The organism is Ralstonia pickettii, from assembly GCF_000607165.1.
Lineage (GTDB): Bacteria > Pseudomonadota > Gammaproteobacteria > Burkholderiales > Burkholderiaceae > Ralstonia > Ralstonia holmesii.
Genome location: NZ_JFZG01000024.1, coordinates 285591 through 400267, shown reverse-complemented (window position 1 = coordinate 400267; position 114677 = coordinate 285591). Strand labels below are relative to the sequence as shown.

Sequence of the window (114677 nt, the reverse complement as noted above, 5' to 3'; positions counted from 1 at the left end):
GCCTTCGGGCGCTGGTGCCGGCTCTCATGTTGGGTGCCGCCGGCTTGGCCGGTGCCGCTGAACTCTCTGCGGCAGACGCCGAACGCCATGCCCAGACAACCTACCGCGAATACTTTCAACTGCTCTCCCTGCCCAACGACGCCATCGCGCCGGAGGACGTCCGCAAGAATGCCGACTGGCTGGAGCAGGCGTTCCGCAAGCGTGGCTTCACGACCAAGCAATTGGCAAACAATGGCAAGCCAATGCTCTATGCCGAAATGCCGAACCCGGATGCTGCCCGGAAGACGGTGCTGTTCTACATGCACCTCGACGGCCAGCCCGTGATTCCCGCGCAGTGGGCGCAGAAAAGTCCGTGGACGCCCGTGCTCAAGCACAAGACCGCTCAGGGCAACTGGGAAGAGATCGACTCCGCGCAGTTGTTCAGCGGCCCGCTCGATCCGGAATGGCGTGTCTTCGGCCGATCGTCTGCCGACGACAAGGGCCCGATCATGATGATGCTGGCGGCCGTTGACGCACTGAAGGCCAGCGGCGCCCAGCCCGCCGTCAACATCAAGATCATTCTCGACAGCGAGGAAGAGAAAGGCTCGCCGTCAATCAGCAAGGTGATGCAGGCAAACCGCGAGCTGCTGCGCTGCGACGCCATCGTCATCCACGACGGCCCCATGCACGCGAGCAACCGACCGACCCTGGTCTTTGGCAACCGCGGCGCGGCCGAAGCCAGGCTCACCGTCTATGGCGGCAAGGTGCCGCTGCACAGCGGGCACTACGGCAACTACGCTCGCAACCCGGCCCAGCAGTTGGCCAACCTGCTGGCATCGATGAAGAACGACGAGGGTCGGGTGACGGTGCCGGGCTATTACGACCACGTGAAGATCAGCGACGCTGACCGCAAGATCATGGCGGCCGTGCCCGACGACCAGGTGGCGCTCAATAAGCGCCTGGGCATTGCGCATGCCGACAAGGTCGGCGCCAATTACCAGGAGGCGATGCAGTACCCGTCATTGAACGTGCGTGGCATGGCGTCTGCGGCCGTGGGCGACAAGGTGGCGAACATCGTGCCCGACAAGGCCGTCGCAGAGCTCGACCTGCGAACCACGCCAGACTCCAGCGCGGCCTACCTCGGCAAGCTGATCGAGCAGCACGTCGAGCGCCAGGGCTACCACCTCGTAAAAAATGCCCCGACCGATGAAGAGCGCAGCCGCTACGACAAACTGGCCACCTTCACGTATCAGAGCGAAGGTGCGGACGCTGCGGGCTCACCGATCGACTCGGCAGTGGGCACATGGGCCTACAAATCCCTGACCGACACGTTTGGTGCCAACCCAGCGCCGGTTCGCATCCGCATGATGGGTGGGACCGTGCCCACCGCAGAAATCGTCGGCGTGCTGCAGGTGCCGTTCACGATCATTCCCCTGGTCAATGCCGATAACAACCAGCACGCTGCCAATGAGAACCTCCGGATGGGCAACTACGTCAGCGGCGTGCGCACGATCTACGGCCTGCTGACGCACCCGCTCTGACGGGCCACTCTGCCTATGCCGGGCGAAACAGCCCATGCAGCCCGAGCGGCGCCACGCCGTTCAGGCTTGCCATGGCGACGGGCCCCGCAGAAACATTCTGTGCATCGAACGCCGTCAGTCTGGTGCAGCCGGCGTCCACATCGAATACCGTGCCGATCAGCCAGCCTTCGCCTTCACGGGCGCTGGCCGAGGCCGGCACGAACACGTGTTCCTCCACCAGCGTGCGGTGCCCAAAACGGTACTGTTGCACCCGCCCCGAATCCGTATCGACGCGCATGACGGTGTCGAAACCGTTCAGCGACTGGGGGCTGCCGCTGGACGAAGGCGCCGTGTGGGCCACCATGAACAACGCGTGATGACGCTGCGCGGTGCGGCGTGTGTCGATCTTGGGGAATTCGGCCACATGCTCGGTGCTGAACTGCTCGGCGCGGCCAGTGCGCAGGTTCAACTGCACTTGCGTAAGGCGAGCGCCGGGCGACGGACGAATCTGCCCGCGCATCAATTCACGCAGCGACGTGGTGACGACCGCGGCATCGTCCGAGCGGATGTAATCGAGATGAACCTCCAGCCCATCCGGCGACGACCATGCATTGCCGAGATGAAAGACGAAGCCCGCCGGCAACTGCAGCCAGCGCATGCGCGTGGCATCGTCCTTGTCGAGCACGAGCACACGCATGCCCAGCTCCGGCCGCCAGACATGGGAATCCAGAAACGACATGCCTGCTTGCGAGCGCTCCACGTCGTACACGAAGGGAGGCAGCAGAAACACCAGGTGGCGCTGCGTCACGGCAAAGTCGTGCACCATCGCCACGTCCGGAACCTTGACCGATTCCACGCGCTTGAGCGCCCCGTCCCCGCCCACGCAGTAGACGGTCAGCAGACCGGCCGCGCTGCTCACGCCAAAATTCCATAGCGTGCCGTCGGGTTCGACCTTGGGGTGGGCGGAAAACGGCATGCCCTTGTAGTCGTCGCGCCAGGTCTGCACGCCCAGCGTGCGCAGTGAATCCGGATCGACGCGCATGGCCGAGCCACCTTCCCACAGCGCAAGCATCTCGTCGCCATGCATCACCAGGCTGGTGTTGGCCACATTGATGCTGTCGGGCGAAGCAACCGGCTCCATGTCGGGGTTGGCGGTGCCGAACGTCGCGCGCAACGGCCGGCCGGCGGCGGTGTCGGCGACAAACTTGTCAGTGCGCACGAACACGCCGCGGTGCGTTACGCCCTGCTCGCTGATGTCGTAACGCTGGATCATGCCGTCGCCATCGAACAGATGGTGGTAACGCACACCACCTATTTCATGTCGCGCCGGGCCGTTTCGGTAGAACGCGCCGCGCAACGCGGGCGGGAACCTGCCTTCCACTTTCAGCGCGCGAGTCGGCATGTCGGCGCTGACGCCCTGATAACCCGCCAGCCACGGATACTGCGCGCGCGCCGCTGCAAACCCCGCAGCCCACGGGTCCGGGGTGGCGGCCATTACATCGGTCAGGGTCAAGCCAAACGGTGCGGCGCCCAAGGCCGCAATGAAGGATCGGCGTTGCATGACGGGGCCTCGCTCAACATCAATGCAAGTGAATCGTCACGCGCTGGTCGCCCTGCACGTCGATGGCAGCGTCGTCAAATGTGGGCGGGCCGAAGCGGCCGCGTGCATCGCGGCTAAAACCGTAAGGCTCGACGGGAATGCCGGCCGGGTTGGTGCCGAGCTTCGCGTCGTTGTTGGCGTCATGGAAGACCGACAACGCGTAGCGCCCCGCCGGCAACTCCGGATACACGAAGGTGACGCTTGCGCCGGACACGCTATCGAGCGCGGCGATGTCCGCCCGGATGGCCGAATCGGGCTTGAGCCAGCCCGCAGCGTCGCGGAACATCGCCGCACGCACCGCGCCTTGGCGCCCTTGTGCGCCTTCCACCACCACAGTCAGGGTGGCGGCGGATGCACTTGCGGCAAGTGCTGTCAGCGTCAGGGCCAGCGCAAGGCGCGGCAGAGAAAACATGGCAGTCATGAGCGTCTCCTGAGGGGCCGGCGATGCGTTGGCAGGCCGGCGATCAGGAGGCAATGTAGGCGCAGACTTCGTGGCAGTCAGCGCGGATGCGACGAAGTGCGAATACCGCGGCGCAAACGGGCGCTTGCGGGCGATGAGCGCATCACAGCAGCTTGGAGGAATCACGCCAGAGGTGCTGACCAAAACGCCCGCGGGGTCGGCGGGCGCTTTGTGGGTGGTGCTAATGCTGCAAGCTCGACAAGCGGTGCTCGGCAAGCAGCACACTCGCACTCAAGGCAAGCTGAGCGGAGATGAAGCCCTCCGGGATCTCAATGTCTTCCCAGTCACACACGATGTGGCCGGCGCGACAGACCTGGAAACGGGCCGTCCACCGATGATCGTCGCGTTGCAGCGGATCAACGACGATGACATGCGTTCCATGTGTCACTTCCTGAATCGCCATTGTGGTTCCCCCGTTCGTGATCGTTGGGAGACCACCTTAGCAAAGGCACGTGACACAAATCTGTCCGCCGCTCACCTACAAATGGGGGAGGGCGCACCTCAACCGACCAGCGGATCTGGCCGTGCAGACGAGCGCGTGCCAGGCAGCGGATGATTATCGGGGCCGTAGTACGTGAACACTGCCGAGAACTTGACGGCGCCTGTCTGGTTGGCGCGGGCCGCATGGAAGGTGTTGCAGTGGAAGAGCAGCACATCGCCGGGCAGCAGAGGCACGGGGCGCGCGGTGTCGATCAGCGCACGGTTTTCTGGCAGCTCCTGGCGCAGGAACAGCTTCGCGTCGAACCGGTCCGCAGGCAGCTCAAGCGTGTGGCTGCCGGGAATCACCCACAGGCAGCCGTTGTCGACCGTCTCTTCCACCAGGGCCAGCCACGACGACACCAGCTCGTTGCGAGCGAACGACCAGTAGCGGCTGTCGCGGTGCCAATGCGTAGCGGTGCCAAACGCGGGGTGCTTGGTCATCACGCAGTTGTGGTGCGCGAGAGAAAGATGCACGGGACTGCCAATCAGTTGCGCAATCGCGCCGGCCACGCGTGGGTCGCGCGCCCATTCCGTATAAGGTGTGCCGCGTGAATCGGCGTCGAGCAGGCGGCGCACGGTCTGGCCCCCCTCGGCGTCGCGCGAGAGCGGTGCCCCGGCATAGCCGACGTCGGTTTCCAGCTCCACCGGCGCTGCGGCGCGGGCCAGCCCGTCCTGCGCGGCCGCGAGCAACGCGGCGCTCACCTGCTGGCTCACGAAGCCGCGCAACACGACGTAGCCGTGCTCCTTGAAGAAGGCTTGCTGCTCGTCGGAAAGCGGGTGGGCGTGGGTAGCGGTGGGGGCAGACGCGGACATGGTGGAAAAAGCGCACGGAGACGGCGAAAGACAACGAGTGTAACGCGCCGCCGTATGCGTTGCAGACCCGCCCCACGACTGGCCTGCTCAGGATCAAACGCAATGCGCGTTGTCCTGGTCGGGCTTTACCAAAAGGCTTGTTGGCCCGACAGTCGGAAATATTTTGCGATCACCATCAAACCGAGCAAGCGCTCCTGATCGCGATTCATGAATTGCGCCACCCATCGATTGGCGTTGCGAACGATCGCCAGTGCATCGCCGGGGTGCTTCCGGTAATGCTCCATTTTTTCCTGAAGGTCAGAATAATCGTCCTTCAGCAAGACATAATGCACATCCGGAATCAGTCTCCCCTCCATGAACCACGTCTCATAACGAGGCCGCCTCATGAAGCAAAGCGAATTGGAGGACATGATCCATTTGAGATTCGTCGCAACATCGTTTCCCTCGACGCTCACAATGAACTTGTATTGCAATTGCTCGGCAATCGTCATGGGCGATTTGTAAGTCGCCTTCCCAAGTTCCGATTTTCGAGTGTCGCCGATGTCAACGTTTGCCAAGTCGTGACAGCGCTCGACAAACGCTTTGCGATGTTCCTGATGGCAAGGGCCACGAAAAACCGCCATGGGCTTCTTGTCGTGGAAATCGATCGTGTCGCGTGCCAGCGCAAAATGCCGGATGGCGTCCAACTTCAAGAGAACCCCGTTATGGGAGCTGCTCTTGATGGGACGGCTCTTCACAAACGCCGGGTGGTTCGGCTCGGCAGTGACGTCGCCGCAGTCGTAGTCAAAGCAATAGCCCGGACCAAAATAATCCATCAAGTCGACAAGATCATAAAAATAGGTGCTTCCTATTTCACAATCCTTGTCGACGATGGTGCTTGTTGAGGATTTCAACAAGAAGTTCGAATACTCCACGGCATTGCGGCTCGGGTCGAATGACTCCGAAATCGAGTTGTAATAACTCAATCGATCAATGACGTCCTGCTTGCCCCCGTGGCCACCTTTTCTTTTCAGAAGCGCCTCAGCTCTTCCATTTTTGGTAGCGCGGGCCAGGAAATGGCTTGAAGCATTCGAAAAGTAATACCAGAATTTTTTTGCAGAGACTCTGCTCAAGCGGTATTTGAGATGACGCATGAACCAAAAGATGCCGCGGAAATTAAACCCAGGGCGTCGCTTTTCGAGCGAAATGTTTCAGCCCCCAACACGCAGATTCAAGTGGCGCACGATCCACTTCCTGCTCGCCGCTGACGCACGGTACGGTCTATCGTGCATCTCCTATCAGGCAGCACATCGACTCAGCTTGCCACTCGCATCTGCAGCGGCCCTCACTTTACCGTAAGTATCTTTCAGCGCATTGTGTTTCTTGGCCCCGAGCCGCCCGCCCACGGCATCGATTGCGCGGGCAGACGGCAGTCCGCCCGCCTTCGTGTTACTGCGCGTCCAACGCCGTCACAGTCAATGCGCCGTTCACCTTCTCGGCGACAAAGCGCACTTTGCTGCCAACGTGCACTTTGGTAAGCGTGGCCGGGTCCTGCACTCGAAAGACCATCGTCATGGGTTCCATACCGAGGTTCTCAAGCGGGCCGTGCTTGATGGTCAGTTTGCCGGCGGCGGTGTCAATCTTCTTGATCTCGCCTTCTGACATTGGGGCGGCAGCGGTAGCCGCAGGGGCGGAAGGGGCATCTCCAGCCGCGTGAACAAACGGTGCACCGGCCAGCAGCGCGGTCAGCATCAGGGCATGACGAAACATAGTGGGCTCCTTGTCGAAAGACGTGGCTGGGGAGAGATCAGGATTTGTTGCCGCGCACCTGCACGGCGCCGCGCATGCCGGCTTCGAAATGTCCGGGCTGCAGACAGGCAAACTCAACGGAGCCGGTGCGCGTGAAGTGCCAGACGATCTCGCCGCGCTGGCCTGGGTCAACGGTGACGGCGTTGCCGTCGGCGTGCTCCATCTCGGGGTGCTTGCGCATCTGCTCGGCGTGGGCGACGAGGTCAGCCGGCGTGCCCAGCGTCATCTCGTGCCGCACCTGGCCGCTGTTGGCGACCTCGAAGCGGATTGTCTCGCCGCGCTGCACCGTGATCTGCGCGGGCGTGAAGCGCATGGTGTCGGTCATGTCGACGCGCACGGTGCGTGTGATATGGGCGGCGTCGCCGGGTTCACCGATGGCTGCGTCGCCATGGTCATGCCCGCCGGCGTGACTGCCGGATGCGTGAGCGATGGCGGCCGTCGACATCAGCACGGCCAGGAGGGTGGAGCGGATCAGATAGCGTTGCATGTAGGGGCTCGTATTGGATGTGGATTCCGGCATTGCTCAGTCGTCGATGCCACTGCCGGTGTATTCGTAGGCGACAGTGCCCTTGGGGTGCTTGTACCAACCGGGGTCTGCATAGCTGTTGCGCGGCAGATCGCGTCGCACCTTCATCACCGTGAACATGCCGCCCATTTCGATGGCGCCGAATGGGCCCTGCCCCGTCATCATCGGCAGCGTGTTGTCGGGCAGGGGCATCTCCATCTCGCCCATGTCGGCCATGCCGGCCTGGCCCATGCCCATGTAGTCGGGCACCAGCGCGTTCATCTTCTTGGCGAGATCCTTCTGCTGCACGCCGATCATGGTCGGCACGTTGTGCCCCATGGCGTTCATCGTGTGGTGCGACTTGTGGCAATGAAAAGCCCAATCGCCAGGGTTATCCGCGATGAACTCGATGGCACGCATCTGGCCCACAGCAATGTCCGTCGTCACCTCCGGCCAGCGCGCGCTGGGCTGGACCCAGCCGCCGTCGGTGCCGGCGACTTCGAAGGTGTGGCCATGCAGATGCATCGGGTGGTTCGTCATCGTGAGGTTGCCCATGCGGATGCGCACGCGATCGCCAAGGCGTACGGGCAACGGGTCGATGCCGGGGAAGACGCGGCTGTTCCACGTCCACATGTTGAAGTCGGTCATCTGGGCCACGCGGGGCGTGTATGAACCGGGGTCGATGTCGTACGCGGCGAGCAGGAAGACAAAGTCGCGGTCTACACGGTGCTGCGCCGGGTCTTTCGGATGCACGACGATAAAGCCCATCATGCCCATCGCCATCTGCACCATCTCGTCGGAATGCGGGTGGTACATGAAGGTGCCGGACTTCTTCATCTCGAACTCGTAGACGAAGGTCTTGCCGGGCGGGATGTGCGGCTGCGAGAGACCGCCCACACCGTCCATGCCGGCGGGCAGGATCATGCCGTGCCAGTGCACCGTGGTGTGCTCGGGCAGCTTGTTGGTGACGAAGATGCGCACGCGATCGCCTTCCACGCATTCGATCGTCGGGCCGGGGCTCTGGCCGTTGTAGCCCCACAGGTGGCCCGTCATGCCGGGCGCGAATTCGCGCTCGACCGGTTCGGCCACGAGGTGGAACTCCTTCCAGCCGCCGCGCATGCGCCACGGCAGCGTCCAGCCATTGAGCGTGACGACGGGGTTGTAGGGCCGGCCGTTTGGCGGCGCGAGCGGCGGCTGTGTGGCGGGCTTCGATTGCAGCGGTGCTTCAGGCAGCGAGGCCGCACCGGCGCGCGAGACCATCGCCGCGCCCAGCATGGCCGCGCCCGTGCCGCCGAGAAATTGACGTCGGGAAACCATGTTCAGTGTCCTTGAGGAGAGTTGGGCGCAGGGGCAGTCGCGTTTGCTTCGGCCGGCGGCAACTTGCCGCCCAGCGCCATCTGCAGATCGGTCTGCGCAATCCAGTAGCCGCGCAGCGCGTCGATATAGCCGTTGACGGCATTCACCTGCTCGCGCGCATCGGCCAACAGCTCGAACACGCTCACGAGCATGCCGTTGTAGCGCAGCAGCATCTCGTCGGAGATGGTCTTGCGCACGGGCACCACCTCGTCGCGGTAGTGGCGCGTGAGGTCATATGTCGTCTGATAGCGCACGTACGATTCGCGCACTTCGGAACGCGCACGCACCGCCGTGTCGGCAAGCTGATCGGCGGCCTGCATGTAGATCGACTGCGCACGCGCCACGCGGGCGCCGCCCCAGTCGAACAGCGGGATCTCGATGCCGATCTCGTAGCCCGTTTCGCGTGGCTCGTTCGATTTGCTGTTGCGCACGTAACCGAGGTCGAGCACGTTGATGAAGCGCGTTGCCTGTGTGAGCCCCAGCGACGACGCCAAGCCATCGACCTGCAACTTGCCCGCCTGGATGTCGAGCCGGTTGCGCAGCGCGTAGGCCTCGATCTGCTGCAGTTCGGGGCGATCCTTCGGCAGGTCGGGCAGCCGATCCGGCAACTGGAAGCCGGTATCTGCGCCCCACACCCCAAGCTGGCGAATCAACGCCTCGCGTTCGGCCTGCGCCTGCTGGCGCGTGCGCGCGAGGGTGGCAGTGGCTTCCGCATAGAAGGCCTGTTCGCGTGCCCGATCAAGCTTGCTGAAGTTGCCGGCCGAAGCCAGGCGCTTGGCGAACTCGGCACCGGCTTCGGCGGCTTGCTGAACCTGCTCGGCATAGCGCGCGGATTGCTCCGCCGCCACGGCATTGACGTATGCGCGGCGCGTATCGGCCGCCACCTGCAGCATCTGGTTGGCAACCAGCAGCTTGGTCTGCTCGAAGTAACGGCTTTCGATGCGCGTGGCCATCGGCAGCGTCAGCAGGTTCAGGAACGACAGCGAGAACGTGCGCTCGATCGACAGGTCATCACCGCTGCGTGTGCGCTTGAAGCTGAAACCGGGATTCGGCAGGCGGCTGGCCTGCACGAGCGCGGCTTCGGATAGACCCAGCTCCGCATACGAAGCCTGCAGGCCATGGTTGTTCAGCAGTGCGATCTGCACGGCGCTGTCCATCGTCAGCGGCTGGGCGAGCAGCTCGCGCGTGCGTTGCGCTGCGCTGTCGCGTGCTTCTGGTGAACGCTGCCACGTGGCGTCTTTGCCGAGCCTATCGCGCGCCACATCGGCAACGGTCTTGAACCCGCTGTCTTGCGTGATGGTGGCGCAGCCGCCCAGCAGCAGCGTGGCGGCCAGCGCGCACAGGGCGAGGCGGCGTGTGGATGGTTTGAGCACGGCGCCTCCTAGTGGTGGTGCATGCCGGGCATGGACCCGCCGGCAGGCTTGTTGGAGGTGGCGGCTGGTGCGCTCGCTGGCATGGCGTGCCCTGCGTGGCCGCCTTCCGCAGAAGCGTCTGACTTGGGGCTCACGGCAGCGTTGGTCTCGCGCCAGGGTGCGGGGCCGGTATCGCGATACGCGTGGTAGCTGTCGAATGTGCGCGGCGCGGCTACAACCGGCACAGCCGCGTCCGCATTCAGTGGATCAGCCGGAGGAGCTGCCGGCGCAGACGCCCCACCCTGCGCCAACACCCATGGCGGCGCCAGCGTCAGCGCCAGCAGTGCGGCGGCCAAGAACCATCGTGTGGAAAACATGAGAAACCTCGATCAAGCGTGATGCCGTACGGCCGCGTGTGGTGCACGGAGCCGCAAAACCAGAGGCCAGCCCGTTCTATGGACGGACTGGTGGCGTCAAACGCGAATCGAGGGTGGACGTTGCAGCGCTTCGGGAATGAAGCTGCGGAAGGAAACAGCAAGGCCACGCGGCGCAGCGGCCGGCAGCTTGATCGGCGGCACGCCAAGACTGGCGGCCAGAGGGACGACCGAACCGAGCGAACAGGCCGCGCAGATCGGGCATGTCTTGCAGTGCGACTGCGCCGGCGCTTTCGGCTCGCTGTCGGCAGCCATGGCGTCTTCGTGCTCATGGCAGACGTCAGACATGACGGCGCCGTCATCCGGCATTGCCATGGCAACCATCGCATCGTCCATTGCACCGCCGCGCGCCATCATGGCCGTCGCGGCAAAACCTTGCAGGGGCAGTGCCAGGACAACCAGCCAGAGCAGGAGGCGGGTCAGCAATCGGTGCATGGAAGACAGGACGGGCTGAAAATCGTTTGCCGCGGAAAACCGGTAGTGTAGCGCGATGCCATCAAATTTCGCGCAACGCAGCACAAGATGAGTCGAGCGCGGCACAATGACGGCCTGCTGCGTACCCATTTCTGCGCGCACTGCTTTCCCATCATTCCAGCATCAACGCCCCCATGAATACGCAATCCCACCAGCTCAGCATGACCGTGCTGATGACGCCCGACATGGCCAATTTTTCCGGCAACGTACACGGCGGCCACATCCTCAAGTTTCTCGATCAGGTTGCGTATGCGTGCGCGAGCCGCTACGCCGGCCGCTACGTCGTGACGCTGTCGGTGGACCAGGTGGTGTTTCGCCAGCCAATTCATGTGGGTGAACTGGTGACGTTCCTCGCGTCGGTCAACTACACCGGCCGCACGTCGATGGAAATCGGTATCAAGGTTGTGACGGAGAACATCCGCAACCAGGTCGTGCGCCATACCAACAGCTGCTACTTCACGATGGTGGCGGTGGATGACGAAGGCAAACCGGCCGACGTGCCGCCGCTGGCGCCCGCCAACACCGAAGAAAAGGAACGCTTCGAAGCCGCGCAGCAGCGCCGCACGCTGCGTCAGGAAATGGAAGCACGGCACAAGGCAATCAAGGCAACCTACAGCACGGCAGTTTCGAGCAACTGAGCTGCCTGCCTACGCAGTCAGCAAAGGACTGCGAACCGCGTGGTATCGCGATCGGGCATCGTTATCCACAGGCTTACCCACTGATTCTGTGGATAACGCGCGGCGCAGTGTTGCGCAAACGCGCCAGACCTCCACGCGACTCAGGGCAGAGGAAGTCCGTGCAGAAACGCCAGCACGGCGTCGTTGAACAACGCCGGCCGCTGCAACGGCGCGAAATGGCTCACGCCGGGCAGCAACACAAACTGCGCATCAGGAATGGTCCGCGCGAGATACTGCGCGTGCTCGGGCCGGATGAACTCGTCGTGTTCGCTCTGAGCGATGGTTACCGGCACACGGGTCCCCGCCAACGCTTCGGCTGTTGCATTCGGCTGCGTCTGCATCATTTCAGTGACGGCCGCGACAAATGCATCGAAGTCGCTAGGTGTGGATGAGAGCGCGGTGTAATCCTTTCGGTGGCGCGCAAAGCAGCGATCGATGACGGGCGTGGGCGAAAAGGGCGTGGTGCCGCTTGGGTCCATGTTGCAGCCGAAGAAGAACACGCCGGCGGCGCGTTCCGGCGTCTGCATGGCCAGGGTGAGCGCAACGCAAGCACCGTCGCTCCAGCCGATGAACGCCGCGCGGTCAATCTGCAGCGCATCCATGACGGCCCGCACGTCGGATGCCATGCGCGTGTAGGCGTAAGGCTGTGCGTCGCGTGTGCTGCGGCCGTGCCCACGGCTATCAATGACGATTGGGCGGTAGCCCCCCCTCATGAGTGCCGGAACCTGATACCCCCAATTGCCGCTATGGCCAAGCCCGCCATGCAGCAGGATCACAGGTGTGCCGGCGCCGAAGGTCGCATACCAGATGCGGGCACCGTCGTGCTCGACATGGCCTTGCTCAACGGCGGCCGGCAGCGGTCCAGCACCGTGGGCGGCAAAGCGCGTCAGATCGTCGTCGAAGGCATCCATGTCGATCAGGTATCAGCTGGCATAGCCCAGCCCCGACTACCGCGCCTCTTCGATCTGGATACCGAGTTCATTGAGCACCTCACGCGCCGAACGAAACGCCTCGACGGCCGCCGGCGCGCCGGCATAGATGGCGCTATGCAGCAGCACTTCGCGAATCTCCACCGCCGTTGCGCCGTTGTTGATCGCGCCGCGCACGTGGCCCTTCAGTTCAGTGCTGCGGCCGAGCGCGGCCAGCATCGCGCACGTGCACAGGCTGCGCGTCTTGAGGTCGATGCCGTCACGCTGCCACGTGCTGCCCCAGGCGTGCTCGTTGAGCCAATCCTGCAGCGGTGCCGAGAACGCATCCAATCCGCTCATCGCACGTTCAACAAATGCGTCGCCCATCACCTGCGCACGGCGTGCGCGGCCGGCCTGCTTGTCTTGTTCCGACACGATGCCCTCCTCCGTTTTGAAAAACCGGGTCGATCAGGCTGGCTTGACCATCAACATCATCAGCGCCGTACCCAGCAGCACAACGCAGAACGCCAGCCGCAAACGCCACGCTGAAAACCGATACGCCAGGGCCACACCCCACGACACGCTCACGACACCGCCGGCCGCCAGCGGAATGCCCGTACCCCAATCCACATGGCCTGCATGCGCGTACGTGGCAAGTGCGATCAGCGAGCCCGGCACCACCAGTGCGAGCGCCATGCCCTGGGCGCGTGTCTGCGGCATGCCGAAGAACGTCACCAGCGCCGGCACCACCACCAGCCCACCGCCCACCGTGAAGATGCCCGACATTGCGCCGCTGGCGATGCCCATCAATGGCAGCGCGGCGGCCGGCATGGCATGTGGGGCAGCGTGCGCGGCATTACCGGCATTCGGTTTCTCTTTGAGCTGCGAGGCAAAGTACACCGCCAGCACGATCAGGAACACAGCAAACGCCGTATGCAGCAGATGGGCGTCCAGCCCCGCCGCAAAGCGCGCAGCAACGTAGGTGGCCGCCATCGAGAACACGCAGATCAGCGCGACGGAGCGCAGATGCACCGGATGTCGCTGGTGATACCGCCAGAAGCCGATCAACACATTGGGCGCAATCATCACCAGCGCAGTGCCCTGTGCAAGGTGCTGGTCCAGCCCGTAGAGATAACCGAGCACAGGAATCGCGATGAGCCCCCCGCCAATGCCGAGCAAGCCGCCCGCTACGCCAAGCCCCATACCGAGCAGCAAATTGATCAGGCCCGTAAGAACCGCGTGAGACGTCATGCCGACAAGAAGAAGAAAGCAGAAAGAAACGCGGCGGCGCGCTGTATCTGCTACAGCGCGCCGCCGGAGATGAATGTGAAATTGTAGCGCTTGCCGCGCCGGGCAAGGTCTAGGCGAGATGCGCAGCGAAGCCGGATTTTTCGGGAGCGATCTCGGCCCGCAGCGTAAGCGCCGGGATCTCGTATTCACCGGCATTCTGCTGGCGGAAAGGGATCGGCGCGGCGGTGAACAAGGTGTCGAGTCGTTCGCCCAGCGCCTGGGTGGTCTGCGTAAAGCGTGCCTCGTCCATGCGGCCGGTGCGGTAGCTCACGAATGGCGGCACCACATCAAAACCGGGGTAGTACAGGATGCCGTGCTGGATCGGGAACAAGATGTCGTCGACCGGGCCGTTGATGCCGCGCGGGCTGTAGTGGGACTCCCAGCCGCCCGTGGTGACGATGAGCATGGCGCGTTTTCCGGCGAGCTTACCTTCGCCATAGCGGTCGCCCCAGTGGGTGTCGGAGTGCTCGCCAACGCCGTAGGCAAAGCCGTACGCATAGACGCGCTCGACCCATCCCTTGAGGATGGCCGGCATCGAAAACCACCACAACGGAAACTGCAGGATCACGGCGTCGGCCCATTGCAGTTTGGCTTGTTCGGCAGCAATGTCGTCGGCTTGCAGGCCGTTCTCGAACGCGTGCTTGGAATCGAGCGACGGGTGGAAATGCGGACCGATCGGCCCGACGGTGCTGTCGCTCGCATCGAGCGCGGCCTTCCATTGCATGGCGTACAAGTCCGATACCTGCACGGTGTGGCCGGCCGCTTCGAGGCGCTGGACGGCAAAGTCCTTGAGGGCGCCGTTGAGCGACTTGGGTTCGGGATGGGCGTAGACGATCAGGACATTCATGGTGGCAACTCCAAATAAGGAATAGCTCCAGAATGCGGTGCGCCCAGGTATATTGGAAATGAATTATCAATATTCCAGGCATAGCCATGAATAATCTCAGGCGGTTGGACCTGAACCTGCTGGTGACACTCGATGTGCTGCTGACCGAGCACAACGTCACGCGTGCAGCGGAGCGGCTGAACTTCTCGCAGCCTTCCGTGAGCGTGCATCTGGCCAAGTTGCGCGACATCTTTGGTGATCCGCTGCTACTGCCGGGCCCGCGCGGCATGCGCCCAACCGCGCGCGCTGACAGCTTGCGCGAACCGCTGCGGCTGGCGCTGGAAGCGCTGGAACAGGCCGTCGCGCCCGCCAGCCCGTTCGACCCGGCCCGAGCCACTAACACCTGGCGCGTGGCCGCCACGGATTACGGCGAATCCACGATCGCGCTGCCGGCGCTGAACACCCTGCGCACAAGCGCGCCGGGCACACGGCTCGCCATGCTGGAACTGGTGCCCACGCGTATCGAGAAGCAAGCCGAGCAAGGGGAGATCGATCTCGCGTTCCACACCACAGACGGCGCACCACCCGGCCTGCGCCGTCGTGCGCTATTCACTGAGCGCTATGTGCTGATCGGCCGCGCTGGACACCCGCGCCTGAAACGCAAGCCGACGCTGGCGCAGTTCTGCATGCTGGATCACGTGATCGTGTCGCCCGATGGCGGTGGCTTCTTCGGCGTGACAGACGAAGCCCTGAAGGCGGCCGGTGCCACCCGGCGCGTGGTGCTGTCGGTCCCGCACTTCCTTTTTGTGATGACCGCGGTCGCCAGCACTGACATGGTTGCCATGCTGCCCGAGCGGCTGGTGCGCGGGGCCAGTGCGCTACAGGTGGTTGAGCCGCCGGTGGACGTGCCCGGGTATGAGATGTCGATGCTGTGGCATGAGCGCATGCATCGAGACCCAGGGCACCAGTGGCTGCGAGACGTGATTGCGGGAGCGGTCTAGCCGGCCGCCCCCAACGCCATCATGGAAAAAACTACAGCCCGACCTTGGGTGCAGTGAAGATCAGACGCAGCCCGAGCGCGCCGATCGCCACGGCCGCCACGCGATCGACCCAGGTCTTGGCACGCAAGTACATCTCACGCGGCACTCGGCTCGAAAAACACAGCGCGACGATGGTGTACCACCCGAACTCGACCAGGAACACCAGCGGCGGCAGCACGAAGTAGCACCACACCGGCGGATGCTGCGGCAGCAGCGCAGCAAAGATACTGCCGTACCAGATGGCCGTCTTGGGATTGCTCATCTGCGTGGTGATGCCGGTCCAGAACGACTTGCGCGCGCTGCCGGCTTGCTGCGTCAGGCGATCGTCCATCACCATGGGCAGCTTGGCGCCGCGCCAGATCTTCCACGCCATGTAGGTCAGATACGCGCCGCCGGCAATCTTGAGGCCGATGTAGAGCCACTCCACGGCTTGCAGCAACGTATAAAGCCCCGCCAGCGCCAGGCCACCGAAGAACAGGGCGCCCGCGCCCATGCCAAGTGCAGTGGCCAGGCCGTCGCGGCGCGATAACCCGATGGCATTGCGCGCCACCAGAACAAAACTCGGCCCGGGAATCATGGCGCCCAGCAACAGCGCAACGAGAATGGCAAATACGGCGGCAGATGCAGTCATCGGGAGTCTCCTTTTGTGGGCGCAGACGTTCACAGATGCAGACCGCGATTCTGCCACGCCGACGGGGCCAGCGTCGGCCTGGGCGGCAAGGCAGCGGCGGCACCTCTGCCGCCACCCGCCCTGCCGCTACTTGCACTGCTGCTTGTTGATCGACACGTCATTCAAGTCGGCGGCGGTGTATAGCGCCGGCACGTTAGGGTCGCCGGCACCCGTCATTGCCGCGTTCAGGATCGCCAAGGCCTGGAGGTGGCCAGCCTCGCCGCTTGAAAAGCGCTGCTGCGCCGATTTCGATGCGCCGTACATGCCGTTGCACAGGAGCGCCTTGCGGAAGATTTCCAAAACCGCGATCCGTGCAGAGTACGTCTCGCGCCGTTCGGCCGCTGTGGCGGGCGCGTGGTTAATCTTGGCGTAATGATTGGCGCACTGCGTGCCGAGAATCGGGTACGCATCCTTGATGCCTTCGCATGTTGCGACGGTCGCGGGCGGCGCAGCCAACGCGGCCGTGGCCACCAGCGAGGCGATCAGGGACACCACCGCCAACAGCACGATACGGATGACAAGCACATTCGAGCGGATGTTCATTGCAGGTTCTCCTCAGTCAGATACGTGGACAAAAAACACAGCGGCAACCGGTAGCGCTGCGTGGACTGACGATACGGGCGGGCTCTGCGGCGGCGGAATGCACCAGAGGTTCTGGCGCAAGTCAGGGGAAACGCGGCATGGGAGGAATGGCGACCAGACGCCCGTGCTTCACTGACGTCGACGGTTGATTGCCATGGCAGCGCGCAACGTGGGGTCCCGACAACGCTTCATGCGGCGGCCGGCGCGTTTGCGCAATCTCCGTTTGCCGGCCTGGCGCGGCCCCGGTAGAGTCTTTCCCCAATGGGTTCACACCCAGAGGTCTGGGCAAAACCGGAGTGATCCGGCGACGCAAAGCTACAGGGACTTCTCTAGACGAAGTCAGCCAGTTGCCCGCCAACCCACAAAGGGGCGCGGGCCTGATGTCACACGCAACAAACTGCGTGGTCGGGGGCACATAATGAAAACGATACAAACGGGGGGGCGTTTGCCCGCATCCGCCACGGTGGCCGTGGCATCGCAACTGGGCAACGCGAAGCGCAGGTTCGCGCGCGCAGCATGTGCGGCGTTCGCGCTTGTGTCCGGCGCGCTGATGGGTGCACCGCATGCCAGCGCTGAAGGGCTGCTGGTGCCGTCCTACATCTATCCGTCGGGCACGGGAGCCACGCAGTGGAATGCGCTGGCCACGGCGGCAACGTCGGTACCGACGACGGTCATCCTCAACCCGAACAGCGGCCCGGGCACGACACAGGACGCCAACTACGTTGCCGCCGTCGCCAAAGTGCATGCCGCTGGCGGCAAGGTGATCGGATATGTGTCCAGTTCATACGCAAACCGATCGTTGTCGGCGGTGGTGCAAGACATCAACACCTACCAGGCGCTGTATCAGGTCGACGGCTTCTTCATCGACGAGATGACCGCCGACAGCACAACCGCACACATCCAGTTCTACCAATCGGTCTACAACTACATCAAGGGGCTGTCGCCCAACTACACGGTCACGGGCAACCCGGGCACCAATGTGCCGGAGATCTATGCCAGCCTGCCGGTGGCAGACCAGCTCGTCGTGTTTGAAGACAGCGCCAAGCACTACGCCAACTATGCGCCCCTGGCGTGGCAGGCCAGCTATCCGACCGCCCGGTTTGCGCACATCGTCTACGCTGCGTCGGCCACGCAAATGCAAACCTTCGTTCGCAACGCGTCGAGCAAGGGCGCTTCCACCGTGTTCATCACAAACAAGACGCTGCCAAATCCGTACGGCGCGCTGCCGACTTACTGGAGCCAGGAGGTGTCCGCCGTAGCGGTTGCCCCGTGACGGCGCTGGCATGACGCACTCCGCATGTGCGGGCTGATGCTCCGCACATGCTTTATATTCGGGCCACACTGCATCGACCCTTCGCCGCCCGCCGGCGTTGAGGCAACAACAAGGAGAACTCCGTGGCCCTCTCTTCCAACAAGCTGCCCCCCTGGACAATCGCTGCTCCGCTGCTGGCGTGGGTGGTCCTGGTTGGCGGCGCGTTCATGACGCCCCCCGGGTGGCTGATCGCGCTGATGGCGCTTGCGCTGGCCGGCGCCGTCTTTGCCGCCGTTCACCATGCCGAAGTCGTCGCGCACAAGGTGGGCGAGCCCTTCGGCACGCTCGTCCTGGCGATTGCCGTGACCGTGATCGAAGTCGCGCTGATCGTTTCGGTGATGCTCTCTTCCGGTCCGGAGAAAGCGGGATTGGCGCGCGACACCGTGTTTGCCGCGGTCATGCTCATTTGCAACGGAATCGTGGGCGCTTGCCTCTTCGTGGGCGGCCTGCGCCACCGCGAGCAAGCCTTCCAGGCGCCGGGCGCCACCGCCGCGCTGGCCGTGCTGGCTGCGCTGGTCACGCTGACCATGGTGCTACCCAACTACACGAGTTCCACGCCGGGGCCTGTCATGACCTCGTCGCAGCTGGGCTTTGCCGGGGTGACATCGCTGGTGCTGTACGGCTGCTTCGTCATCGTGCAGACCATCCGCCACCGCGACTACTTTCTCGTCGATAGCGCCAACGAAGACGTACACGCCCCGCCGCCGCCCACACGCGTGGCAGCGCTCAGCGGGGTCTTGCTGATGGTGTCGCTGGTGGCCGTCGTCGGTCTGGCCAAGGTGCTTTCGCCTTCTGTGGAAGCGGCCATCCTGAATGCCGGGGCGCCGCCCGCGACGGTCGGCATCGTCATCGCCGCGCTGGTGCTGTTGCCGGAATGCCTGGCCGCCCTGCGCGCCGCCAATGCAGACCGCATCCAGACCAGCCTGAACCTCGCGCTAGGCTCGGCGCTGGCGAGTATCGGCCTGACCATCCCGACGGTGGCGGCCGTGTTCATCTGGATCGGCCGCCCGCTCGAACTGGGTCTGGGCCCGAAGGAAATGGTCCTGCTGTTCCTGACGCTGATCGTGTCGTCGCTCACGCTCGGCAAGGGCCGCACGACCATCCTGCAAGGGGTCGTGCATCTGGCCATCTTTGCGTCGTATCTGTTTCTCTCGATCGTGCCCTGAGCACGCACGGTAGCGGGTCGAGGTTGGGGGGTGCCGCCGGGCGCCCTTTGTTTTTTGAGCGCCATGCCCGGCGTTATTGCACCGGCTCCATGCTCTGCAGCAACGTGGGAATCAGCTCCGACACCGTCGGGTGAATATGCATGGCGCGGCTGATGGTCGTGTAAGGCGCCTTGGCATACATCACGTCGAGGATCGAATGCACTGCCTCGTCGCCACCCACACCGAGGAGCGACGCACCCAGAATCTCGTGCGTCTGCGCATCGACCACCACGCGCATGAAGCCCTGGCTCTCACCCTTCTCCACCGCACGGCCGACGCGTGTCATGGGGCGGTTGCCCACCAGCAGCTTGCGACCCGATTGCTTCGCTTCCGAAAGCGACATGCCGACGCGCGCAAGCGGCGGGTCGATGTACATGGCGTAGCCCTGGATGCGGTCCGACACCTTGCGCGGGTCGCGGTCGAGCAGATTGGCGGCCACGATCTCGTAGTCGTTGTAAGCCGTGTGCGTGAACGCGCCGCGACCGTTGCAATCGCCCATGGCCCAGATGCCGGGTACGTTGGTGCGCAACTGCTCGTCCACGCGGATATTGCCGCGCTTGTCGATTTCCACGCCGGCCTTGTCGAGCCCAAGATCGTCGGTATTGGGCACGCGCCCGACCGCCATCAGCAGATGCGAGCCCGACACCTCGCGTGCGCCGCTGCTGCAGTCCAGGCCAACCACCACGTTGGCGCCGTCACGCCGCACGCTCAGGCAATCGGCGTTGACCTGCACGTCGATGCCCTCGGCTTCAAGAATTTCGCGCACCGCCTGCGATACGTCTTCGTCTTCGCGGGCAATCAGGCGCGGCCCGTTCTCGACAATCGTCACGCGCGCACCGAAGCGGCGAAACATCTGGCCGAACTCCAGCCCGACGTAACTTCCCCCAATCACGACGAGGTGCTCGGGCAGAAAATCCACGTCCATCATGGTGGAGTTGGTGAGAAACGGCACCTGATCGAGCCCCGGCATCGGCGGCACCAACGCCCGGCCGCCCACGTTGATGAAGATGTGTTCGGCTTCTAGCAGTGCGTCGCCAACGCGCACGGTGCGCGCGCTCTCGAAGCGGGCGTGGCCCTGAAAAACGGTGCCGTGCTCCAGGCCGCGCACCCATTGTTCGACGCCATGGCTGGAGTGGCCGGAAATTTCATCCTTGCGAGCCTTGACGCGCTGCATGTCGACGGTGACGCCGCCGTTGATCACCACGCCGTATTCAGCCGCACGCTGCGCCATGCGCGCCGCATAGGCGCTGGCCACCATCGCTTTCGTGGGAATACAGCCGGTGTTGACACACGTGCCGCCAAAGCGGCCGCGCTCGATGATGGCCACCTTCATGCCCGCGCCGGACAAGCGCGCCGCCAGCGGCGGGCCGGCCTGTCCGGTGCCGATGATGATGGCGTCGAAGCGTTGCGTCATGGCGCTCTCCTTCGTGTGCGGGCCAATCGCGGCCGTCTCGGTATGGTAGGCGGCGCACGTGGCAACGGCGAGTCGCGGCGACAGGTTTTACCGACGCAGCGGGCGACGCACGCGGACAGCGCCGTCGCGGGAAGGAAAGCAAGAAAGCGGCCGTGGCGCTCAGTGGCGAGCGCAACGGCGCATCAGATCAATGGTGGTGATGGTGTTTGCCGTGGCGACGGTAGCCGCGGCCGCGGTCGTCGCGGTCGGAATACGAATTGCGCTGTACGTTGCCGCCGAGTGCCGCACCGGCGCCGCCACCCAGGCCCGCGCCAACGATGCCGCCCGTACGGCCGCCCATGGCATTGCCCGCAGCCGCACCCACGCCGCCGCCCAGCGCACCGCCCACGATGGCGCCCTTGCGCTCCCGGCCGTTGGCCGTCAATGCGCCGCCGGCGCCGCCGCCAACAGCACCGCCGATGACCGAGCCAGTCTGCCCGCCCAGCGCGCCGCCCACGGCCGCCCCGCCTGCGCCACCCAGCGCGCCGCCCAGCGCATTGCGCAAGTCATCCGCCGCAGCGGGCAAAGCCGTCAGGCCGGCGAGTGTTGCCACAATCAGGGCAGGTGCAATTTTCTTCAACATGGTGTTCTCCTATGCGCAAATGCAGGATGCAGCACTCAAACCAGCACTGAGAGGCCGGTCCGGGCTTGATGAGTTCGGGGCGAAGAATACAAGTCACGCAACAGGGCGGGTTAAACACATTCGTCAATCTCGTAACAGAATGTTGCCAATCCGAGCCCGCCCCTAAGCCATTAATAAGACAGACAGAACAGGAGAACCCATGCCCAGCTACATCGCCTTCCTGCGCGCCGTGAACGTGGGCGGCACCGGAAAACTGCCCATGGCCGAACTGCGCGCGATATGTGAATCGATCGGCCTGAGCGGCGTACGCACCTACATTGCGAGCGGCAACGTGGTCTTTCAGAGCCGGCTGGCGGAAGCGACCGTCAAGGCGAAGCTGGAACGCTGCCTGGAGGATTACGCCGGCAAACCCGTGGGCGTGCTCGTGCGCACGGGCGCGGAATTGGCGGCGGTGCTGGAAAACAATCCCTTCAAGATCGCCGCGCCCAACCGGACGGTCGCCATCTTTCTGGATACGCCGCCGCCGGCCGATGCATTGGCCGCCGCCACCGGCTGCCGGACGGAAGAGATGGCCCTGGGCACGCGCGAAATCTACGTGCACTACGGCGACGGCATGGCCGATTCCAAACTGAAGATCCCCGCCGCCAAGACGGGGACGGCCCGCAACATGAACACCATCGCCACACTGGTCGACTGGGCAGCCGACTAGCGCCGGTCATTGCGCTGCTGATTTGCGCTTGGTCATGTGGTGCAAGTACGCCAGCAGATCGTTGAGTTGCGCATCGGACAGCGTTTTCTCGTCGATGGCCGACATGCGGGCGTTGGGCCACCAGCGCAGCGATTGCGGATCGCGGATCAGGTGGCGCAGCTTCTCGTCGCCCAGGTATTCCACCGGGCTGTACGGCACGTTCAGGTCGGGGCCAAGGTTGGCATCGCCGGCGCGGTTGAGCGTGTGGCACGAAAAGCAGACGCGCTGGAACGTGGCGAAACCGCGCATGACAGGGCCATCTGCGGGCAACCCCGCCGCGGGGCGGATGGCCGCAAAGCGCTCGCCGGGCAGCGCGGCAATGTCGATGCGCACGATGCTGTAAGTCCACAGGCTTTCATTCACCACCGATGCCTTGGCCGGCGGCGCCGTCCAGATCAGGCGGAACGGGCCGATGTCTTGGCCCTTGAGCGTCGGCCACGGCGAGGCCGGGTCTTCCACGGCCAGCCACGCGCGCGGGCCGTCGACGCGGTCGCCCAGCAGCAGGCGCATCGGCAAGTGTGATACGTAGCCGTCGCTGGCGGCGGTGGTGGCGCTGGCATCCGGGCTGACAGTCTGCCCACGGAACAGCTCCGTCACCGGGATCGCCTTGAAGGTCAGGCGGCGCTTCAGGTTCTGGTCTTCCACCGTCACGCTGGTGAGGTGCGGATCGTGCAGCAATGCATCGCGCGACAACGTGCGGTGCTGCGTGCCGATGTTGACAGTCAGCGTCGTGCCGTCAGCGGCGGTGTCAGCCGCATGGGCGACGCTGCCGAACGCTACGCATGCGCAGAGCGCCCATGCGGCCGTCGTTGCAAGCCAGTTCTTCATGAGGTCTCCTGTGGGCAAATTGGGCCATTTCGTTGCGACGAGAGTGTAGGCAAGCGCACGAGGTTTGGCACGGTTTTCGTTATCGATACCGCTGTGCTTCCACGCGCTGCCTGACAGTCTGCAGCGCGGCATCGAGCCGGTCGAGCGCGACGGAGCCCAAGGCCAGCCGCAGCGCGTGCGGCACCTGCTTCGACGTCGCAAACGGCTCCGCGGTCGACACGGAGATGCCATCTTCCTGCAGCGCCACGGCCACGCGGTCGGCGCAGACCTCGGGCGGCAGCGCCAGCCAGACAAAGTACGACGCAGGATGCGTGACCAGCGTCAGGCCAGCCAGCGCCTTGCGGGCAATCGTCTGGCGCCCGTCGGCGAGAAAGAAGCCTACGTGGAAAACGCCCTGCGCAACCTGCGGCCTCACCTGCCTGGCTGATCGCGGGTGCGTTGGCCAGCCGATAGACTGGACGGCCCCTTCACGCATCGCAGACACACGATCAGGAGTCACTTCTTGAACACGCTGACGACACTGAAGACGCTGGCCCTTCCCGTTGCCGTTGCGCTGCTGGCACACAGCACCGGGGCGTTCGCAGCCGAAAGCCTGGCCAATGGCGTCAAGCGCCGCGCACCGCAGGGCATTTCCACCAAGCTCTATGCCTGCGTCGACAAGGCGCCGGACAATCCGGACGCAATCGGCGCATGTCTCTCCGCAGAAAAGACCGCGCAGGACGAGCGCCTGAACCGCGCGTACCAAACGCTCTCGAGCAAATTGAACGGCAAGGCGAAAGACGCCCTGGCGAGTTCCGAGCAGGCGTGGCAGGATTTTCACACCAGAACGGCCGCCCTTGAGACCGCCATCTACGGCAAGGACAAGCTCGACGATCTGCAGCGCCTGGAGAACGAAGTCTTCCGCCTGAGCGAACGCGCCAACGCACTCGACAAGTATCTGGCCGCGAAGGGGCAATAGCCGCTCAGGCCCCGGCGGTCATCGACAGCCAGTTGCGCAGGATGGCCACGCTGTAGCGTGAATCCACCTGTGCGATGAACTGCGCGAAGTCCACGCTGGCCGCGTCATCCGCGCGGTCGGAAATCGTGCGGATGGCAGCAAATGGCACGCCCCATTCGTGGCACACCTGCGCCACGGCGGCGCCCTCCATCTCCACGGCCAGGGCGTCCGGCAATGCCGTACGCAACACGGCGCTCTCGGCCGAGGTGCAGACAAAGCGGTCCCCGCTGACGATGAGCCCACGATGCACCTGCGGCGCCGCAATTCCGAAGGCCCGCATGACATCTGGACCCAGCAGCGCGTGCGGGTCGGCCAGCACAGCGCCGGCGCTTTCCAGCAGCCCGCCGGCGAGCGACACGTCGGCAGGAAAACGCGCCATGCCGGTCAACGGAATCTCCCAGCGCGGAAACAGCGGCGAGGCATCGACATCGTGCTGCAGCAATTCTTCCGACACCACGACGTCGCCCACGGCCACGCCCGGTGCCAATGCGCCGGCCACGCCAGCAAACACCACGGCGCGTACGTTGAACTGCGTGATCAGCACTGCGGTGGTGGACGCCGCTGCCACCTTGCCGACGCGCGACAGCACCACAACGACCGCGTGGCCGTCCAACTCGCCCGTCCAGAAATCGCGGCTGCCGATGTGGATGCACTGCGCGTCGGACAGCCACGTCAGCAGTTCGTTGATCTCTTCATGCAGGGCAGCAACGATGCCAATCGGGCCACGGGCGTTGGGCTGGGAAGACGGAGTGTTCATGCAGGATGCGGCGCCGGCTTGAGGCGTGGATACGTCGAAAGACGCCATTGTCGCCGCAATCCGGCGCGCGCCGGCGCCGTGGCTCAGAGGCGCTGCGCCGCCCGTTGCACGGCGTCGTGGCGATCCGCACGCAAACGATCGAGCCGCGACGTCACCGCTTCGAGAATCTCCGGTTCTGCGCGCTCGGGGCGGCCGCAATCGAACGGCGGCGCGGGAGCGTATTCGATACCGAGCTGCACGGCCTGCGCGTGTTCGACACCAGCAATGTCCGCCATGACCGTCAGCGCCATGTCGATGCCGGCCGTCACGCCACCGCCGGTGATGAGGTTGCCGTCACGCACCACGCGGGCTTCGTCCACCGTGGCGCCAAACGCCGACAGCAGGTTGCGCCACGCCCAGTGGCAGCCCGCGCGCTTGCCCCGCAGCAACCCTGCCGCGCCCAACACCAGAGAGCCAGTGCAGACTGAAGTGACATAGCGCGCGCCATCGGCCAGGCGCCGGACTTCGCGCACAAACTCGGCGTCTTCCATGGCTTCGATCACGCCAAAACCGCCGGGCACGCAGATGAGATCGGCATGCGGAATATCCACCAGCCGCTGCACGTTCGAGATGGTGAGGCCACCGTCGGCGTGAATCTCTCCGCCGGCCGCCGAGGCGACCACGCATTGCGCGCCGGGCAACCGCCAGAACACTTCGTGCGGGCCGGTGAAATCAAGCTGGGTGACACGGTTGTACAGCGCAAAGACAACGATGAACGGGGAAGTCGTCATGGTTCAGCTCTCCTGAGAGTGATGCGGTGGTGGGTTGACGCTTCACAGAATCGCGCTCTATCGTGTTGGCAGCAATGACCAGTCTCCCACTTTTTCTGCCATGGCCCATCGCATCGCTGTGCTCATCTTTCCGGATTTCCAACTGCTCGACGCTGCCGGGCCGGTGGCGGCATTTGAAGTGGCCAGCCGATATCGGGACGATCACTACGCGCTGCGCATGATTGCCGCCCAGGCCGGCCTCGTCCGCAGTTCTTCCGGTGTGCGCTGGGATGCCGACGCCCTGCCGCCGGCCAGCCAGGTCGACACGCTGCTCATTGCCGGCGGCGACGGCGTGGACGCCGCCATGGCCGATGCGCGCACGCGCCGCTTTGTACAGCGCTGCGCAGCGCGCGGCGCACGCGTGGCCAGCGTGTGTTCGGGCAGCCTGCTGCTGGCCGCCACGGGCTTGTTGAACGGCCGGCGCGCCACCACCCACTGGAGCCGCACCGAGCAGTTCGCGCGCACGTTCACGCAAGTGCAGCTCGAACCCGACCACATTTACGTAAACGACGGCCCGATCTGGACGAGCGCCGGCATCAGCGCCGGCATCGACTTGGCGCTTGCCCTCATCGCCGAAGACCTGGGCGAGCGCCTGGCACGCGCGGTGGCACGGCAGCTTGTCGTGTACTACCGGCGGCCCGGAGGTCAGTCGCAGTTTTCAGCGCTGAATGAGATGGATTCGGCACGCGGTCGCTTCAAACCGCTGCTGGATCATGTGCGCCGCAACCTGAGTGCACCGCATCGCGTAGGCGATCTGGCCGAGCACGCCTGCATGAGCCCGCGCCATTTCGCACGCGCGTTTCAAGTCGAAACGGGTCTCACTCCGGCAAAGGCCGTGGAAAAACTGCGCGTGGAGGCAGCCCGCGCCGCACTGGAAAGCGGTGCGGTTTCCATGCAGCGCGTTGCTACCGAGTGCGGTTTTGGCGATACCGAACGCATGCGGCGCAGTTTTCAGCGCCTGTTGGGCGTGCCGCCATCTTCCCTGCGCGACCGGTAACACCATTTAACCCGCGTCGCTCCGCCATTCGCCCGTCTTGGGCCCGAACTTTGCGTCCGCACCCCGACGCCGCCCGACACCAACAAGAGGGGGCCGAAACAAGGAACGTAAGGAACCAAGGAGGAGACGCGTATGGACACTCGGGAAATGCTGGCCATCGTGGGAGTTACGCTGGCCGTGATTACAGCCTATTCGCTTGCCCGCGATCTGACGGACGAGCCGCTGGGCCTGCTAGCGCCGCAAAGTGGCCTTGTGCACGTGCAAGCGCAGGTGAATGCGCCGCATCAGTGACGCGCAGGGCGCGCAAACGCCACCGCACCGCCCTGACCGAATGGCCGCCGCGCCTAGTGGAAGACATCGCCCGCGCGGCTCGCAACAATGACCATCCGCATTGGCATCTCTGGGTGGCGCCATGAAGGGTGGCGCGGCGTGTTCGATCCGGAAGATCTGGCACAGCGCCGCGAGCTGGAATATGCATCGCGCCGGTTCGACACCATCGAGATCAACGGGTCGCACTACTCGCCGCAATCGATCACGAGCCGGCAGGCCTGGCATGACACCGCGCCCGACGGCTTCGTTTTTGCGGTCAAAGGACCGCGTTACCTGACTCACATGCTGCGCTTTCGTGACGAGACGGCGGTGCCGGCGCTGGCCAACTTCTTCGCTTCCGGGGTGCTGGCGCTGCGGCCCGTGCCTGAGCGCTACCGCGTTCAGCCCGCTTTCGCCCGCTGGCGCTTCGTCTCCTTGACGGCCGTCGGGTGGACGACCGCCGTATCCTCCGGAGCCAGCGCTCGCCCATCCTGCGCGCGGAGTTCAAGTCGCGGCACCGGCTTACCCGTTGCCTTCTCAACCAGCACAACGTGCGCCTCATCGGGCCCAAAGCAGAACGCTTCGCCCCATTGCCGCAGCGCCACCAGCAGCGGAAACAGCGCACGCCCTTTCTCGGTCAGCACGTAGTCCTGATACGCACTGCCGTCAGCCGCCGGCACCGTTTCGAGAATGTCGTGCGCCACAAGGTTGCGCAGCCGCACCGCCAGGATGTTCTTTGACAGCCCGAGACTGCGCTGAAACTCTCCAAAGCGGCGCAGGCCGTCAAACGCATCGCGAACAATCAGCAACGACCACCAGTCGCCAATGGCGTCCAGCGGCCTGGCAACGCCGCAAAGAGAATCCGCGTGGCTCGTACGTTTGACCATCTTTATCGCGCATACCGTGCGCCCTCACATTCAATGTGGTTGCAATATAAAACCGACTCGGTTATCCCGCAACGGGCGCATTGCGCAACAACTTACATGAGGACGAGGCAACGCATGTGCCAACTGCTACCCCCAGCGTTTCCAGCCCTTATTCGCGTGGTGCTGACAGGGCGGCCTGACCGAGCCTGACTTCCGCCACCAGCCCACCACCCTCGCGGTTGCGCAACGTAAGCCCGCCGCCTGCGGCCACTGCCAACTGCTGGGCAATCGCCAGGCCCAGCCCCGTGCCGCCCGTCTCTCGGCTGCGCGAATTCTCCAGCCGCACAAACGGCTGCAGCACGGCATCGAGCTTGTCTTCGGGAATACCGGGCCCGCGGTCGCGCACTTCGATCACCACGGCTTCGCCGTCGCGGCGCACATCGACTTCCGCCGCGCCGCCAAACTTGATGGCGTTGTCGGCGAGGTTGGTCAGCACTCGGCGCAGCGCGTGGGGGCGCGTGACGATGGCGCCGGCGGCGTGCTGCTCCAGCGTGACGGGCTTCCCGGTGTCCTGGTAGTCGTACACCAGGCTTTCGACAAACGACCCGACGTCGATGCGCGAAGGCTTTTCACCATCACCATGCGCACTGCGCGCATAGGCCAGGCCCTCCCGCACGAGCGTTTCAATCTCGGCCAGATCGCTCAACAGCTTGCGCTTCTCTTCAGAGTCTTCCGCAATTTCTGCGCGCAGCTTCATGCGCGTGATGGGCGTCTGCAGGTCGTGCGAAATGGCGGACAGAATCTGCACGCGCTCTTCAACAAAGCGGGCAATGCGCTGGCGCATGGCGTTGAAGGCGTGTGCGGCGCGCGCCAGTTCGGTCGGGCCGGTCTCGTCCAGCGGCGGCGTCTGCGCATTGGGGTTGAGCGCATCGGCAGCGTCGGCCAATGCCACCAGCGGGCGGATCGACAATCGCACCGCAAACCAGCAGCACACGATCAGCAACAGCAATTGCACCACCAGCACATACGGCAGCCACTGCGCGATGGGCGTCATGCGCGGGTGCACGTCAATGGTGAGCGTGCTGCCGTCGCTTAGCGTGAGGTGCGCCTGCAGTTGCTTGTCGTCGCCCGGTATCGACTCCACTGTCACGGGAAAACGGCCGCCGCTGGCCTCGCTGATGCGCGCGGCGATGTCCTTGCCGCGCTGCGTCATCTCGGGCCCGCCCGGCGAACCTGGGCCGAGGATGTACTGATAGTTGCCGCGGTTCAGGCGCGCCAACCACTGCGGGCGCTCGTCCGCAGGCAGGCGGTCAAGGATGGCGATGGCCGTGGACACATCCGTCTCGAGCGTACCCAGCATGACCTCCCGCGCGCTCATGTAGCGCTCGGAAAACAGTACGGCAAACGACAGCGCATACGCCACCACCAGCCCCGCCAGCAGGATCACGAACAGGCGTGAGCCCAGCGTGCGCGGCCATGCCCAGGCACGTGCGCTCGTTGCTGTGTTCATTGGCGCGCCTCCTTGATCTCCACCGGCTTGGCAAAGACATAGCCCTCGCTGCGCACGGTCTTGATGTACGCCGGATCGCGCGCATCGTCATTCAGGCGCTGGCGCAGGCGGCTGACCAGCAGGTCAACGGATCGCTCGAACATCTCAGCCTCGCGGCCCTGCGTGAGGTTGAGCAGTTGATCGCGGTTGAAGACGCGCATCGGGTGGTCGACAAACACGCGCAGCAGGCGGTATTCCGCACCGCTCAGGGCGACGATGGTGCCCTCGGCATCGATCAGGTGGCGCGCGGTGGTATCGAGGTGCCAATCGCCAAAGGCCAGCATCTGCCCCGCTTCGGAAATCTGCAGGTTGGGTGGCAGCATGCGCGTGCGGCGCAGCACGGCCTTGATGCGGGCCAGCAGCTCGCGTGCAGCAAACGGCTTGGCCACGTAATCGTCAGCGCCCATTTCCAGGCCGATGATGCGGTCGGTCTCGTCGTCGCGCGCGGTGAGCATCAGCACGGGCGTGGCCTTGTGCTTGCCAGCGCGCAGCTCGCGACACAGCACAAGGCCGTCGTCGCCGGGCAGCATCAGGTCGAGCACGATCAGGTCGACGGTGTTGGCCTCCAGAAACGCACGCATGTGGCGCCCATCGGGCGAGGCAGTCACACGCAGCCCGTTCTTGGTGAGATAGGTCGAAACGAGTTCGCGGATCTCGCGGTCATCATCGACGATCAGGATGTGGTCGACGTGGGCGTCCATGGGGGTGACCTCGGCACGATGGAAGGTGGAAGGAAGGCGCTATTTTGCGCCTCTCGGTGTGACGCAGCGGGCCCGTGTTGTATCGGAATGCATCTGGCGGACGCGTTTGTACAGTCCGATACAAAGTCGCCCCTGCGGTGATACAAGCCAGCTACGCGCGCGGCGTCTGATGGAGGCAATCCCGATCCCTTGCGGAGGAATGTCGATCATGAGCCTGCTGATACTCGCCTACCTGGGCGGTGCGCTGACCATCCTGAGTCCGTGCATCCTGCCCGTCCTGCCGTTTGTGTTGAGCCGCACCGGCCAGCCCTTTGTGCGCGGCAAGCTGCCAATGCTCGCCGGCATGGCGTTCACCTTTGCCGGCTTTGCCACGCTGCTTTCAGCCGGCGGTGCGTGGGCAGTGCGCGCCAACGAGGTCGGCCGGTTTGCGGCGCTTGCGCTGCTGGCGGTGTTCGGGCTGTCGCTGCTGTGGCCCAGGCTGGCCGATCTGATGGCACGGCCCGCCGTGGCGCTGGGCAACCGGCTGGCCGGGCAAGCGGCGACGGGCGGCACATCGGCCGAGCCTTCGGTAGCGGGCTCGCTGCTGCTGGGCGTGGCCACGGGGATGCTGTGGGCGCCCTGCGCCGGGCCGATCCTCGGCTTGGTGCTGACCGGCGTGGCGCTCAAAGGGGCGAGCGTGTCCGGCGCGTTGGCCCTGGCGGCCTACGCCGCGGGCGCGGCCACATCGCTGGCGGCAGCGCTGGGGCTGGGCGGGCGTGTATTTGCCGCCATGAAGCGCTCCATGGGCCTGGGCGAATGGGCGCGTCGCATCATGGGCGCAAGCGTGCTGGGCGGCGTAGCACTCATCGGGCTGGGGGCAGATACCGGTCTGCTAGCGCGCCTATCTTCCGGCAGCACCACGCAGCTTGAACAGGCGCTGGTGAACGGGCTGGGCGGGCTGGGCGGCCTAGGCGTACGCCGCCCTGCGCCACAGGCGAGCCTGAACGTGGTGTCCGAAGTCAACGCTGCACCTGTGGCCCTGCCCAGCGGCTTGCCCGTGGAGGGCCGCGTGGCGTCGTTCGACGGCGCGGTGCAGTGGCTCAATTCCGCACCGCTCACAGGCGACCAACTGCGCGGCAAGGTCACGCTCGTCTATTTCTGGACGTACTCGTGCATCAACTGCATCCGCACGCTGCCTTACCTGCGCGCGTGGGCCGACAAGTACAAGGACCAGGGCCTGACCGTGGTGGGCGTACACACGCCGGAATTCGCCTTCGAAAAGTCACCCGAGAACGTCGCCCGCGCCGTCAGCGGCTTCCGCGTCAACTTTCCGGTGGCCATCGACAGTAACTACCGCATCTGGAACGCCTTCCACAACAGCTACTGGCCGGCCGCGTACTTTGTCGATGCCCAGGGCAACATCCGGCACCACCAGTTTGGCGAGGGCGATTACGCCGCCTCTGAACGCGTCATCCAGGCTCTGCTGGCCGAGGCCGGCAACAAGCAGGTGGCAGGCGGCGTGGTCGCGCCCGATGGCCCCGGGGCGCAGGCTGCACCAGACCTGGACAACGTCCGCTCGCCGGAAACGTACGTCGGTTATGCCCAAGCCGCACGCTTTGCATCGCCGGGCGGTGTGCAGATCGGCACGTCGCACGCATACAGCGTCGGCAAGCTCGGCCTGAACGATTGGGGCCTGTCTGGCCAATGGACGATCGATGCCGAGCAAGCCACGCTCGACCGCGCCGACGGCAGCATCGTCTACCGATTCCACGCGCGTGATCTGCACCTCGTGCTCGGGCCGGCTGCCGACGGCCGCGCCGTGCGCTTCACCGTCAGGATCGACGGCAAGGCCCCCGGCGACAGCCACGGCGCCGATACCGATGCCCACGGCAATGGCGCCATCACCCAAACGCGCCTCTACCAGCTCGTCCGCCAGGCCGGCACGGTGGGCGAGCACACGTTCGAGATCCGCTTTCTTGATGCGGGGGCACATGCCTACGCCTTCACCTTCGGTTGATGCCGCCGCCAACGCCGCTATGCGCGCGGCGTTTTTGTACGCGTTTGTATCCAGCCGCGACAGCGATACACGCCCAGACAGAAAGGCCCTTCCGCGCTACTTCGGGGATACGTCAGCCCTCTTTAATACGTCTCGTGGCTCCGGCAACAAGCCAACAACGCAAATCCAACCTCCAGTCTTTCCCCTTCATCAAAAGGAGATCACCATGACCCGCATCGAAAACGTTCTGTACACCGCCAAGGTCAACGTCACCGGCGGCCGCGATGGCCAGGCCCACAGCGACGACGACCGCCTGAGCCTGAAGCTGTCGCCCCCGGGCAGCAGCGGCCGCGGCACGAACCCCGAGCAACTGTTTGCCGCGGGCTGGTCGGCCTGCTTTATCGGCGCAATGGGCCGCGCGGCCAGCCAGATGAAGATCAAGCTGCCGGCCGACCTGTCGCTGAACACCGAAGTCGACCTGGGCACTACCGACGATGCGTTCTTCCTGCAAGCACGCCTGAACGTGAGCCTGCCCGGCCTGGACCGCGAAGTGGCGCAGGCCGTGGTGGAAGCGGCTCACCAGATCTGCCCGTATTCGAAGGCTACGCGCGGCAATATCCACGTCGAGCTGAACCTGGTCTGACGCTTCGCATGGCCCGCCGCCAGCGGCTGGCGGGCCCTCACCAGCAATCTTTCAGGGAACCCACATCATGCGCACGACCCTCCGCGCCGCCCTTGCGGCACTCACCATCGGCGCCGTCTACTTTGTCGGGACTGGCGCGCCCGCCTTCAGCCAGACCGCCGCGACCGGCGCGGCGGCACCCGAATTCACCGGCATCAATCAGTGGCTGAATTCGCAGCCGCTGTCGATGAAGGACCTGCGCGGCAAGGTCGTGCTGGTGGATTTCTGGACGTACTCGTGCATCAACTGCCTCAACACGCTGCCGCACGTGAAGCAGTGGTACGACAAATACAAGGATCAAGGCCTGGTCGTGGTGGGCGTGCACACGCCGGAATACGCGTTCGAAAAATCGACCGCCAACGTGCAGGAAGCGCTCAAGCGCCTGGACGTGCGCTACCCGGTCGCGCAGGACAACAGCTATGCAACGTGGTCGGCCTTCCACAACCAGTTCTGGCCGGCGCTGTACCTGATCGATACCGATGGGCGCATCGTCTATCAGCACTTTGGCGAAGGCCGCTACGCCGAGACGGAAGCCGCCATCCAGAAGCTGCTGGCAGACCGCAAGCCGCAGAAGCCTGCGTGATGAGGCTGCGGGAGAAGTCCCGCCCCGACGGCGCTTAAGAACGCCAGCGGGCGGGGCGTTTTTCCAGGAAGGCGTCGATGCCCTCGCCCGCGTCTTCTTCCATCATGTTGCGTGCCATGACATCGCCTGCGTAAGCATAGGCATCGGCAAGCGGCATCTGCCGTTGCCGATAGAACATCGCCTTGCCGTAACGGATGGCGACGGGGCTCTTCGAGACGATGTCCGCCACCTTGCGAGCGACCACATCATCCAGCTCGGCAGCCGGCACGGCCTCGTTGATGAGGCCCCAGTCAGCGGCCGTAGCCGCATCGATAAAGCGGCCCGTCACCAGCATGTCGAACGCGCGCTTCGCAAGCACGTTGCGCGACAGCGCCACCGCAGGCGTCGAACAGAACAGGCCGACGTTGATGCCTGACACTGCAAACCGCGCCGCATCCGAGGCGATGGCGAGGTCACAACTGCCGACCAACTGGCAACCCGCAGCGGTTGCCACGCCATGCACGCGTGCGATGACCGGCACCGGCAGCGCCTGAATCGCCTGCATCACCACACTGCATCGCGCAAACAGCGCCTGGTAATACGCAAGCTCGGGCGTGCCGCGCATTTCACGCAGGTCGTGTCCGGCGCAGAAGGCCTTGCCCTCGGCGCCGAGCACCACGCAGCGCACCGCCGCATCTCGCGCAATGTCGTCCAACGCGCGCTGCAGCGCATCAAGCATGGCTTCTGATAACGCGTTGAACTGCAGGGGCCGATTCAGCCGCAGGGTGACAACGCCGTCGCGGTCATCGCGCAGGACGGGTGCCTCGGTGGCGGTGTTGGTGGTGGGGTGAGGTTGCATGCGCACTCCTTTGCAGGCTGGTGCCCTGGGGTGGGCACCAGTCTATCTCTGCTGGATGCGTGCCGCACTCAGGCGTAGCCAGTAGCTGCCGGCTGGCTGTCGGCCACCACCCCGGGCCGGCGCGCCAGACCTGAAAGGCCTACCCCTTCGCCGCTTTGACATTGGGCAGGCTGCTGACTATCACGCGTCTATAAGACGTCAGCCGTCGGCACCCCGCAAAAATGCGCCGGACTCACCATCGCGGGCCGCCGCCTGGCAGCACAATCGCATCGCAGTCGCACAGCAAGTCACACCACAAGCAAACGCGTGACACAGTCACCGCAAGGGGGCCAACGTGATGTCGGAAACGCTGGACATGCAGCGAGGCTTGTTGCTGAGCCTCTCTCCAGGACGCCGGACGTACTGGATGGCGCAAGCGGTGGCTTTGCTCTCGCTCGTGGTACTGGTGTCGGCCGTGCCGTTCGCCAAGGTGCAGTTGGCGCAACTTCCGTCGTTCGTGCCGATTTACGAGTCGGCCCTCATCCTCAATGACTTGATTACCGCGGCGCTGCTCTTCGGGCAGTTCGCGATCACGCGGTCGCGCGCGATGCTGGCGCTCGCCAGCGGCTACCTGTTCACGGCGGCCACGGCGGTGGGGCACTTGCTATCGTTTCCGGGGCTGTTCGCATCACGCGGCCTGTTGGGCGCCGGGCCGCAGAGCACTGCCTGGATCTACATGTTCTGGCACGCGGGCTTTCCGCTGTTTGTCATCGCTTACGCCGTGCTCAAGGGGCGGGAAGAGCGCGAGCCCGGCCGCTTCCCAATCCACACGCTGACGCGACAAACGGCGCTGGGCACCGTGGCGGCCGTGCTGGGCGCAGCGGCCACGTGCGTGGCGCTGGCCACCGCCGGCGAACATCTGCTGCCCGCCATCATGGCGGCCAACCGCTACACGCCCGTGATGGGGATCGTGGCGGGCGGCACATGGTGTTTTTGCGTGGTCGCGCTGGTCGTGCTCTGGCGCAGCCGCCCACACCTGACGCTCGACATCTGGCTGATGGTGGTGCTGTGCGTGTGGATCTGCGATGTCGCGCTCAGCGCCGTATTCAACGGCGGGCGATATGACCTCGGCTTCTATGCCGGCCGCGTGTTCGGGTTGTTGGGGGCGAGCCTTGTGCTGCTGCTGTTGCTGATCGAGAACACGGTGCTGCATTCCCGGTTGGCAGCGGCGCGGGCGGAACTCAGACGGCTGGCGGCGAGCAATGTTGGAGATCGGAAGGGCTGACGCGGTGATGCGGTGACGCGGTGACGCCGCGCTACACCCGCCGCACTTGGGTGGCCCGGCCCGGCATCGACATCGCCGCCACCCCCACCACCACGCACGCCAGCCCGATCCACGCCGAAGACGGCAACGATTCCCCCAGAAACACCACGCCGATCGCCACGCCAATCGGCACACGCAAATAGGCCTGCGCGGTGGTACCGATCGCCCCCAGCGTCTGGATGAGCCGGAAGTAGATGGTAAAGGCCAGCGCCGTGGAGAACGCCGCCAGCGCCACCAACGCCGTCAACGAACGCACGGAAGGCTGAAGCGTCCAAGGGTGATCAACAAGCAGGCTCGCCGGCGTGAGCACCAACGCCCCCACCAGCAATGAGCCGGTAGCCGGCGCCGCAGGATGCAGCCCCTTGAAAGACCTGCCGTAGATCGCCGCACCTGCATAGCAGGCCGTGGCCGCCACGATAGCCAGTTGCGGAACAAGCTGCCCGCCCAGCCCATCGAGCGCGCTCGGGCCAATCACCAGGCACGTGCCGACAAACCCGGCAATCACGCCGATCAGCTTGCGCAACGACACCGGCTCGTGCCGCGTGATGAACGCCGTCGCCACAAACACCATCACGGGCGACGTCGAATTCAGGATGGTCGCCAGACTTGCCCCAACCGAGCACTCGGCCCACGCGATGAGCGTGAAGGGCACAACGCTGTTGAGCAGCGCCTGCACGCCGAAGCGCATCCAGACTCGCCGGTCGCGCGGCATGCGGACGTTGCGACTGCGCATCCACACCAACAGCAGCGTCGCTGCGATCAACGTTCTGGCGGCAATGAAAGTGAGCGGCGGAATGGTCTCCACGCCTATCCGGATGAAGGTGTACGACGCGCCCCACAGGGTCGACAGCGTGAGGAGCAGGGCCAGATCGGTAGCGTGGCCGGATGGGGGCGTGTCGGTGTGCGGCACGGAGTGCCCTCCTGTTTGGCGGCTGCAGCCGCAATTTCGTACCGGAGGATCGTAGCGGGGATGGGCTTTGGTCGTGCGGGAAACGGTTTGGTGTGGAGCGAAGTGTGGGTGGGAATGCGACGGAGCGCGTGGACAGCGCAGTGACACTTCAGTCCTACTTCATCCGCCGCTCCGCATACCCCCTAACCACCCCGCGCAACACCCCCACCATGTACTCCCGGTGCTTCTCCTCCTGCGCAGGATTGCTCCAATGCGGCACCGGATACCGCTCGCCCTGCAAGGTCACGCCCTGTGCATCCGCCACCCGCTGCCGCCATTCCTGCAGCACCTGATCGAGCTGTGCATCGTCGTTCTGATACCAGGCCTGTGCCACGCGATCGCCCAGCACGCGTTGCCGCAGGCGGTCGCGCTGTTCGCGCCAGATGGCGATGCGATCGATATCGACGGTGGCGGCCTGTATGTTGCCGTTCAGGTGCTGGGCAGCCAGCAGCTCGTCATGCGCCTGCATGTATGCCTGATACCGCTCGGCCAGTTGTAGGGCTTCCGCAAGCGCGGTGGGCGGGAGTTTGCTTTTGAGATAGACCGCCAACTGTTCAGCGCGGTCACCGTCAGGCTTGAGCAGGAAGATGTTGAACACGTTGAGCAACGCGGTATCCACAACCAGCGTTTGCTGCTCTGAGATGGCAAGCGCAGGAGCGATGCCCACGCGGGACGATGTTGTGCTCGGCGCGTTTGCGGGCTGGGCGGATAAGACAGCGGCGCTTGATGTGTGCGACTCAGCGGCAGCGGCGTTTTCCGATTCAGGCAGCGGCGTCGAGAACACGCCAATCGACAAGCCGATGACGGCCGCAAAGGCCGCAGCAGCGCACAGATACAGGCCTTGCCCGTCGCGCAGGGTTTCAGTTCGGATTCGCATTAACGGTGCCCGCGCCATGCAGGGCCGTGCGGCGCCGCTGCATGGCGAGGTACGTGCAGCCGATCAGAACGAACAGCTCGGCACGCTGCCCGACATCGTGAAGCTCGACGTGGTCACGCCGGTGCCCGACGGCACATCATTGGACTTGTAGAGGCCGACATTGGCGTACTGGTCACCGCTTTGCGCCGTGGCATCCAGGCTGACGTTGGCCAGGTACGCATTGACCGGGAAGCTCGCGTTGCGGCCGTCGATCTTCGTGTATGCGCCCGACACCGATTGCGTGGAATACGCACCGTTGACGACGATGTTCGACAGCGACGGGCTGCCACCCGTGGTGCACGCGTTGTAATTGGTGTCCATCACGATCAGGTGCTTCACGCCGGTCATGCAGGTATTGACGTAGCTCACCTGCTTGACGGTGAGCGAGCATGGGCCCGTCTTGACGTTGATACCGTTGTTGTTGGTGGACTGCGTGCCGCTCAGGTCATTCCCGTACACGTAGTTGTTCGTGAACAGGATGTTCGACACGGTGTTCTTGTCGATGCTGCCCACGGACAGACCATGCGTGCCGTGCAGCCGCGTGTTCGACACCGTCACGTTGGAGATGTCGCCCGAGTTGGTCTTGACGGCAATGCCGTCGTCGCCGGCCTCGATATCGGATTGCGTGACGGTGGCGTTGGTCAGGCTGTCGATGTCGATGCCGTCTGCGTTCTTGCGCGTGGCCGGCGTGCGGATGGACACACCCCAGGCGGTAAAGCCGTTGCCGCCTTCCACATACAGGTTCGGGTGCGCGGCCTGCGCCAGCGTGACGTTGTAGACGATGAAGTTGCTGATGTTGCTTGCCTGCACCAGGCGCGGCGTGCCGGAGATGATGTCGCCACGGCCATCCACCGTGCCCGGGCCCATGAGCGATGCATTGGTGCCCGTGAACGACAGCAGGTTGGCGTTACCGCTGTAGCTGTCGTTGCCGAACAGCGTCACACCAGAATTGATGACCAGCCCTGCCCCGCTAATGGACAGGCTGCCCGTGTAGAACGCGTCATTCGAGCCCGATGCGGCCAGCACCACGCTCTTGCCGGTGCCCTTGCAGTCGGTCAGAGCCTGCTGAATGACGCTGGTGTCGTCCGACGAAGACGACGGCGGCGACGCGCGCTGCGAGCTTGAATACCGCGCATTGATCGTCTTGCAGACGCCCGGATACGCCGGCTGCGTGACGGTGCGGCTATCGCCCGTGGCCAATGTCTGCGCCCCCGCGGAGCCAGCGGCCAGCAAGGATGCGGTCAGGATCAACCCGACCTTGGTTTGCATGTTCATCGATGTCTCACTCCTGTCTTGGTGTTCGGCACCGCAACGGCAGCGTGTCGGTGCCACCTGGGCAGACCGCACCCTCGGCTCAAGATATATCAGAGCAAACAAATTGGTATATCAGTGAGGAAAGTTGAGAATTCAGTCGAGGGGCCATCCGATCTGCGTTTCGCCGCCGAAGATGTGTCCGCAATTACGAATGCACAAAGCCGTATCGCCAGGCTGGAGGGTGACGCGGCGGCGGCGGTTACCTAAGATGCCGCCCTCTCGGCAGGTCGCTACAAGTGGTCATGCCGGGCCCGACGCTCATGCGCACCACCGCGTGCATGAACGTCAACCCCCGACCGCCACTCAGTGCAATCCACTCCCGATGTCGAAGATCAGCAGCGCGAACGGTATCCCGCCACGGCATGACAGCCCGCCTGGCGGGCGGCTTGCAGGGCTGCCGGCGCGCGCTGCACCGTCACCCGACTGCGCACCCAGGGTGCCCGGTCCGGGTCTGGCGCAACTGCCTAAATCCACCGCTGCACGTCAGCCCGCCGCGCCAACCCGGGTCAAAGCCTTGCGGACGCTGGAAACGCGGCAGCGCCTGCACCGCTTGCGCAAAGAACTCAGCAAGATTGACCCTCCACCGGCCTGTGCCGAAGACGCCCATGCCGACATCCTCGCGGCCATGGCGCGCGCCGGCTTGAGCGGCTGGGCGTTACCGGCACTGTCCGACCCCGCCAATGCACGCCATGCAGATGGGTCGGTAGTGGTGTCGCTGGTGTCTCACGCCATCGTCTTCAATGCGGGGGGCGCGTTCCGCATCTTCGATCTGCTGCCCCCGGGCAGCGTGTACTTTGAGTTGGCCGGGCACAACGGCGCTGCGTTTGTGCTGCCGTGCGGCTGCGCCCTCGTCGCGGCCCGTTAGCGCACGACACCACCGTCCGCAGCCCGCGCATCCGGTATCTCAAAAATTCTCGCCTCAGGGTTATCCGCCATTTCGGCCGGCGCTCACCTTTTCGACACTCCTGCCACACCACCAATAAAACAAGGGGCGGAGACAGGTATGGACCGGAGGCAATTCGTACGGAGTTCGATAGCACTGGGCGGCGCAATGATGCTGTCGCCCATGGCACGCGCGGCGGAAGCCGGCGTGTTTGCAGACAAGATCGTCTTTGGGCAGACGGTCGGGTTCGACAGCGTGTGGGGCGGGCTGTACAAGAACTACACCAATGGCCTGCTGGCCGGCTTCGAGCAAGTCAACGCCCAGGGCGGCGTGGCCGGGCGCAAGTTGGTCGTCAAGCGGCTGGAAGACAACTACCTGCCAGAGAAGGCCGTGGCCAACGTTAAGACGCTCATGCAGGAAGGCGTGTTCGGGCTGGTGTGCATGGGCGGCACCGGCAACACCATCGCCGCATTGCCGCTGCTGGAGCAATACCGCCTGCCGATGGTGGGCGCCATGACCGGCGCTACCGCCGCGCGCAAAGCCAGCGCACCGCTGTTCCATACGCGCGCCAGCTACGCCGACGAAGTCACGAAGATGGTGCAGCACGCCACCACCATCGGGCTCAAGCGCGTGGCCGTGGTCTACCAGGACAACCCATTCGGTTCCGGCAATGCCGACGCCGCCAAGGCTGCGGCCAGCAAGTTCGGCGCACAGATCGTCGCGCTCATCCCGCACAACGCCAAAGGCGACGACATCGACATGGTGGTCGACAAGATTGCCGCCGCCAACCCGCAGACCACGCTGCTGTTTACGTCGCCCACCTCCGTGGCCGACATGCTGATGCGCTACCAGGCCAAGCACGGCCCCGTGCCGTTGCCGCAGCCGTGGATCCTGTCCGTTACCACGCCCAAGACCGTGTTCGAGAAAGCCGGCACGCTGGCCCATGGCGTGGCTGTCACGCAGGTCATGCCCGGCCCCAACGTGCGGACCCAGCCGCTGGTGCGCGCGTTTCGCGAGGCCAATGACAAGTTTGGCGACCACAGCAACCAGACCTACGAAGCGGTGGAAGGTTTTCTCACCGCCCGCGTCATCGTGGAGGGCCTGCGGGCCTGCGGCAGCAACCCCACGCGCGACGCGTTCATCCAGGCGCTCGAAGGCTTCGGCACGCGCGACTTCGGCGGCGTGCGCGTCCATTACGACCGCAACAATCACGCCGGGCTCGACTACGTCGACGTCACCATGATCGGCAGCAACGGCCACCTGGTCGGCTGAGCCATGCGCGGCTTGTAAGCTCAACGGCTTGACGCCCGCCCGCCGCCGGAGACGTTCAATCCGGCGGCGGGCACGTCGTTTTGGGTGACGGGCGTTGTAGGCCGATCGCCTCCCTCGGAAGAGTTACTCCCACACCGCCACCAACGCGCGCTAAAGAACCCGCGCGCCACCGCCGTTACCTGACAGTGGAGACAATCTCGGCAGGCCAGCGCGCAGCGGGATTGATATATCAGAACGAATACAACACAAGAGGAAGTGCCCCCATGCCATGGTTCGCCAGTCTCAAATTGGGTCACAAGCTCATGGGCTTGTTGCTGCTCTGCGCAGCCACCACGGTGGTTGTTGGGGTGGTCGGTACCGTCAAGGTGCGCGAGCTCGCCACCATGCAGACGACGATGTATGAGAGCGAAGTCGTGCCCATCCGGCAGATTGGCACCGCCGCGTGGCAAGCGGCTGCGCACTATCGGCGGCTGTACGACTACGTTGTGAAGACAGACCCGAAGGGCCGCGAAGACACGCTGGCCTTCAACAAGGGTGGCGAGGCCGCCATCATCGCCGCGTTCGACTATGAACGTGCGCACCCGTTTGACGATCGGCAAAGGCAATTGCTGGCGGATTTTGATGCCACCTGGCCGGTCTATCTTGCTTCCGTGCAGAAGGTGGAAACCCTGGCGCGCCAAGGCGACCAGCCCGCTGCGCTTGCCGAGATGCAAGCCAACACGGATGGCTTACACGTGAAGATCCGCAAGATCCTGATCGAATTCTCCAACCTGCGCGATGCCTCGGCCAAAACACGTGCCGAAGCGGGCGTCGCACTCGTTGCCGGGGTCACGCGCTGGATTGTGGGTTGCGCGGCGGTGGGCGTGGGTATCGCGCTTGCGCTGGGCCTGGCCGTTGCCCGATCGATCGTGCGGCAGATCGGGGGCGAGCCCGCGCAGGTTGCGCGCGTCGTTGTGCAAATTGCCGGTGGCGACCTGCAAACACGTGTCGATACGCGCGCCGCCGACCGGCAGAGCATCCTGCATGCGGTCGTGCAAATGCAGGGCAGCCTTGCAGCGGTGGTCGGGTCAATTCGCACGAGCACGGAATCGGTGTCTGTGGCATCGCGCGAGATTGCCAGCGGCAACGTGGATCTGTCCTCGCGCACGGAGCAGCAGGCTGCCTCGCTTGAGGAAACCGCCTCGAGCATGACGCAGTTGACGCAAACCGTGAAGCAGAACGCAGACAACGCGCGCCAGGCCAATACACTCGCCGCACTCGCCACGGAAAAAGCAGACGCCGGCAACGACGCCATGCAAGGCATGGTCAGCACCATCGAAAAAATCAGCGGCAGCTCGACCAAGATCTCGGAGATCACCGGCGTGATCGAGGGTATCGCGTTCCAGACCAACATCCTCGCGCTCAATGCCGCGGTGGAGGCCGCGCGTGCCGGCGAGCAAGGCCGCGGCTTTGCCGTGGTGGCTAGCGAGGTGCGCAGCCTTGCGCAGCGCTCTGCGTCCGCCGCCAAGGAGATCAAGACATTGATCGGAGCATCCGTGTCGATGATTCAGGACGGCGCAACGCAAGCCTTGGCCGTCGGCTCCACCATCGGGCAGGTGAAAGACGCGATCAAACGCGTGTCCGACATCGTGGGCGAGATCACCGCCGCGTCGGACGAGCAGACGCGCGGCATTGAGCAAGTCCACACCGCGATTCATCAGATGGACGAGGTGACGCAGCAGAACGCCGCGCTGGTGGAAGAAGCTGCTGCGGCTGCGCAATCGCTGGAGGAACAGGCGGGCAAGCTCAAAGACGTCGTGTCGGTGTTCAAGCTGGTGGGGGCAGGCTGATAAAGTCACCTCCTCTTACTTGAAGCTCACCGATACAACGCGATGACGGTATCCCTAAGCCTGGACCCGCAGTTCTTCAACCTGCTGGCCGATAGCCACCAGCGGCTCGTTGGCACGCCGCTGATCGACAACGGTATCGCGCCCGCCGATGCGGCCCGGTGGCTGTATGAAGACGCGCCCTTCTGCGTGCTGGCGCACAACACCGACGCCGACCCGCACTTCATCTATGCGAACAGGGCCGCGCAGCGCTGCTTTGAATACGATTGGAATGGCATCACGGCGTTACGGTCGCGTTTTTCGGCAGAGCAACCGAACCGGGAGGAACGTGCGCAATTGCTTGAGTCGGTACGCACGCGCGGATTCGCCACCGGCTATCGGGGCGTACGCATCTCGCGCTCCGAAAGGCGGTTCTGGATTGAGGGCGGCACCGTGTGGAATCTGATCGACAGCGATGGCGTGTACCACGGGCAAGCCGCGACCTTCCACCACTGGCATGACGTGTGATTTGCGGGGCTGGAGCGCGGTCCGGGCTCGACGTTTTAGGCCTCGGAACCTCGCGCTTGGTATTCCAGGCCCGGCGTAAAATCCGTTCGCCAAGGAACCCGCCACGACCATGCTCGCTCGCACCATCGCAACGCTTTGCGCCATCGCGCCTCTCGCTGGGTGCGTCAGCTATCAAGACCCGCGCACGCCCGAACAGCAGAAGCTCGCGCTGCAGCGGGCCGCCAATGAACTGGCCGGCAGCTACACCATCACAGATAGCCGCAACGACGATGGCCGCCGCTATACGCAAGCCATCGTCAGCAAGCAAGACGGCTCATACCAACTCAGCCTGCAGTTGGTAGGCCCGGCCACCGGCGCAATAACGCTGGCCGGGTCCGACTGCCGCGGGTGGTATGTCGAGAACCAACGCTACACCGCCATGCAGTGCGATGCGTTGACGGGCGAGGTCAACTTCTTCTCTCTGGTGCGGCAGGCCAACCCAGACCCGGTGAACTCCGGCACCATGCCACCGTCGTTCACGACGATGGTGGTTCCGCAAGGCAGCTATCTCTTCGACATTGCTGACCGCAGCGGGCGGCATCACTATTACGTGTTGACGAAAACACCACTGCAGCAGATGCCCGAAACGCCCGGCGCAATGCGGCGATGGCCGGCACCGCGCTCGACGCAATAGACTCCACCGGCTGGTTCCGTCATATCGGCGGCTTAGCATTTACAACACAACAACGTACGTTCAGAAGGGGTAGGAGTTGTCGAAAAAGATCATCTCGCTGGTCTTGGCCTGCGCTTGCAGCATGAGCCAAGCGGCCTTCGGACAAATCTCAATGGAAGCGCCCCTGACAGACGCGCCGCAAAGCGAAGCGCTCCAGACGGAAGTCCTGCAAGCGGGCACACCTCAAGCGGAAGCGCCCATGCCGGAAGCCCCGCAAGCGGAAGCGCCTGCCCCGGAGCCCGCCCCAAGAGCGGAGCCCCTCGTCAAGGTCGAACAAAGCTATTGGGAAGCCGAAGGCCTGAGCGCGCGGATGCGCAAGGCGCGTGCGATCACGTTGTATTTGATGGACCCCGCCGTGGCATCGCTCAAGGCGGTGGACGAAGCGCAACTGAAAGACGCAGGCTGCGAATACAGCACCGAAGACGCCGCGCTCATCGCCAACTTTGCGGATTCCATCGAGCGCACCAGCGTGCGCAGCAACTCGTTCGTGCTGCAGTTCGAGCCTCGTGAGGCCATCTACATGGCGCTTGGCGGCGGCAGCGAGATGAAGCTGCTGTTTGAGAAGCCCTACCCGAATCAATCTGAGGTGCTGGGGCAGATCAATGGTCAACCGGTCACGGTCAGCAAGAGCCTGGTGGAAGGCCTGTACCGATGGGCCGCGAAGGTTGATCGCGTCCGTCGTTGCGAAAACTTCGTTGGCAAGTACAGGTAAGCCCGCGCGCCCCCGCCTTCAAAGCGCGCGTGCCAACGGCTGCAGGTTGGCATCCAGCACAAACTGCTGACACACGCTCGGCGCCAGCGGGCGGCTGAAGAAGTACCCCTGAAAACGGTCGCACCCCAGGGCCGACAGGCGCTTGAGCTGCTGTTCAGTCTCCACACCTTCGACCACCGTCGACAGGTTCAGCGTCCGGCTCAGGCTCGCGATGCTGCGCACGATGTGTTCGTTGATGCTGCCCGCGCTCACATCTGCCAGAGAGCGGTCGATCTTCACGGTGTCCAGCGGCAGCTCGCGCAAGTAGTGCAGCGACGTATGGCCCATCCCGAAATCATCGAGCGCGACTTTCACGCCGGCCTCACGCAGCCGCTTCAGGTTGCCGATGGCGTTGATGTCCGGCAGCAGCATCGTGGTTTCGGTGATCTCCAGTTCGAGCTGCGTTGGTGACAACCCTTCGCGGTGCAGGATGTCGATCACGTTTCGGTGGAACGCATAGTCCAGCAACTGCCGTGGCGACAGATTGACAGCGACCACGAAATCGTCCGGCAAGACATCGCGCCACGCAGCGCGCTGCTGACACGCCAGCGACAGGATGCGCAGGCCCAACTGGTCGATCTGGTCAATGTCATCGGCCAGCGCCACGACAATCGGCGGCGCCACGCGCCCCAGCACCGGGTGCTGCCAGCGCAGCAACGCCTCGGCGCCAAACACGCGCCCGGTTGCGCAATCCACTTGCGGCTGAAACTCCAGGAAGATCTGGCCTTCTTTCTTGATGGCGCCTTCCAGGTCGCTGGCCAGCGCCACCGCCATGCGGCCCTCGTCGCCGGGCAGGTCCAGACACCGCCGGCCCTTCAGGCTCACCTCGGGCGACTCGGCAATCTGCAGCAGAGACGCCAGTACGTCCTGACTGCGCCGTGCGGACAAGACATCCGCCATGCGCACAAACGGAAGGTAGATTGCCGCCCCCACCACCAGGCCAATGAGCTGCACCACCGCGCCTGATACCGAGCCGGTGGCCGCGTAGCCGCTGAACAGCGCCGGCGTGGTCCACGCCACGCTGTAGCCGGTCTTGGGCATCAAGTCAGCAACGGTGGCCGCATAGGCGATCAGAATCTGCACCAGCGGTGTGAGCAGGAACGGAATCGCATAGACGGGGTTCAGCACCAGCGGCAGCCCGAACAGCAATGGCTCATTCACGTTGAACAGCGCCGGCAACATGACGACGAGCGCCATCTTGCGCCCACGCAGCGTGCGCCTGGACATGAGCAGCGCCAGGATCAGGCTGAGCGTGCCGCCCGAGCCGCCCATGCGCGCGAACACCGCGAAGAAGTGGTACGTAAAGATGAACTGCGGCTGGCCACCGCTGGCAACCGCCGCCGCATTGGCCTGCGTGGCGGGCTCCAGTATGTGTTGGTGAATGGCATACAGCGCGTTCGGCCCATGAATGCCGAACAGCCAGAGCACCTGCGCCGCGGTTTCGTAGCCCAGACCAAACAGCAGGCTGTTGGAGACCTCCGAATACGGCGCCTCCAGCCGCGTGCCAAATGCCGCCATGAGCTGCGGCCAACCCGCCCAGGCCATGGCGACCTTGAGCACCGCAAACGTAAGAATCGTCAGCATGCCGGCCGGCATGACCGACAGCACATCGCCCACCAGAAGATCGTTGCTCAGGTGGTGAGACGGAATGCGCAAACGGCGGATGCCGCACAGCTTCAGAAACAGGCTGCCGCCCAGCGACGCAACCAGCAAGGCGCCAAACAGCCCGCGCCCCAGCGAAAGCGATGCCATCAAAGATGCATCCGCATCCGACGCAATGAGCGTGAAGAAGCACGACACCACCACAACGGCCGCCACGGTCGGGTTGACCACGCGATGCCCGGCGCGCTGGTTGTACAGCTTCGCCAGCACTTCGGCAAACCCAAAGAGCGCGACCAGCGCGCCGATGCCGATCGTTCCGGCCAACACACTGTCGCAAAAGACATCCAGCCGCGTGCCAAAGGCATTCAGCAGCGCGTGGCGCATGCCGGCGGTGGGCGGGTTGCGCAAGAGCAGCGCCAGCGCGCCCACCATGATGAGCGGCAAAGAGAGCGCCAGCCCGCGCCGAACGGCAATGAAATACGGCCCGCGGTCGATGCGCTCGGCAGCGCTCAGCAACCTCAGCCAGGGCGATAGCGTCTGCGTCGTCATAAGACTGGATCTTGTTCGAGGTGGATCGGCAACATCCCGGGTAGCCCGGAGCGCTGCCTATCGGGCTATGCATCGTAATCGACACAATTTCGCGTGCTCTGAAGCGCCGCCCTTTACGCAATACGCAAAAAAGCTCACCCGCCCATGGCAAGCTTTGTGCAATACCTAGGGGAAACCCGAAGTCTTGACGCGCCACTTGCACCCGGCGCGCACCACAACAAGGCGTCGGCACCAACGTGGCGCCCATCCTGGGGCCGTCGCGCCCTAGAATCTGCAACGATCTTGCTTATGTCGATTTCCATTCGTGCGCCCCGCACCGTGAAACTACCTGCCCCCCTCCTTTCCCTGCTCCGCCTCGTGCGCGACCCGCATCGGCGCTATCAGCACGCGCGGTACATCCATGCCACGCGCGTCGGCTTGGGCGTGCTGCTGTCGATTGCCGTCACGTCGGGCTTCGGTTGGCCGCATGGCGAGTGGGCCACCATCTCGCTGCTGATCGTCATTGCCGGCCTGCAGCACCACGGCAACATCCGCAAACGCGCGGCCGAGCGCGCCTGGGGCACCCTGATCGGCGCGGTGGCAGGCCTGTTGATCATCGTTCAGCAGACGTGGCTTGGGCACCTGCCGCTCACCTACGCGCTCACGGCCATCGCGTGCGGCATCTGCGCGTATCACGCGATTGGCAAGGGCGGCTATATCGCGCTGCTGGCGGCCATCACACTGGTCATCGTGGTGGGGCATGGCGACAACAATCTGCTCGACGGCGCCTGGCGCACGCTCAACGTGCTGGTGGGGATTGCGATAGCGCTGCTGTTCTCGTTTGCGCTGCCGCTGTATGCCACGTACTCGTGGCGCTACCGGCTGGCCGATGCGCTGCGGGAATGCGCCCGGGCATATGCCGGCCTCGGCCGCGCCGGTGAAGCCCCCGGCGAGCGCAGCAAGCACCTCGGCAAGCTCAATACGCTGCTGGTGCAGTTGCGCTCGCTCATGCCGTCCGTGTCCAAAGAGATTGACGTGCCCGTGGAGCGGCTGGAGAACATCCAGCGCAGCCTGCGCATCTGCATCAGCACGCTGGAACTGCTCAATGCAACGCACGGGGCATTGGGCGCACCGAGTGCTGGCGCCCTGCCCGGCATGGGCGCCCGGCGCATCCGTGACACGCTGATCGGCATGTCGCGGGCATTGCGGTTCGGCACGGTGGCGCGCCTGGCACGACCGCGCGCGGCTGACCCCGCCGAGGCGAGCCCCACGGCCAGTTCGCCAACGGTGGAAAGCGCGCTTGCAGAGGGCTTTGCCAACGAGATCGAGAACCTCCGTCGGCAATTGCTGGCGATTGCACCGCAGTGGAATATTGGGTGAAGCGAGGGACGCTGCATCTGGTGAGGGCCGCGGCGCACGCATTGCTCAATAATTCTCACCAGCACTGCTGGTGTGAGGTCACGTGGGTAGACTGGCGCGTAGCCATGGTTCACGAGCCTTCGTGAAAAGATGGTCGGGAGCCCCGGGATTGACCACCTCGGGGCTTTTTTTCGCCGGTGCGGAGCACCTTTCCATCGACCGGCCCTTCGGAGCAAGCGTCATGCGTTCGGGCGGGGGCACCCGGCGCTGCTGCGAATCCTTATGCTGAAGCGGTAGCGACATTGCGTACGTCGCCTGTCACGCTTCTTACGGCGTGATCGAGCCCACAACGCCACAGCCAGCCCGCATGAAGGTCAATCACACCAGCGCTTCCCACAGTGCAGCAGTGCCAACCAGCAGCGCCCCCAGCACCTCTGGTGCACCCGCTATCGGCGCACTGGATCGTCGGCGTAGAGCGCCTGCCGATGCCCCCGATATGCCGCCGCCTCGCAGGCAACGGCTGAATACGGCAACCGCTTCTGGAAAGCCGGAATTCCGCCGCGTTCAACTCGCCAGCGTTGCGGCACCTGCCCGCAATCATGCGGGCGCTTCGGCTGCCACCGAGCCCCACGAGCCCCTGCTGGACAATCGTCCGACATTGGAAAGAATGGGCATCGAGCACCCGTTGTTGGGGCACTCGTGGTACGGCGATCCTCCGGACAAAGCCCGTACCGCCGGCAAGCAGCCGGTCGTCCACGAGCGCGGCACGGGCCAGACAAGCCAGACTGCCAGCGGCCCCCAACTGACGCCGTCTCAAGAGGCCGCCATTGAGCATGCCCGGTCGCAGGTGCGCAGTACCCTGCAAGGGCCACTGACCAAGCTGCAGCAGGCGCTGGACAGAAATCTCGATTTGGAGATCGTCAAGTTCCCGATCAAGAAGGTGGACTGGGCGCTTGCGCCGCTGCTGATAGCGGCGGAAAACGCGCGCAATCCGGGGCTGAACCTCGTTGCCCTGCACATGGACACGGCAGAAGCCGGGTTCGATGACGACGAAGACGATCTGCCACCCCTGGTGAATTCACACAACTTCGGGGCCTTTATCGAGTCAGCGCCACCCGGGCGATACAGGGCCATCGTCAATGACGGCCCGCACACCAGAGCGGCCGATATCCGAAAAGACGCGCAAGGAACGACCGTGATCGTGGTCGACCCCTTACGCAAGGAAGAAGACGAAGCCGAGTACGATCAGTACGCAGACAACGTCAGCAGTGAAGCGGGTGAGCACGCCAAGTGTGCGTTCATCCCAGTGGACTTGCAGAAGTCTGCCTTTGGCTGCCGGATCTTCTCGATGTCGCTGGCCTTGAAAATGCACGCGCGCGAAGGCGACTTTTCGGCGTTGCATGATGCGTTGCGATCCGGGACAGACCCGACGCCGTTGGTGTCACGCGCAAAGACAACAGAAGAACTGGGTGCGTTGCTTGTGTTGGACGGGGCACCGCTGATCGACGCCAGGATGATGAAGCACAGCCATGCCGGCAGTTCGGTCAAACGCTACGTTGCAAGTCATCCGGATCAGTCGATGACACCCGTCAACAAGCGCAACGAGACCCTGCAGAGCAGAACGAGCCGGCATCTTACGGAACGCGAGGTTCTGGCACGCGTAGACCCCAACGCAACCATGCCGGTCGCTCCGACGAAAACAGCACGATTGAGTACTTCGATCGAGCACAAGCGTATTTCGATGATCGGCCGTGCGATCGCCTATCTGGATGGAGCACCACCACAAGCCGTGGCAAATATGGCGCATCTCGTGTCGCGCGCCAGCCGGGAACTGGCGAAGCAATAGGGCCGGCCGGAGAAGGCTTTCTCAGCCCCGGTTATGCCTTCGACGCCATCGACTTGCTGAAGTAACGGGCACAGCCGAAGGCCATCAAGACCCCGCGACGAGCGGGCCGGCATGCATGCATGCGTCAGGCTGCCAGCTTCACGTTCGGGGCGAGGCTCTGCGGCTGCTCGCCTGCCGGCTGGACGGTCAACTGATAGCCGCGCGAGTAGACCGTCTTGAGTTCAACGCCGGTCGCTGGGCCGAAGCCCAGCTTCTTGCGCAGCTTGTAGATGTGCTGTTCGATCGAGCGCTCTGCAACGCTGGCTTCTGTACCCCATACCGCAGAGGCGATCTGCTGGCGCGACAGAAACGCCCCAGACGAAGAGAACAACAGCCAAGCCGTAGCGAATTCGCGAGCGGTCAGACGAATCGGTTCGTCGTGCAATGTCACCGTGCGGGTCAGCCGACATAGACGGTAGGGCCCGGCCACCACCTGCGTATCGAGGGCGACCTGCGTCGACTTGCCGGCCCCGCGCAGGATGCGCCGAACGCGCGCACACAACTCCTCGGCGGTGAAGTGGCCGGAAATGATGTCGTCGATGCCGGCATCGAAAACGCCAAGCATCTCGTGGCGGCCGGCAAAGTCGCCAAACACCAACGTTGGCCGGCACATATTGGCGTTGGCGTTGCGCTCGCGCCCAGCAAGCAACAGTCGGGCGGCCGTGCTGAACTGCTGCGCATCAATCATCAGCAACGCGAAGGCCTCGGTGTGCCCGGTGCGCATCAGCGCCAATGCGTCGTCGAATCGCACGCACGTCACGCCCTGCGCTGACAGGCAAGCCGCTACATAAGCAAAGCTCGCTGGGTTGGTGGTGAGTACGGCAAATTTCATGGCAAAGCACCCCGACGGCGCGGGGTCGATCAACACGTCTACCCCGCTTGTTATGTTTCGCAACAGCATAGCGTTCACAGTGTGTTCATCCATCGCTATGACTAGCGATGCGGCGACCGGGGGGCGACCGACCGCGCACAATCAGCGGCGGCACAGGTGACGCGGTCCGCAGGTAATGCGGTCGACACCACGCAGGGTCGGCCCGTGACATCGTTCAGGATGCGAAATCCGTGATCACCGTCACGCCGGTGCCTTCAAACCGGTTCATGTTCGTCAATGCCTCGATCGAGGCGCTGAGGCTGATTTCCCTGCGGACCATTCGCCCAGGCTGCAGCTTGCCCGTGCGGATCATGTCGAGCATGGGGCCATAGCGATGGGCCTGCATGCCATGGCTGCCCAGAATCTCCAACTCATGCGCAATCACCTTGCTCATGGGGACTGCGGGTGTCGTGTGATCACCCAGCATCAGGCCGACCTGCACATGCTTGCCGCGCCGGCGCAAATTGCTGATGGAGTTGAAGCATGTGGTCGGATGGCCCAGCGCATCGAGCGAAACATGCGCGCCCCCTTGCGTGATGGCCTTCACCGCCTCAACCACATCTGACTCACGCGATGCGTTGACCGTGGCGACGGCCCCCAACGCACGCGCCAGCTCCAGCGCGCTGTCTGAAATGTCGATGGCCACGACATTCGCGCCGATGGCGTTGGCAATCATGATGGCCGACAGGCCCACGCCGCCGCATCCATGCACCGCAACCCATTGGCCGGCAGTGGTCTTGCCCTGGTCGACAACGGCACGAAACGCCGTCACGAAGCGGCAACCGAGGCTCGCCGCCGTGGTGAAGTCCAGGTCATCGGGCAAGCGCACGAGGTTCAGGTCGGCATAGCCAATGCCGACGTATTCAGCAAACGAGCCCCAGTGCGTAAAGCCAGGCTGGAACTGTTGTTCGCACACCTGTTGGTGCCCCGCGTGGCATTCGGGGCAGTGACCACAGCCGGCCACGAACGGCACCGTCACCCGGTCACCCACCCTCCAGCGCGTCACATCCGCACCGACCGCCGAAACAACGCCGGCCAGCTCGTGACCGGGCACGTGGGGAAGCTCGATGTCCGCGTCGTGGCCCATCCAACCGTGCCAGTCGCTGCGGCACACGCCGCTGGCCATCACCTGCACGACCACGCCATCCGTTGCCGGAGTCGGGTCGGGAACGTTCATGTGCTTCGGCACGGCGCCGAAGGCTTCGTAGACTATGGCTTTCATGATTTCAACGCAGAGCGGATGAGCGTTGCAATATAAGCCGCAGTCGCCGAAAGTATCTTTCTATTTTCAGGGCGTTTCTGGAGTCTTTCGAAGCGCTCTTTCTGATTCCGACACGCCGTGGAAAGGAGATTTCATGGAAGCACTGGACACCATCGATCTGGGCCTTTTGGATCAACTCCAGCAGGACGGACGCGTCTCCAATGCCAAGCTGGCGGAGCGCTTTTCCTTGAGTGAAGCGTCATGTTGGCGGCGGCTCAAGCGCCTGGATGATGCCGGCCTCATCGAGGGCTATCACGCGGCGCTCGACCGGCGCAAGCTCGGGCTCGGCGTGATGGTCTACGTGCAGATCATGTGCACCCAACACACCGAGGAGGTCACGGCGGAGTTCGAACGGCTCATCCTGGCAAGCCCCAACATCCTGGCCTGCGACAACACAACGGGCGAAGCCGACTACCTGCTCCAGGTGGTCGCCAACGATCTGGACGACTACAGCCGCTTCGTGGAAAAGGTCTTGAGAAAGCTGCCCGGTGTGTTTGGCATACGCTCGAATATTTCGCTTCGTCAGGTGAAGTCGACCAAGCGGTTGCCGATTGTTTGAGGCGGGCCAGCCCTGCACCTAACGCTGGGGCACAGCATCAGCTAGCCGGTCTTGGGCGATGGCTTGCCCATGAGCCGGCGCAACGTCACCAGATCAACGTCTTTTCAGAACAAGCGATTTGAGGATGTTTGAAATTCGCGCAACGTAACCGTTGCCGGCGCGGCACAGATGGCCACGCGCGCGTGCATTACTTCAGCGATCCGCCAGCTTCAAGCGCGGCAAGGCCGATCGCACTGCGTGAGTCCACACCAATCTTTTTCATGATGTGCCCCACGTGGGTGCGCACCGTCCAGTAGCTCATGTTCAGGGCTAGGGCGATCTGCTTGTCTGACATGCCCTTGAGCATGAGGTGGCAGACCTCGCCTTCGCGCACGGTCACGCCAAACTGCTGCTGGAACCAGGCCGATGACCCCACGCCCCGTGCGACGAGGTGAATCCGGCAACCGAGCCCAGGGCCATCGTGGGCAGCCAGTCGCTCCACGCAAAAGCCGAAGCCTTTCCACTGCCCGTGGCGTGATCCGTTGGCCGCCTCTGTCAATTGCTGATAGAGCGCGTCACGCTCTTCCATGCAAAGCCCAATCATGATGGCGCGCGCCTTTGCGTTGGGCAGAGGCGGTGACTTGCCGTCCAGCATGAATGTCGGCACATGCGCACCGGCATCAGCGGCAGCGCCGACTTCCCCCACTTCCTGGATGACGCGAAGCTGATGCGCATTCAGCAGATGCGGCTTCAAGAGGCTGAGCAGCAATGTCTCTCGATCACCGAAACGCTTGTTTGGATCGCTGGTGCTGAACCGATAGTCCAGCAGCATCCCGTTGGCATCTGGCAGGCGCAGGCTGATGCCCGGATACGCCTTGTGCCGACAGAGAAAATCTGTGAAGTACTCAGACTTGCCCCATTCAGAGCGGCAGATCTTCCGCTCGATCACGACAGGTTCAAAGCTGCCCGTCAGGCACTGCGCAATCGAGTCGACCCCATGGAAGTACTGCTGATACTCACCGCGCATGGCCTGGTCTCGGCCCCACAGCGCGCTTGGCCGTGTCTGATGCCTACCGTCGTGCCCCCACTGGATATGCGCCGCAAGATCGAAATGCAGGAGTGACCCCAGCTTCTCGGCCACTTCCGGACGGTCGAGAACGCTGCTGCTCGATGCCTCATGCAAATGCCCGGTGATATCGAGCAGTGCGCGCAGTTCAGCTGTGGAGAGGTCCATCGATCGCTTGGGCGGCTCGCCACTGGTGTTGAGTCTGAACATTCATCGTGGGGCTCCAGGCGCGCCAATCAATACAAATACAAACAGGTATATCGGCACAACGGCCCAGCCCTATAGCTGGTGCACTTGAGATTGGCCCAATCGCGTAACGCACGTGCACCGCACTGACCATCGCTATCCATAGCGATGGTTGCAGGCCGCCCGATTTTGCGATAGTGCGCCTGACGAAGGCTGGCTGCCGCGGCTGCGAGCCGTCATCACCGGCAACTGCCTGCCTTCAGTCAGGTTGCACCGTGCTTTTCAAAGAGGAACCCGCATGCCAGCGCGAACACCACCGTCGACCAGTCCGCCAGACATATGCAGTCCTGGCCTTCCATCGACCGCCATGGTTGCGCGCTGGGATGCTGCTGCCACATCGCTGGCCGTCATCTTTCTGGACACATCGCTGCTCAACGATTCCACCTGGCTGCCTTCACAGCCCACGCTGCAGCCGATGGCGCTGGAAGACGTGCAGCAGATGCTGAGCGGCGCATTGAAATCGCTTGAGCCGGCCAGCGGCATGGAGCCCAGTCCATCGCCCGCCACGCCGGAGCCCAAGCCCCTCACCCCGCGCCAGTGCGACATTCTTAAAGAGGTGGCCTGCGGCCGGTCGAACTCCGAGATTGCAGAACGCCTGCATATCAGCGTCGAGACGGTCAAAACACACATGCGCCAACTGCTCGTGCGAATGGGTGCACGCAACCGCACGGAGCTGGCCACGATCTACCAACGCACGCGCTAAGGCGCGCCAAGCGCCACCTGTATGGCGCGACGTTTCGCGTGCGATGCGTTTTGATGTGGAGCACAGCGCGGCCGCTGACGCTTAGTCCGGCCTGCTGGCAGGGTCATCACATGGCCGATTGCCGCATGTGACTCCATTGGGCGCTGCCCGAGCACCCAACGCGCGCCGATTCAACCAACACTGCCTGCACTGCGAGTGCACGCACCATGCGCGCACCCTTCAGGCTGTGACGGGTTGTCCGGCAACCTTGCGATGTAGCGCTACATCAGCGCGCCAGCGTCGCAACCTCCGCAGCACTCAATGCACCCGCCTGAACGCGGAAGCCCTGAATACGCCCGTTGAACGATGGATGCGCCCAATTGCGGCCCAGGAAGGTGACCTGATCGCCCACCTGGCGCGGCGACAGCAGCATGTCGTCGTTCTTCCCCACCTCCGTGCCGTCAACGTAGAGGCGGCAGGTGTTGCCCTGCAGCGTGACCGCCACATGGACCCAGCGGCGAATCGGCATGGCCCACGGCGCTTCTACAACCTGCGCATCATTGAACGTTGCGCCAAAGATCATGAAACGCAGCACGCCTGAGCCGGACTGCGGCGCGATGGCCATGGCGGCATTCGCGTCCTGCCCTGCGAAGAACATGCAGCTATCCCAGTGCAGCCCATTCGCGTAGGCCCAGAAAGACAGGCTGAAGTCGTCGAGGTCTGCAAACAGCCCCGAGGGCAACTGCAGGCCTGCCTTCTGGCCGTCGAATGCGATGGCCTTGTCGTTGACGCGCCCGTCGCCCCAGGTTGCGCCGTCCAGCAGCGTGCCCTGCACCAAGGCCGTGGTGCCGGCGGCGGTCAGCACCGCGCCAACTGTGCCGGTGCCGTTCGGGTCGTTCAGCGGCAATGACAGGCGCGTCTCTCCCGGCACCGCAATGCGTGCCACGTTCGAGCCCGTGTTCGGGGCACCGTTGCCCTGGGCGCTGATCTGATAGAACCAGATGCCGTTGGGCGGGGTATCGCTGTAGGTGAGCAGCTCGCTGGCCGAGACTGTGCCCAGCAGGCTGAAGGGGCCGTTGGCCTGGCTGGCGCGCTTGACCGCATACGAGGTGGCGCCGACGCTGCCCCACCAAGACAGCACGACACGGTTGCCGCGCAAATGGGCCGTGAGCCCAGACGGCGGCTTCATCGGCCCGGCATAGGGCGAGAGACGCTGCGTGAGCGTGGGGTACATCACGTCGTCGCTGCTGCCGCCGTAGTTCGGCTCGCACCACGTCACCATGCGCGCGACGTTGGGCGCCGCCAGCCCCATACGATTGACGTAGTGGTTGTAGATGGGCTCCCACGCGTTGCGGCGGTGCTGGAACGACTGGTTCACCTCCGTCCACGGTGCCGGGTGCGGGGCCGTGGGGTTCTGCTCGCGTGCATAGGGCATCGCGTAGGGCTTGCCGTTCTCGTCCAGCAGGTTCGATCGCGCCACATACTCGGCCGCCGAGAGGAAGCGGTTGTTATAGAGCCCGTAGAGATCGTCGCCCTGGTTCCAGGCCATCTCCATCAAGTCCCCACCCAGCGACATGCCCAGCGTGGAGTGGCCCTGGTCGCGGCCGCTTTCTTCCCACTGCCCGAAATGGCCGGGGTGCATGTAGTACACGCCGTGCACGATGGAGCCGTTGCCGAAATTGCGCAGCTTGCCGCGGTTGTTGCCCGCGTAGCAGTCGTAGGCCAGGCGGTACAGATCCGGCTGGTCGCAGAACACGCCGATGGCCATGGCGCCTGCCATCGAGGCCATGTCCCAGTTGGCATGCGAGCCGATACGCCCGTCGCTGAGGAAGTTCGAACAGATGGGCGCGAAGACGTTGAGCAGCATGTCCTGAAAGCGCTTCAGGCTTGCGGGTGCCCAGCCGGGGTACGTGCGCAGGACTTCGCCAATCTGCGCCAACTGGTGGCCTTGTATGCCGGCCAGAATGATGAAGGTGTGGTCGTCATGGGCAGTCGAGCCCGGCGGCACCGTTCCGATCACCTTCAAGGTGTTCGCCCAAGCGTCCAGGAACTCCACTGCCTTGTCGGCATAGCGGTTGTCTTGCGGGTCAGACAACTTCCAGTGCAGTACCAGAGACCACGCGCGCCAGATGTCGACGTACAGGTTGTTCTTGCTGCCATCGGCCCGGTAGACGGCGGGCAGCGGGAAGGGCTTGGTGTTGAGGGTGCCGAAGCGATCGACGCCAAGCGTGTTCCACCAGTTCGTCCACGGCTGGTCACCAGCCTTGATATGCGCGCGGATGCGGGTGAAGGCGTCTTCAGTCACCAGCAGGGCCGGGTGGCGGAAGACGCCACTCTCATAAGCCGACGCAGCCGTGGCGGGTGCTGGTTTGGCAGGGGCGGTCGGAGCCGCGCCGCCCGTCTTCTCTTGCGGCTGGCCTAGCCCCGCAGCGGAGGCGTCTTCGACACCGCCGCCGCACCCCGGCAAAAACGGCAACAGGGGGAACAGCCCCAGACCCAATGACAGCGCTCGACGCACAGGATTAGGCACCGCGTTGAGGCTCACGCGCTCCACGGACTTTTTCATCATGTATTAACCCGACCATCTTTTTTTAATGGCGCAACCGTAGGTCAGCGTGCGAAGGCGCGTCAACGCAAATGCCCAAACGGTGAGAATTGTTGAGTGTTCGGGTGTTCGGGCGTGCGGTCGGTCGAACTCCGAGATTGCGGAACGGCTGCACATCAGCGTGGAAACCGTTAAAAGCCACATGCGCCAACTGCTCGTGCGCATGGGAGCGCGAAACCGCACTGATTTGGCGACGATTTATCAACGCAGTCGGTAGGGGTGGTGTTTAGAACTCGCTTGGCCGCACTGAGCACAGCCACAGACGCCTCGCTCCACCGAGCGCGTCTTCCCTCTTAATCCCTATCAGCTTGCCGGATTGCGTGCCATGACGACCCACGCGGCGCCGTTGATCATCACCGACCGCTCGCCGGGAAGGCTCGCAAAGGCGGCACGAACTGCGGCCGAGGCGCGGGCGCGAATGTCGTCGGGCTGATCAGCGAGCACCCGCGACAGCGGGCCGACTTCGAGTGTCATCTTCACTGCGTCGTCGATCGCGGCGTCCCGCGTTTCGCCCTCGCCGAATGGGACGGCCGCGTCGAAGGGCGAGATAGCGATATTGCTGAAGCCGGCCGCCGTCAGGATGCGTGCCACGCGTTCCCTGTCACCGAATGAAAACGGGCCGGGCGCTTCGGGATTGGGCAGCGCGCTCGGCGGGAGGATGCCCTTGAGCGCGCCCACTGGCAGGCGCATCCAATCGTTCTCGGCCGCACCGCGCCAGCAAACGAAGGCGACTCGGCTGCCCGGCCGGAGGGCGCGTCGCATATGCGCGAACGCCGCTGTCGGATCGTCGAAGAACATCACCCCGAAACGCGAGAACAGGATGTCGAACGCGCTTTCGGGCAGCGCTGCGCTACTGGCGTCGGCCACCTGAAACAGCGCCGGCGAATCCTTTGGCGCAAGAGCGCGCGCTCGGTCGATCAGCGGTTCGGATATGTCCACGCCCAGCACTTGGCCCTCCGCGCCGACGCGGGCTGCCAGAGCTAGAGTCGACGCGCCCGCGCCGCAGCCGATGTCCAGCACGCGCTCGCCCGCTGCGGGCGCGGCGGCTTCTATCGCGGCCTGGCCGAACACCGCTACCAGAGCGTCCAGCCGCGCCTGGTTGGCGACCCAGCGCTCACCGCTTTGACCATTCCAGTCTCCGACCTGATCCGCGCTTTGCTTTGCCATGTCATCTCCTTGACTTGACGATCCGCCTTTCACCGCGCCGATCTACGCCAACCTTTTCGAAGGCGACGCCGCAACGGGAGAGGGGAATCTGTGCACTCAAACAACCATCGACTGCTGGGCGAAGATGCCCGCCATCGCGCCCTGCGAGGATGCCTGGGTGACCGATGGCAAGAAGGGCGTGGCGAGGTCGCCGGCGGCGTAGATGCCGGGCATGCTGGTTTGGCGTCGGTCGTCGACGTTGAGGACCACGCCGGTGGGCGTATCGAGCGTGGCGAGGCCCAGTGATTCATGCAGGCTTGCGGACGGCTTGTTGCGCGGATTGGCGAACAGGATGTCGACCGCGACATTGCGGCCGGTATCGAGATTGACGGTGGTGATACGGCCCTTCTCGTGCGCGATCTCGACGATCCGGCCATCGACGAGAGGGATGTTGCGGCGCGCCAGATCGGCCTGAATATCGGGCGCAATGTCCCGACCATCGGCGAAGACAGTCAACTTGTCAGTCCAATCGCGGAACAGCTTGGCAGACTGGTACGACTGCGGGCTGGACCAGACGAGGCCCCAATGCTGGCCGGCGACTTCAAAGCCGTCGCAATACGGGCACGGCACGATGGACGTGCCCCAGCTTTCGGCAAAGCCCGGCACATCAGGCATCTGGTCGGCGACGCCATAGCTCAGGATCACGCGGCGCGCCCTCAGGATTTCGTGATCGTCAGTGACGACGCAGAAATCATCGATTGCGCCAGACACGCTCTCGGCCCGGGCGTTGACGAGGCTGACCGTTGGATAGCGCGCAAGCTGCTGCCGCGCCTCGGCCAGGATGTCCAGCGGTGGCTTGTGATCGTGGCCGAGCAGGCCATGCGAGTGGCCTGCAAAGCGGTTGCGTGGCCGGGCCGTATCGAGAACGGTGACCTTGCGGCGGGCACGGCCAAGCTGCAGGGCGGCGGCGAGGCCGGCAAAGCTGCCGCCGATGATGATGACGTCATTCATGGTGATGGGCTCCGTGTTGTGGATGAGGGGGTGGGCCGGGGAAACCTGATCTGCACAACCGGTTGAAACCTGCCCTTGGCTTGCACATTACGATACTGAGTGGTATCGTATTAACCAATTTCAATACTGTCAAGTACCGTAATTGTCGTGAGCGAAAACAACCAAAGCCGGCGAGGCCGGCCCGCCAACGAAGCGCTTCGCCAAACGATCGTCGACGCCGCCTGCGAACTCTTTGTGGAATTGGGTTTTCAAGCGACGACGATGGACAAGGTTGCCCAGCGGGCGAAGATATCCAAGCTGAGCATCTATCGGCACTTCGAGAACAAGGAGGCGCTGTTCAGCGCAGCCATGGTGGCCCGCTGCGATCAATTTGCACCGCAGGCCCTTTCTGAAGGCGTTGACGGTTCGGCCGAAGATCAGCTCATGGCGGTGGGATCATCCCTGCTGCGCACGCTGTTGAGCCCGGACGTCCGCAGTGTCGAAGCCATGGTCCTGGCCGACAAGACGAATCAAAAGTCGTTAAGCAAGCTTCATTACGAAGCCGGGCCGGCCCATGTCGTCGCCCACATTGAGGCCGTATTGCGTCAGCTGCACGCGAAAGGGATGCTCAACGTGCCCGATACGCACCTGTCCGCCCGCTTGTTTGCCGCACTTTTCAAAGGGTCGGATCTCTTGCTGATCGCACGCTTTGATGAGGCGAGAGCGGAAGACGACAACGAAATCGAATCCTATTGCCGGTCGGCCGTCGCCATGTTCATGGCCGCGCACGGTGGCATCTAAAGGAGCGCTTTCACGGCCGATGAAGAACACGGAAATTCTGACAGGCCCTTAGAGCCTGGCGTTCGACTCTCCGAGGCCAACGTTCCATCCTCCAAGGTTGGCGTTTCACCCTCCGAGACTGACATTCCACCCTCCGAGGCTGGCGTTTCACCCTCCGAGGCTGGCGTTTCACCCTCCGACACTGACGTTTCACCCTCTAAGGCTGACATTCCACCCTCCGAGGCTGGCGTTTCACCCTCTGAGAGCGACGTTCCACCCTCTGAGACTGGCGTTTCACCCTCTGAGACTGGCGTTTCACCCTCTGAGACTGGCGTTTCACCCTCCGAGACTGACATTCCACCCTCCGACACTGACGTTCCACCCTCCGAGGCTGGCGCTCCACCCTCTAAGAGCGACGTTCCACCCTCTGAGGCTGGCGCCCGGTTCTCAAAGCTCCGACTAATTGGACCTCGGACATTGGCGCTTCGCCCTCTGGGGCTGGCAGTCGACAGTTTTAGCTCGGCAGTCGACCCTCTGACCTCGGCACGCGAGTGTTTCAGCTCGAAAATTTGAATGTCTGCGAGCGGCGCGTGGGTGTTGGCGCTCGGCGTTTGGGCCTCAGACCGTGGCGGTCGGGCCTTTGTGTGTCGTGCTCAGCCAGTTGGGCTCGGCACGTAGAGGGCTGGGCGTTGTGCCCTGGCCTGGCGCCCCCGCCCGTCGCGGGTTCGCTTTTACTGCTGTTTTTTTATTTCTGCTTGTTCGCACGTGCCAGCACGTGCAGGACTTCCCACCGGTACAAGTCCACTGTCACACCATCCAGCGAGGTCAGCATGAAGGCACCAATCGCATCGAGAAACCCGGCCTGGTATTCAAGAGCCTTGTCCTTGACGCGAATCTGATACTCCAAGCGCAACGTCTGGGGGTTGAACTGCCGCTGCACCTTCATGTTCATCTGCGTGCGCCGCAGATAATCCCGCGCGCTCAGCGCGCCTTGCGAGTACAGGATTTCGTCTTCAAGGCTCATTGGGCACCCCCTGACGGAGGACGCTGCACGATGCCGGGAAGGTGACAGATTGCGGGGCGACGCCCGCGTGGGATGGGTACAGCTTGGGTCGGTTGATCCATTGTCTTGCCTCTGGTTGAGTGAGGAGCCACCCACCTGGGAGGGTGGGCGGGCACACGACAAGGTCTGCAATACCGACGTTACTGTCATGACGGCAGGGCCGAAGCCCTCCCTGTCGGGCCCGCCCGAAGGGCGAACGACGACAGCGGTAGAAACTTGAGTTTCTTCCGGACAGGAACGGTCGAGATTGCAGTCTCGGCTGCGGTTGTTGCCGCAGCGGGGGGAGTTTAGCGGGTGGCATTGCCATTAGGCAAGCAAAGCCCAAAAGCCGCCGCGCACGCTCATCGTAAAGAGAGGAGCGATCTATTCAATTAACTCAACACTCGCATATACGGATCACATTAGAATTCCTATTTTCGAGACGCCAAGATATCTTTCAACAAATCAACAATCTTGTCCGGACTCGTTTTCTCAAGAACTCGCTCAATCGCATCATTTATTGGGGTGACAGGTTCTCTCTGCATAAGAACTCGGACGGGATCTGCTCCAAAATTTCTAATAGCAGATTCGCGTAGCAATTTCACCATCTCCGGATCGTCCGCCATTTCATTACGATAGCCAACGAAAGCATGCGCAGCTGCCTCCTTGAATCCGTAGTCCTCCGCTAAGCGCAGACAATGCCCGTACTGCCTTGCTGAAAACCAAGTCAACCAGATAACTGGCGCTGCGGCAAAGAACCGCAAGAAAAATGCAACTGCGCCACCAGCTGTCACACGGAATTCACCAGTCGGCCCTACGAGAGTAGCCGACCAATTAGGAACAACATTTAATCCAAACCAAATCAATAAGCCGATACCAGAAATAAAGGCCACAGCCCAAGCCCCTTGAGCAAATGTTTGCCAAACTCTTCTACTTCTAAAGGAGGCAGCGAGGGCGACCTTACTTGCTCCTTCCAGAGTTCCCTCAACGATTTCACGATATCTATCAAATTCCGAGAACAGTTCTCTCTGCCGCTCCTCTGCATCATTTAGGTTGTTTACGTAGTCCTCAACTCTCTTCGCCTCCATTTCGGCTGTCGATGCCGTGGTCAGCAAGTTGGTGGCTGTAGCGGCAACGGTCCTCTCATTAGAGACGACGCTCTCTCGCAAGATTTCTATTTCCGATTTTGTTTTCTCAGCAAAAACAACGTTCTCTTTTATCGCTTCAGCGCCTTTACGCGCATTTTGTGCAGCTAGCTCCACCCCCTCCGATTTAGCCGCCAGATCTTTTAGATTATTTTCATTAACAACCCCATCCTCAACAGGTAACAGCCAGTAAAGAATTGCCTTCAGATTCCAAAGGTAAGACAGTAACTGCGATGTAGTTTGATTTAACCAAGTCGACCCATTTGCGACCGCCGTATTCATATGTCCGACAATCTGGTTCACCCCGGACTGTAAGCCAGCCCAGTGAACCGAAAGCATCGCTGGATCAGGTGGTCTCTTCTCTAACAGCTTCAACCCATCTCTAATAGAATGAAACCATTTAGTGAACGAATCCAAATCAACCGGAAGAGAAGCCCCCTGGACCGGGGAGGGAATTGTCGCGGAGAGCTTTTCCCATTGATCAACTGCCACACCCATTGAATTGGCAAGCTCGGATATATTAGACATAATCACCCTTCTTCATTTCTACCGTCCACCAGAATCGATCCCGAGCAAGCCATCAAAGCTCTGCGTAGATAGTCATCATGCGGCTATCCCCTCGCTCGTATCCATAGCATGGACTTAAAAAGACTTCCCCAGTCACTTTCAGATCATGAATGCTGGATAGCAGACATAAATCCCATTCGTGTCCCGGCTTTATATGCAACCCTTTTATCTGGTAGCAACTCAATACTGGCCGCCCAGCTCTTGAGAGCCCAACGGTATGAGGCTCGACAACTCGAAATAGACCGTTATAACTAAAAGATAAAATTTTTCGACTTCTTATCGCCTCAATGATTACTTGCAACATACCGGCCCCCAAAAAATAATTAGACTCCCATTCTCGCTACGCCTTTGAGTCTGAATCGCCACTCTACGGATCACAAGCCGTAGGAATCAGCAAGCCCGTCCGATCTGTAGCCGATACCAACACTTCGGGAAATTCGAGCACCCCCAAAACGCCCCACTCTTCCCATTCCGCGCCACAAGCTTCACCCCACAAGCCGGGCACGAAGGCGTGCGGTAATCCCCCTCAAACACGTTCGCCAGCAGCGCGGCCTGTTTGTCTTCGGCTAGCGCGCGAATGCGCTCAAGCACCGCCGGGCCGTCCAATAGCTGGATACCGGCAAGCTCTGAAAACTCCTGCACCGGGTTGCCGACATAACCCGACAAAGACCAAAACACGCCCCGCTTGACCTTGTGCGCCAGCATGGAGCCGCCCAGCGCCCGCACCTGCTCCACCTTCACGGGCTTGGACCACGCCTTGCACTGGACCACCGCCGCGGGCGCGTCTTGGCCGGCCTTGTACAGCGTGGCGTCAATGCCGCCGTCTGCGCCGTGCGGCACCGTCTTCACCGCAAACCCCATCTGTTCGTAGTACTGCACGCACAGCAGCTCAAACCGCTTCCACTCAAGCAACTGGATGGCCTCCAGCGTCCAGCGCTGGGGCGTGGCGGGTTCTGCCGGTGTGGGGGCTTGCGGGGGCGTGGAGGTGTTGCGTGCGGGGTTGGGCGTATTGCTGCCCGCGGCGTTGCGGGCGGGCTGGGGCGGTGCCTTCGGCGGGCGGGTGCGCCCAGTCGGTTCAGTGCGCGGGGGGCCGAGCCGGGCATCGGCCTGCTGGCTGCGCTCCCGCAGGTACGACAGCACGGCAAAGAAGGCGAGCAGCAGCGCGGGCATCCAGGCCAGCCCGCGCGCCAGCATTCCGAGGCCGCTCAAGATGGGGTTGGCCGCAAACGCGGCTGGGAGGATGTTGTGAAAAATCAGGTAGCTGGCTGCCGAGCCAATCGCCAGCATCCACCACGGCAGCGCCAACAGCAGGTCGCTGGTGGATGCTTGTTTTCTCCTCCGCCCCATTTACCGCCCCCGGCCTAATGCTTTTAGATATTTAGGACTAGGCGCTTTCTCCGATAATCCGATTCAAATCAGGGCGCCGGTTTTTAATTGGGAAACAGCATAGGCGATGCATCGGGATTGCGCTGCCCCCGTTGGTGGGGTTTTTGGAGGTTTTTTTGGGTGGCGGTTGATAAAGATCGAAAGTGGGGGGCTGATTTATGTTTGGCGAAAGTCTGAATTAAGGATTGGGAATATCTGGGGTGCGGTGGCGGGCGCGCGGCGCTGCGTGGCTGCGGGTACCGGTCCTTTTTGCACTTACTCACGAAAAGACTCTCCGGTACGATTCGGCACCTATTTCCCATATCGTCATGGCTCTCCCGCTCCATGAGAATCGCCGCCCTCTCCGATATTCACGGCAATCTGGCCGCGCTAGACGCAGTGCTGGAAGACATTCAGGCCCAGGGCGTCGATCTGATCGTGAACCTGGGCGATATTGCGTCTGGCCCGCTGCAACCGCGCGAAACGGTTGACCGGTTGATGGCACTGAACCTGCCGACCATTCGCGGCAATCATGAAAGGCAGGTGCTTGCGGGCGACCCGTCACGCATGGGTGCGTCGGATCAGTATGCGTTTGAGCAGTTGCGGCCGGATCAGCTCGCGTGGTTTGCCAGCCTGCCCGTGCTTCGGTACATCGAAGACGATGTGCTGCTCGTCCACGGGTCTGCAAAGCACGACCAGACCTATTTTCTGGAATCGCTTTCTGAGAAAGGATGCCGCGCGGCCACGCACGATGAAGTGCTCTCCCGTGCCGAAGATGCCGACGCGAAGCTCGTGCTGTGCGGCCACACCCATATGCCACGCGCGATGAAGCTGGTGGACGGCCGCTTTATCGTCAACCCGGGCAGCGTCGGCCTGCAGGCTTACAGCGATGCCTATCCATTCGCCCACACGATTGAAACCGGCAGCCCGCATGCGCGCTATGCCATCGTCACTGAACAGGCAGGTGAATGGAGTGCGGAGTTCCGTGCGGTTGAATACGCGTGGGATGATGCAGCGGCAATTGCGGAGCAGCGCGGCAGGCCAGATTGGGCAGTTGCGTTGCGCACTGGCAGGGCAAAAGACTAAAGAAACTCGATATGCGCCTCTACCAAAAACTCCTACTCGTATTCAGTGCTCTCGCCCTGCTTGCTGGCTGCAACCAGCAAACCATGCTCGAAAAGTTCGCCCCAAAAGAGGAATCCGCCATCGCTCAGCGCGCGCTTTCTGAGCTGATCGCCAAAGACTTCGGCTCGCTCGATAGTCAACTCGATCCCAGCCTTCAAACGCCAGACACGCGAGACACACTAGAAAAGATGGCCAATGCGTTTCCATCGGCCCAGCCCAAGAGCATCAGCCTCGTGGGCACACAGACCAACATGCGCAACGGCGTCACGACCTACAACCTGACCTACGAATACGAGTACCCCAACGCGTGGGTGCTCACGAACGTCATGCTGCAAAGGAAGGATGCGCAGCTCCGGATTATCGGCATGCATGCCTATCCCGAAAAGCAGTCACTGCGTGAGACCAATGCCTTCAAGTTTGCAGGTAAGGGGTTCCTGCACTATTTCGTGCTCGGGCTGGTGATTGGCATCGCGTTGTTCCAGCTCTACGTACTGGTGCTCTGCTTCCGCACACCGATTGCCAAGCGTAAGTGGCTTTGGCTGCTGTTCGTTGCGCTCGGCATTACGAGGTTCTTCTTCAACTGGACGACCGGCGACCTCAGCTTCCAACTCTTTAACCTCGCCATCCCAGGCGTCGGCGCCTTTGCGGCTGGTCCGTATGCGCCGCTGATCTTGACCTTCAGCATTCCGGTTGGGGCGATTGTGTTCTTGCTGCGGCGGCGGGCGTTGGTTGCAGCGGGCCATGCGAGTTCAACAGATGGCGATCAAACGCCGGTCGCTCCCTCTGCGCAATAGCTGGGAACCGCCAACTGGATCAGCTTTTCCTTCATCGAAATCTTCACGTCGTATGAGACGTACGCAGCGCCGTACGAGAAATACGAGAAGAAAAGAACCTCTACAGGACGCTGTATTCTCCAGCACCAGTTGTGGCTCTCTACGACACTGCCGCTATTCAATTCACGCACTCACCGAATGTTCAAACACACCGTCGCCGGAATTTTTGCTCTGAGCTGTTATCTGCCCTGCGTCGCAGCCCCTTCTACAGGATGGGCGCCGGTACCTGTCAAACCCAGTCTCGAGTACCTCATAGACTCCGTGCACCGGATCGGGACGCACGTTTATCTCATGCATAGAGGGACATCCGCCTTGGTCCAAGGCGCGATGAAATATCAGACTCCAATCGAGTTCGACTGCGACGGCCACGCTCTCCGTTTTGCATGGACGGACGGAACGCTGGATGGCAAGCCCCTTCCTCGGGCGTATGGGATACCCGGTCGTGCATCCGGCCGCTACACCGCTACAGGGTTCGTGCCGACGCAAAACATGCCTGGTGCAGAATCCATATTGAACTGGGCGTGCCAACTGCCCGTTAAACCAGAACGCTTGGTGAACCTTCGTCGCGTAGACAAAGGGACGCTGATTCAAATGGACGCCAGCAGCTTCTCTAAGACGGGCACCACGGCATCGTTCTGGACAAGGTACGACTATCCAAAGATCACCTTTGACCCACCGTACAACGCTCCATACGATTCGAAGCGTGAATTTGTTCGGGTGAATTGCGCCGCAAAAACGTATGGCATCACAGTTGGCTACGACTTCACTCCAGAAGGAGCCATCACTGACGGAATCGTCGAGCAGAGCGACCTGGCAACACCTTTCGACTCCACTGATGACTACGCCATTGCCATCAGCGAGGTGGCATGCGGCAAACCGATCGATCAGGCCACCTACGCGGGGATCGGTGGAGAAACGCTCCGTATGAAGGCGCCCCTACAGCGGGATCTTGATATGGGCGATGTCACGACTCCGCCCGCCGTCCTAGCGACAGCGGAGAAGCTGGCGTCGGTTATGCCTAAGCCGCAAACTGTGTCGCTTGCAAGAATCACTGTTGCGGCCAAGCGCAACGGACAACCTCAGGAGAGCAGCGTCTATGAGGTTGAACCAAAGAAAGACGGCACAACACGAGTACGCGAGATCTACAGCTCAGATTTCACCGTCGATCGGGAAATGATGGGTATCGTTCAGCTGAAGTCAAAAATGCGCTCCGCTTTCGCAAACAGCCGAGATGTCACCGTCACAGAGTCGCTGGAAGTGGATGCGCCGAAATGGGCTCCGGGGGCGCGGCTGTCATACCACGCAGACATGCGCACAATCCCCACTCAGGAAATTCCGAGCCGGGTCGGGCACCGTTGCACAATCGGCCAACCCATTGAGGCAAGCCGAATCCACTCGGCATTCAGTGGGCGGGCATGGCCAATGGATTGTCTGAACGACAAAGGCGATCGGAACGTCGACTACTACATCGAAGAGCTTCGCTATCTCGTTGCCATTCACGCCGAATCCAAGGACTACGGCACGTGGGATTACACCGTCAGCGACGTGTCAATACAACGCTAGCCAGCAAGACCGCCGCCGACTGTCACTGCACCGGAACCGGGAGGGGTTGTTCCCACGCCCGTCCCGGTGCCTTGGCCAGTTTGCAACAGCGAATGACCGAGCACATGGCTGGGGTGTGTCCCGTCACCCGACAAACTTATAATGTCGCCCGGCCACCCGCCTACGCCGCCACCGCCCGCCGCGCACAAAACTTGCGCCGCACACGCAGTGGTGCCGCCGCCGCACCATCACCCGGCCGAGCCCTTTTGCCCAACGCCATGCCCTACCGCTTCCGTCCGTTGTCCGTTTTGTGCGCTGCTGCCAGCATCGCCGCCGCTCTGGCCGCGTGCAGCTCTGCGCCCACGCCGCTCTATCAGCAGGAGCAGTTTGATGCGGCGGCAAGCCCCTATGCGCGCACCTTCCACGCCAAGTCTGACGCGACGTGCGAGGCGGCACGCCGGGCGCTGCTGAGCCAGGGGTATGTGTCGAGCTCACCGCGCCCCGACACGATCGACGGCAGCAAGAACTTCCAGCCGAGCAACGATTCGCACGTGGTGATCTCGTTCCACGTGGTGTGTGCAGAGGCCAATACCGAGGGCACGTCGAGCACGGCCTATGTGAACGCGGTGCAAGACCGCTACACGCTCAAGAAGACGAGCACGTCGGCAAGCGTGGGCTTGAGCATCCTGGGCTCGGTGTCGCTGCCCATCGGCTCGGGTGACGACTCGATGGTGAAGGTGGCAAGCGAGACGATTCCAGCCGGGGTGTTCTACGAGCGCTACTTCAACCTGGTCGACCACTTCCTGAAGATCGACCCCGCCCGCCATGACCGCAAGATCGCCAAGGCGGCGGAGAAGGAACACGTGGCCCCGCTGCCCGAGCCCGCTCCCACGCCGCAGGGCGAGCCGATGAAGATGACCACGCCGGTGGTGCCCACGCCGGCCGCGCCGCCTGTGCCGGTGGCGGCGCCGGCTTCGGCTCCGGCTGCTGCGCCCGCTTCCGCGCCTGCAGCGGCGCCTGTGGTTGCGCCGGCTTCGAAGGCGCCGGCTGAAGCTGCACCGGCATCGGCCCCTGCAGCCACGACGCCGGCGCCGACGCCGAACACCGCGCCCGCGTCTGAACCGGCTGGTTCGACAACGGGCGGCGCGAGCTGAGCGCGATGCACGCGTCAATTGCCGCTACATAAAAAGAAAGCCGCCTTTGAGGCGGCTTTCTTTTTTGGGGCGCTGTATTAGAGCGCTTCTGGCTTCTGCGGGCTTTCTGGATCGGCACTCACGTCCACCGGCTCAGGCGCTCGTGCCTTGGCCTCGCGGGGGGTCACCTTGCCTTCACGTTCTGCGGCAAGCGCGTCCATTCCCTCTTTCAGTTCAGCAAACGGGTTTCGTTTCATGGCTACGAACTATACGTTTATTGCGTAGGGTTCCAGTTCGAGATCAAGGTGATCGCAAAGCTGCCCGAGCCGGCATGACGCATGCGTCAAACCTACGAGAAACAGTACCCGCCTCTGCCGTAGGAATGTGCGAGAGTGCAAGCCACGGCAACGGCATCCACGTCACATGACGGGCACGCGCACTCTGTGGAATGCCTCGACCGCACATGCCGATGCCCGCTCTTCAGGAGACACGCATGGTCAGCAAGAACACGATCTGTTTGTGGTACGACCGCGACGCGCTGGATGCGGCCAACTTCTACGCCAAGACCTTCCCAGACAGCAAAGTCACCGCTGTGCACCGCGCGCCCGGCAACTACCCCGCCGGCCAGGAAGGCGATGTGCTGACGGTGGAGTTCACCGTGGCGGGCATTCCGTGCCTGGGGCTGAACGGCGGCCCGCACGTCAAGCACAGCGATGCGTTCTCGTTCCAGATTGCGACAGACGACCAGGCCGAAACCGATCGGCTGTGGAACGCCATCGTCAGCAACGGTGGGCAGGAAAGCGCGTGCGGTTGGTGCAAAGACAAGTGGGGGCTGTCGTGGCAGATCACGCCGCGCGCGCTCACTGCGGCATTTACCGACCCTGACCGCGCAGCGGCCAAGCGCGCCTTCGACGCGATGATGACGATGGGCAAGATCGACATTGCCAAGATCGAGGCGGCGCGGCGCGGTTGAGCCTAGCTGGCCAGTGAGGGGATCGGCGCGCCGGTCAGCGTGCCGATGCAAAGCCAGTGCGTTTATGCCGTTAGACGAGCGCGCTCACTGCGCGACTGGGCGCGGCACCGACGCACGAAACCGATGCGCAAGCGTGTGATAGAACGACGGCGTGAGCGCCTTGGATACCTGGCTGGACAACAACGCCACGGCCATGAGCGGCAAGACCATCTCGTGGCCGTCGATCATCTCCATCACGATCACAAACGATGTGATGGGCGACTGCGTGACCGCCGCCAGATAGCCGACCATGCAGAGCGCGGCAAGGCTGGGCAGCGGTATCGCCGATGTCACCAGCGACATGACGTTGCCCAGCCCCGCGCCAATTGCCAGCGACGGCGCAAAAATGCCACCCGGAATGCCCGACAAGTACGACGCGATCAGCGCGCAGAACTTGAGCACCGCATAGAACGGCGAGAGGGCCTGATGGGTTTCCAGCAGGCCCCGCGCTTCTGCGTAACCGCTGCCGAACGTGGTGCCGCCTGACACCAAGCCAATCAGTGCGATGGCGATACCGCACATGAAGGCAAACCACACCGGCTGCCCTTGTTTGATGTCAACCAGCCGCGCGGGCATCCAGCGGGGTATGTTGAGCAGCAGCCAGCAGAACGCACCGCCTGCCACGCCCGAGATGGCGCTCGCGGCAATCACCACAGGCACCAGCGCCAGATGAAACTGCCCAATGGCCTGGATGCGCCCGAAGTACAGGTAATTGCCTTGCAGGCCCAGGGCGACCACGCCGGAAAAAATGATGGCGGTGATGAGCGTGCCGCTGTTGCGGGCCACGAAACTGCGCGTCAGTTCTTCAATGGCAAACACGACGCCCGCCAGCGGCGTGTTGAACGCAGCCGCAAGCCCGGCCGCTGCGCCCGCCAGGGCGAGTTGCCGGTCGATGTGCTTGCTGCTTCGACGATAGCCCCGCCGCATGGCGTACATGAGCGATGCCCCGATCTGCACCGTGGGCCCCTCGCGGCCAATCGTAAAGCCACAGAGGATGCCCAGGAACGAGACCACGATCTTGCCGAACATGATGCGCAGGGAGAGCAGCGCACTGGATAGCCGCCCGTCCTCCAGCGTCGCAATCACCTGCGGAATGCCACTGCCCTCGGCACCTCGAAAGAACTGGCGTGTCAGCCAGATGGCCAGTGCCGCACCAACCGGTGTAATGACGATCGGCAGCCAGAACGCGTGCGACACCATGCCTCGAAAAAGCTCGAAGCCTAAATCGATGAGCTTGGCGTAGGCGACGGATACCAGACCCACGAGAACGGCACCGAGCCAGAAGATGCCGTAGTTTGCCCAGAGTCTCCTGGCCCGACGCACTGATTGATCTGCGATGTGGAGAGGAGAAAACATGGGGCTGGGGTGTCGGGTCCGGGAAGCGGAGATTATAGGACCCGACGTGAGTTGGCCTCTTTGTGCGGCTTCGTCTTGCGGCCTCATCTTGCGACCGTGATCGCACGCGGCAGGCGGCGATGCCGCGTGATAGAGTCGTCCGCCATCGCCTCCCGGTTCGTGTAGCCCTATGTCGACATTCGCGCTTGTTCCCGAGCAAACGGCGTTGTTGGTCATGCACTATCAGACCGACATCATGGCGTTGTTTCCGGCCGTCGCCCCCACGCTGCTCTCCAACACCCGCAAGCTGTGCGACGCCGCGCGAGCCAAGGGCGTCAGCGTCTATTTCGCGAAGTTCCACTTCAGCCCCGGCTATCCGGAAGTCAGCCCGTTGAACAAGAACGGACAAGGCGTCAAGAAACTGGGGCTGTTCGTTGAAGACCGCATCTCGCCGGAACTCGGCCGGCAGCCTGATGAGTCGATCGTCATCGCGCACCGCGCCAGCGTGTTCTACGGCACCGATCTGCAGGTGCGGTTATCCGCCAAGGGCATTGATACCTTGATCATGGTGGGCGTTGCGTCGACGGGCGTGATGCTGTCGTCCATTGCCCACGCGAGCGATGCGGACTACCGCCTGTTCACCGTGAAGGACTGCTGCTACGACCCGGACCCGATCGTGCACGACCATCTTTTTGCGACGGCGTTTGAATCGCGCACGACGGTGCTGTCGCTGGCAGATGCGTTGTCGCTGCTGGAGTAATCACAGCAGGGGCTCGGCGTGCCTCAGGCGCTGACCACCTTGTTCTTGCCGGCGCGCTTGGCCTGATACATGCCGCGGTCGGCGCGATGGATGGCCGCCATGGGCGGTTCGTCCTTGCCGACTTCCGCCACGCCGGCAGAGAAGGTGATGAACAGCCGCGTGTCGCCCGCCGCAAAGAAGCGCTGTGTGAGCGCCCGCTGCAGGCGGACGATGGTCTGCACGCCCTCCTCCAACGGCGTGTCCGGCATCAGGATCACGAATTCCTCGCCGCCAAAGCGGGCGAGCGTGTCTTGCGGGCGCATCGATTCGCGGGCCACCTGGGCCAGGTGCGACAGCGCATCGTCGCCAAAGCCGTGGCCGTGCGTGTCGTTGATCGACTTGAAGTCGTCGATGTCCAGAAACGCAATGGAGAGCGTGGTGTTCTGGCGCGCGGCCCGGGCAACCTCGCGCTCCAGCGCCTCTTCCAGACCCTTGCGATTGAGCGCACCGGTCAGCAGGTCGTGGCGGGCTGAAGCCGATGCCATGTCGAGTGCCTTGCGCAGTTGCGCCACTTCGGCAGCAGCCTCTTCGGCTTTGACCTTCATCGCCGACAGCACGTCGCGATTGCGGGCCGACTCCACCGACATCCAGCGGGTGGCCGACAGCGCGTCCTGAATGGCCGGCGCGATCTCTGCGATGCTGTTGGCCGATTCGATCTTCTTGGCGCAGGCTTCCATCTGGCGGTGATGCTCGCCCGAGGTTTCGGCGGCAACGGACAGGCGCTCCATGAAGGCAGCCAGCAGCCGCTTCATCTCTTCCTGGGCTTCAATCGACTTCGACTTCAGCGAACTTTGCTTCTGGATCACCTCCATGAGGCGACGCCGCAGGTCATCCAGCCGGCGCAGGCTCACGGGGGCCTCGCTGGCTTTCATCAGGGCTTCGATCTGGCCGCGCAGCCAGTGGTCGTCCAATGACAGCTCGCCGATGTTCTCGAACACCAGTTGCAGCAGGCCCAGCAGCGCCCGGCGAATCTCGCCCTGGTCTTCGGCCGCGAGCGACAGCCTGTGGTTGAACGTCGAGAGCTTGGTGTTCAGGTTGGCAAGGCTTTCGAATTCGGAGCGGCAGGCCCGGATCAGCGCCCACGCGGCGGGGCCGATGCTGGCATCGTCTTCACCGAGCACCGGAAGGCAGCATTCCACCGTGCGCGCGAGTTGTTCGCACAACTCCCGTACCAGTGCCATCCGATCGGCGTCCTGGGCGTCTCCGTTTGCGTTTGGCTTGCTGCCGGCGATTTCGTAATAAATCGAGGCAAAGTTGTCTGGCGTGGGCGCCAACCTGCGTGAGGCCAGCAGCTTGAGGGCGTGCCGGGCGGTCTCCGAGGGATTGTTTTCTGTCATTCCGAACTACAGGTTGGCAAGCAGGATTGGAGCGCGATTCTCCACGGTTCCGGCCCGACCGAAAAGCCGTCCAAAGGGTTGTGTGGGCTTTGCGCTGCACGGCTAAGGCTCGCCAAATTGGGTGTCGCGGCAAGCATCTACGCGAAGAGCGTGACCCCAATTGGCAGGATCGCCGCGCATGGCGTTTCGCCGAGCGGGCGTGCGCCGCCAGCAATGACGCGCTGCACCGGGCGCCGATTATCCAAGCGTCTGGATATACCTCAGGAATGAAGGGGATTCGCCTCGCGCTCCGTAGAACCGGATGACACCCGACACGTCGCCGTACTGCTGCACCAGGCCTTCTGCAGCAGCACGGACGCGTCGAACCTCGGACACCTTCTTCAGGAAACACTCGACCAGGGTCGGGTCGAAATACCCGCCGCTCTGCTCGGCCAGCACATCCAGCGCGTGGGCTTCGGCCATCCCCTGGCGGTAGACGCGCGGCTCCAGCATGGCGTCAAAGGCATCAGCAATGGCGACGATGCGCGCAGCAAGCGGGACATCTTCCCCCGCCAGGCCACCGGGATAGCCGCTGCCGTCAAAATGCTCGTGATGATGGCGGGCAACGCTCGCTGCCAATTGCAGGATCGGATCGGGCGTTCCGGCAAGCAGGTCGGCACCGATGTCCGAGTGCCGTTGCATGACCTCTTGCTCCACGTCGGTCAGGGAGGCGGGCTTGAGCAGGACGTCATCCGGAATGCCCAGCTTGCCGATGTCGTGCACGGGCGCCACAAGATAGATGCGTCTTTGCTCGGCGTCGTCCAGCTCCAAAACGTTTGCCAGGTACGCCGCAACAGCGGCCGTCCGGACAAGATGGCCCAGAGCCGACGGATAGCGCGACCCGCCAGCAAGCGTCAGGCTGGCGAGGATGATGTGGGGGCGGCTTTGCTGTGCCATGGTGTTGACCTTCTTGGTAGCGCGCCTGCCAGCACGCAGGGAGGCTCGATGGAGGATTGCACGATAGTCAGCGCGCCAGTCGACCGCAACCACCTACGCGGGTCATTTTTGATCTACCCCGCCTGCAACCGCCGCCACAACGTCGTCTTGCTGATGCCCAATGCCGCACATACGGCGTCGCGATCGCCGTCGTGGGCTGCCAGTGCTGCGCGTATCTCTTCGGCTTCCACTCCACGGCTGCGCTCGCGCAGCGTCAATACCGCCGCTTTGCCGGGCGTGGCGCGGGCAAACACTTCCGGTGCAATCAGCCGCAGCACATCTTGCGTGACGGCGCTGGCGTCTTCGGTGTAAGCCAGCTCCACGGCAATCCGTTCGACCACGCTCTGCAATTCGCGCACGTTGCCGGCCCAGGCGTAGCGCCGCAGCGGCTCGGCAACGCCGGCCAGCACGCGGGCAGCCTCCTCGGTATCGGCAATGCGCAGCAGCAGGCGCGGTTCGCGGCGCGCGGCTTGCACGAGCAGTTCAGCGGCCAGGGGCATCACGTCGTCGGGCCGTTCGCGCAGCGGGGGCAGCGCAATGCTGAGGATGTTGAGTCGGTAGTAAAGGTCCGCGCGGAAGGTGCCGGCTTCCACCGCGTCCGTCAGCGCGCGGTGCGTGGCGGCCATCACGCGGATATCGACGCGCGTGGGCTCGGTGGAGCCCAGCCGCACCACCTCGCGCTCCTGCAGCACGCGCAGCAGGCGGCTTTGCAGCGGCAGCGGCATCTCGCCGATTTCATCAAGAAACAGCGTGCCGCGGTGCGCGGCTTCAATCAGCCCGGTCTTGCCGCCCTTGCGTGCGCCAGTGAAAGCGCCCTCTTCGTAGCCGAACAGCTCGCTCTCCAGCAGCGCCTCGGGAAATGCGCCGCAGTTGATGGCGACAAATGGAAAATCGCGCCGCGCGCTGAGCTGATGCATGCCCTGCGCGACCATCTCCTTGCCCGTGCCGGATTCGCCCAGCACGAGCACGGTGGCATCGGATTTGGCATAGCGACGCACCAGCGTGCGCACGCGCTCCATCGGCAGCGATTCGCCCACCAGGTCTTCGAGCCGGTAGCGCGCGCTGAACTGCTGCGGGCGCTGGCGTGAGCGCAGCGTGCGGTCCAGCCGCTCCACCGCGCGGGATTCCTGGAAGGTGAAGACCGTGCCTTCTGTCGCGCCGGCGCCGGTGCTCGTCAGCGGGCCACGGTGGATGACGTAGTTCACGCCCCGCACGGTGCCCAGCGTGTCGCCGTCGGCATCGGGCAGCAAGCCCAGCAGGCTGGGCGCGATGCTGAGCAGCGGTTGCCCGATTGCCTGTTTTGCCTCGATGCCCAGTGCAGTGGCCAGCCGCTGGTTGATGGCCTCCACGCGGCCCTGCGCATCCAGCGCGACCACACCGTCACGCAGATGCTGCAGCAGGTTGTCCAGCCGCTGGCGGCGCAGCGTTTCGCGGCGCGTGGCCTGTACGACTTCCAGCGCGGTATCGAATGCCGCACGCACGGAGTCACGCGAATACAGGAACACGGCATTCATGCCCGCCTGCGTTGCCAGATCCGTCACCAAACCGGGGCCGACCACCACGCCCACGCCACGGTCGCGCAGGTCCAGTACGCAGCTCTCCGCGCCCTGGCGCGAGGTGTACGAGGCAAACACCACATCCATGCCATAGGCGGCGACAAAGCGGCGCACCTCTTCGGGCGTGTCGCCGTGGGTGACGAGCGCCACCGATTCCGCATCACGCCGGGCGCGGGCCAGCGCGTGCATCACGTCAAAACCCGTCGGGTTGATGACGACCACGGGCAGCGACAGACGCGGCTTCAGATACGCGCCGTTGGACCCGCCCGCCACCACCACGTCGGGCCGCTCTGTGCCGGCGGCCTCGATCTCGCGCACGATGTCTTCAAAGCCGCGCGTGATGACGCGCAGCTCGGCGCGGTCGTTGTACTCGGCGGCAATGTCGAGAAAGAGATCGCTCAGGCGGCTGATACCGCAGGCCCAGATGCGGGGGCGGTCGGTCAGCTCGGGTGCAGTGGGGCTCATGGTGCGGTGCGGCCAGAAAAAACAGCGGTCTCGACATTATGCGCCGAGCGTTTCCACATTGAAATTGAAAATTTCATTTCTGAAATAATGTGCGCGCGAGCGGTAAAGTCACATCCATACAAATCAAGGGGTTACGTCGGCTCGCACAGGTGGCCCGCTTCCTGCTCTTTTATGCCGTTCTTTCTGGAGCCTTCATGAGCACAACCCAACGACACCCGACCAGCGCCGGCGCCAAATTCCGTGCCGCCGTGGCTGAATCCCAACCGCTGCAAGTGGTGGGCGCCATCACCGCCTACGCTGCCAAGATGGCCGAGCAGACCGGCTTCAAGGCCGTGTACCTGTCGGGCGGCGGCGTGGCTGCCAACTCGCTGGGCATTCCGGATCTGGGCATCAGCACGATGGAAGACGTGCTAATCGACGCGCGCCGCATTACCGATGCCGTGCAGATTCCGTTGATGGTCGACATCGACACGGGCTGGGGCGGCGCCTTCAACATTGCGCGCACCATTCGCTCGTTCATCAAGGCCGGTGTGGCCGCTGTGCACCTGGAAGACCAGGTTGGCCAGAAGCGCTGCGGCCATCGCCCGGGCAAAGAAGTCGTTTCCATCGACGAGATGGTCGACCGCGTGAAGGCCGCCGTGGATGCCCGCACCGATGACGATTTCGTCATCATGGCCCGCACCGATGCGGCCGCCTCCGAAGGCATCGACGCAGCCATCGAGCGCGCTGTTGCCTACGTGGAAGCGGGCGCCGACATGATCTTTCCTGAGGCGATGAAGACGCTGGACGACTACCGCCGCTTCAAGGCCGCCGTGAAGGTGCCCATCCTGGCCAACCTGACCGAGTTCGGCAGTACACCGCTCTTTACCACCGACGAACTGCGCAGCGCCAACGTGGATATCGCGCTGTACTGCTGCGGCGCCTATCGTGCGATGAACGCTGCGGCGCTCAACTTCTATCAAACCGTGATGCGTGACGGCACCCAGAAGGCGGCCGTGGAAACCATGCAATCGCGCGCCGATCTGTATCAATATCTGGGCTACCACGCGTACGAAGACAAGCTCGACACGCTGTTTGCCGCACAGAAATAACGCCTACGAATTCAACGCATCCAAGGAGACCACACCATGAGCGAAGCCGATAACAGCACGCCGAACGCCGGCGCTTTCAAGCCGAAGAAGTCCGTGGCCCTGTCGGGCATCACCGCCGGCAACACCGCGCTGTGTACCGTTGGCCGCACTGGCAATGACCTGCACTACCGCGGCTACGACATCCTCGACCTGGCCGGCGCGTGCGAGTTTGAAGAAGTCGCCCACCTGCTGGTGCACGGCAAGCTGCCCAACAAGGCTGAGCTGGCTGCCTACAAGACCAAGCTGAAGGCGCTGCGCGGCCTGCCCGCCAACGTGAAGGCTGCTCTGGAATGGGTGCCCGCTTCTGCCCACCCGATGGACGTGATGCGCACGGGTGTGTCGGTGCTGGGCACCGTGCTCCCAGAGAAGGACGACCACGCCACCCCCGGCGCGCGCGACATCGCCGACCGCCTGATGGCATCGCTCGGCTCGATGCTGCTGTACTGGTACCACTACAGCCACAACGGCAAGCGCATCGAGGTCGAAACGGATGACGACTCCATCGGCGGCCACTTCCTGCACCTGCTGCACGGCGTGGAGCCGCCGAAGTCGTGGGTCGACGCCATGCACGTCTCGCTCAACCTGTATGCCGAGCACGAGTTCAACGCATCGACGTTCACCGGCCGCGTGATTGCCGGCACGGGCTCGGACATCTACTCGGCCATCACCGGAGCGATTGGCGCATTGCGCGGCCCGAAGCACGGCGGCGCCAATGAAGTCGCTTTCGAGATCCAGAAGCGCTACGACACCCCGGACGAGGCCGAAGCCGACATCCGCCGCCGCGTGGAAGCCAAGGAAGTCGTGATCGGCTTCGGCCACCCGGTGTACACCGTGTCCGACCCGCGCAACAAGGTCATCAAGGAAGTGGCGCGCAAGCTGTCGAAGGAAGCCAGCAACACCAAGATGTTCGACATTGCCGAGCGCCTGGAAACCGTGATGTGGGACATCAAGAAGATGTTCCCGAACCTGGACTGGTTCAGCGCCGTGTCGTACCACATGATGGGCGTGCCGACCGCGATGTTCACCCCGCTGTTCGTGATCGCGCGGACGTCCGGCTGGGCCGCGCACATCATCGAGCAGCGCATCGACAACAAGATCATCCGCCCGAGCGCCAACTACACCGGCCCCGACGACCTGAAGTTCGTACCGATCGGCAAGCGCCCGTAAGAAGTAGGAAAACAAAAAGAAGGAACGTCACCCCAAGCCCACAGACGGTTTGGACGTTGACGTTCCGGCCCTAGATGGCGCCTTGAATTTTTGTTGCAGAGAGGAAAAAGGAAGGGGAACTGTCTGAGCGAAGCGAGTTTTCCCCTTCCCCTCTCTGCGACATAAATTCAAGGAGTCTTTCGCCATCTCGGGCGCGCCTTTCTTTTGCTTACTTTTCTTTGGCAAGACAAAGAAAAGTGAGTCAGCCCCGGCAGGGGATGAAACAAGGGATGGACCCACACCATGAATACAGAACACCGAAAGCCTCTTCCCGGCACGTCACTCGACTACTTCGACGCGAGAGAAGCCGTCGAAGCCATCCAAGCCGGCGCCTACGACAAGCTCCCGTACACCTCCCGAGTCCTCGCCGAGAACCTGGTCCGCCGCTGCGACCCAGCCACCCTCACCGATTCGCTCAAGCAACTGATCGAGCGTAAGCGCGATCTGGATTTCCCCTGGTTCCCGGCGCGCGTGGTGTGCCACGACATCCTGGGCCAAACCGCGCTGGTGGATCTGGCCGGCCTGCGCGACGCGATTGCCGACCAGGGCGGCGACCCCGCCAAGGTCAACCCGGTGGTGCCGGTGCAGTTGATCGTCGACCACTCGCTGGCGGTGGAATGCGGCGGCTTCGACCCCGACGCCTTCGCCAAGAACCGCGCCATTGAAGACCGCCGCAACGAAGACCGCTTCCACTTCATCGACTGGACGAAGCTTGCGTTCAAGAACGTCGACGTGATCCCAGCGGGCAACGGCATCATGCACCAGATCAATCTGGAGAAGATGTCGCCCGTCATCCAGGCGCACGACGGCGTGGCCTACCCCGACACCTGCGTCGGCACCGACAGCCACACGCCGCACGTGGACGCGCTGGGCGTGATCGCCGTCGGCGTGGGCGGCCTGGAAGCCGAGAATGTGATGCTCGGGCGTGCCTCGTGGATGCGCCTGCCGGACATCGTTGGCGTGGAGCTGACGGGCCAGCGCCAGCCCGGTATCACCGCCACCGACATCGTGCTGGCGTTGACCGAATTCCTGCGCAAGCAGAAGGTGGTGGGCGCATACCTCGAGTTCTACGGCGAAGGCGCATCCAAGCTGACGCTGGGCGACCGCGCCACCATTTCGAACATGGCCCCCGAGTACGGCGCCACCGCCGCCATGTTCTCGATCGACGACAACACGCTCGACTACCTGCGCCTGACCGGCCGCACCGACGAGCAGGTCAAGCTGGTCGAGACGTATGCCAAGACGGCCGGCCTGTGGTCCGACACGCTCAAGCATGCGGAATACGAACGCGTGCTGCGCTTTGACCTGTCGAGCGTGGTGCGCAACATGGCCGGCCCGTCCAACCCGCACGCACGCGTGGCAACGACCGACCTGGCCGCCAAGGGCATCGCCGGCAAGTGGGAAGAAACGCCGGGCCAGATGCCGGATGGCGCCGTCATCATCGCGGCCATCACGAGCTGCACCAACACCAGCAACCCGCGCAACGTGATTGCCGCGGCGCTGCTGGCGCGCAATGCCAACCGCCTGGGCCTGACCCGCAAGCCGTGGGTGAAGAGCTCGCTGGCGCCGGGCTCCAAGGCCGTTGAGCTGTATCTGGAAGAAGCCGGCCTGAAGCACGAACTCGAAAAGCTCGGCTTCGGCATCGTCGCGTTTGCGTGCACCACGTGCAACGGCATGAGCGGCGCACTGGACCCGAAGATCCAGCAAGAGATCATCGACCGCGACCTGTACGCCACGGCCGTGCTGTCGGGCAACCGCAACTTCGACGGCCGCATCCATCCGTATGCCAAGCAGGCGTTCCTCGCATCCCCGCCGCTGGTGGTGGCCTATGCGATTGCCGGCACGGTGCGCTTCGATATCGAGCGCGACAGCTTCGGCACCGATGCCAACGGCAAGCCGATCCTGCTCAAAGACCTGTGGCCGACCGACGAAGAGATCGACGCCATCGTGCGTGCATCGGTCAAGCCGGAGCAGTTCCGCAAGGTGTACATCCCGATGTTCGAGCAGCGCAGCGAGTCCGTTGCCAACGTGAGCCCGCTGTACGCGTGGCGCCCGCAGAGCACGTATATTCGCCGCCCGCCGTACTGGGAAGGCGCGCTGGCTGGCGAGCGCACGCTCAAGGGCCTGCGCCCGCTGGCCGTGCTGGGCGACAACATCACGACCGATCACCTCTCGCCGTCCAACGCCATCCTGGCGAGCAGCGCCGCTGGTGAATACCTGGCCAAGATGGGCCTGCCGGAAGAGGACTTCAACTCGTACGCCACGCACCGCGGCGATCACCTGACCGCGCAACGCGCGACGTTTGCCAACCCCACGCTCATCAACGAGATGGCCGTGGTCGATGGCACCGTGAAGAAGGGATCGCTCACGCGCATCGAGCCCGAGGGCAAGGTCACGCGCATGTGGGAAGCCATCGAGACCTACATGGAGCGCAAGCAGCCGCTGATCGTGATTGCCGGCGCCGACTACGGCCAGGGCAGCTCGCGCGACTGGGCGGCCAAGGGCGTGCGCCTGGCCGGCGTGGAAGTCATCGTGGCCGAAGGCTTCGAGCGCATCCACCGCACGAACCTGATCGGCATGGGCGTGCTGCCGCTGGAGTTCAAGCCGGGCACCACGCGCCTCACGCTGGGCATTGACGGCACCGAATCCTTTGACGTGGTCGGCGAACGCAAGCCGCGCGCAGACCTGACGCTCGTCATCCACCGCAAGAACGGCGAACGCGTGGAAGTGCCCGTTACGTGCCGCCTGGACAGCGATGAAGAAGTCTCGATTTACGAAGCCGGCGGCGTGCTGCAGCGCTTTGCGCAGGACTTCCTGGAATCGAACAAGGAGGCGGCATGACGCATCCGGCTCAGATCAAAATCCCCGCCACCTACATCCGTGGCGGCACCAGCAAGGGCGTGTTTTTCCGTCTGCAAGACCTGCCCGAGGCCGCGCAGCAACCCGGCGCCGCGCGTGACGCCTTGCTGATGCGCGTGATCGGCAGCCCCGACCCGTACGGCAAGCAGATCGACGGCATGGGCGGCGCCACATCGAGCACCAGCAAGACGGTGATTCTCAGCAAAAGCACGCGCCCGGACCACGACGTGGATTACCTGTTCGGCCAGGTCTCCATCGACAAGCCGTTTGTGGATTGGTCGGGCAACTGCGGCAACCTCTCCGCAGCAGTCGGGCCCTTCGCCATCAGCAACGGGTTGGTCGATGCGAGCCGTGTGCCGCAGAACGGCACCGCCATCGTGCGCATCTGGCAGGCCAACATCGGCAAGACCATCATTGCGCATGTGCCCATCACCAACGGCGCGGTGCAGGAGACGGGCGACTTTGAACTCGACGGCGTGACGTTTCCGGCGGCCGAAGTGCAGCTCGAATTCCTCGACCCGGCGGCGGAAGAAGATGGCGACGGCGGCGGCGCGATGTTCCCCACCGGCAACCTCGTCGACGACCTGGACGTGCCCGGCGTGGGCACGCTCAAGGCGACGATGATCAACGCGGGCATCCCGACGATCTTCATCAACGCAGAGGCCATCGGCTACACCGGCACCGAGCTGCAGGACGCCATCAACGGCGATGCGAAGGCGCTGGCAATGTTCGAGACCATTCGCGCGCATGGCGCGGTGCGCATGGGCCTGATCAAGAGCATCGACGAAGCTGCCACGCGGCAACACACGCCCAAGGTGGCGTTCGTTGCGCCGCCAAAAGACTACGTGGCGTCGAGCGGCAAGAAAGTCGGCGCGGGCGATGTCGATCTGCTCGTGCGCGCGCTGTCGATGGGCAAGCTGCACCACGCGATGATGGGCACGGCGGCAGTGGCCATTGGCACGGCGGCGGCAATTCCGGGCACGCTCGTCAACCTCGCGGCTGGCGGCGGAGAACGTGGCGCGGTGCCTAATGCCGTGCGATTTGGGCATCCGTCGGGCACGCTGCGTGTGGGCGCGGAGGCCAAGCTGGTGGACGGCGAATGGGCCGTCACCAAGGCCATCATGAGCCGCAGCGCACGTGTGCTGATGGAAGGCTGGGTGCGCGTGCCAGGCGCTTGAGCCAGAGGGAGTAGGAAAGAAAAAGCCGTTCAACATCTTGCAGAACGGCTTGGAGAATGGGCCAGCCTTGCTGGCCCATTTGCATTGCAGGAAGGCAGTCAGTGCATCAGTGCGTCAGGGCGCCGCCTATGGTGGTAAGTGCGCCGCCCACCGTGCCTGTCACCGGTGCCAGCGGCGTGGTGGCGCCCGTGGACGTGACGGAGGTGCCCACACTGGTGACCAGCGAGCCGATCGGCGCCGTGCCGCCAGCGGTCGGCGTACCGCCCAACGCGCCGGTCACCGCACCCAGCGGGCTGCTGCCTCCTCCTACGCCGCCCAAGGCATTCGTGATCGGCGCCAACGGGCTACCCGATGCACTACCGCCAGACAGCGGGCCGCCCAGTGCTGCCACCGTGTTGCCCGTGGCCGTGACCACGCCGCCCAGGCCCGAGACGCCCGGGGCATTCGTGGCGGTCAGCGACGTACCGACGTTGGCCACACCATCGCCCACCGTCTCCAACAGGTTCTTGGCAGGCGCGCCCAGGCCGGTGCTGTTGCCCAGCGTCTGCGTGGCAGTGGTGACTTGCGAAGTCAGCGGCACCACAGCGGAACTGACCTGCTGCGTGACCTGCTCCACCGGCCCCGTCGACAAGGCCGTGCCAAGCGTGCCGCCCGCGCCCGCCACTGCCTGCCCAACCTGCGAAACCGCGCCACCCACCGGTGACGTGACCGGCGACAGCGGCTGCAACGGCCCGGTGCCGAGACTGCTCACGAGGCCACCCGTTGCATCGACGGTGTTCCCGACCTGCGTCACCACGTTGCCGGTGCTCGACACCGTGGTGCCGACCGGGTTCGAGCTGGTGCCGATGCTACCCAGGCCCGATTGCACGCCCGTGCCGAGCGCCGACACCGTATTGCCCACGTTGTCGACCACGTTGCCCAGCGCCGACGCACCCGGCAGATTGCTGCCGCCCACCGTCGACCCCAGGCTGCTGATAGCGTCCCCCGTGGCCGTCACCACCCCGCCGCTTTTGTAGGCGATGTCGCCGGTGGGCGTGGTGGACGCAGTCGTTGTCGTGCCCCCCGAGCCGTTGGAACCGGAGCCGCCGCCGTTGCTGGCAGAGCTGCCATCGCTGCCGGTGGTACCGCTCATGTCACCCGAGCCGGAGCTGGCGCAGCCGCCCAGCACAAGCAGACCCACCAAGGCCGCCGAAACCAGTGTCCCTCGTTGCAATGTCTTCATGTCTGCCTCCCGTTTTAAAAATGCGCTTGATAATGCGCACTTTTGCCTGATTCGATCCTTTATCGGTGCGCCATCCGAATCACTGGATAGCGCGTTCAAATTAAGTCTATTAACCGAGTCGATAGCAATTGCAAACATTGTCAAACGCCGGCGATCCCTGGTCTGAAGCCAACTAGGCCCAGGGCATCGCCACCAGACGAAGTGCCACCGTGGCGCAAACGTTCGCCTTGCAGCAAGATTTCCGGATTATGTTTGGAGGCAACACTCCAAATTACCCAAAATGGGTTAAACGGCGAACACACGTTATCTGGCTGCGGTACGCAAAAATGGCAGGCGCGGCATGCGAAGCCCCGGAGCGCGCTGTGGCACGGTCGCATCAAAGTGATGACGTTCGATCACGATGCCGCGCGCCGGCGCCGCCTCGATGAAGTGCTCGACCATCTCGCGCACGTCGGAGTCGATGTAATCCGCTCGGGCACCGTCGACGATGAGCGTGGCGTGGTCCGGCACCTGCGCCAGATAGCGCTTGAGCGGCACCTTGCCCATGAACGACACATCCTTGCGGAACGACAGCAGGAAGTGGTCGTGATGGCGCGCCATGACAATCGTGCGGCGCAGGTTGGCGCGGATCGCCAGCGCGATGCTCAGCGCAATGCCGATCACGATGCCGATCAGCAAGTCCGTCAGCAGCACCCCAACGATGGTGGCGATGAAGGGTGCAAAGCGATCCCACCCCTGCCGCGCCACCGCCACGAACAGCGACGGCTTGGCCAGCTTGTAGCCGGTGAAGATCAGGATGGTGGCCAGGCACGCCAGCGGAATCAGATTGACGATGGTGGTGAGCGCAAACACGCTCGCCAGCAGCAGCACACCATGCACGACGGCTGACCAGCGGCTCTGCGCGCCGGCGTGCACGTTGGCCGAACTGCGCACGATGACGGACGTGATCGGCAGCCCGCCAAACAGGCCTGCCACCAGGTTGCCCACGCCCTGCGCCTTCAGCTCGCGATCCGGCGATGCGGCACGTTTCTTTGGGTCGATCTGCTCGACGGCCTCCAGGCACAGCAGCGTCTCGAGGCTGGCCACGATGGCCAGTGCCATCGCTACGCGCCAGACATCGGGATTGCCCAGTGCCCCGAGTGCGGGCGACTCAAGCGCATCGAGAAACGCCCCGAACGAAGCCAGCGACGGTAGATCGACACGATGCTCGGCCGGCACTGCAATGCCCGGCGCCACCACCTCAAGGAGCAATGTCACGCCAATGCCGAGTGCCACCACAACCAGCGGCGAAGGCAGCGCGCGGACCAGCGTGAATCGCCGCAGCATCGGCGTATCCCAGCCGATGAGCACGGCGGCTGACAACAGCGTCACCAGCAGCGCCGTCAAGGACATCGACCCCAACGGTGTGGCGACCATGCCCGCGCCGGCCGCACCATCGGCCCCTGCCAGCCCAAGCGCCAACGGCACCTGCTTGATGATCAGCAGCAGCCCGATCGCCGCGAGCATGCCCTTGATGACCGACGACGGCACATACGCCGCAAAGCGCCCGGCGCGCAGCATGCCGAACACAAACTGCAACGCGCCCGCCAGCGCCACGGCCATCAGAAACGCCGAGAAACCGCCCAGCTTGGCAATGCCGTCCACGACGATCACGACGAGGCCCGCAGCCGGGCCGCTCACGCTCAGTTGCGAGCCGCTGAGCAGCGCCACCACCAGACCGCCGATCATGCCGGAGAGCAGCCCGGCAAGCGGGTCAACGCCCGATGCATTGGCAATACCCAGGCACAGCGGCAGGGCGACAAAGAACACGATAAGCCCGGCGAGCATGTCGCGCGGGAAGAATGCCGGTGAGGTTGGTGTTTGCATGGTTGTTGGAGTTGTATGAATTACGCACGCGCGAACGCCTGCCTGCGGGCGGGGCACCGCCGGCATGCGTGAGGAGAGAAAACGTCGGGAAACGGCGGCGGCCGCAAACGCCGCCGCCGATCGGGTTAAGCGATGGCCTCGGCGGGCATCAGGATGTTGCCGCGGGTGGCGTGTTCCGCATCAGGATCGCCCGAAGCCAGCACGCGGATGTGCCCATCGGCCAGGCCGAAGATCCAGCCGTGTATGCGTGGCGGGCGTTCTGCCTCGCGCACGATGGCGCTCTCGCGCAGGCAGCGCACCTGTTCGAGCACGTTGAGTTCGGCCAGGCGATTGACGCGTGCATCCAGATCGGACACGGCATCGAGTTCCGTACGGTGACGGCCGGCCAGCGCGCACAGCGGCGCAATGCGGCGCGCCACGTGCGGCAAACCATCGGGCGGCGGCAGCAGCGATGCACGTACGCCACCGCAGCCGTCATGCCCGCACACGATCACGTGCGCGACCTTGAGCACGCGCACCGCATATTCCAGCACGCTCATCGTGTTGTCGTCCGCCGGACAAACAAGATTGGCGATATTGCGATGGACGAATAAATCGCCCGGGTTGGAATGCGTAATGGTTTCAGCGGGCACACGGCTGTCTGCACAGCCGATCCATAACACCTGGGGTTGTTGGCCTTGGGCCAAACGTGAAAAGAATCCGGGATCACGTGCGGCAGTTTCGTGCGCCCACGCGACATTCTCGACAAGCATGCGTTTCGGTCGATGCATTGGTATGGCTCCTGCGGAATCTGCGAGACCGCTGCAGGCCGGAAACCCAGTTGGGCGGGTGTTCGCGACAACGTTGCAGTGCAGCGGAAACGTTACGAAAACCATCGTATGAGAAAGGTTCCCGCTGTGCCAGTGAGGGTATCGACGTCAAATCGGATCGAATATGCACCGATAATGCGCACGCCCTGCACGACTGTGTCGCACCGATTATCTGCAATCGGGAAACTGCGTGCAGTTATTCCACTGCCCAAGTTATCTATCCGAAATATTTAATTCCTGGATCGGAAAATATTCCATCACAGGTGAATGACCAGCACCCTCGATCAACCACGTGGGTGCCCGCATTTGGGGCACGTTTTCTAAGCCGATCAACAGCTTGCGCGTTAGCCCAGGCGAACTTGCGCAACCGCTTCGCGCCATTGCGTGAACCGCTGGGCACGCGCTTGCGCATCGCCATCGTCGCGTCCGTAGCGCAGGGCGACGTAACCGGCGGCTGCATTGCGCAACGCCTGAGCCGCGTGCGGAAACTGCGCGGCGGCACGCTCGGCATAGGCCGTCGGGCCCTCTGCCGGACCGCGCGCGCAACCATGCCTTGCCAGCCGGTCACACAGGCGCTGCCACTGGGCCTGCACCGGGTCAGGCTTGGGCTTGCGCTGCTGCCACAGCAGCGGCAGCGCAGCGAGCAGGAACAAACCCGACACGCCCCACAGCACCGCGCGGGGGTCCGCTGCATCCAACCCAAGCCACGCAAACAGGCGCGCCTGGCGGCTGCGGTCGTAGCCGAGCACCCAACTGTTCCAGCCGCTGATCAGGCCATCCAGCCCCCAGCGCACGCTGCGCAGCCAACCCGGTTCTTCTGCGCGGCGCGAGCGGAATTCGCTGGCGGGCACGGCGGCAGCCAAGCCACGTTCAACGCGTTGCGGCGCGACGGCGGCGGTTGGGTCCACACGCACCCAGCCGCGTCCGTCGAGCCACACCTCAGCCCAGGCATGTGCATCGGACTGGCGCACGATGATGTCGCCGCTCATGGCATTCACCTCGCCGCCGAGGTAGCCCACCACCACGCGCGCCGGCACACCCGCCGCGCGCATCAGGAAGACGAAGCTGCCCGCGTAGTGCTCGCAGAAGCCACGGTGCGTGCGGAAGAGAAAATCATCGATCTGCTGATCCTGCAACGGCTCCGGTTCAAGCGTGTAGGCAAAAGGTGCGCGGCCAAACAGCTTGAGCGCCGCCGATACGCGCTCAGGCGGCGGCAGCTCTGCCCATTGCGCTGCCAGCGCACGCGCTTGGCCGTTGCCCGGCGGCAACGCCAGCGCCATCTGCTGCGTAAGCGGGTCGAGCGGGCGGGGGGCGTCCGCGCGATTGCGCTCCGGCAGCCGCGAGCGCGCGTGATAGCGCACGCGCTGGTCGAGCGGCTGCGTGCTGATGAATTCGCCGTCGATGCTGCGGCCGGTGCCGTCGCGCGCCTCGATCGACTGGCCGCGATCGAGCGCAAACAGCCAGCGCTGGCGCGTCGGTTCCAGCGTGATGTTGTAATCGAATACGCCCGGCGCGCCGCTCATTGCGTCCGCAGAATTGGGTACGCTTTCCGCTGCGGGACGTTGCCGCATCGACGCAGCCGTCCACGCTTGGCCATCAAAACGCCACAGCACCATGCCGCGCCAGTAGAGCGTGTCGAGCGGTGGCGGCACGCCGGCAAAATCGACACGGAAGGCAAGATCGTCGGAGAGGATCAGTTGACCGACGGAGCCGGGCGCCATGCGGTCAGACAGGCCGCTGACGGCGGTGTCGGCAGTTTGCGGCAGGCGCCACAGCGGATGATCCAGCCGGGGGAACAGCAGGAACAGCACCGCCGCGCACGGCAACCCCATGAGCACCAAACGCGCCAGCACACGCGCGGGGGATACGCGCGTACGCGCCTGCGGATGCAGCAGCAACAGCCAATTGCGCAACAGCAGCGCCACGGTCGCCAGCATGGTGGCGGCCAGCCAGGGCGGCTGGTCGAACAGCCCCTGCGAGAGCAGCAGGAAACAGCACAACTGCGTGACGAGCACGCCGTTGCGCACGGTGTGCGATTCCATCAGCTTGAGCACGAGAAACGCGCCAAGCAGCGCCACCGACAAGTCCCGCCCAATGTTTCCGCCGGTGCGCATGGCGAGTGCCAGCGTCACGACAAGGGTGGCCACGCCCGTCAGCCCCAACAACCACTTGCCCGGCAACGGCGCGCCCCGCACCCACAGCAGCGCGCGCCAGAGCAGCAGCACGCCGAACACGGCGCAGGTCACCAGCGGCAGCGCACGCAGCAGCGGCACAAGCACGACAGCAAGCTGCGCGATCAGCCAGCCGTGCTCGCGATGGGTCAGCGCGCGGGCCGAACCGAAGGCGGCCGCTTCGGTGCCGATGATGGCAGTGGTCATGTGGCCACCTCCCCGCGCATGTCGATCGTCCGAGCCGAGTGGTGTCGGTGGCCGGCGGCATTCGCGGCCGTGCGCATCCCCGCTGCGCGGGGCCCCTGCTTACTGCTCATGCCGGCCCCTCTTCCGGCATCGCAGGCTTACCCCACAACGCCAACGCACGCAGACATGCGTCCCGATGCGCAACACCTCGCGCCGGGCCAATGACAGTGCCCGGCAGGCTCAGCGTGTATTCGGGTTCATCGCCGGCGGGGGCGTGCTCGGCGGCCAGCACCCACGCGCACAGGCGCGACAGGCGTTGTTCCACGTTCATCGAGGGCGGCAGCGCTTCCCACGCGAGCACGCATTGCGCGTGGCGGACTTGCTGGCCGGTGCGGCTCATCCACGTGTCGAGCCGCGCGCTGTGCTTCCAGGCAATGCTGCGCAGTGCGTCGCCGGGGCGGTACGTGCGCAATTGGTCTGCGGCTTCTTCGACATGGGTGCGGGCGGCGCGCGTGTCGTCTTCGTCGCCAGGGTCGGGCGCAAAGCTGGCGGGCAGCGGCGGCGCGGAGGGTTCCGGTGCGGGATAGACCAACAGCGTGAGCGGCGCATCGGCATAGCTCCACGCGCGAAACAGGCCGAGCGGAAAACGCGTCGACACCGTCAGGCGCGGCAACTTGAACCAACCGCGCGGCTGATCGGCGAAAGACAACGCGGCCACGATGGCGTCTTGCGCGTCGAGCGATGTTTCCACCGCGGCGGCTTGCGCGGCGCTCACATCCACACCCACACGCGCCCATGGCGTGACATTGGCCAATGCCACGCCAACATTCAACGCATGCCCGGCAAACACGGCATCGCCCGCCGCGCCGCGCACTTCCAGATCAACGAGGTTGCGATGTGTCTGCCACATGGCGGACGCTGCCACGCCGGCCAGCACGAAGGTCAGCAGAAAACCGAGGCTCACGTTGTAGTTGAGCGAGGTGAGCAGCATCACGACCAGCAGCAACGCAAAGCCGCCGCCGGCCGCAGTGGGCAGGATGTAGACGTGATTGCGGTCCAGGCGGATGCGGCCTTCGCGCGGCTTGCGCGGCCGTTGCAGAAAGCGTTGCACACGCGAGCGCGCAAAGCGCACGCCGGGCAGCATCGCCAGGCCCGCACCGAGCACACGCAGCGGCGCCAACAGCAGAGACGTGAACCGCGCCATGACGCCGCTTACTTAGGGAATAGCGACCGTGTCGAGCAGCCGCTGCGCCAGCGCGGTGGCCGACAGCGTGCCGCCCGTGGGCAACAACCGGTGCGCCGCCACGGCCTTGAATACGGCTTGCACGTCTTCGGGCAGCACGGCGTCGCGGTCATCGATCAGCGCCCAGGCACGCGCCGCCGCCAGCAACGCCAGCCCGGCGCGCGGCGACAGACCCATCTGCACCTGTGCGTCGGTGCGCGTGGCGTTCACCAGCGCGAGCACGTAGTCGACCAACGCCGGCGCCACGTGTACGGCATCGGCGGTCGTCTGCAAGGCGATGACCTGCGCGGCGGTCAGCACCGCTTCAATGTCTTGCGGCGCACCACCCCCAAGGTACAACGCACGTTCCGAACCTTGATCGGGATAACCCAGCGACAGCCGCATCGTAAAGCGATCCAACTGCGATTCCGGCAGCGGATGCGTGCCGATCTGGTTCAGCGGGTTCTGCGTGGCAATCACGAAGAACGGCTCGGGCAGCGGATACGTCGCCCCGTCATGCGTGACCTGCCCTTCGGCCATGGCTTCGAGCAGCGCGCTCTGCGCCTTGGGCGTAGCGCGGTTGATTTCGTCGGCCAGCACCACCTGCGCGAACAGCGGCCCGGGGTGGAATTCGAATGCGCCCTTCTCTTTCACGTAGATCGATACGCCGATCAGGTCGGTGGGCAGCAAATCGCTCGTGAACTGCACGCGCTGGTATTGCAGCCCGAGTGTGCGGGCCAGCGCATGCGCCAGCGTGGTCTTGCCCACGCCCGGAAGGTCTTCCAGCAGCAGGTGCCCGCGTGCGATCAGACACGCCAGCGCCAGGCGAATCTGCAGCGGCTTGCCGAGCACGATGCGATCGAGCGCGCGTTGCGCCTGCGACAGCGCAGCCGGCAACGTGAGCGCCGTAGCGGGTGTCGTACGAACGGGAGACAGCGGGGCTTGGTTGGGCGTCATCAAGGTGCGGCCGAAGCAACAATGCCAGCGAGTGTAGCGGCATCGCACGACACCCGCGCGCCCATCTCTCGTGTGCGTGAGTGCGCTACAACATCAGTCCGGTTTGCGCGCGGGGATAGCCGCATCGAGCAACACGCGTGCCGTGCGCGGCAGGCTCTTGATGAGGCGCGGCGCATCGGTGCCGAAGGTCTGGCTGGCGGTGTAGGCGCCTTCGATCAGGAAGGCCAGGTCGTCGGCCAGCGCATCGGGATCGCTCGCACCGGCGGCTCGGGCGCGGTCACGCAGGCGGGTGAGCAGCAGCGCCTTGTTGCGCTGGACAAACTGCCGCGCCGGATGCGTCATGTCCGGAAACTCCGCCGCCACATTCACAAACGGGCAGCCCCGGTAGCCGGGGCGCGAAGCGCGCTCGGAGACATCGATGAAGAACTGCAGCAATTGCGCGCGCGCATCGTCCGGGTGCTTGGCCACGCTCGTGTTGAAGTAGCCCCAGAAGCTCTCATCGCTGCGCTCCAGGTAAGCGATGACGAGATCGTCCTTCGACTTGAACTGGCGGTACAGGCTCATCTTGTTGACGCCGGCCTTCTCCACCACGGCCTCGACGCCCACGGCCCGCACGCCTTCGTAGTAAAACAGTTGACGAGCCGCTTCGAGCAGGCTGGCGTGAGCGTCCTCGCCGCTGATGCGACGCGGCGTCGGCTTGGGTTGCTCAACGGTGGTGGAAAGCGCGCGAGGTCCGCGACGATTGAGGGTGGCCATGGTGGTGCTCCTGCAAGCGCGGTTGGGCACAAACCCCCAGCCACGCCGGTGTCATTCGAATGCTGCTTGACATGTTACCGACCGGTACCTACTATCGCAACCACGTTGTTACCGACCGGTAACGAATGCGATATTGTCGCCCCAACAAGAATCAAGAATCGAAAGAATCGGACAGCCCATGCAGCGACTTGCCCGCCTCATCGCCCCCCGTTTTCACTACAGCTGGCTTGCGCTGGCGGTGGTGTTCCTGATCCTGCTATGCGCGGCTGGCACGCGCGCCACGCCCAGCGTGATGATGCTGCCGCTCGAGCACGAATTCGGCTGGAGCCGCAGCACGATCTCGCTGGCCATCTCGATCGGTATTGCCCTGTATGGGCTGACGGGGCCGTTTGCAGCGGCGTCGATGCAGTATTTCGGCATCCGCCCGACGGTGCTCGGCGCGCTGGCGGTGCTGATTTCCGGCACGGCACTCTCGGCGATGATGCACGAGCCGTGGCAGATGGTGCTGCTGTGGGGCGTGATGGTAGGCGGCGGCACGGGCGTGGCGGCCATCACGCTGGGCGCGACGGTGGTCAATCGCTGGTTCACTTCGCATCGCGGGCTGGCCATGGGCATCCTGACGGCCAGCTCGGCCACGGGGCAGCTTGTGTTCCTGCCGATGATGGCCGCAGTGGTCGAGAGCTACGGCTGGCGCCCGGTGGTGCTGATCGTGGCCGGCGCGCTGGCGTTGCTGTTGCCGGTCGTGTGGATGCTGCTGCCGGAATCGCCCAAGAGCGTCGGTCTGCGCACCTATGGCGAACCCTCCGATGCGCCGGAAGTCGATCCAGGCCCGCGCGCCAACCCGATCACCCTGGCCATGCAGACGCTCGTGCAGGCGGCCCGCAAGCGCGATTTCTGGCTGCTGTTTGCCAGCTTCTTCATCTGCGGTGCGAGCACCAACGGCTACATCGGCACGCACTTCATCGCCATGTGCGCAGACCACGGGTTCTCTGAAGTGAAGGGCGCGAGCCTGCTCGCGGCGATGGGGATTTTCGATCTGGTGGGCACCACGCTGTCGGGCTGGCTGTCCGACCGCTACAACAGCCGCGTGCTGCTGTTCTGGTACTACGGCCTGCGCGGCCTGTCGCTGATCTACCTGCCGTATGCGTTCGGCTTCGAGTTCTTCGGCCTGCCGGTGTTCGCAATCTTCTACGGTCTGGATTGGATTGCCACCGTGCCGCCCACCGTGCGCCTGACCAACGACGTGTTCGGCAAGGCCGCGGCGCCCATCGTGTTCGGCTGGATCGTCGCGGGGCATCAGTTGGGCGCGGCATTCGCCACGCTGGGTGCGGGCATGATGCGCGCTTCGCTGGGCAACTACACGCTCGCTTCCATGATTTCGGGCGGGCTGTGCGTGGCGGGCGCCTTCCTGGTGCTGCGCATTCACCGCACGCCCAAGCAGGATGCCGAGCGCGCGGGCCAGCCAGCTACCGCGTAATCAAGGTTTCAGGAAACCGTACTTGGCCAGCACCGCCTGGCCGGCGGGCGACAGCACATACGCCACGAAGTCGGCCGCCGGTTGCGGCTGCTTCGTGCCCGAGGTCACGGCGATCGGGTACGTGAGCGGTACATTCAGCGGCACGGGGCTCGCAACCTTCACCTTGTCAGCGGCGATGGCGGCATCGGTGGAAAACACCAGGCCGGCCTCAACCTCGCCTCGCGACACATAGTCCAGCGCCTGCCGCACGTTCTGCGCCAGCACGGCCTTGGCCTCCACCGGCTCCCACAGTTTGGCCGCTTCCAGCGCACGCTTGGCATAGCGGCCCACCGGCACCGACGCCGGATTGCCGATCGCCACACGTTTCACTTCGGGCCTCGTGAGATCGGCCAGCGCATGCACGGGCACCGTGCCCGTGGCGGGCACGATCAGCACGAGCTGGTTGGCGACAAAGTCGTGGCGCGTCTCGGCCTTGATGACTTTCTCGGCCACGGCCTTGTTCATCGCCTCCTGATCGGCGGAGGCAAACACGTCTGCGGGGGCGCCCTTCACGATCTGCTGCATCAGCACGTCCGACGCGCCAAAGTTAAGCACGACCTTGGTGTCCGGATGCAGCACTTCGTACTGCTGCGCGATCGTCTTGAAGGCGTTGGTCAGACTGGCGGCCGCTGAAACAACCAGGTCCGCCGCATGAACGGGCGCGGCCAAACCCAGCGCCAGCGCAGCGACCAGACCAATGGCGCGCACGTGCGCGCGCAGCAAGAAGCGTTGCATGAAGAACCCGGGAAAGTGGATGGATGACCGGCCGTAATATACGAGTCGATATAACGCTCGGTCAATGCGCTACCTGAATGCCGGATATCACGCTCTGGTCATGCGGCTTCAGGTGCGATCGGCTCGCGCGGCTTCGCCAATGCAATCGGCAAGCCGCCCCGCAATGGGCTGGCGGCTGTGGCGGGGGCGTTCGATTAAACCGATCTCGCGGTAGAACGTGTCGTCGCCCAGGCTGATGGCACGTGTGCCGGACGGCCAGGTGGCTTGCGCGGCGGTCTGCGGGGCAAGTGCGACGCCTTGCCCGCGCGCGACGAGCTGCGTCATGCCTTGCAGCTCGTCGAGTTCGATCACGTCGCGCGTGGTGATGCGCTGGTCGCGCAGGAACTGATCGACGCGACGGCCGCCGAACGAGCGGCGGTCGTAGCGGATGAACGGTTCACGCGTGAGTAGCGCGCGCCAGTCGTCGCCGGGCATGCTGGCGGGCACCAGCAGCACGAACGGCTCGGCCACCAGCGTGCGCCATTCCAGATCGGCCGGTACCGCAAACGGAGGGCGGATCAGCACGGCTAGGTCGATCTCGCCGGCATCTACGAGGCCGAGCAGGTCAAGTGAGACACCCGGCAGGATGCGTGCGCGGCAATGCGGGAATTCGCTGCGAAATTGCACCAGCGCATCCACCAGGAACGACGTCTGCACCGAAGCAATCGCCCCGATACGCACAAGGCCGCGCTGCTCGTTGCCGCCGGCCTGGTCACCGAGACGGTCGTACAGCGTGACGATGTGCTCGGCCAGCGCCAGCGCATCGCGCCCCGCGGCGTTGAGCGTTGCCGAGCGGCCCGTGCGATCGAAGAGCGGGAAGCCGAGCGAGGCCTCCAGACGTTGGATCTGCGCGCTCACCGCCGACTGCGTCAGGCCGATGCGATCGCCCGCGCCCGCAAAGGTGCCGTGCCGGGCAACGGCGATGAAGGTCTTGAGTTCTCGAAGCATGGAGCGCGCGCGTCAATGGAGAAGCGCAAGGATACGCGCGCCGCGCCGGCTCACTTGGCAAACAGCGACGCCATGTTGGCAAACGCCTTTATCTCCATCGCGTTGCCCGACGGATCGAGAAAGAACATCGTGGCCTGCTCGCCCACTTCACCTTTGAAGCGGATGTGCGGCTCGATGATGAACTCGATGCCGGCGGCACGCAGCTTGTCGGCGGCAGCTTCCCATTCGGGCATCGACAGCACTACGCCGAAATGGCGCACGGGCACGTTGTCGCCGTCGACGGCGCTGGTCTTGCGATGGCCGATTTCGTCCGGCGCCAGATGGGCGACGATCTGATGGCCGTAGAAATTGAAATCCACCCAGTCCGGCGAACTGCGCCCCTCCGGGCAACCGAGGATGTCGCCATAGAAGGCGCGCGCCGCGGCAATGTCGTGTACAGGAAAAGCCAGGTGAAACGGGGCAAGCACGGGTGTGACGTCGCTCATGGTGTGGGGGCAAAGGCGGCAGTGATTGAACAAGGCGGCACCGGCACGCAGGTGGGGGGCACCCACGCACCAGGCCACGCGGATGAGTCTATGCGTATCCATTCATCCACAAAAGCGATGATTTTTTGCACTGAGCACCATTAATATCGATTGATTGACCAAAAAAAACGCCGCTCAACGGCGGCGAAAGAGACACACGGTAGGCGCGCCTGCATGGGGTGCAGACACGCAAAACTCGGACGATTCAGGCGAAAACGAACGGCGTCATGACCGCTTCAACATCGGCCAGCGGCAGGCGCACAGTGCAGACGGTGGCATCGCCCGGCACATTGGCAACGCGGAAACCCGCATCACGCGCCAGGCTGATCATGCGGCGGTTGATGGACAGCACCTCACCGAAGACCTCCCGCGCGCCGGACACCCGGGCCGCACGGACCAGCGTGGCGAACAAACGCCGCCCGACGCCCTTGCCCTGCCACGCATCGGCCACAAGCATTGCAAATTCGGCCACACCGTCTTCCACGACGAAGCGGCCATCGGCGATCAGGTCTTCGCCGGTGCCGTCGGGGCGCGCCACGCTCACGACCAGCGCCATGTGGTTCACGTAATCGATTTGCGTATAGGCGGCAAGCATCTCGTCGGTCAGCCGGCCCCCGCCCACCAGGAACCGCGCATAACGCGACTCGGACGACAGCCCTTCGACCAGAGCGGCCTCAAGGGGCGCGTCTTGCGGCAGAATCGGGCGCACGGTGGCGATGGAGCCGTCGTGCATGGTCCAGCGGTCGATCCATTCGGCGGGGTAACGGTGGATGGTGTAAAGCATGGGGATCTCCTCACGCGATGGATCGTTGTTATTGACCGCCAGCACGGGATCACCGCCTGACTTTCTAATTTGAAGCTAGATTAGCAGAAACCCTGACTTTTGCAAGTAAAGTCAGAATTGACTATGCTTTTGCCATGAGAATTCCGGAACCCTTCCCCGTCCCAGCGGCGTCGGAGCTTGTGACGTCGATGGAAGAGCCCTGCTCCATCGCGGCCGCCGTGTCGATCGTCGGCGAGAAATGGACGTTGCTCGTGCTGCGCGAAGCGTTCTCGGGCGTGACCCGGTTTGATGAGTTTTTGCGCCGCACGGGGTGCTCGTCGGCGATCCTGTCGTCGCGGCTCAAGGCGCTGGTGACGTACGGCATCCTGCGCCGCGTGCCGTATCAGGAACCGGGCGACCGCGTGCGCGATGCCTACCGGCTCACGCGGGCGGGCGTCGACCTGCTGCCCGCCATCGTCGCGCTGATGCAATGGGGCGACCGCTACCTCACGCCCGACGGTGAGGGCCCCATGCTGTTGCGCGACCGCGAAAGCGGCACGCCGATCCACGTGGCGCTGGTCAATGCGCTGGGCGAGCCGGTTGCGCCCAAGAACTCGATGCGTGAGCGCAATCCCCGTTATGGGCAGGTGGGAAATCCTGCTGCCAAGGCCGCGGATACGCCGTCAGACAACGGGTAACACACAACTTTACAGGCCTGGAAAAACGCCCTATCGTCGCGGATGAATGGGCAAATGGCCGCGTTCGGCCCGGCTTTCCAACGCATCCCGCGCCTTGCCCCATCGCTTGATGGCCGCCCCTCCTGATTTCGCCCTCGACCTCGCTGCTCACGTCCGGAACCACGACCGCCATGCCTGATGCCGTGGTACCGCTCTACCACCAGATCTACGTCGTCCTGCGCCAACAGATTCTTGAGGGCCGGTTCAGTGACGGCCCGATGCCGGGCGAAATCGAGCTGGCCCGCCAGTTCGGAGCCTCGCGCGTTACGATGCGGCGCGTGTTCGACTACCTCGTCAAGGAAGGTCTGGTGCGCCGCCATCGCGGCATGGGCACGTTTGTCGTCAAACCCGATGACCCGCTGACGATGGGCGGCGGCGCCCAGACGCTGCTGCAGAACATCATCGACGTGGGCGAGCGCACCTCCGCCGTCGTCGTCGAATTTGAAGACGTGCTGGCCCCGCCCGACGAGGCCAAATGCCTGGAAATCGCACCCGGCACGCCGATCAAGAAACTCGTGCGCGTGCGCCACCTGGAAGACACGCCCATGGCGCTGATCACCACGTGGCTGCCGCTAGACGTAACAAGCAAGCTCACGCTGGACCGCCTGGCAAACCAGTCGCTGCTGCGGCTGATCGAGGGCTCGGGCGTGCGGATCGATCGTGCGTCGCAGGTGGTGTCTGCCCGTTTGGCCGATGTGGCGACGGCGCAATATCTGGATGTGACAGTGGGTGCGCCGCTGCTGTCCGTTCAGCGCATCGTGCGCGAGATGAGCGGGCGGCCCGTGCAACTGCTGCAGGGCCTCTACCGACCAGACCGCTACGAATACCGCATGGAGCTGTCGCGCGTGGGCGAAGACCGCGCTCGCCTGTGGATCGACAACGCCGGCCACGACGTGCAGGGCGGCCACAGCGAAGACGTGGAAGAGGCCCCTGCCTCAGCGCCCAACCCCGCCGGACAGCGCGCCTGACACCACCCCCAGCAAGGTTATTGGCCGCCAGCAAGCCCAGAGGAAAGTTGTTAGCATCGCCGCTTCGCTGCGATGCAGCAATTTCCTCCATGAGGTTTCCATGTCGACCTCGCCTGCGTCCCCAACGCCCGCCACCGCCGCCACCGCTTCAGCCGCACCTGACACCCAAGGGTTGATCCGCCTGCTCACGGCCGGTGCGGGCATCAGCGTGGCATGCATTTACCTGAACCACCCGTTGCTCGGCCTCATTGGCCGCGACCTCGCCATCGCGCCGCACGCGTTGGGCGTGTTGCCGACGCTCACGGCGGCGGGCTATGCCAGCGGCATCTTTTTCTTCGGCCCGCTGGGCGACCGGTACGACCGTCGCATCGTCATCCTGTGGAAGGCGGTGCTGCTCACGCTGGCGCTCATCGCCAGTTGCCTTGCGCCCAACCTGCCAGTGCTGGCTGCGGCGGGCTTTGCAGTGGGGCTGTCGGCCACCATCGCGCAGGACTTCGTGCCCAGCGCTGCGGCCATCAGCACTGACCACAACCGCAACCGCAACATCGGCACGGTGATGACGGGGTTGCTGATCGGTATCGTCAGCTCGCGCGTGTTCAGTGGCATCGTGGCGGACCACTTCGGCTGGCGCGCGGCATTTGGCGTGTCGGCGGTGGCGATTGTCGGGCTGGCGATTGCCGTGCGCGCCGCCCACTTTGGTGTGGCGCCGCCCTCCGCCACCATGCGGCAGCCGTACCTCACGCTTCTGCGCTCTCTCGGCACGCTGTTCGCCCAGCACCCGCGGCTGCGCGCATCGGCCATCACGCAGGCGTTCATCGGCATTGCGTTCTCGGGCTTCTGGTCGACCGTGACACTGCATCTGACGGGTTCGCTCGGCCTGTCGACGGGGCAAGCGGGTCTGCTGGGCCTAGCCGGCGCAGCGGGCGCGCTGGGTGCGAGCATTGCGGGGCGATTGTCAGGCCGCGTTGCGCCGGGCCACATCGCGGCGGGCGGCGCGTTGCTCATGGCAGTGACGTTTGCCGCAATGTCGCTGTTCCCGCAATCGCTCATCGCCATCGTGATCGGCACGCTCGTCTTTGACGTAGGCGTGCAGGCAGCGCTGGTGTCGCACCAGACCATCATCTATGCGTTGGCACCCGAAGCGCGCAGCCGCATCAACGCGGTATTCATGACGGCGCTGTTCATCGGCATGTCGGTGGGCGCGTATGGCGCGAGCCTGGCGTGGACAAGCGCGCGCTGGACCGGACTGATGGCGTTCTGCACGGCGGCTGCATTGGTGGCGCTCGGGTTGCGCGTGGTGTTCAACGCGCGGCAGGGGGCGCGGTAAGCCGAATCGGCCGGGTACGCGCATTGAGCGTACCCGTTTCTGCGTAACCTCAGCACGCCCGTTCCACACCTCCCGCAACACACCATCTCATCGATCGGGGCAATTCCGGGGCGCGACAATCCGCGACATGTCGCTACAATTCTGAGGGTCAGCTTAGGCTGCCCACAGAACAACCACACCGAGACGCCCTCATGGATAGCACTGCAACCCCGCATGCGGTTGACCCGCACGACACACGCCGCCGCATCTTTGCCATCGTCGGCGCGTCGTCGGGCAACCTCGTCGAATGGTTCGACTTTTACGTCTACGCGTTCAGCTCGCTGTACTTTGCGCCGGCGTTCTTCCCCAGCGGCGACCGCACGACGCAACTGCTGAACACGGCGGGCGTGTTTGCGGCTGGCTTCCTGATGCGTCCGATTGGCGGCTGGCTGTTCGGCCGCATTGCCGACAAGCGCGGCCGGCGCACGGCGATGATGATCTCGGTGCTGATGATGTGCGGCGGCTCGCTGCTGATCGCGGTACTGCCGACGTACGCGCAGATCGGTGCGCTGGCCCCGTTCCTGCTGCTCGTGGCGCGGCTGTTCCAGGGCCTGTCGGTGGGCGGAGAATACGGCACCAGCGCGACCTACATGAGCGAGGTGGCGCTGAAGGGTCGGCGCGGCTTCTTTGCCTCGTTCCAGTATGTGACGCTGATCGGCGGTCAGTTGTGCGCGGTGCTCGTGCTGGTGATCCTGCAGCAACTGCTGACGACGGCCGAGCTGAAAGCCTGGGGCTGGCGGATTCCATTTGTGGTTGGCGCGCTGACGGCGCTGATCGCCCTGTACCTGCGTAAATCGCTGCACGAAACGCAGACCACCTCGGCACGCAAGGCCGAGCACGCGGGCACGATCCGCGGCGCCTGGCAGCACAAAGGTGCGTTCCTGCGCGTGCTCGGCTTTACCGCCGGCGGCTCGCTGATCTTCTACACGTTCACGACGTACATGCAGAAGTACCTCGTCAACACGGCGCACATGGACACCAAGACCGCCTCCAACGTGATGACGGGTGCACTGTTCGTCTACATGGTGCTGCAGCCGGTGTTTGGCGCGCTGTCCGACCGCATCGGTCGACGCAATTCGATGCTGCTGTTCGGGGCCCTTTCGGTGCTGGGGACGGTGCCGCTCATGAAGGCACTGGCCACGGTGTCGAGCCCGCTCGCTGCCTTCGGCCTCATCACGCTGGCGCTGGCCATCGTCAGCTTCTATACGTCGATCAGCGGGCTGATCAAGGCCGAGATGTTCCCGCCGGAAGTGCGCGCAATGGGTGTGGGCCTGTCGTATGCGATTGCCAACGCGGTGTTCGGTGGCTCTGCGGAATACGTGGCGCTGTGGTTCAAGCAGGCCGGCACCGAATCGACGTTCTACTGGTACGTGACGGCGCTGTGCGCGGTGTCTTTCGTCGTGACGTACTTCATGCCAGACCCGAGCAAGGAAGGGTATCTGCGCCACGAGCCGTGATGGCTCGTCGCTGATCGATGCACGCTGGGGCGCTCTGACTCGGTAGAGCGCCCTTTTTCATGTCCATTTCAATAAGCGGTCTTGCCCGTCGCCTGGCTGATTCGGCACGCAGCCCCTGGACAGGAAGTCGGCAAGCGTATTAGGGAATACCGACGCCACAGATGCTGCGATGGGACGCTGCGTCCTACCCTTAGACGGCAGCGTGCGCACCAAACCGCTGGCGAATCAGCTCCGGCGGATAGCGATAATTCCAGCGCAACTCGGCACCGGCGGGCACGCGTTCTGTCGCAAAGAAGGCGCGGATGGAAAAGCGTCGTCCGCAACGCGAAGTCGCTTCAAACACCGCAGCCTCCATGTTGTAGCCGGACTCCGCCTGCCGATCCGCCTTGCCGCGTTCGTAAGCAAAGATGGTGTTGGCCATCGCCAGGATGTTTTCACCGTCGACCCACGAATCGATGCCGCCAGCGCTGGTGCTCAGCACGAAGGAATCGTCGAGGCAGGTGTAATAAGTGGCAGGCGTCAGGAGCCGGCCACCGTAGACGCCAAGGCATTCGCCCACGGCAATGTCCCGGGCGGCAAATACACCACGCTCGCCAATGAGTGCCTCCTCGCGCGCGTCGCGTAGGTCAGCGCGCTGCATCCGCCGGCACACAAGCGTGCGTTGGTAAAGCGCGCCACGCAGACTGGGCACCACATCGGCCTGCAGATACGGCCATACGGCGTCTGCGGGGTAACGCTCGAAGCGGTCTCTGGATCGCCCGGTCGATTCCAGCGTGGTGATGAGAACGGGCTGCTCCATTTCATCGCGAAACGGATAGCGGCAGTCGACCTCGGGCGAATACGCGAGTCGCGCAATGGCGTACGTCTGCTTGAATGCCTGCGTCTCCTCTCGAAAGGCCTGAGCGCACGTCAGCACGGCGAGGTCGTCCGGTTCTTCGGACACCAATTCCAGAATTTCGGAGCGCAGCGCCTGCGCGGCGTCGTAGAAGCGCTCGTGCCGCGCGGCAAGTCCGCTCGTCTGGGCTGCCTGTCGGAGCGACGAGCGAATACGATCGGCCAGCGCATCGGCAGAGCAAAACGTTGATGACAGCATAAGCACCACAGCGGAAGAACGAGTCACGGACGGCGACAACCATAGCGGCTGGCCGCCGCATGGCGGCGCCATGGCGCGAAACGAACCGTTGCGAGGCGAAACGGGTCGCGCCAATCGAATTCCTTTCGCAAAGGAAAAAGGTCGCCCGATCTGTCGCCGCGTTGAGCTGCGCCGAGGAACTGGCGTCAAGCGTCTCGGCGGGAATCCCCCCCCACTTCGGAGGGGAAACGTGGCACGGTTCCTGCGTAATTCGCGTCCGTTTCACGACAATAAAAATACGGGTGGGGTATGAACAAGAAGCGGATCCCGTCGATCGCACTGGCGAAATGCGCACGCCAGTTCGGCATGGGTGTACTGAGACAGCGCGCAAGCCGTGGGGCGCATCCGCGCTCAACCGAGGCTTCTTTCCGGACACATCGCGGTACTGCCTTGACCGTAGCAGCGACGGCCTGCTCGACAGCATGTGCATCCATCGTGCCGCTCTGAGCGCCAGGCACATCGTGTCGCCGGTGAACATCTGCTTTCGGGAGCGCGCTTAGCCGTCAGGTCCGCCCCCCCCTTCTGCGATACCGCAGAACGCCCTGGAAATTCACCCGCAGGTTGCGCGGACGCGTTTCGTTCTCCGTCCTTTCCAGACCTTCGCCGCACAGTGACAGCGCTGTCCCTCATGACGCCCTTGCCTTTTACCTTGCTCCGCCTCCCTGGCCTGGCCGCCGTGCTGATCGGACTGTCGATGGCGCAGCAGGCGCATGCCTTGGCGGCTGACGAACCCCAGCGATTGCGTATCGAGCGATCAACGCTCGAGCATGTCCTGATGGAAATCACACGGTTGAGCGGCCAACCGGTGTCGTTCGCATCCAGCCTTGTGAAGGACCGCATGGCCGGCCCCATCGACGGCACGATGACGGCAGCAGATGCCGCCCGGCTGGCACTGCAAAACAGCGGGCTCGCGCTCTCTGTGCTGCCTGACGGCACGCTCACCGTCGTGGCGGCCGGCAACGCTGGCACCCCCGACTCGCTACCGCGCGACATCGGCTCGCTACCGCCATCGGAAGTCCATGGCGCAGGCGATACAGGGTTCGCAGTGCTCTCCAGCAGTGCCATCACCCGCGTGGAAATGCCGATGACGAGCATGCCGCACGCCGTCAATACGATCACGCGTGGTCTGTTGGCCAGCCAACAACCGACCTCATTGAATGCGGCACTGGCCCAGGCCGGCGTGGCATCGGTATTGGCTGACCCGACAGCACCGCCCCTCTACGCCATCCGCGGCTACCTGACCAACACAATTTCGGTGGATGGCCTGCCTGACAAGCTCGCCTCGCTGCGGCCCGTGGACGCACTGGAAGAGATCGACGTCATCAAAGGGCCGAACGCAGACGTGGCGAGCGTCACCATGGCTGGCGGCGCCATCAATGCCAGCCTGAAGGCGCCAACCGCCGTCGCGCAGCGCAGCATCGCCATGGAGATCGGCTCGCACACCGAACGTAAGGTGGTAGCCGACCTGGCCGGCGCTATCGGGGCCAACGGGTTGTCTTACCGCATCGTCGGGCTCAATGACACGACGGCCGACAGCGATGCCGGATACGCGGGCCACCGCGTCAGCTACGGCCACGCCGCGCTGGGCTGGAACGACAGCGCAACGAGCGTTACCGCCGGCATCGAATCGCTCACCAGCCGGCAGCCCGTGCCGCTCGCCACCTTTGCGCTGGGCGGCGCACCTGCTCGCGTGCCCGTGCAGCTTCCCTTCGGCAACGTAGACGACCGTGTGGAAGGCAGCGGCACGCGGGTCTACTACACGGCCTCGCGCAACTTGACCGATGACTGGGCCATCCATTCGCGGGCGAGCTATGAATCCGTGAGAGAGGAATCGGCCCAGTGGGACCTCGGATCGGCCTCGTCGTATAACGTCATGCCCAACAACACGATCTGCGGGCTGCGTCACACAGAGAGCCACCTCTGGGCCATGTCGAACGAGCTGACGGGCACCCTGTCGCACCACGCCGTGCGCCACACGTTCACCCTCGGCTGGGAAGAGATTCAGGAGCGGCAGAACCTGATCAAACCGGGGTCGGTCGCACAAGTCACGCAAGACCCTTTTGCGCCTGTACCGCTGCCGGCGGCAACGTTCATTCCGGGCAACCGGTTGTCGCAAACGTTGCGGCAATCGATCTTCCGGCTGCGCGACCACGTCTCCATTGGCGACAGGTGGGAAGTGTCGGGGTCCATCCGCGCGAACAACTACGTCGCCCTGCTGCCCCATACGCAATTGCGAGGGGTTGCCTGGACGCCCGCCGTGGGCGTGCTCTACAAGCTCACCCCCAGCACGGCGTGGTTTGCCGACTACATGCGTGGCTTCCAGATCAACACCGGCTACTTCTATGACGGCACCGGCACGCAACCCGAGCGCAGCCGCCAGGTCGAAACCGGCCTGCGGTGGGAAAACGCCCACCACACGCTGACGGCACAGGCAGCCCTCTACCGGATCGACGCAAAGAACGTGAGCCTGGCCGACGTGTCGCACCCGGGCTACTACACGCAACTGGCCGAACAAACCAACCAGGGCGTGGAACTGTCGATGCAGGGCACGGTGGCGCGCGGCTGGGAGGCGTCGCTGTGGTTGTCGGCCTCTCGTATGTCGGCAAGGCTACCGGGCGGCTACGTACCAGGCGTGCCAGCCCGAAACGCCTCACTCTGGACGACGTACACCATCCAAAGCGGCGTGATCGCAGGCGCCGGCGTGGGGCTTGGCATCAGCGCGCAAGGCCGGGCCGATGCCCATGGGGATGTCTCTTTCCGGGTGCCCGGCGCCGTGCGCGTCGACAGTAGTCTCTTCTGGCACCAAAAGGACTGGCGCATCGACGTCTTTGCCCGCAACCTGTTCAACGTGCGCACGTACGGCAACACGCTCAGCAGCAGCTACATCCCGATCCTGCCTGGCCGCACGCTGGCGCTGCGCGTCACGCACAACTTCTGAAACCCACTGTCGATTGGTCCGCCGCATGCCCTAACACGGCGGCGCGCGCGTGAGTTTTGCCTTCTCTCACCTCCCTCTGGCCTGCGATTTCGTCTCGGTGATCAGCGCTTCGGCCTTGCTGCATCGCCTGATGGCCGACATTCCCTAACGTTCCACCAAAGTCGCCCGACATGCCATTTCGCTTTGCGATCGGCGTGCCGGCACGCGGCTGCCCAGGGCTGCGCGGCCCGGCACGGGCAGAACGCGCAGGGCCATGCCGGCCCCGCGACCCGAACCGGAATCGGAAGCGATTGCCGTGCCGCCGTTTCTCTGCAGACGTCGGTCGTGCGGCGTTTCTCTCCTCTCTGTATCGGCATGCGTCCAGTCAGCGGCCTGGGCGGTGCCATGCATCACGCCTGCCCACTGAGGTGACACATGAATATGAAGGTCCAAGACAACGCTTCACTGAATATCTCGACCCAGCTCCAACTGGATCAGCCCGGCAAACAGAACCAGGCCGAAAGCCCGCTGCAGCATCTCGTGCAAGACATCCTGAAGGTGCTTGAAGCCATGCTGCGCAACGCCACCGCACAAGGCGGCGCCAATGCAGGTGCCGGCGGTGGCTCGGGTGGCCCAGCTGGCGGTGGCGCCCAGGGCGCGGGTGCTGCGCATGGCCCGTCGGCAAGCCAAGGTGCGCAAGGCGCCCAGGGTTCGCAAGGCGCGCAGGGTGCCAGCAAGGGCCAGCAAGTTGGCGATGACAACGGGGGCGACTCCGGTAGCCAGGACCCGATGCAAGCGCTCATGAAACTGCTGGAAGACCTGCTGAAGTTCATGAAGCTCAGCGAGCAGATGCAGCACAAGCTCGACACGGGCGAAGGCGCCAAGGGCGTCGATGGCGCAGGTGGTGCCAACGGCGGCAAGGGCCTCAATATGGACGACATGCTCCAGATGCTCGACGACGCGTTGCAACTGATGCAGCAGCAGATGATGACGAACGCGTTCGGTGGTGCCGATGGTGGTGCTGGCGCGGGCGCGGCAGGTGGTGCTGGTGGTGGTGCCGGCGCAGGCGCGGCAGGTGGTGCTGATGGCGGCGCCGGCGCGGGCGCGGCAGGTGGTGCCGATGGCGGCGCCGGTGCTGGCGACGCTGGCGGTGCCGACGGTTCCAACAGCACAGGCGATGCCGGTGGCGCCAACGGCGCTGACAACACGGGCGATGCCGGCGGTGCAAACGGTGCCGACGGCTCCAGCGCAGCCGATGGCGCAACGGGCGCGGACAACGCCAACGGTGCCGAGGCCAGCAGCCAGAAGAGCAACGACTCCATGATCGAACAACTGCTGAAGGTGTTGGACGATCTGCTGAAGATGCTGGCGCAACAACAGCAACAGGCGCTTGGCGGCGATCAGACGCAAGGCGGCGGCGCTGGCGCGGGTGGCGCAGGCAACGCTGGTGCGGCCGGTGGTGCAAATGGTGCAGGTGGCGCAGCGGGCGGCGGGGCAAACGGCGCGTCCGGTGCATCCGGCACGCCGAACACCTCCACGACGGATGGCGCAAACGGCGCAGACGGCAGCAGCAATGGCACCAACAGCCCCATGGCCCAGCTCGAGACACTGCTCAAAGACATGATCAAGGTGCTGGAGCAACTGCAAGCCCAAAAAGCCGGCGGCGCGCAACAGCAGCAAAACCACGTGCAAGGCGCCTAAGGCCAGGCTCGTCAATCCGACGGCCGGCAACGGCCGTCATTTTTGCTATCCCAAGCAAGGAGACTCACCATGAGTATCTTCAGCAAAATCAAGCACGCCTTTCAGCACTTGGGCGATGACATCGCCAAGGTCGGCAAGGGCATCGCCCACGCCGCCGAGAGCGTAGGCAAGAACCTCGTCCACGACGTGGAAGCCGTTGCCAAGCAAACGGCAGCCATGACCAACGATCTGGTTCATCTGCGCATTCAAAAAGCGCTGCACGACGCCGTGGGCGTTGGCGAAGCCACCTTCAAGGGCTTGCGGGATCTGAATACCGCGGCCTTCGACGTGGCTGAAAAATCGCTGGAAAACGCCCATCTGAGCAAGGGGCTGGACAAGGCCCTGAGCAAGGTCGACAAGGCCCGCGGTTTCGTCAACGACATCGCTGACCGCACGGTCAAGGGCATCGGTGACAGCGTCAACGGTTTCGCGGACAGCAGCATTGCCGCCGCAAAAGCGGCTGCGCATGGTCACTTTGGTGAAGCGCTGGGCGATATCGGCTCAGCCGCTGGCAACGCCGCACAGTTGGCCTCGGACCTGACACCCGAGGGCCTCGCCGCCAGCGCTGCCGTGGCAACACTGCAGAAGACGCACCTGGGCGGTACGGTGGTCGACTCTGTGGTGGAAGGCGCTCTGACCGGCGGCCGCAGCGGCCTGAAGGATGCGGTCAAGCTTGCTGCCAAGGAAGGCACCAAGGCCGAGGCCGGCGTACAGGCACAGAAACTGTTCGACAAAGTGAGCGACAACGGCAATGGCACCGGCGGCATGCTACTCGGCGCTGCTGCCGCGGGCGCTGGCGTGGCGGGAGACTTCCATGCCTCGCGCAAGACCCGTCACGCCATGCAACCTGAAGCCCACCACACCGGCACGCAACATCAAGCCGTCGCGGACGACCACGAAGGCGCCAGCCGCAAGGGCAAGAAGAAGCACGAGGCCGAAGTCGACTCCAGCAACGGCAACGGCAACGGCAACGGCAACGGCAGCAACAAGGCTCAACCCAACGGCGCCGACCCCACCGGGCAGGATGCGCTTCTGGAGCTGCAACTTCTGCAACAGCAGTCCGCGCATCAACGCATGCTGAACGCCATCAAGTCGAACGGCAACGACGACGATGATGACGATGGCGACGACGTCACCTCCAAGGCCCCCGTATCGGCGCCGCAGTCCTCCGGCTCGAGCCAAGTGAGCGCTAGCGCCAACGTCAGCACGTCGACGCATAAGAAGGCCGCATAAGCCACCGCGTGCGTTTGTTTGACCTCGGCCCCACGCGATGTTGGCGTGGGGTCGTTGTTTTCCACCATCGGTGCGACGCCACTGTCGCGCCTCCCAGACTCGAATTTCAATGCCTTCGATCAATCCATTCCGCCGCACTTCGCAGGCTCCGGCCGCAGATTCCACTCCAGCGCGCAGCAACGTTCCCGCCTACGCCACGCCCCCGCGGCAAGAGCCGGCACGGCAGCCCCGGCGCGGCGGTATTGCCGGATTGTTCGGGCTGCGCCGCTCGTCTGCCAATGCCGGCGGGCCTCCCGCTGCCCGCCCCAACATCAGTGCCGGCACACCAACTGGCGCATCGCGCACAGCGCCAAACAGCCCGCTCCATGCACGTGCCCCGGCACCCGAAATCCCGCTGCATGGTGAGGCCGCCGTGAATGCGCGCATCGCCGGTTCCGGTGTCCGCCAGGCCCTGGAAGCATGGCACGCGCAGATGCATGCCCGGATAGCGGACTACCGCCCGGCAAATCCGCCTGCTCACTTCAATGCGGCACGACAGCTCGACGTTGCACTGACGCACATCGAAGACGTAGCGCGAGGGCGTCGAGAGCCCGCAGACAAGATCGAGCTGAAGACGACGCCCGTGCTCCATCTGCCGGATCTCGTTTCCGACATCGCGCACCTGAAGGCCCTTCACCTGTCGGACTGCGATCTGCGCGAGTTGCCGCATGATCTGGGCAACCTTGGCATGCTGGAGACGCTCAAGCTGCACGACAACCAACGCTTGCACGCAATGCCCGATACGCTGGGGCAATTGTCGAGCCTGAAACATCTTGAGATCGTGGGAAGTGGCGTGCGCGAGTTGCCGGCCATGCACGGTCTGGCGAACCTGGAGCACCTTGCCATCCAGCATTCACCGCTCACCCAGTTGCCGCGCGACATTGGCAATGCACGCAAGCTGAAAACGCTGTCTCTGGCACACACCTACCTGCGCGAGGTGCCGGGCAGCATCGGCAATCTGTCGAAGCTCACCGAACTGAACCTGCACGACAACGTGGGCCTGACTTCGGTACCCGATTCCATTGGACAACTGCGTCATCTGAAAACGCTCGACCTCTCGCACTGTCCGCAACTACGCGCCGTGCCGGCGTCCGTCGGAAACCTGCGCCAACTCAAGACCATCGATCTGCGTGGCTGCACGGGGCTCACGATGCAAGGCCTGCCAAAATCGCTCATCACCCCGATGCCCGGCCGCAAGGTGCACTTTCCGGAACATCTGCGCACCGAAATCGGCAAGGTGCGTGAAGAATGGGCGATGAAAAACGCGCCTCGCCTTCAACTGCTGCACGCCGACATCGAGCGCAAGAACGAAGAGATGGAAAATGCCGTCTTCGGTTCGGCAAGCGGCATGAATGACGGCCAGTTGGTCTCGGTCGCGTTTCGACTGAAGAATGCCCATGACCGGCTACCCGAAGTAAGGAATCAGGCCCTGCGGAATCCGACGGCCGTGCAGGCCGAATCGTCTACCGCCATGCGGCAGGCATTGGCCAACGCGTTCAACGTAGAGCCCGATCGCGAGGTGTCCGCACGTTTGGCTACCGCCGCGCGTGCGCTGCCGCGCGCCCTGCAGCATGAACTTGCCGATCTGGTGGCCTCCAGCGCGGGGCGCCAGCTGGTGATCGCCATTGGCGAAGGCGCGTTCGGCGTGCGCGGGTCCAGCCGGCTGCAACACATGCTTCCGGCATTCGCGCAGAAGATTGCCAGCCACGCGCAGATCCAGGAGTTGCGCGAGCAGGCACGACGCTATCCGTCGACCCACCCTTCGCACCAAGTCGCTGCACAGCTGGTGCCGATTGTTCAGCAGTTGTGGACCGCCACGCAGGCGCAAGCCACACTCGCGGCGCTTGCACAGCCGTTGCAGACAGAACTGAAACCGCTGCTGGCATCAGAAGCTGGCCGCCAATTCGTATTGGACCTCAGCAAAGTGGCCGAGGGCGCCAAGGGAACGAGTACGCTCAGGCGTCTTCTGCCGCAATTGGCGACGCGGATTGCGCACGACCCGAATGCGCAGGCTCTCCACCGGTTGGCACGGCAGGATCAGCATGGCACCGCAGACGAACGCCGCGAAGGTCTTGCGCTGGCATTGCTTCCTATCGCCCAGCACCACTGGAATACGCTTGTGCAGGAAGGCACCGCGGGGCCGTCAAACCGCCCCTGACCGCGCGGCTGGCGGGCACGAATGACAAAGCCTCCCTTAGGGAGGCTTTGTCGTGACGACATCGGCAAAAGCACTACAGCGCCACCACGCGCGGTGTCAGCAGAAATAACCGCTGGAATCGCTGGCCCGTCGTCTGGTCATGCCGGAACAGCGCCCCCAGCAACGGGATCTTCGAAAGCCCGGGCACAGCATCTACGCCCTTGGTCTGCTGGTCTACCGAGTAACCGGCAATCAGCAGGCTCTCGCCTTCGTTGATGAGCGCCTGTGTGTTGATCTCGCTCTTGTTGACCACCGGCAGGTTACCCACCATCTGATTGGTGATCTGGCCATCCTCAATATGGATGTTCATGCGAATGCGCGAGGTGCCGCCATCGGTGACCACCATCGGCAACACGCGCAGCGACACACCCGCCGAAATGCTGTACAGATCCGCCGACTGATACCCCGCCACCGGCACATAGAAATTCTGCTTGCTGTCCATGATGGCCTCGGTGTTGTCGAGCGTGGCCACCTTGGGGCTCGCGGTAATGTGCGCCTGATTGGTCTGCTGCAGCGCGCTGATACGCGCCATCAGGTAACGCGATGCCCCACCGATCACAGCGGTCAACACCCCACCCGTCGGCGTGGCGGCAATGGCAGCGGCGGCATTGGCCGTTGTGGATACCGCATCGAGCGAGCCCGGATTGGACAATTGCGTGTTGGTGCCATAACCGGTTTGCATGTCGACGTGGCTGTTGTGCAGACGCCAGTCAACGCCGAGGTCTTCCAATGCGCTCTCGCTGATCTCGATGATGCTGGCGCTGATCTCCAGCACAGCCGGGCGCGTGTCCAGCGATTCAATCAACGATTGATGGGCCGCCATGCGGTCTGCGCGGTCTCGTACGAGCACCGAATTGCTGCGCGGGTCTGCATGAATGATCGGGGCGCTGCCGCCGTCTTCCTGAAAAGCATCCGCGCGGTTGCGGCCTTCGCCGCTGGGCAGCGGTGCCACCGAACCGCCGCCAGCATATTGGCCGATACCGCCTGGCGGCAGCGGCGCTTTGCCGCCATTGCGATCGTTGCCGTTAAGGCCCGACAGCGCGCGCGTGCCGGCGCGGCCTGCGTTGGGCTCTCCGGGGGCGACGCTGTCGACACGGCGGTCACCGCTGCGCAGCGGCGTGTTCTCCGTGCTGGGCGCGTTGTTGCCGTACATGCTGTTCAGGATGGATGCGACACCGCGAATGGTGATGGACTGGCCGTCCACCAGCATGGTGTGATCCGTGGCCCAGGCATAGCGCAGCGGGAAGGTGCGCACGACAGTGCGGTTGGCATCCTCACGGCCACGATCGATCAGGCGTGCGATGTCCTGCACGAGCTCGACCAGGCGCGGCGGCCCGGATACGACCACGCTGCCCGTTTCGTCGTCGTACAGCACGGGAAAGCGCGGGTCGGTCACCCCCAGGCGCGTCAGCGCACGCTTGACCTGCGCGGTAGACGCGCGCTGCAGCGCGATGGTGGCGCTCTGCGCTTCGTTGGCGCCCGTCACACGCAACACGGCGCCGTCGTAGTACCAGGCAAAGCCGAACGTGGCGGCCATGCGATCGAGAAACCGCTGAGGCGTTTCATTGAAGTTGCCCGTCACGCTGCCCTCGACCTGCGGCGATATCCACGTCATGACGTGCTGGCTGGCACCGAGGTCTCGCAAGACATCTTTCACGTCTTTGCGGTCGGCCACGTATTCAAATTTTTGCGACTGCCACGGGATCACCGCCGCAGCGGCACTTCCGGCCAGCGACAGCACCGCGATGGCCGCAGCCATCAAGCACCGGCACGCGGCCAGCACGCGACCCTTCCGGCCCGCAATTCGAGTCAGATGCATGGTTGCACTCGTGAGAATGAAGAAGACAGACCGCGCCAGCGCGCGGCCATGCGATACAGCGCCCGCGACTTAACGCCAGATGGTTTCCGAGGGCGCTTCGTTGAACTGCTTGCGATACCCCTTGACCAGCGCCGAGCGGCTGCGGATGCCCCAGCGCGATGCCGTATCGATGATGTTCGACGGCCCGCGCCCCTCGTCCAGCAGGTCGGAGCGGATGCCCTCCAGACGCAGGCGCCGGATGACCGAGCTGGGCGACATGCCCACCGCGCTCTTGAACGCAAGTTGCAGCGCGCGCTCCGTCACGTTGATGTGCGCGGCCACCTCACGCGTGGTCAGGTCGCTGCGTTCGATGTTGTCGAGGATGTAGTGATAGGCACGACGGTACTTGGCAGACAGCCGCGCGCTCACATCATCCGACGCACGTGACGCAGCGGGCGTGGTCTGGCTGACGCGGCGCACGCCGGGCGATTCGGTGCGCAGGCAGCGCAGGGCGTCCTGCATATAGGCGGTGTAGTACTTGAGCGCCCCAGCAGCATCGCCACGCTGCGCGGCCATCTTGGCGCGGCAGTAGAGGTAGTCGAAATTCCAGCGGCGCGCGCCGAAAGACGTATCGCGATTGCAGATCTGGTCATACACCTTGCCGGCCACGTCGTGCTGCTCGCCGCTGAGCGCTGCCAGCACTACCTCCACTTTCGTCTGCATCAACAGACGGCTGCCCATGCGGCGGGACTGCCCGATGATCGCCATGAGCGGGTCGATTGCAGCGCGATCGCCATCTGCCATGCGGCGCAGCAGGCTCAGATATTCGGCGCGGCGATGGATCATCGCGGGCACACTCGCATCGTGCTTACCGTTTGGGGCCCATCCGTCGCGGCCGCCATGGTGGTGCAGCATCGCGGCACCCACTTCGGCCGACTGCCAGAACGCGTGTTCCAGCAAGCGGTTGGAGCATCGGATGCCAGCCTGCACCGCAAACTCGTACACAACGAGATCCAGCGTAGTGACCCAGCCGGCATCATTGCGCTCCGTTGCAATGGCGCGGGCCGATTGCAGCGCCTCGTCTGCTGCGTCCTGCTGACCAAGCTGGTGGTGCACGAGGGCCAGGCCCATCATGCCTTCGACGCGCTGCAGCCATGTCGCGCCATCGTCTTCGGCCATGCGGGAGAAGCAGCCCGCCGCGGCCGAATAACGATCGCGCAGCAGCGATTGCCAGCCCATGTTGCGGCACGAGACCACGCGCAGCTGATCATCCGAATGGCGAATCAGACGCTGCGCGGTGCGGAACGCTTCTTCGGCGTCTTCATCGCACTCCAGCAGCATCGATGCATCGGCCATGGCCAGCACGCCGGCGTAGTCGCCCGCCTCCTTGCCGTGCAGGCCGCCATGATCGTCGACCAGTTGATACGCGCGGTCGAAATCCTCCGCGAAGACGGCCTTCGCATAGTCCGGCAGACGCTCACGCGCTGCTAATCCGGAGGCCAAGGCAAAGTAGATGTTTCCCAGCATGTCGACGCTCCCGTGTCAGAGATTGCGGCTGGCGAAGGGCTGGCCGCTTGGTGTTGGATTTCCTAAGGACATCCTAAGAAATCGCTGCACCGACAATCTCAACAAAGCTTCGTCAGGCGCTGAACAATCCTCACCGCATATTTTTCGGTTTTGACGACGTGCCATCGCCCACCAGTCCGTTCTTGACCCGCTGCAGCAACTGGCTATATGTAAGCGTGTCCCGCACCTGGGTGGACATGGCCACCACCAGCGCCGTGACCATGAGGATGGCCACCGCACCCTTGATGGGCTGGCCGAGCGACGCGGGCTCGAGCTTGTCTGCCGCGCGCGAGAGCAGCCCGATGCCGGCGTCGATGAGGAACAGCGTCATCATCACCGGCGCGGCCAGCTTGACGGCGGTGGAGAAGATGGAATCGGTTTGCTGCAGCAGAAAACTCTCGGCCACGGCGCTCATGTCAGGTAGCGTGGCGCCCAGCGGCCACCAGTGGAACGACTCGAACACCACGCCCAGCAGGAACAGCATGCCACCCGCTGCATAGAACAGCGTCACGGCCAGATTCAGCAGCGTGTTGCCGATGGGCGTGTTCTGGTCACCCTGCAACGGGTTGCTCATCTGCACGTTGTTGAAGCCCGCCATGTTGTCGACGATGGTGCCCGCCGTCTGCGCCACCCAGAACACCGTGGACGCCGCGTAGCCAAGGCACGCACCCAGAAAAATCTCCTTGCCCGCCAGCAGGAACCACCGGGCCGCGCTCAGATGCTCCGCCACGGCGGGTGGCTGCGCCGCCGCCACGATGATGGCGAGCGTGTAGACCACACCATTACGCGCAGTGCCGGGCACGGACTGGTCGCTCGTGGCCGGCAGGATCGCGAAGATAGTCATGATGCGCACGCACGACAGCGCGAGCAGCGCAAGGATGACCTCCGCGCTTTCATCAAGATCAAACCAGGCGTGCAGAACAGTATCGATAGCTTCCATATGAATGCGTGAATGTCGTCGGAATGTTTCGCCATCAAGCCGCTGCGCGTGGGCGCGGACGCGCCAGGATGGCCTCGACGGCTTCTTCCTCGGTGGCAAGCTCGCGCTCGGTGGCTTCCTGCTGGTCGATCCGCTCTGCAGTCTTGCGGCATTGATCGAGCATGGCATCGAGCCGCGCCAGGGCCTGGCGGCGTGCCTTGAGTTCGGCTTCGCGTTCGGCTACGGCGGCGTGCGCGGCCGCTGCGTCGTGCTCGGCCTGCACGACCGCATCGTCAAGCTCGCCGCGAAACGCGTCGTAGCGCAGATACGCATCGGCCAGCAGCACGGGGGC

Annotated in this window: 104 protein-coding genes, 2 pseudogenes and 1 riboswitch (2 of these 107 cut by a window edge); of the genes and pseudogenes, 45 read left to right on the top strand and 61 right to left on the bottom strand. The window is 64.0% G+C overall.

Annotated features, from left to right (window positions below):
* Positions 1-1520: the 3' portion of a M20/M25/M40 family metallo-hydrolase gene (locus BG83_RS0119405; RefSeq protein WP_024978261.1), read on the top strand. The gene continues 115 nt to the left of window position 1, outside the view; only the last 1520 of its 1635 coding nucleotides appear in the window; its start codon lies beyond the left edge, outside the window; its stop codon occupies positions 1518-1520.
* 13 nt (positions 1521-1533) lie between these two features.
* Here BG83_RS0119405 and BG83_RS0119400 read toward each other — a convergent pair whose 3' ends face one another.
* From BG83_RS0119400 to BG83_RS0119350, 11 genes are all read right to left on the bottom strand, one after another.
* Complete coding sequence (locus tag BG83_RS0119400) at positions 1534-3060, bottom strand: carotenoid oxygenase family protein (RefSeq protein WP_024978260.1); 1527 nt, start codon at positions 3058-3060, stop codon at positions 1534-1536.
* A gap of 19 nt (positions 3061-3079) precedes the next feature.
* Complete coding sequence (locus BG83_RS0119395; RefSeq protein WP_024978259.1) at positions 3080-3520, bottom strand: DUF2141 domain-containing protein; 441 nt, start codon at positions 3518-3520, stop codon at positions 3080-3082.
* 220 nt (positions 3521-3740) lie between these two features.
* Positions 3741-3962: a hypothetical protein gene (locus BG83_RS0119390; RefSeq protein WP_024978258.1), complete on the bottom strand. Its 222-nt coding sequence runs from the start codon at positions 3960-3962 to the stop codon at positions 3741-3743.
* Between the two features lie 98 nt (positions 3963-4060).
* Positions 4061-4852 carry a phytanoyl-CoA dioxygenase family protein gene (locus BG83_RS0119385; protein WP_024978257.1) on the bottom strand — a complete coding sequence of 264 codons (792 nt, stop codon included), beginning with the start codon at positions 4850-4852 and terminating at the stop codon, positions 4061-4063.
* Positions 4853-4977: 125 nt separating this feature from the next.
* Positions 4978-5985 (bottom strand): glycosyl transferase family 90, encoded by a 1008-nt coding sequence (locus tag BG83_RS0119380; protein WP_024978256.1) that lies wholly within the window; start codon positions 5983-5985, stop codon positions 4978-4980.
* 295 nt (positions 5986-6280) lie between these two features.
* A complete protein-coding gene (locus BG83_RS0119375; RefSeq protein WP_024978255.1) occupies positions 6281-6601 on the bottom strand; it encodes a copper-binding protein in 321 nt (106 codons plus the stop codon).
* A gap of 37 nt (positions 6602-6638) precedes the next feature.
* Positions 6639-7127, bottom strand: a complete 489-nt coding sequence (locus BG83_RS0119370) for a cupredoxin domain-containing protein (protein WP_024978254.1) — start codon at positions 7125-7127, stop codon at positions 6639-6641.
* 36 nt (positions 7128-7163) lie between these two features.
* Positions 7164-8462 (bottom strand): copper oxidase, encoded by a 1299-nt coding sequence (locus BG83_RS0119365; protein ID WP_024978253.1) that lies wholly within the window; start codon positions 8460-8462, stop codon positions 7164-7166.
* Between the two features lie 2 nt (positions 8463-8464).
* Positions 8465-9874 carry a TolC family protein gene (locus BG83_RS0119360; RefSeq protein WP_024978252.1) on the bottom strand — a complete coding sequence of 470 codons (1410 nt, stop codon included), beginning with the start codon at positions 9872-9874 and terminating at the stop codon, positions 8465-8467.
* A gap of 8 nt (positions 9875-9882) precedes the next feature.
* A complete protein-coding gene (locus tag BG83_RS0119355) occupies positions 9883-10230 on the bottom strand; it encodes a hypothetical protein (RefSeq protein ID WP_024978251.1) in 348 nt (115 codons plus the stop codon).
* 96 nt (positions 10231-10326) lie between these two features.
* Complete coding sequence (locus tag BG83_RS0119350; RefSeq protein ID WP_235193225.1) at positions 10327-10851, bottom strand: DUF2946 family protein; 525 nt, start codon at positions 10849-10851, stop codon at positions 10327-10329.
* A gap of 44 nt (positions 10852-10895) precedes the next feature.
* Here BG83_RS0119350 and BG83_RS0119345 point away from each other — a divergent pair, with 44 nt between their 5' ends.
* Positions 10896-11399, top strand: coding sequence for an acyl-CoA thioesterase (locus BG83_RS0119345; RefSeq protein ID WP_024978249.1), 504 nt, complete (start codon positions 10896-10898; stop codon positions 11397-11399).
* 140 nt (positions 11400-11539) lie between these two features.
* On the opposite strand, the gene BG83_RS0119340 is transcribed toward BG83_RS0119345, so the two are convergent.
* The 4 genes from BG83_RS0119340 to BG83_RS0119325 all read right to left on the bottom strand — a co-directional run bounded on the left by BG83_RS0119340 (position 11540) and on the right by BG83_RS0119325 (position 14483).
* Positions 11540-12349 (bottom strand): alpha/beta fold hydrolase, encoded by an 810-nt coding sequence (locus tag BG83_RS0119340; RefSeq protein ID WP_024978248.1) that lies wholly within the window; start codon positions 12347-12349, stop codon positions 11540-11542.
* 36 nt (positions 12350-12385) lie between these two features.
* The gene (locus tag BG83_RS0119335) at positions 12386-12781 is read right to left on the bottom strand and encodes a carboxymuconolactone decarboxylase family protein (RefSeq protein WP_024978247.1); all 396 of its coding nucleotides are present in this window, start codon (positions 12779-12781) and stop codon (positions 12386-12388) included.
* Between the two features lie 33 nt (positions 12782-12814).
* Positions 12815-13597 carry a sulfite exporter TauE/SafE family protein gene (locus BG83_RS0119330; protein ID WP_024978246.1) on the bottom strand — a complete coding sequence of 261 codons (783 nt, stop codon included), beginning with the start codon at positions 13595-13597 and terminating at the stop codon, positions 12815-12817.
* 109 nt (positions 13598-13706) lie between these two features.
* On the bottom strand, positions 13707-14483 hold the full coding sequence (locus BG83_RS0119325; protein ID WP_024978245.1) for an NAD(P)H-dependent oxidoreductase: 777 nt from the start codon (positions 14481-14483) through the stop codon (positions 13707-13709).
* Between the two features lie 86 nt (positions 14484-14569).
* Between BG83_RS0119325 and BG83_RS0119320 the strand changes: the two genes are divergently transcribed.
* Positions 14570-15463: a LysR family transcriptional regulator gene (locus BG83_RS0119320; protein ID WP_024978244.1), complete on the top strand. Its 894-nt coding sequence runs from the start codon at positions 14570-14572 to the stop codon at positions 15461-15463.
* Between the two features lie 31 nt (positions 15464-15494).
* On the opposite strand, the gene BG83_RS0119315 is transcribed toward BG83_RS0119320, so the two are convergent.
* Together BG83_RS0119315 and BG83_RS0119310 are read right to left on the bottom strand one after the other, a co-directional pair.
* A complete protein-coding gene (locus tag BG83_RS0119315; RefSeq protein WP_024978243.1) occupies positions 15495-16133 on the bottom strand; it encodes a LysE family translocator in 639 nt (212 codons plus the stop codon).
* Between the two features lie 126 nt (positions 16134-16259).
* Positions 16260-16715 (bottom strand): hypothetical protein, encoded by a 456-nt coding sequence (locus tag BG83_RS0119310; protein ID WP_024978242.1) that lies wholly within the window; start codon positions 16713-16715, stop codon positions 16260-16262.
* Between the two features lie 313 nt (positions 16716-17028).
* Positions 17029-17109, top strand: a riboswitch (cyclic di-GMP riboswitch).
* A gap of 63 nt (positions 17110-17172) precedes the next feature.
* Here BG83_RS0119310 and BG83_RS0119305 point away from each other — a divergent pair.
* On the top strand, positions 17173-18027 hold the full coding sequence (locus tag BG83_RS0119305; protein WP_024978241.1) for a spherulation-specific family 4 protein: 855 nt from the start codon (positions 17173-17175) through the stop codon (positions 18025-18027).
* Between the two features lie 122 nt (positions 18028-18149).
* A complete protein-coding gene (locus BG83_RS0119300; RefSeq protein WP_024978240.1) occupies positions 18150-19232 on the top strand; it encodes a calcium:proton antiporter in 1083 nt (360 codons plus the stop codon).
* A gap of 73 nt (positions 19233-19305) precedes the next feature.
* Here BG83_RS0119300 and BG83_RS0119295 read toward each other — a convergent pair whose 3' ends face one another.
* Complete coding sequence (locus BG83_RS0119295) at positions 19306-20685, bottom strand: FAD-containing oxidoreductase (RefSeq protein ID WP_024978239.1); 1380 nt, start codon at positions 20683-20685, stop codon at positions 19306-19308.
* 187 nt (positions 20686-20872) lie between these two features.
* Complete coding sequence (locus tag BG83_RS0119290) at positions 20873-21307, bottom strand: hypothetical protein (RefSeq protein WP_024978238.1); 435 nt, start codon at positions 21305-21307, stop codon at positions 20873-20875.
* A gap of 199 nt (positions 21308-21506) precedes the next feature.
* Between BG83_RS0119290 and BG83_RS0119285 the strand changes: the two genes are divergently transcribed.
* Positions 21507-22016, top strand: coding sequence for a DUF1697 domain-containing protein (locus BG83_RS0119285; protein ID WP_024978237.1), 510 nt, complete (start codon positions 21507-21509; stop codon positions 22014-22016).
* A 6-nt stretch (positions 22017-22022) separates the two neighbouring features.
* Here BG83_RS0119285 and BG83_RS0119280 read toward each other — a convergent pair whose 3' ends face one another.
* Positions 22023-22883 (bottom strand): c-type cytochrome, encoded by an 861-nt coding sequence (locus tag BG83_RS0119280; protein WP_024978236.1) that lies wholly within the window; start codon positions 22881-22883, stop codon positions 22023-22025.
* Between the two features lie 79 nt (positions 22884-22962).
* Positions 22963-23298, bottom strand: coding sequence for a hypothetical protein (locus BG83_RS29555; RefSeq protein WP_024978235.1), 336 nt, complete (start codon positions 23296-23298; stop codon positions 22963-22965).
* Positions 23299-23385: 87 nt separating this feature from the next.
* On the opposite strand from BG83_RS29555, the gene BG83_RS0119270 reads away from it, so the two are divergent.
* Positions 23386-23841, top strand: coding sequence for a lysozyme inhibitor LprI family protein (locus BG83_RS0119270; RefSeq protein WP_024978234.1), 456 nt, complete (start codon positions 23386-23388; stop codon positions 23839-23841).
* 4 nt (positions 23842-23845) lie between these two features.
* Here the strand turns inward: BG83_RS0119270 and BG83_RS0119265 are convergent, their stop codons facing one another.
* Complete coding sequence (locus tag BG83_RS0119265; protein ID WP_024978233.1) at positions 23846-24637, bottom strand: 5'-methylthioadenosine/adenosylhomocysteine nucleosidase; 792 nt, start codon at positions 24635-24637, stop codon at positions 23846-23848.
* Between the two features lie 83 nt (positions 24638-24720).
* Positions 24721-25407: a DJ-1/PfpI family protein gene (locus BG83_RS0119260; protein ID WP_024978232.1), complete on the bottom strand. Its 687-nt coding sequence runs from the start codon at positions 25405-25407 to the stop codon at positions 24721-24723.
* A gap of 100 nt (positions 25408-25507) precedes the next feature.
* On the opposite strand from BG83_RS0119260, the gene BG83_RS0119255 reads away from it, so the two are divergent.
* The 3 genes and pseudogenes from BG83_RS0119255 to BG83_RS28895 form a co-directional block, all read left to right on the top strand.
* Positions 25508-26443 carry a GlxA family transcriptional regulator gene (locus tag BG83_RS0119255; protein WP_024978231.1) on the top strand — a complete coding sequence of 312 codons (936 nt, stop codon included), beginning with the start codon at positions 25508-25510 and terminating at the stop codon, positions 26441-26443.
* Between the two features lie 132 nt (positions 26444-26575).
* Positions 26576-26734, top strand: coding sequence for a hypothetical protein (locus BG83_RS29725; RefSeq protein WP_200869058.1), 159 nt, complete (start codon positions 26576-26578; stop codon positions 26732-26734).
* Positions 26735-26821: 87 nt separating this feature from the next.
* Positions 26822-27127: pseudogene (locus BG83_RS28895) on the top strand (DUF72 domain-containing protein); the annotation flags it as partial.
* Between the two features lie 26 nt (positions 27128-27153).
* Here BG83_RS28895 and BG83_RS0119245 read toward each other — a convergent pair.
* From BG83_RS0119245 to BG83_RS0119235, 3 genes are all read right to left on the bottom strand, one after another.
* Positions 27154-27639 (bottom strand): winged helix-turn-helix transcriptional regulator, encoded by a 486-nt coding sequence (locus tag BG83_RS0119245; RefSeq protein WP_200869057.1) that lies wholly within the window; start codon positions 27637-27639, stop codon positions 27154-27156.
* A 148-nt stretch (positions 27640-27787) separates the two neighbouring features.
* Positions 27788-29128 (bottom strand): sensor histidine kinase, encoded by a 1341-nt coding sequence (locus BG83_RS0119240; RefSeq protein WP_024978229.1) that lies wholly within the window; start codon positions 29126-29128, stop codon positions 27788-27790.
* Positions 29125-29868 carry a response regulator gene (locus BG83_RS0119235; protein WP_024978228.1) on the bottom strand — a complete coding sequence of 248 codons (744 nt, stop codon included), beginning with the start codon at positions 29866-29868 and terminating at the stop codon, positions 29125-29127. The genes BG83_RS0119240 and BG83_RS0119235 overlap by 4 nt, the downstream gene beginning before the upstream one ends.
* A 208-nt stretch (positions 29869-30076) precedes the next feature.
* Between BG83_RS0119235 and BG83_RS0119230 the strand changes: the two genes are divergently transcribed.
* From BG83_RS0119230 to BG83_RS0119220, 3 genes are all read left to right on the top strand, one after another.
* Positions 30077-31864 (top strand): cytochrome c biogenesis protein DipZ, encoded by a 1788-nt coding sequence (locus BG83_RS0119230; RefSeq protein ID WP_024978227.1) that lies wholly within the window; start codon positions 30077-30079, stop codon positions 31862-31864.
* Between the two features lie 205 nt (positions 31865-32069).
* Positions 32070-32486 carry an organic hydroperoxide resistance protein gene (locus BG83_RS0119225; protein ID WP_024978226.1) on the top strand — a complete coding sequence of 139 codons (417 nt, stop codon included), beginning with the start codon at positions 32070-32072 and terminating at the stop codon, positions 32484-32486.
* Between the two features lie 67 nt (positions 32487-32553).
* Positions 32554-33108 (top strand): thioredoxin family protein, encoded by a 555-nt coding sequence (locus BG83_RS0119220; RefSeq protein ID WP_024978225.1) that lies wholly within the window; start codon positions 32554-32556, stop codon positions 33106-33108.
* A gap of 34 nt (positions 33109-33142) precedes the next feature.
* On the opposite strand, the gene BG83_RS0119215 is transcribed toward BG83_RS0119220, so the two are convergent.
* Positions 33143-33946 (bottom strand): enoyl-CoA hydratase, encoded by an 804-nt coding sequence (locus tag BG83_RS0119215; protein WP_024978224.1) that lies wholly within the window; start codon positions 33944-33946, stop codon positions 33143-33145.
* A 337-nt stretch (positions 33947-34283) separates the two neighbouring features.
* On the opposite strand from BG83_RS0119215, the gene BG83_RS0119210 reads away from it, so the two are divergent.
* A complete protein-coding gene (locus BG83_RS0119210; RefSeq protein WP_037032106.1) occupies positions 34284-35210 on the top strand; it encodes an MASE4 domain-containing protein in 927 nt (308 codons plus the stop codon).
* 31 nt (positions 35211-35241) lie between these two features.
* Here the strand turns inward: BG83_RS0119210 and BG83_RS0119205 are convergent, their stop codons facing one another.
* The 3 genes from BG83_RS0119205 to BG83_RS0119195 form a co-directional block, all read right to left on the bottom strand.
* Positions 35242-36159, bottom strand: coding sequence for a DMT family transporter (locus tag BG83_RS0119205; RefSeq protein ID WP_024978222.1), 918 nt, complete (start codon positions 36157-36159; stop codon positions 35242-35244).
* Positions 36160-36313: 154 nt separating this feature from the next.
* Positions 36314-37075 (bottom strand): hypothetical protein, encoded by a 762-nt coding sequence (locus BG83_RS28355; protein WP_024978221.1) that lies wholly within the window; start codon positions 37073-37075, stop codon positions 36314-36316.
* A gap of 63 nt (positions 37076-37138) precedes the next feature.
* Positions 37139-38389, bottom strand: coding sequence for a glycosyl hydrolase family 28 protein (locus BG83_RS0119195; protein WP_024978220.1), 1251 nt, complete (start codon positions 38387-38389; stop codon positions 37139-37141).
* Between the two features lie 361 nt (positions 38390-38750).
* Here BG83_RS0119195 and BG83_RS0119190 point away from each other — a divergent pair, with 361 nt between their 5' ends.
* From BG83_RS0119190 to BG83_RS0119165, 6 genes are all read left to right on the top strand, one after another.
* Complete coding sequence (locus BG83_RS0119190) at positions 38751-39293, top strand: hypothetical protein (RefSeq protein ID WP_024978219.1); 543 nt, start codon at positions 38751-38753, stop codon at positions 39291-39293.
* 138 nt (positions 39294-39431) lie between these two features.
* Positions 39432-40583, top strand: coding sequence for an ABC transporter substrate-binding protein (locus BG83_RS0119185; RefSeq protein WP_080693700.1), 1152 nt, complete (start codon positions 39432-39434; stop codon positions 40581-40583).
* A 263-nt stretch (positions 40584-40846) separates the two neighbouring features.
* Complete coding sequence (locus tag BG83_RS0119180; RefSeq protein WP_024978217.1) at positions 40847-42412, top strand: methyl-accepting chemotaxis protein; 1566 nt, start codon at positions 40847-40849, stop codon at positions 42410-42412.
* Positions 42413-42454: 42 nt separating this feature from the next.
* Complete coding sequence (locus BG83_RS0119175) at positions 42455-42916, top strand: MEKHLA domain-containing protein (RefSeq protein WP_024978216.1); 462 nt, start codon at positions 42455-42457, stop codon at positions 42914-42916.
* 109 nt (positions 42917-43025) lie between these two features.
* Positions 43026-43589: a hypothetical protein gene (locus BG83_RS0119170; RefSeq protein ID WP_024978215.1), complete on the top strand. Its 564-nt coding sequence runs from the start codon at positions 43026-43028 to the stop codon at positions 43587-43589.
* A gap of 151 nt (positions 43590-43740) precedes the next feature.
* The gene (locus BG83_RS0119165) at positions 43741-44340 is read left to right on the top strand and encodes a hypothetical protein (RefSeq protein ID WP_024978214.1); all 600 of its coding nucleotides are present in this window, start codon (positions 43741-43743) and stop codon (positions 44338-44340) included.
* 18 nt (positions 44341-44358) lie between these two features.
* On the opposite strand, the gene BG83_RS0119160 is transcribed toward BG83_RS0119165, so the two are convergent.
* Positions 44359-46530 (bottom strand): PTS sugar transporter subunit IIC/EAL domain-containing protein, encoded by a 2172-nt coding sequence (locus BG83_RS0119160; protein ID WP_024978213.1) that lies wholly within the window; start codon positions 46528-46530, stop codon positions 44359-44361.
* Positions 46531-46818: 288 nt separating this feature from the next.
* On the opposite strand from BG83_RS0119160, the gene BG83_RS0119155 reads away from it, so the two are divergent.
* Together BG83_RS0119155 and BG83_RS0119150 are read left to right on the top strand one after the other, a co-directional pair.
* Entirely contained in the window at positions 46819-47889 is a 1071-nt protein-coding gene (locus BG83_RS0119155) for an FUSC family protein (RefSeq protein ID WP_024978212.1), read from the top strand.
* A gap of 346 nt (positions 47890-48235) precedes the next feature.
* On the top strand, positions 48236-49714 hold the full coding sequence (locus BG83_RS0119150) for a YopJ family acetyltransferase (protein WP_024978211.1): 1479 nt from the start codon (positions 48236-48238) through the stop codon (positions 49712-49714).
* A gap of 124 nt (positions 49715-49838) precedes the next feature.
* Here BG83_RS0119150 and BG83_RS0119145 read toward each other — a convergent pair whose 3' ends face one another.
* Positions 49839-50585 carry a winged helix-turn-helix transcriptional regulator gene (locus BG83_RS0119145; protein ID WP_024978210.1) on the bottom strand — a complete coding sequence of 249 codons (747 nt, stop codon included), beginning with the start codon at positions 50583-50585 and terminating at the stop codon, positions 49839-49841.
* Between the two features lie 214 nt (positions 50586-50799).
* Positions 50800-51846, bottom strand: coding sequence for a zinc-dependent alcohol dehydrogenase family protein (locus BG83_RS0119140; protein ID WP_024978209.1), 1047 nt, complete (start codon positions 51844-51846; stop codon positions 50800-50802).
* A 133-nt stretch (positions 51847-51979) separates the two neighbouring features.
* Here BG83_RS0119140 and BG83_RS0119135 point away from each other — a divergent pair, with 133 nt between their 5' ends.
* A complete protein-coding gene (locus tag BG83_RS0119135) occupies positions 51980-52444 on the top strand; it encodes an Lrp/AsnC family transcriptional regulator (RefSeq protein WP_024978208.1) in 465 nt (154 codons plus the stop codon).
* 187 nt (positions 52445-52631) lie between these two features.
* Here BG83_RS0119135 and BG83_RS0119130 read toward each other — a convergent pair whose 3' ends face one another.
* Positions 52632-53699, bottom strand: coding sequence for a response regulator transcription factor (locus BG83_RS0119130; RefSeq protein ID WP_051541519.1), 1068 nt, complete (start codon positions 53697-53699; stop codon positions 52632-52634).
* A gap of 343 nt (positions 53700-54042) precedes the next feature.
* On the opposite strand from BG83_RS0119130, the gene BG83_RS27905 reads away from it, so the two are divergent.
* The gene (locus tag BG83_RS27905; protein WP_024978206.1) at positions 54043-54438 is read left to right on the top strand and encodes a helix-turn-helix transcriptional regulator; all 396 of its coding nucleotides are present in this window, start codon (positions 54043-54045) and stop codon (positions 54436-54438) included.
* 265 nt (positions 54439-54703) lie between these two features.
* On the opposite strand, the gene BG83_RS0119120 is transcribed toward BG83_RS27905, so the two are convergent.
* Positions 54704-56986: a LamG-like jellyroll fold domain-containing protein gene (locus BG83_RS0119120; RefSeq protein ID WP_024978205.1), complete on the bottom strand. Its 2283-nt coding sequence runs from the start codon at positions 56984-56986 to the stop codon at positions 54704-54706.
* Between the two features lie 109 nt (positions 56987-57095).
* Here BG83_RS0119120 and BG83_RS30055 point away from each other — a divergent pair.
* A pseudogene (locus BG83_RS30055) lies at positions 57096-57239 on the top strand (response regulator transcription factor); the annotation flags it as partial.
* 86 nt (positions 57240-57325) lie between these two features.
* Here BG83_RS30055 and BG83_RS0119115 read toward each other — a convergent pair.
* Both BG83_RS0119115 and BG83_RS0119110 read right to left on the bottom strand, forming a co-directional pair.
* The gene (locus BG83_RS0119115) at positions 57326-58189 is read right to left on the bottom strand and encodes a class I SAM-dependent methyltransferase (protein ID WP_024978204.1); all 864 of its coding nucleotides are present in this window, start codon (positions 58187-58189) and stop codon (positions 57326-57328) included.
* A gap of 96 nt (positions 58190-58285) precedes the next feature.
* Positions 58286-59179 carry an NAD(P)/FAD-dependent oxidoreductase gene (locus tag BG83_RS0119110; protein WP_024978203.1) on the bottom strand — a complete coding sequence of 298 codons (894 nt, stop codon included), beginning with the start codon at positions 59177-59179 and terminating at the stop codon, positions 58286-58288.
* A 147-nt stretch (positions 59180-59326) separates the two neighbouring features.
* On the opposite strand from BG83_RS0119110, the gene BG83_RS0119105 reads away from it, so the two are divergent.
* A complete protein-coding gene (locus BG83_RS0119105) occupies positions 59327-59959 on the top strand; it encodes a TetR/AcrR family transcriptional regulator (protein WP_024978202.1) in 633 nt (210 codons plus the stop codon).
* Positions 59960-60683: 724 nt separating this feature from the next.
* Here the strand turns inward: BG83_RS0119105 and BG83_RS0119100 are convergent.
* The 3 genes from BG83_RS0119100 to BG83_RS0119090 all read right to left on the bottom strand — a co-directional run bounded on the left by BG83_RS0119100 (position 60684) and on the right by BG83_RS0119090 (position 64039).
* Positions 60684-60962: a hypothetical protein gene (locus tag BG83_RS0119100; RefSeq protein ID WP_024978201.1), complete on the bottom strand. Its 279-nt coding sequence runs from the start codon at positions 60960-60962 to the stop codon at positions 60684-60686.
* A gap of 449 nt (positions 60963-61411) precedes the next feature.
* Positions 61412-62653, bottom strand: coding sequence for a hypothetical protein (locus tag BG83_RS0119095; RefSeq protein ID WP_152543730.1), 1242 nt, complete (start codon positions 62651-62653; stop codon positions 61412-61414).
* A gap of 429 nt (positions 62654-63082) precedes the next feature.
* On the bottom strand, positions 63083-64039 hold the full coding sequence (locus BG83_RS0119090; protein ID WP_024978199.1) for a restriction endonuclease: 957 nt from the start codon (positions 64037-64039) through the stop codon (positions 63083-63085).
* 363 nt (positions 64040-64402) lie between these two features.
* Here BG83_RS0119090 and BG83_RS0119085 point away from each other — a divergent pair, with 363 nt between their 5' ends.
* From BG83_RS0119085 to BG83_RS0119070, 4 genes are all read left to right on the top strand, one after another.
* Positions 64403-65143: a metallophosphoesterase family protein gene (locus BG83_RS0119085; protein WP_024978198.1), complete on the top strand. Its 741-nt coding sequence runs from the start codon at positions 64403-64405 to the stop codon at positions 65141-65143.
* Between the two features lie 11 nt (positions 65144-65154).
* Entirely contained in the window at positions 65155-65976 is an 822-nt protein-coding gene (locus BG83_RS29890) for a hypothetical protein (protein WP_024978197.1), read from the top strand.
* A 366-nt stretch (positions 65977-66342) separates the two neighbouring features.
* On the top strand, positions 66343-67578 hold the full coding sequence (locus tag BG83_RS0119075) for a hypothetical protein (RefSeq protein ID WP_152543729.1): 1236 nt from the start codon (positions 66343-66345) through the stop codon (positions 67576-67578).
* Between the two features lie 257 nt (positions 67579-67835).
* Positions 67836-68711 carry a DUF2242 domain-containing protein gene (locus BG83_RS0119070; RefSeq protein WP_024978195.1) on the top strand — a complete coding sequence of 292 codons (876 nt, stop codon included), beginning with the start codon at positions 67836-67838 and terminating at the stop codon, positions 68709-68711.
* A gap of 77 nt (positions 68712-68788) precedes the next feature.
* Here BG83_RS0119070 and BG83_RS29720 read toward each other — a convergent pair whose 3' ends face one another.
* Positions 68789-68947: a hypothetical protein gene (locus BG83_RS29720; protein WP_200869056.1), complete on the bottom strand. Its 159-nt coding sequence runs from the start codon at positions 68945-68947 to the stop codon at positions 68789-68791.
* A gap of 236 nt (positions 68948-69183) precedes the next feature.
* Between BG83_RS29720 and BG83_RS0119060 the strand changes: the two genes are divergently transcribed.
* On the top strand, positions 69184-69663 hold the full coding sequence (locus BG83_RS0119060) for a VOC family protein (RefSeq protein WP_024978194.1): 480 nt from the start codon (positions 69184-69186) through the stop codon (positions 69661-69663).
* Between the two features lie 84 nt (positions 69664-69747).
* Here the strand turns inward: BG83_RS0119060 and BG83_RS0119055 are convergent, their stop codons facing one another.
* Positions 69748-71058: a chloride channel protein gene (locus BG83_RS0119055; RefSeq protein ID WP_024978193.1), complete on the bottom strand. Its 1311-nt coding sequence runs from the start codon at positions 71056-71058 to the stop codon at positions 69748-69750.
* 169 nt (positions 71059-71227) lie between these two features.
* Here BG83_RS0119055 and BG83_RS0119050 point away from each other — a divergent pair, with 169 nt between their 5' ends.
* A complete protein-coding gene (locus tag BG83_RS0119050; RefSeq protein WP_024978192.1) occupies positions 71228-71797 on the top strand; it encodes an isochorismatase family cysteine hydrolase in 570 nt (189 codons plus the stop codon).
* 23 nt (positions 71798-71820) lie between these two features.
* Here the strand turns inward: BG83_RS0119050 and BG83_RS0119045 are convergent, their stop codons facing one another.
* From BG83_RS0119045 to prpR, 3 genes are all read right to left on the bottom strand, one after another.
* Positions 71821-73173, bottom strand: coding sequence for a GGDEF domain-containing protein (locus tag BG83_RS0119045; RefSeq protein WP_024978191.1), 1353 nt, complete (start codon positions 73171-73173; stop codon positions 71821-71823).
* 237 nt (positions 73174-73410) lie between these two features.
* On the bottom strand, positions 73411-74109 hold the full coding sequence (locus BG83_RS0119040; RefSeq protein WP_024978190.1) for an HD-GYP domain-containing protein: 699 nt from the start codon (positions 74107-74109) through the stop codon (positions 73411-73413).
* 113 nt (positions 74110-74222) lie between these two features.
* Positions 74223-76169: a propionate catabolism operon regulatory protein PrpR gene (prpR, locus tag BG83_RS0119035; RefSeq protein ID WP_024978189.1), complete on the bottom strand. Its 1947-nt coding sequence runs from the start codon at positions 76167-76169 to the stop codon at positions 74223-74225.
* Positions 76170-76363: 194 nt separating this feature from the next.
* Here prpR and prpB point away from each other — a divergent pair, with 194 nt between their 5' ends.
* The 4 genes from prpB to prpF all read left to right on the top strand — a co-directional run bounded on the left by prpB (position 76364) and on the right by prpF (position 82542).
* Positions 76364-77260: a methylisocitrate lyase gene (gene prpB, locus BG83_RS0119030; RefSeq protein ID WP_024978188.1), complete on the top strand. Its 897-nt coding sequence runs from the start codon at positions 76364-76366 to the stop codon at positions 77258-77260.
* 36 nt (positions 77261-77296) lie between these two features.
* Complete coding sequence (gene prpC / locus BG83_RS0119025; protein ID WP_024978187.1) at positions 77297-78466, top strand: bifunctional 2-methylcitrate synthase/citrate synthase; 1170 nt, start codon at positions 77297-77299, stop codon at positions 78464-78466.
* 282 nt (positions 78467-78748) lie between these two features.
* Complete coding sequence (acnD, locus tag BG83_RS0119020; RefSeq protein WP_024978186.1) at positions 78749-81346, top strand: Fe/S-dependent 2-methylisocitrate dehydratase AcnD; 2598 nt, start codon at positions 78749-78751, stop codon at positions 81344-81346.
* Positions 81343-82542 carry a 2-methylaconitate cis-trans isomerase PrpF gene (gene prpF, locus BG83_RS0119015; protein WP_024978185.1) on the top strand — a complete coding sequence of 400 codons (1200 nt, stop codon included), beginning with the start codon at positions 81343-81345 and terminating at the stop codon, positions 82540-82542. Before acnD ends, prpF begins: the two co-directional genes overlap by 4 nt.
* A gap of 106 nt (positions 82543-82648) precedes the next feature.
* Here prpF and BG83_RS0119010 read toward each other — a convergent pair whose 3' ends face one another.
* From BG83_RS0119010 to BG83_RS0118980, 7 genes are all read right to left on the bottom strand, one after another.
* Positions 82649-83764, bottom strand: a complete 1116-nt coding sequence (locus BG83_RS0119010; protein ID WP_024978184.1) for a collagen-like triple helix repeat-containing protein — start codon at positions 83762-83764, stop codon at positions 82649-82651.
* Positions 83765-84067: 303 nt separating this feature from the next.
* A complete protein-coding gene (locus BG83_RS0119005) occupies positions 84068-85630 on the bottom strand; it encodes a SulP family inorganic anion transporter (protein ID WP_024978183.1) in 1563 nt (520 codons plus the stop codon).
* Positions 85631-85755: 125 nt separating this feature from the next.
* Entirely contained in the window at positions 85756-86400 is a 645-nt protein-coding gene (locus BG83_RS0119000) for a carbonic anhydrase (RefSeq protein ID WP_024978182.1), read from the bottom strand.
* A gap of 383 nt (positions 86401-86783) precedes the next feature.
* Positions 86784-88817 carry a transglutaminase TgpA family protein gene (locus tag BG83_RS0118995; protein WP_024978181.1) on the bottom strand — a complete coding sequence of 678 codons (2034 nt, stop codon included), beginning with the start codon at positions 88815-88817 and terminating at the stop codon, positions 86784-86786.
* Positions 88818-88923: 106 nt separating this feature from the next.
* Positions 88924-90000, bottom strand: a complete 1077-nt coding sequence (locus tag BG83_RS0118990) for a DUF58 domain-containing protein (RefSeq protein WP_024978180.1) — start codon at positions 89998-90000, stop codon at positions 88924-88926.
* A 12-nt stretch (positions 90001-90012) separates the two neighbouring features.
* On the bottom strand, positions 90013-90975 hold the full coding sequence (locus BG83_RS0118985; RefSeq protein WP_024978179.1) for an AAA family ATPase: 963 nt from the start codon (positions 90973-90975) through the stop codon (positions 90013-90015).
* A 93-nt stretch (positions 90976-91068) separates the two neighbouring features.
* Positions 91069-91731: a TetR/AcrR family transcriptional regulator gene (locus BG83_RS0118980; protein ID WP_024978178.1), complete on the bottom strand. Its 663-nt coding sequence runs from the start codon at positions 91729-91731 to the stop codon at positions 91069-91071.
* A 178-nt stretch (positions 91732-91909) separates the two neighbouring features.
* Here BG83_RS0118980 and BG83_RS0118975 point away from each other — a divergent pair, with 178 nt between their 5' ends.
* Positions 91910-93208: an MFS transporter gene (locus BG83_RS0118975; RefSeq protein ID WP_024978177.1), complete on the top strand. Its 1299-nt coding sequence runs from the start codon at positions 91910-91912 to the stop codon at positions 93206-93208.
* On the opposite strand, the gene modA is transcribed toward BG83_RS0118975, so the two are convergent.
* The 4 genes from modA to BG83_RS0118955 form a co-directional block, all read right to left on the bottom strand.
* Complete coding sequence (gene modA, locus BG83_RS0118970; RefSeq protein ID WP_024978176.1) at positions 93209-93982, bottom strand: molybdate ABC transporter substrate-binding protein; 774 nt, start codon at positions 93980-93982, stop codon at positions 93209-93211. It lies immediately after the preceding gene.
* A gap of 108 nt (positions 93983-94090) precedes the next feature.
* The gene (locus BG83_RS0118965) at positions 94091-94969 is read right to left on the bottom strand and encodes a LysR family transcriptional regulator (protein WP_024978175.1); all 879 of its coding nucleotides are present in this window, start codon (positions 94967-94969) and stop codon (positions 94091-94093) included.
* Between the two features lie 50 nt (positions 94970-95019).
* Complete coding sequence (locus tag BG83_RS0118960; protein WP_024978174.1) at positions 95020-95454, bottom strand: VOC family protein; 435 nt, start codon at positions 95452-95454, stop codon at positions 95020-95022.
* Between the two features lie 244 nt (positions 95455-95698).
* Entirely contained in the window at positions 95699-96277 is a 579-nt protein-coding gene (locus BG83_RS0118955) for a GNAT family N-acetyltransferase (protein ID WP_024978173.1), read from the bottom strand.
* 134 nt (positions 96278-96411) lie between these two features.
* On the opposite strand from BG83_RS0118955, the gene BG83_RS0118950 reads away from it, so the two are divergent.
* The 4 genes from BG83_RS0118950 (at position 96412) to BG83_RS0118935 (ending at position 100784) form a co-directional block, all read left to right on the top strand.
* The gene (locus tag BG83_RS0118950) at positions 96412-96954 is read left to right on the top strand and encodes a winged helix-turn-helix transcriptional regulator (RefSeq protein ID WP_024978172.1); all 543 of its coding nucleotides are present in this window, start codon (positions 96412-96414) and stop codon (positions 96952-96954) included.
* Between the two features lie 170 nt (positions 96955-97124).
* A complete protein-coding gene (locus tag BG83_RS0118945) occupies positions 97125-97961 on the top strand; it encodes a GntR family transcriptional regulator (RefSeq protein ID WP_024978171.1) in 837 nt (278 codons plus the stop codon).
* 100 nt (positions 97962-98061) lie between these two features.
* Entirely contained in the window at positions 98062-99288 is a 1227-nt protein-coding gene (locus BG83_RS0118940; protein WP_024978170.1) for an MFS transporter, read from the top strand.
* A gap of 191 nt (positions 99289-99479) precedes the next feature.
* Positions 99480-100784, top strand: coding sequence for an MFS family transporter (locus BG83_RS0118935; protein WP_024978169.1), 1305 nt, complete (start codon positions 99480-99482; stop codon positions 100782-100784).
* Between the two features lie 190 nt (positions 100785-100974).
* Here the strand turns inward: BG83_RS0118935 and BG83_RS0118930 are convergent, their stop codons facing one another.
* Positions 100975-101904, bottom strand: a complete 930-nt coding sequence (locus tag BG83_RS0118930; RefSeq protein ID WP_235193224.1) for a type III effector protein — start codon at positions 101902-101904, stop codon at positions 100975-100977.
* Positions 101905-102544: 640 nt separating this feature from the next.
* On the opposite strand from BG83_RS0118930, the gene BG83_RS0118925 reads away from it, so the two are divergent.
* The 4 genes from BG83_RS0118925 to BG83_RS0118905 all read left to right on the top strand — a co-directional run bounded on the left by BG83_RS0118925 (position 102545) and on the right by BG83_RS0118905 (position 110003).
* Positions 102545-104854, top strand: coding sequence for a TonB-dependent siderophore receptor (locus BG83_RS0118925; protein ID WP_024978167.1), 2310 nt, complete (start codon positions 102545-102547; stop codon positions 104852-104854).
* Between the two features lie 414 nt (positions 104855-105268).
* Positions 105269-106534 carry a hypothetical protein gene (locus BG83_RS29550; RefSeq protein WP_024978166.1) on the top strand — a complete coding sequence of 422 codons (1266 nt, stop codon included), beginning with the start codon at positions 105269-105271 and terminating at the stop codon, positions 106532-106534.
* 69 nt (positions 106535-106603) lie between these two features.
* Positions 106604-107806, top strand: coding sequence for a hypothetical protein (locus BG83_RS0118915; protein WP_024978165.1), 1203 nt, complete (start codon positions 106604-106606; stop codon positions 107804-107806).
* A gap of 109 nt (positions 107807-107915) precedes the next feature.
* Positions 107916-110003 (top strand): hypothetical protein, encoded by a 2088-nt coding sequence (locus BG83_RS0118905; protein ID WP_051541515.1) that lies wholly within the window; start codon positions 107916-107918, stop codon positions 110001-110003.
* Between the two features lie 73 nt (positions 110004-110076).
* Here the strand turns inward: BG83_RS0118905 and sctC are convergent, their stop codons facing one another.
* From sctC to BG83_RS0118885, 4 genes are all read right to left on the bottom strand, one after another.
* Positions 110077-111861: a type III secretion system outer membrane ring subunit SctC gene (sctC, locus tag BG83_RS0118900; protein ID WP_235193223.1), complete on the bottom strand. Its 1785-nt coding sequence runs from the start codon at positions 111859-111861 to the stop codon at positions 110077-110079.
* Positions 111862-111930: 69 nt separating this feature from the next.
* Positions 111931-113367: a helix-turn-helix transcriptional regulator gene (locus BG83_RS0118895; RefSeq protein WP_024978161.1), complete on the bottom strand. Its 1437-nt coding sequence runs from the start codon at positions 113365-113367 to the stop codon at positions 111931-111933.
* Positions 113368-113497: 130 nt separating this feature from the next.
* Entirely contained in the window at positions 113498-114346 is an 849-nt protein-coding gene (gene sctT / locus BG83_RS0118890; RefSeq protein WP_024978160.1) for a type III secretion system export apparatus subunit SctT, read from the bottom strand.
* 34 nt (positions 114347-114380) lie between these two features.
* Positions 114381-114677: the 3' portion of a type III secretion protein gene (locus BG83_RS0118885; protein ID WP_024978159.1), read on the bottom strand. 201 nt of this gene lie beyond the right edge of the window; the window shows 297 of its 498 coding nt (coding positions 202-498); its start codon lies beyond the right edge, outside the window; the stop codon is at positions 114381-114383.

Excerpts from the sequence above, each read along its gene's own strand:
- BG83_RS0119400 (WP_024978260.1), bottom strand. The coding sequence starts at position 3,060 with ATGCAACGCCGATCCTTCATTGCGGCCTTGGGCGCCGCACCGTTTGGC.
- BG83_RS0119395 (WP_024978259.1), bottom strand. The coding sequence starts at position 3,520 with ATGACTGCCATGTTTTCTCTGCCGCGCCTTGCGCTGGCCCTGACGCTG.
- BG83_RS0119390 (WP_024978258.1), bottom strand. The coding sequence starts at position 3,962 with ATGGCGATTCAGGAAGTGACACATGGAACGCATGTCATCGTCGTTGAT.
- BG83_RS0119385 (WP_024978257.1), bottom strand. The coding sequence starts at position 4,852 with ATGTCCGCGTCTGCCCCCACCGCTACCCACGCCCACCCGCTTTCCGAC.
- BG83_RS0119380 (WP_024978256.1), bottom strand. The coding sequence starts at position 5,985 with ATGCGTCATCTCAAATACCGCTTGAGCAGAGTCTCTGCAAAAAAATTC.
- BG83_RS0119375 (WP_024978255.1), bottom strand. The coding sequence starts at position 6,601 with ATGTTTCGTCATGCCCTGATGCTGACCGCGCTGCTGGCCGGTGCACCG.
- BG83_RS0119370 (WP_024978254.1), bottom strand. The coding sequence starts at position 7,127 with ATGCAACGCTATCTGATCCGCTCCACCCTCCTGGCCGTGCTGATGTCG.
- BG83_RS0119365 (WP_024978253.1), bottom strand. The coding sequence starts at position 8,462 with ATGGTTTCCCGACGTCAATTTCTCGGCGGCACGGGCGCGGCCATGCTG.
- BG83_RS0119355 (WP_024978251.1), bottom strand. The coding sequence starts at position 10,230 with ATGTTTTCCACACGATGGTTCTTGGCCGCCGCACTGCTGGCGCTGACG.
- BG83_RS0119350 (WP_235193225.1), bottom strand. The coding sequence starts at position 10,851 with ATGGGTACGCAGCAGGCCGTCATTGTGCCGCGCTCGACTCATCTTGTG.
- BG83_RS0119345 (WP_024978249.1), top strand. The coding sequence starts at position 10,896 with ATGAATACGCAATCCCACCAGCTCAGCATGACCGTGCTGATGACGCCC.
- BG83_RS0119340 (WP_024978248.1), bottom strand. The coding sequence starts at position 12,349 with ATGGATGCCTTCGACGACGATCTGACGCGCTTTGCCGCCCACGGTGCT.
- BG83_RS0119330 (WP_024978246.1), bottom strand. The coding sequence starts at position 13,597 with ATGACGTCTCACGCGGTTCTTACGGGCCTGATCAATTTGCTGCTCGGT.
- BG83_RS0119325 (WP_024978245.1), bottom strand. The coding sequence starts at position 14,483 with ATGAATGTCCTGATCGTCTACGCCCATCCCGAACCCAAGTCGCTCAAC.
- BG83_RS0119320 (WP_024978244.1), top strand. The coding sequence starts at position 14,570 with ATGAATAATCTCAGGCGGTTGGACCTGAACCTGCTGGTGACACTCGAT.
- BG83_RS0119315 (WP_024978243.1), bottom strand. The coding sequence starts at position 16,133 with ATGACTGCATCTGCCGCCGTATTTGCCATTCTCGTTGCGCTGTTGCTG.
- BG83_RS0119310 (WP_024978242.1), bottom strand. The coding sequence starts at position 16,715 with ATGAACATCCGCTCGAATGTGCTTGTCATCCGTATCGTGCTGTTGGCG.
- BG83_RS0119305 (WP_024978241.1), top strand. The coding sequence starts at position 17,173 with ATGAAAACGATACAAACGGGGGGGCGTTTGCCCGCATCCGCCACGGTG.
- BG83_RS0119295 (WP_024978239.1), bottom strand. The coding sequence starts at position 20,685 with ATGACGCAACGCTTCGACGCCATCATCATCGGCACCGGACAGGCCGGC.
- BG83_RS0119290 (WP_024978238.1), bottom strand. The coding sequence starts at position 21,307 with ATGTTGAAGAAAATTGCACCTGCCCTGATTGTGGCAACACTCGCCGGC.
- BG83_RS0119285 (WP_024978237.1), top strand. The coding sequence starts at position 21,507 with ATGCCCAGCTACATCGCCTTCCTGCGCGCCGTGAACGTGGGCGGCACC.
- BG83_RS0119280 (WP_024978236.1), bottom strand. The coding sequence starts at position 22,883 with ATGAAGAACTGGCTTGCAACGACGGCCGCATGGGCGCTCTGCGCATGC.
- BG83_RS0119265 (WP_024978233.1), bottom strand. The coding sequence starts at position 24,637 with ATGAACACTCCGTCTTCCCAGCCCAACGCCCGTGGCCCGATTGGCATC.
- BG83_RS0119260 (WP_024978232.1), bottom strand. The coding sequence starts at position 25,407 with ATGACGACTTCCCCGTTCATCGTTGTCTTTGCGCTGTACAACCGTGTC.
- BG83_RS0119255 (WP_024978231.1), top strand. The coding sequence starts at position 25,508 with ATGGCCCATCGCATCGCTGTGCTCATCTTTCCGGATTTCCAACTGCTC.
- BG83_RS29725 (WP_200869058.1), top strand. The coding sequence starts at position 26,576 with ATGGACACTCGGGAAATGCTGGCCATCGTGGGAGTTACGCTGGCCGTG.
- BG83_RS0119245 (WP_200869057.1), bottom strand. The coding sequence starts at position 27,639 with ATGGTCAAACGTACGAGCCACGCGGATTCTCTTTGCGGCGTTGCCAGG.
- BG83_RS0119240 (WP_024978229.1), bottom strand. The coding sequence starts at position 29,128 with ATGAACACAGCAACGAGCGCACGTGCCTGGGCATGGCCGCGCACGCTG.
- BG83_RS0119235 (WP_024978228.1), bottom strand. The coding sequence starts at position 29,868 with ATGGACGCCCACGTCGACCACATCCTGATCGTCGATGATGACCGCGAG.
- BG83_RS0119230 (WP_024978227.1), top strand. The coding sequence starts at position 30,077 with ATGAGCCTGCTGATACTCGCCTACCTGGGCGGTGCGCTGACCATCCTG.
- BG83_RS0119225 (WP_024978226.1), top strand. The coding sequence starts at position 32,070 with ATGACCCGCATCGAAAACGTTCTGTACACCGCCAAGGTCAACGTCACC.
- BG83_RS0119220 (WP_024978225.1), top strand. The coding sequence starts at position 32,554 with ATGCGCACGACCCTCCGCGCCGCCCTTGCGGCACTCACCATCGGCGCC.
- BG83_RS0119215 (WP_024978224.1), bottom strand. The coding sequence starts at position 33,946 with ATGCAACCTCACCCCACCACCAACACCGCCACCGAGGCACCCGTCCTG.
- BG83_RS0119210 (WP_037032106.1), top strand. The coding sequence starts at position 34,284 with ATGTCGGAAACGCTGGACATGCAGCGAGGCTTGTTGCTGAGCCTCTCT.
- BG83_RS28355 (WP_024978221.1), bottom strand. The coding sequence starts at position 37,075 with ATGCGAATCCGAACTGAAACCCTGCGCGACGGGCAAGGCCTGTATCTG.
- BG83_RS0119195 (WP_024978220.1), bottom strand. The coding sequence starts at position 38,389 with ATGAACATGCAAACCAAGGTCGGGTTGATCCTGACCGCATCCTTGCTG.
- BG83_RS0119190 (WP_024978219.1), top strand. The coding sequence starts at position 38,751 with ATGTCGAAGATCAGCAGCGCGAACGGTATCCCGCCACGGCATGACAGC.
- BG83_RS0119185 (WP_080693700.1), top strand. The coding sequence starts at position 39,432 with ATGGACCGGAGGCAATTCGTACGGAGTTCGATAGCACTGGGCGGCGCA.
- BG83_RS0119180 (WP_024978217.1), top strand. The coding sequence starts at position 40,847 with ATGCCATGGTTCGCCAGTCTCAAATTGGGTCACAAGCTCATGGGCTTG.
- BG83_RS0119175 (WP_024978216.1), top strand. The coding sequence starts at position 42,455 with ATGACGGTATCCCTAAGCCTGGACCCGCAGTTCTTCAACCTGCTGGCC.
- BG83_RS0119170 (WP_024978215.1), top strand. The coding sequence starts at position 43,026 with ATGCTCGCTCGCACCATCGCAACGCTTTGCGCCATCGCGCCTCTCGCT.
- BG83_RS0119165 (WP_024978214.1), top strand. The coding sequence starts at position 43,741 with ATGGAAGCGCCCCTGACAGACGCGCCGCAAAGCGAAGCGCTCCAGACG.
- BG83_RS0119160 (WP_024978213.1), bottom strand. The coding sequence starts at position 46,530 with ATGACGACGCAGACGCTATCGCCCTGGCTGAGGTTGCTGAGCGCTGCC.
- BG83_RS0119155 (WP_024978212.1), top strand. The coding sequence starts at position 46,819 with ATGTCGATTTCCATTCGTGCGCCCCGCACCGTGAAACTACCTGCCCCC.
- BG83_RS0119150 (WP_024978211.1), top strand. The coding sequence starts at position 48,236 with ATGAAGGTCAATCACACCAGCGCTTCCCACAGTGCAGCAGTGCCAACC.
- BG83_RS0119145 (WP_024978210.1), bottom strand. The coding sequence starts at position 50,585 with ATGAAATTTGCCGTACTCACCACCAACCCAGCGAGCTTTGCTTATGTA.
- BG83_RS0119140 (WP_024978209.1), bottom strand. The coding sequence starts at position 51,846 with ATGAAAGCCATAGTCTACGAAGCCTTCGGCGCCGTGCCGAAGCACATG.
- BG83_RS0119135 (WP_024978208.1), top strand. The coding sequence starts at position 51,980 with ATGGAAGCACTGGACACCATCGATCTGGGCCTTTTGGATCAACTCCAG.
- BG83_RS0119130 (WP_051541519.1), bottom strand. The coding sequence starts at position 53,699 with ATGTTCAGACTCAACACCAGTGGCGAGCCGCCCAAGCGATCGATGGAC.
- BG83_RS27905 (WP_024978206.1), top strand. The coding sequence starts at position 54,043 with ATGGTTGCGCGCTGGGATGCTGCTGCCACATCGCTGGCCGTCATCTTT.
- BG83_RS0119120 (WP_024978205.1), bottom strand. The coding sequence starts at position 56,986 with ATGATGAAAAAGTCCGTGGAGCGCGTGAGCCTCAACGCGGTGCCTAAT.
- BG83_RS0119115 (WP_024978204.1), bottom strand. The coding sequence starts at position 58,189 with ATGGCAAAGCAAAGCGCGGATCAGGTCGGAGACTGGAATGGTCAAAGC.
- BG83_RS0119110 (WP_024978203.1), bottom strand. The coding sequence starts at position 59,179 with ATGAATGACGTCATCATCATCGGCGGCAGCTTTGCCGGCCTCGCCGCC.
- BG83_RS0119100 (WP_024978201.1), bottom strand. The coding sequence starts at position 60,962 with ATGAGCCTTGAAGACGAAATCCTGTACTCGCAAGGCGCGCTGAGCGCG.
- BG83_RS0119095 (WP_152543730.1), bottom strand. The coding sequence starts at position 62,653 with ATGTCTAATATATCCGAGCTTGCCAATTCAATGGGTGTGGCAGTTGAT.
- BG83_RS0119090 (WP_024978199.1), bottom strand. The coding sequence starts at position 64,039 with ATGGGGCGGAGGAGAAAACAAGCATCCACCAGCGACCTGCTGTTGGCG.
- BG83_RS0119085 (WP_024978198.1), top strand. The coding sequence starts at position 64,403 with ATGAGAATCGCCGCCCTCTCCGATATTCACGGCAATCTGGCCGCGCTA.
- BG83_RS29890 (WP_024978197.1), top strand. The coding sequence starts at position 65,155 with ATGCGCCTCTACCAAAAACTCCTACTCGTATTCAGTGCTCTCGCCCTG.
- BG83_RS0119075 (WP_152543729.1), top strand. The coding sequence starts at position 66,343 with ATGAAATATCAGACTCCAATCGAGTTCGACTGCGACGGCCACGCTCTC.
- BG83_RS0119070 (WP_024978195.1), top strand. The coding sequence starts at position 67,836 with ATGCCCTACCGCTTCCGTCCGTTGTCCGTTTTGTGCGCTGCTGCCAGC.
- BG83_RS29720 (WP_200869056.1), bottom strand. The coding sequence starts at position 68,947 with ATGAAACGAAACCCGTTTGCTGAACTGAAAGAGGGAATGGACGCGCTT.
- BG83_RS0119060 (WP_024978194.1), top strand. The coding sequence starts at position 69,184 with ATGGTCAGCAAGAACACGATCTGTTTGTGGTACGACCGCGACGCGCTG.
- BG83_RS0119055 (WP_024978193.1), bottom strand. The coding sequence starts at position 71,058 with ATGTTTTCTCCTCTCCACATCGCAGATCAATCAGTGCGTCGGGCCAGG.
- BG83_RS0119050 (WP_024978192.1), top strand. The coding sequence starts at position 71,228 with ATGTCGACATTCGCGCTTGTTCCCGAGCAAACGGCGTTGTTGGTCATG.
- BG83_RS0119045 (WP_024978191.1), bottom strand. The coding sequence starts at position 73,173 with ATGACAGAAAACAATCCCTCGGAGACCGCCCGGCACGCCCTCAAGCTG.
- BG83_RS0119040 (WP_024978190.1), bottom strand. The coding sequence starts at position 74,109 with ATGGCACAGCAAAGCCGCCCCCACATCATCCTCGCCAGCCTGACGCTT.
- prpR (WP_024978189.1), bottom strand. The coding sequence starts at position 76,169 with ATGAGCCCCACTGCACCCGAGCTGACCGACCGCCCCCGCATCTGGGCC.
- prpB (WP_024978188.1), top strand. The coding sequence starts at position 76,364 with ATGAGCACAACCCAACGACACCCGACCAGCGCCGGCGCCAAATTCCGT.
- prpC (WP_024978187.1), top strand. The coding sequence starts at position 77,297 with ATGAGCGAAGCCGATAACAGCACGCCGAACGCCGGCGCTTTCAAGCCG.
- acnD (WP_024978186.1), top strand. The coding sequence starts at position 78,749 with ATGAATACAGAACACCGAAAGCCTCTTCCCGGCACGTCACTCGACTAC.
- prpF (WP_024978185.1), top strand. The coding sequence starts at position 81,343 with ATGACGCATCCGGCTCAGATCAAAATCCCCGCCACCTACATCCGTGGC.
- BG83_RS0119010 (WP_024978184.1), bottom strand. The coding sequence starts at position 83,764 with ATGAAGACATTGCAACGAGGGACACTGGTTTCGGCGGCCTTGGTGGGT.
- BG83_RS0119005 (WP_024978183.1), bottom strand. The coding sequence starts at position 85,630 with ATGCAAACACCAACCTCACCGGCATTCTTCCCGCGCGACATGCTCGCC.
- BG83_RS0119000 (WP_024978182.1), bottom strand. The coding sequence starts at position 86,400 with ATGCATCGACCGAAACGCATGCTTGTCGAGAATGTCGCGTGGGCGCAC.
- BG83_RS0118995 (WP_024978181.1), bottom strand. The coding sequence starts at position 88,817 with ATGACCACTGCCATCATCGGCACCGAAGCGGCCGCCTTCGGTTCGGCC.
- BG83_RS0118990 (WP_024978180.1), bottom strand. The coding sequence starts at position 90,000 with ATGGCGCGGTTCACGTCTCTGCTGTTGGCGCCGCTGCGTGTGCTCGGT.
- BG83_RS0118985 (WP_024978179.1), bottom strand. The coding sequence starts at position 90,975 with ATGACGCCCAACCAAGCCCCGCTGTCTCCCGTTCGTACGACACCCGCT.
- BG83_RS0118980 (WP_024978178.1), bottom strand. The coding sequence starts at position 91,731 with ATGGCCACCCTCAATCGTCGCGGACCTCGCGCGCTTTCCACCACCGTT.
- BG83_RS0118975 (WP_024978177.1), top strand. The coding sequence starts at position 91,910 with ATGCAGCGACTTGCCCGCCTCATCGCCCCCCGTTTTCACTACAGCTGG.
- modA (WP_024978176.1), bottom strand. The coding sequence starts at position 93,982 with ATGCAACGCTTCTTGCTGCGCGCGCACGTGCGCGCCATTGGTCTGGTC.
- BG83_RS0118965 (WP_024978175.1), bottom strand. The coding sequence starts at position 94,969 with ATGCTTCGAGAACTCAAGACCTTCATCGCCGTTGCCCGGCACGGCACC.
- BG83_RS0118960 (WP_024978174.1), bottom strand. The coding sequence starts at position 95,454 with ATGAGCGACGTCACACCCGTGCTTGCCCCGTTTCACCTGGCTTTTCCT.
- BG83_RS0118955 (WP_024978173.1), bottom strand. The coding sequence starts at position 96,277 with ATGCTTTACACCATCCACCGTTACCCCGCCGAATGGATCGACCGCTGG.
- BG83_RS0118950 (WP_024978172.1), top strand. The coding sequence starts at position 96,412 with ATGAGAATTCCGGAACCCTTCCCCGTCCCAGCGGCGTCGGAGCTTGTG.
- BG83_RS0118945 (WP_024978171.1), top strand. The coding sequence starts at position 97,125 with ATGCCTGATGCCGTGGTACCGCTCTACCACCAGATCTACGTCGTCCTG.
- BG83_RS0118940 (WP_024978170.1), top strand. The coding sequence starts at position 98,062 with ATGTCGACCTCGCCTGCGTCCCCAACGCCCGCCACCGCCGCCACCGCT.
- BG83_RS0118935 (WP_024978169.1), top strand. The coding sequence starts at position 99,480 with ATGGATAGCACTGCAACCCCGCATGCGGTTGACCCGCACGACACACGC.
- BG83_RS0118925 (WP_024978167.1), top strand. The coding sequence starts at position 102,545 with ATGACGCCCTTGCCTTTTACCTTGCTCCGCCTCCCTGGCCTGGCCGCC.
- BG83_RS29550 (WP_024978166.1), top strand. The coding sequence starts at position 105,269 with ATGAATATGAAGGTCCAAGACAACGCTTCACTGAATATCTCGACCCAG.
- BG83_RS0118915 (WP_024978165.1), top strand. The coding sequence starts at position 106,604 with ATGAGTATCTTCAGCAAAATCAAGCACGCCTTTCAGCACTTGGGCGAT.
- BG83_RS0118905 (WP_051541515.1), top strand. The coding sequence starts at position 107,916 with ATGCCTTCGATCAATCCATTCCGCCGCACTTCGCAGGCTCCGGCCGCA.
- sctC (WP_235193223.1), bottom strand. The coding sequence starts at position 111,861 with ATGCATCTGACTCGAATTGCGGGCCGGAAGGGTCGCGTGCTGGCCGCG.
- BG83_RS0118895 (WP_024978161.1), bottom strand. The coding sequence starts at position 113,367 with ATGCTGGGAAACATCTACTTTGCCTTGGCCTCCGGATTAGCAGCGCGT.
- sctT (WP_024978160.1), bottom strand. The coding sequence starts at position 114,346 with ATGGAAGCTATCGATACTGTTCTGCACGCCTGGTTTGATCTTGATGAA.